The sequence below is a fragment of the Pseudomonas kielensis genome (assembly GCF_030505375.1).
Classification (GTDB): Bacteria; Pseudomonadota; Gammaproteobacteria; order Pseudomonadales; family Pseudomonadaceae; genus Aquipseudomonas; species Aquipseudomonas kielensis.
In genome coordinates this window covers 3614072-3725461 of record NZ_CP130043.1, presented here as the reverse complement: position 1 = coordinate 3725461, position 111390 = coordinate 3614072, and the positions used below count along the sequence as shown (strand labels likewise).

110 protein-coding genes, 4 tRNA genes, 1 pseudogene and 1 riboswitch (2 of these 116 only partly in view) are annotated in these 111390 nt (G+C 62.2%); of the genes and pseudogenes, 43 read left to right on the top strand and 72 right to left on the bottom strand.

Annotated elements, in window-relative coordinates; all coding sequences use genetic code 11:
• The 5 genes from Q1W70_RS17450 to Q1W70_RS17430 form a co-directional block, all read right to left on the bottom strand.
• On the bottom strand, positions 1–1147 hold the 5' portion of the coding sequence (locus Q1W70_RS17450) for a c-type cytochrome (protein ID WP_166591659.1). It extends 896 nt beyond the left edge of the window; the window shows 1147 of its 2043 coding nt (coding positions 1–1147); it begins with the start codon at positions 1145–1147; its stop codon lies off the left edge, out of view.
• Positions 1148–1455: 308 nt separating this feature from the next.
• Positions 1456–1532, bottom strand: a tRNA-Asp gene (locus Q1W70_RS17445).
• A 19-nt stretch (positions 1533–1551) separates the two neighbouring features.
• Positions 1552–1627 (bottom strand) — tRNA-Val (locus Q1W70_RS17440).
• A 187-nt stretch (positions 1628–1814) separates the two neighbouring features.
• Positions 1815–1891, bottom strand: a tRNA-Asp gene (locus Q1W70_RS17435).
• Between the two features lie 19 nt (positions 1892–1910).
• Positions 1911–1986, bottom strand: a tRNA-Val gene (locus Q1W70_RS17430).
• A gap of 159 nt (positions 1987–2145) precedes the next feature.
• Between Q1W70_RS17430 and rdgC the strand changes: the two genes are divergently transcribed.
• The 3 genes from rdgC (at position 2146) to sugE (ending at position 4605) form a co-directional block, all read left to right on the top strand.
• Positions 2146–3066, top strand: a complete 921-nt coding sequence (gene rdgC / locus Q1W70_RS17425; protein ID WP_166589078.1) for a recombination-associated protein RdgC — start codon at positions 2146–2148, stop codon at positions 3064–3066.
• A 137-nt stretch (positions 3067–3203) separates the two neighbouring features.
• A complete protein-coding gene (locus Q1W70_RS17420) occupies positions 3204–4169 on the top strand; it encodes a bile acid:sodium symporter family protein (RefSeq protein WP_166589079.1) in 966 nt (321 codons plus the stop codon).
• A 118-nt stretch (positions 4170–4287) separates the two neighbouring features.
• Entirely contained in the window at positions 4288–4605 is a 318-nt protein-coding gene (sugE, locus tag Q1W70_RS17415) for a quaternary ammonium compound efflux SMR transporter SugE (protein ID WP_166589080.1), read from the top strand.
• A gap of 55 nt (positions 4606–4660) precedes the next feature.
• Here sugE and Q1W70_RS17410 read toward each other — a convergent pair whose 3' ends face one another.
• The 3 genes from Q1W70_RS17410 to Q1W70_RS17400 form a co-directional block, all read right to left on the bottom strand.
• Positions 4661–6535, bottom strand: coding sequence for an MFS transporter (locus tag Q1W70_RS17410; protein ID WP_166589081.1), 1875 nt, complete (start codon positions 6533–6535; stop codon positions 4661–4663).
• 72 nt (positions 6536–6607) lie between these two features.
• Positions 6608–7759: a TDT family transporter gene (locus Q1W70_RS17405; RefSeq protein ID WP_166589082.1), complete on the bottom strand. Its 1152-nt coding sequence runs from the start codon at positions 7757–7759 to the stop codon at positions 6608–6610.
• Between the two features lie 105 nt (positions 7760–7864).
• The gene (locus Q1W70_RS17400) at positions 7865–8176 is read right to left on the bottom strand and encodes a cupin domain-containing protein (RefSeq protein ID WP_166589083.1); all 312 of its coding nucleotides are present in this window, start codon (positions 8174–8176) and stop codon (positions 7865–7867) included.
• 198 nt (positions 8177–8374) lie between these two features.
• On the opposite strand from Q1W70_RS17400, the gene Q1W70_RS17395 reads away from it, so the two are divergent.
• Positions 8375–11845, top strand: coding sequence for a hybrid sensor histidine kinase/response regulator (locus Q1W70_RS17395; RefSeq protein WP_166589084.1), 3471 nt, complete (start codon positions 8375–8377; stop codon positions 11843–11845).
• A gap of 115 nt (positions 11846–11960) precedes the next feature.
• On the opposite strand, the gene Q1W70_RS17390 is transcribed toward Q1W70_RS17395, so the two are convergent.
• Both Q1W70_RS17390 and Q1W70_RS17385 read right to left on the bottom strand, forming a co-directional pair.
• Complete coding sequence (locus tag Q1W70_RS17390; protein ID WP_162530235.1) at positions 11961–13325, bottom strand: DNA recombination protein RmuC; 1365 nt, start codon at positions 13323–13325, stop codon at positions 11961–11963.
• A 175-nt stretch (positions 13326–13500) separates the two neighbouring features.
• Complete coding sequence (locus Q1W70_RS17385; protein ID WP_166589085.1) at positions 13501–13824, bottom strand: sel1 repeat family protein; 324 nt, start codon at positions 13822–13824, stop codon at positions 13501–13503.
• An 871-nt stretch (positions 13825–14695) separates the two neighbouring features.
• Between Q1W70_RS17385 and Q1W70_RS17380 the strand changes: the two genes are divergently transcribed.
• The 3 genes from Q1W70_RS17380 (at position 14696) to Q1W70_RS17370 (ending at position 17097) form a co-directional block, all read left to right on the top strand.
• Entirely contained in the window at positions 14696–14920 is a 225-nt protein-coding gene (locus Q1W70_RS17380; RefSeq protein WP_007898912.1) for a hypothetical protein, read from the top strand.
• 277 nt (positions 14921–15197) lie between these two features.
• Positions 15198–15680, top strand: a complete 483-nt coding sequence (locus tag Q1W70_RS17375) for a hypothetical protein (protein WP_166589086.1) — start codon at positions 15198–15200, stop codon at positions 15678–15680.
• A 145-nt stretch (positions 15681–15825) separates the two neighbouring features.
• Positions 15826–17097, top strand: coding sequence for an OmpP1/FadL family transporter (locus tag Q1W70_RS17370; protein ID WP_166589087.1), 1272 nt, complete (start codon positions 15826–15828; stop codon positions 17095–17097).
• 87 nt (positions 17098–17184) lie between these two features.
• On the opposite strand, the gene Q1W70_RS17365 is transcribed toward Q1W70_RS17370, so the two are convergent.
• The 13 genes from Q1W70_RS17365 to cobO form a co-directional block, all read right to left on the bottom strand.
• The gene (locus Q1W70_RS17365) at positions 17185–17736 is read right to left on the bottom strand and encodes a glutathione peroxidase (protein ID WP_166589088.1); all 552 of its coding nucleotides are present in this window, start codon (positions 17734–17736) and stop codon (positions 17185–17187) included.
• Positions 17737–17926: 190 nt separating this feature from the next.
• Positions 17927–19135: an MFS transporter gene (locus Q1W70_RS17360; RefSeq protein ID WP_436799866.1), complete on the bottom strand. Its 1209-nt coding sequence runs from the start codon at positions 19133–19135 to the stop codon at positions 17927–17929.
• A 52-nt stretch (positions 19136–19187) separates the two neighbouring features.
• On the bottom strand, positions 19188–19592 hold the full coding sequence (locus Q1W70_RS17355; RefSeq protein WP_166589089.1) for a MarR family winged helix-turn-helix transcriptional regulator: 405 nt from the start codon (positions 19590–19592) through the stop codon (positions 19188–19190).
• Positions 19593–19654: 62 nt separating this feature from the next.
• Complete coding sequence (locus Q1W70_RS17350) at positions 19655–20386, bottom strand: adenosylcobinamide-GDP ribazoletransferase (RefSeq protein WP_302097660.1); 732 nt, start codon at positions 20384–20386, stop codon at positions 19655–19657.
• A gap of 2 nt (positions 20387–20388) precedes the next feature.
• Positions 20389–20964, bottom strand: a complete 576-nt coding sequence (gene cobC, locus Q1W70_RS17345; protein WP_302097659.1) for an alpha-ribazole phosphatase family protein — start codon at positions 20962–20964, stop codon at positions 20389–20391.
• Positions 20961–22016, bottom strand: coding sequence for a nicotinate-nucleotide--dimethylbenzimidazole phosphoribosyltransferase (gene cobT, locus Q1W70_RS17340; RefSeq protein ID WP_182341838.1), 1056 nt, complete (start codon positions 22014–22016; stop codon positions 20961–20963). The genes cobC and cobT overlap by 4 nt, the downstream gene beginning before the upstream one ends.
• Positions 22013–22534 carry a bifunctional adenosylcobinamide kinase/adenosylcobinamide-phosphate guanylyltransferase gene (gene cobU, locus Q1W70_RS17335; protein ID WP_182341841.1) on the bottom strand — a complete coding sequence of 174 codons (522 nt, stop codon included), beginning with the start codon at positions 22532–22534 and terminating at the stop codon, positions 22013–22015. The genes cobT and cobU overlap by 4 nt, the downstream gene beginning before the upstream one ends.
• 24 nt (positions 22535–22558) lie before the next feature.
• Positions 22559–24052 carry a cobyric acid synthase gene (locus Q1W70_RS17330; protein ID WP_302097657.1) on the bottom strand — a complete coding sequence of 498 codons (1494 nt, stop codon included), beginning with the start codon at positions 24050–24052 and terminating at the stop codon, positions 22559–22561.
• Complete coding sequence (gene cobD / locus Q1W70_RS17325; RefSeq protein WP_182341847.1) at positions 24040–25041, bottom strand: threonine-phosphate decarboxylase CobD; 1002 nt, start codon at positions 25039–25041, stop codon at positions 24040–24042. Before cobD ends, Q1W70_RS17330 begins: the two co-directional genes overlap by 13 nt.
• A complete protein-coding gene (gene cbiB / locus Q1W70_RS17320; RefSeq protein WP_302097654.1) occupies positions 25034–25942 on the bottom strand; it encodes an adenosylcobinamide-phosphate synthase CbiB in 909 nt (302 codons plus the stop codon). The genes cobD and cbiB overlap by 8 nt, the downstream gene beginning before the upstream one ends.
• Positions 25939–26589: a 5,6-dimethylbenzimidazole synthase gene (gene bluB / locus Q1W70_RS17315; RefSeq protein WP_265538170.1), complete on the bottom strand. Its 651-nt coding sequence runs from the start codon at positions 26587–26589 to the stop codon at positions 25939–25941. Before bluB ends, cbiB begins: the two co-directional genes overlap by 4 nt.
• Complete coding sequence (locus Q1W70_RS17310) at positions 26586–27917, bottom strand: cobyrinic acid a,c-diamide synthase CobB (protein WP_302097653.1); 1332 nt, start codon at positions 27915–27917, stop codon at positions 26586–26588. The genes bluB and Q1W70_RS17310 overlap by 4 nt, the downstream gene beginning before the upstream one ends.
• Before the next feature lie 10 nt (positions 27918–27927).
• On the bottom strand, positions 27928–28539 hold the full coding sequence (cobO, locus tag Q1W70_RS17305) for a cob(I)yrinic acid a,c-diamide adenosyltransferase (protein WP_166589099.1): 612 nt from the start codon (positions 28537–28539) through the stop codon (positions 27928–27930).
• An 82-nt stretch (positions 28540–28621) separates the two neighbouring features.
• Positions 28622–28858, bottom strand: a riboswitch (cobalamin riboswitch).
• Between the two features lie 154 nt (positions 28859–29012).
• Here cobO and Q1W70_RS17300 point away from each other — a divergent pair.
• Positions 29013–29597, top strand: a complete 585-nt coding sequence (locus tag Q1W70_RS17300) for a hypothetical protein (RefSeq protein ID WP_302097652.1) — start codon at positions 29013–29015, stop codon at positions 29595–29597.
• A 66-nt stretch (positions 29598–29663) separates the two neighbouring features.
• The gene (locus Q1W70_RS17295) at positions 29664–30977 is read left to right on the top strand and encodes a PQQ-dependent sugar dehydrogenase (protein WP_302097651.1); all 1314 of its coding nucleotides are present in this window, start codon (positions 29664–29666) and stop codon (positions 30975–30977) included.
• A gap of 9 nt (positions 30978–30986) precedes the next feature.
• Here Q1W70_RS17295 and Q1W70_RS17290 read toward each other — a convergent pair whose 3' ends face one another.
• From Q1W70_RS17290 to Q1W70_RS17265, 6 genes are all read right to left on the bottom strand, one after another.
• The gene (locus tag Q1W70_RS17290) at positions 30987–31649 is read right to left on the bottom strand and encodes a class I SAM-dependent methyltransferase (protein ID WP_166589102.1); all 663 of its coding nucleotides are present in this window, start codon (positions 31647–31649) and stop codon (positions 30987–30989) included.
• 26 nt (positions 31650–31675) lie between these two features.
• Positions 31676–32209 (bottom strand): C40 family peptidase, encoded by a 534-nt coding sequence (locus Q1W70_RS17285; protein WP_166589103.1) that lies wholly within the window; start codon positions 32207–32209, stop codon positions 31676–31678.
• Positions 32210–32441: 232 nt separating this feature from the next.
• Positions 32442–33065, bottom strand: coding sequence for a C40 family peptidase (locus Q1W70_RS17280; protein WP_095170341.1), 624 nt, complete (start codon positions 33063–33065; stop codon positions 32442–32444).
• Positions 33066–33278: 213 nt separating this feature from the next.
• Positions 33279–33983 carry a DnaA regulatory inactivator Hda gene (hda, locus tag Q1W70_RS17275; RefSeq protein WP_008033543.1) on the bottom strand — a complete coding sequence of 235 codons (705 nt, stop codon included), beginning with the start codon at positions 33981–33983 and terminating at the stop codon, positions 33279–33281.
• Positions 33984–34129: 146 nt separating this feature from the next.
• The gene (locus tag Q1W70_RS17270; protein WP_166589104.1) at positions 34130–35203 is read right to left on the bottom strand and encodes an AI-2E family transporter; all 1074 of its coding nucleotides are present in this window, start codon (positions 35201–35203) and stop codon (positions 34130–34132) included.
• 34 nt (positions 35204–35237) lie between these two features.
• Positions 35238–36278 (bottom strand): DUF2066 domain-containing protein, encoded by a 1041-nt coding sequence (locus tag Q1W70_RS17265; RefSeq protein WP_178117359.1) that lies wholly within the window; start codon positions 36276–36278, stop codon positions 35238–35240.
• A 386-nt stretch (positions 36279–36664) separates the two neighbouring features.
• Here Q1W70_RS17265 and purM point away from each other — a divergent pair, with 386 nt between their 5' ends.
• The 3 genes from purM to Q1W70_RS17250 are packed head-to-tail and all read left to right on the top strand — an operon-like array spanning position 36665 to position 39095.
• Positions 36665–37723, top strand: coding sequence for a phosphoribosylformylglycinamidine cyclo-ligase (gene purM, locus Q1W70_RS17260; protein ID WP_095170344.1), 1059 nt, complete (start codon positions 36665–36667; stop codon positions 37721–37723).
• The gene (gene purN / locus Q1W70_RS17255; RefSeq protein ID WP_182341863.1) at positions 37723–38373 is read left to right on the top strand and encodes a phosphoribosylglycinamide formyltransferase; all 651 of its coding nucleotides are present in this window, start codon (positions 37723–37725) and stop codon (positions 38371–38373) included. The genes purM and purN overlap by 1 nt, the downstream gene beginning before the upstream one ends.
• Before the next feature lie 8 nt (positions 38374–38381).
• The gene (locus Q1W70_RS17250) at positions 38382–39095 is read left to right on the top strand and encodes a DUF3108 domain-containing protein (protein ID WP_166589107.1); all 714 of its coding nucleotides are present in this window, start codon (positions 38382–38384) and stop codon (positions 39093–39095) included.
• 265 nt (positions 39096–39360) lie between these two features.
• Here the strand turns inward: Q1W70_RS17250 and Q1W70_RS17245 are convergent, their stop codons facing one another.
• From Q1W70_RS17245 to Q1W70_RS17230, 4 genes are read right to left on the bottom strand one after another with little or no spacing between them, the layout of a single operon-like run.
• The gene (locus Q1W70_RS17245; protein ID WP_166589108.1) at positions 39361–39669 is read right to left on the bottom strand and encodes an antibiotic biosynthesis monooxygenase family protein; all 309 of its coding nucleotides are present in this window, start codon (positions 39667–39669) and stop codon (positions 39361–39363) included.
• A 44-nt stretch (positions 39670–39713) separates the two neighbouring features.
• Positions 39714–40448: a helix-turn-helix transcriptional regulator gene (locus tag Q1W70_RS17240; protein ID WP_206684665.1), complete on the bottom strand. Its 735-nt coding sequence runs from the start codon at positions 40446–40448 to the stop codon at positions 39714–39716.
• The gene (locus tag Q1W70_RS17235; protein ID WP_185818753.1) at positions 40420–41073 is read right to left on the bottom strand and encodes a peroxiredoxin-like family protein; all 654 of its coding nucleotides are present in this window, start codon (positions 41071–41073) and stop codon (positions 40420–40422) included. Before Q1W70_RS17235 ends, Q1W70_RS17240 begins: the two co-directional genes overlap by 29 nt.
• A gap of 60 nt (positions 41074–41133) precedes the next feature.
• Positions 41134–41691: a MarR family winged helix-turn-helix transcriptional regulator gene (locus tag Q1W70_RS17230; RefSeq protein WP_178117360.1), complete on the bottom strand. Its 558-nt coding sequence runs from the start codon at positions 41689–41691 to the stop codon at positions 41134–41136.
• A 258-nt stretch (positions 41692–41949) separates the two neighbouring features.
• On the opposite strand from Q1W70_RS17230, the gene Q1W70_RS17225 reads away from it, so the two are divergent.
• The gene (locus tag Q1W70_RS17225) at positions 41950–42138 is read left to right on the top strand and encodes a hypothetical protein (protein WP_166589110.1); all 189 of its coding nucleotides are present in this window, start codon (positions 41950–41952) and stop codon (positions 42136–42138) included.
• Between the two features lie 66 nt (positions 42139–42204).
• Here Q1W70_RS17225 and Q1W70_RS17220 read toward each other — a convergent pair whose 3' ends face one another.
• From Q1W70_RS17220 to Q1W70_RS17190, 7 genes are all read right to left on the bottom strand, one after another.
• The gene (locus tag Q1W70_RS17220; RefSeq protein WP_166589111.1) at positions 42205–42747 is read right to left on the bottom strand and encodes a DUF2058 domain-containing protein; all 543 of its coding nucleotides are present in this window, start codon (positions 42745–42747) and stop codon (positions 42205–42207) included.
• Positions 42748–42771: 24 nt separating this feature from the next.
• On the bottom strand, positions 42772–43605 hold the full coding sequence (gene mazG, locus Q1W70_RS17215) for a nucleoside triphosphate pyrophosphohydrolase (RefSeq protein ID WP_166589112.1): 834 nt from the start codon (positions 43603–43605) through the stop codon (positions 42772–42774).
• Positions 43606–43700: 95 nt separating this feature from the next.
• Entirely contained in the window at positions 43701–45944 is a 2244-nt protein-coding gene (relA, locus tag Q1W70_RS17210) for a GTP diphosphokinase (RefSeq protein ID WP_166589113.1), read from the bottom strand.
• A 122-nt stretch (positions 45945–46066) separates the two neighbouring features.
• Positions 46067–47419: a 23S rRNA (uracil(1939)-C(5))-methyltransferase RlmD gene (gene rlmD / locus Q1W70_RS17205; protein WP_166589114.1), complete on the bottom strand. Its 1353-nt coding sequence runs from the start codon at positions 47417–47419 to the stop codon at positions 46067–46069.
• The gene (gene cysM / locus Q1W70_RS17200; RefSeq protein ID WP_166589115.1) at positions 47419–48321 is read right to left on the bottom strand and encodes a cysteine synthase CysM; all 903 of its coding nucleotides are present in this window, start codon (positions 48319–48321) and stop codon (positions 47419–47421) included. Before cysM ends, rlmD begins: the two co-directional genes overlap by 1 nt.
• 118 nt (positions 48322–48439) lie before the next feature.
• Positions 48440–49801, bottom strand: a complete 1362-nt coding sequence (locus tag Q1W70_RS17195) for a sensor histidine kinase (RefSeq protein WP_302097644.1) — start codon at positions 49799–49801, stop codon at positions 48440–48442.
• Positions 49788–50510, bottom strand: a complete 723-nt coding sequence (locus tag Q1W70_RS17190) for a response regulator transcription factor (protein ID WP_166589117.1) — start codon at positions 50508–50510, stop codon at positions 49788–49790. Before Q1W70_RS17190 ends, Q1W70_RS17195 begins: the two co-directional genes overlap by 14 nt.
• Positions 50511–50717: 207 nt before the next feature.
• Between Q1W70_RS17190 and Q1W70_RS17185 the strand changes: the two genes are divergently transcribed.
• From Q1W70_RS17185 to Q1W70_RS17170, 4 genes are all read left to right on the top strand, one after another.
• Positions 50718–53468, top strand: a complete 2751-nt coding sequence (locus Q1W70_RS17185) for a response regulator (RefSeq protein ID WP_302097642.1) — start codon at positions 50718–50720, stop codon at positions 53466–53468.
• 205 nt (positions 53469–53673) lie between these two features.
• On the top strand, positions 53674–54663 hold the full coding sequence (locus tag Q1W70_RS17180; protein WP_166589119.1) for a 2-hydroxyacid dehydrogenase: 990 nt from the start codon (positions 53674–53676) through the stop codon (positions 54661–54663).
• An 81-nt stretch (positions 54664–54744) separates the two neighbouring features.
• Entirely contained in the window at positions 54745–55179 is a 435-nt protein-coding gene (locus Q1W70_RS17175; protein ID WP_166589120.1) for a hypothetical protein, read from the top strand.
• Positions 55179–55583, top strand: a complete 405-nt coding sequence (locus Q1W70_RS17170) for an META domain-containing protein (RefSeq protein WP_166589121.1) — start codon at positions 55179–55181, stop codon at positions 55581–55583. The genes Q1W70_RS17175 and Q1W70_RS17170 overlap by 1 nt, the downstream gene beginning before the upstream one ends.
• A 58-nt stretch (positions 55584–55641) precedes the next feature.
• Here the strand turns inward: Q1W70_RS17170 and Q1W70_RS17165 are convergent, their stop codons facing one another.
• On the bottom strand, positions 55642–56109 hold the full coding sequence (locus tag Q1W70_RS17165) for a TlpA family protein disulfide reductase (RefSeq protein ID WP_166589122.1): 468 nt from the start codon (positions 56107–56109) through the stop codon (positions 55642–55644).
• 116 nt (positions 56110–56225) lie between these two features.
• Between Q1W70_RS17165 and arsC the strand changes: the two genes are divergently transcribed.
• Genes arsC through Q1W70_RS17150 form a run of 3 tightly spaced genes read left to right on the top strand, consistent with a single transcriptional unit; the run spans position 56226 to position 57617 of the window.
• Entirely contained in the window at positions 56226–56579 is a 354-nt protein-coding gene (gene arsC / locus Q1W70_RS17160) for an arsenate reductase (glutaredoxin) (protein WP_166589123.1), read from the top strand.
• On the top strand, positions 56576–57199 hold the full coding sequence (gene wrbA / locus Q1W70_RS17155; RefSeq protein WP_166589124.1) for an NAD(P)H:quinone oxidoreductase: 624 nt from the start codon (positions 56576–56578) through the stop codon (positions 57197–57199). Before arsC ends, wrbA begins: the two co-directional genes overlap by 4 nt.
• Positions 57192–57617 carry a DUF2069 domain-containing protein gene (locus Q1W70_RS17150; protein WP_166589125.1) on the top strand — a complete coding sequence of 142 codons (426 nt, stop codon included), beginning with the start codon at positions 57192–57194 and terminating at the stop codon, positions 57615–57617. Before wrbA ends, Q1W70_RS17150 begins: the two co-directional genes overlap by 8 nt.
• 133 nt (positions 57618–57750) lie before the next feature.
• Here the strand turns inward: Q1W70_RS17150 and Q1W70_RS17145 are convergent, their stop codons facing one another.
• Entirely contained in the window at positions 57751–58422 is a 672-nt protein-coding gene (locus Q1W70_RS17145; protein ID WP_185818785.1) for a DNA-3-methyladenine glycosylase I, read from the bottom strand.
• A 67-nt stretch (positions 58423–58489) separates the two neighbouring features.
• Positions 58490–59314: a tRNA 2-thiocytidine(32) synthetase TtcA gene (ttcA, locus tag Q1W70_RS17140; protein ID WP_166589174.1), complete on the bottom strand. Its 825-nt coding sequence runs from the start codon at positions 59312–59314 to the stop codon at positions 58490–58492.
• Between the two features lie 299 nt (positions 59315–59613).
• Here ttcA and Q1W70_RS17135 point away from each other — a divergent pair, with 299 nt between their 5' ends.
• On the top strand, positions 59614–60216 hold the full coding sequence (locus Q1W70_RS17135) for a Yip1 family protein (protein ID WP_095169745.1): 603 nt from the start codon (positions 59614–59616) through the stop codon (positions 60214–60216).
• A 182-nt stretch (positions 60217–60398) separates the two neighbouring features.
• On the top strand, positions 60399–60893 hold the full coding sequence (locus Q1W70_RS17130) for a SprT family zinc-dependent metalloprotease (protein WP_302097637.1): 495 nt from the start codon (positions 60399–60401) through the stop codon (positions 60891–60893).
• A gap of 78 nt (positions 60894–60971) precedes the next feature.
• On the opposite strand, the gene Q1W70_RS17125 is transcribed toward Q1W70_RS17130, so the two are convergent.
• Both Q1W70_RS17125 and Q1W70_RS17120 read right to left on the bottom strand, forming a co-directional pair.
• Positions 60972–62153, bottom strand: coding sequence for a CaiB/BaiF CoA transferase family protein (locus Q1W70_RS17125; protein WP_182341875.1), 1182 nt, complete (start codon positions 62151–62153; stop codon positions 60972–60974).
• A gap of 176 nt (positions 62154–62329) precedes the next feature.
• A complete protein-coding gene (locus Q1W70_RS17120; RefSeq protein WP_166589129.1) occupies positions 62330–63664 on the bottom strand; it encodes a dicarboxylate/amino acid:cation symporter in 1335 nt (444 codons plus the stop codon).
• Between the two features lie 336 nt (positions 63665–64000).
• Between Q1W70_RS17120 and Q1W70_RS17115 the strand changes: the two genes are divergently transcribed.
• Positions 64001–64999: an AraC family transcriptional regulator gene (locus Q1W70_RS17115; RefSeq protein ID WP_166589130.1), complete on the top strand. Its 999-nt coding sequence runs from the start codon at positions 64001–64003 to the stop codon at positions 64997–64999.
• Between the two features lie 9 nt (positions 65000–65008).
• Here Q1W70_RS17115 and Q1W70_RS17110 read toward each other — a convergent pair whose 3' ends face one another.
• The 3 genes from Q1W70_RS17110 to Q1W70_RS17100 form a co-directional block, all read right to left on the bottom strand.
• A complete protein-coding gene (locus Q1W70_RS17110; RefSeq protein WP_182341877.1) occupies positions 65009–66355 on the bottom strand; it encodes an ATP-binding protein in 1347 nt (448 codons plus the stop codon).
• Entirely contained in the window at positions 66352–67029 is a 678-nt protein-coding gene (locus tag Q1W70_RS17105; protein ID WP_166589132.1) for a response regulator, read from the bottom strand. Before Q1W70_RS17105 ends, Q1W70_RS17110 begins: the two co-directional genes overlap by 4 nt.
• A 111-nt stretch (positions 67030–67140) precedes the next feature.
• A complete protein-coding gene (locus Q1W70_RS17100; RefSeq protein WP_166589133.1) occupies positions 67141–67740 on the bottom strand; it encodes a hypothetical protein in 600 nt (199 codons plus the stop codon).
• Between the two features lie 155 nt (positions 67741–67895).
• Between Q1W70_RS17100 and Q1W70_RS17095 the strand changes: the two genes are divergently transcribed.
• A complete protein-coding gene (locus Q1W70_RS17095) occupies positions 67896–68621 on the top strand; it encodes a 4'-phosphopantetheinyl transferase family protein (RefSeq protein ID WP_182341879.1) in 726 nt (241 codons plus the stop codon).
• Between the two features lie 16 nt (positions 68622–68637).
• Here the strand turns inward: Q1W70_RS17095 and Q1W70_RS17090 are convergent, their stop codons facing one another.
• Complete coding sequence (locus Q1W70_RS17090) at positions 68638–70254, bottom strand: ATP-binding protein (RefSeq protein ID WP_166589135.1); 1617 nt, start codon at positions 70252–70254, stop codon at positions 68638–68640.
• A complete protein-coding gene (locus Q1W70_RS17085; protein WP_166589136.1) occupies positions 70251–70976 on the bottom strand; it encodes a response regulator in 726 nt (241 codons plus the stop codon). Before Q1W70_RS17085 ends, Q1W70_RS17090 begins: the two co-directional genes overlap by 4 nt.
• Positions 70977–71708: 732 nt before the next feature.
• Between Q1W70_RS17085 and Q1W70_RS17080 the strand changes: the two genes are divergently transcribed.
• The gene (locus tag Q1W70_RS17080) at positions 71709–74603 is read left to right on the top strand and encodes a ribonucleoside-diphosphate reductase subunit alpha (protein WP_166589137.1); all 2895 of its coding nucleotides are present in this window, start codon (positions 71709–71711) and stop codon (positions 74601–74603) included.
• A 209-nt stretch (positions 74604–74812) separates the two neighbouring features.
• On the opposite strand, the gene Q1W70_RS17075 is transcribed toward Q1W70_RS17080, so the two are convergent.
• From Q1W70_RS17075 to rpoE, 4 genes are all read right to left on the bottom strand, one after another.
• Positions 74813–76243: a DegQ family serine endoprotease gene (locus Q1W70_RS17075; protein ID WP_166589138.1), complete on the bottom strand. Its 1431-nt coding sequence runs from the start codon at positions 76241–76243 to the stop codon at positions 74813–74815.
• Between the two features lie 249 nt (positions 76244–76492).
• Positions 76493–77452, bottom strand: a complete 960-nt coding sequence (locus Q1W70_RS17070; protein WP_166589139.1) for a MucB/RseB C-terminal domain-containing protein — start codon at positions 77450–77452, stop codon at positions 76493–76495.
• An 8-nt stretch (positions 77453–77460) separates the two neighbouring features.
• The gene (locus Q1W70_RS17065) at positions 77461–78048 is read right to left on the bottom strand and encodes a sigma-E factor negative regulatory protein (protein ID WP_166589140.1); all 588 of its coding nucleotides are present in this window, start codon (positions 78046–78048) and stop codon (positions 77461–77463) included.
• 31 nt (positions 78049–78079) lie between these two features.
• Positions 78080–78661 (bottom strand): RNA polymerase sigma factor RpoE/AlgU, encoded by a 582-nt coding sequence (gene rpoE / locus Q1W70_RS17060; RefSeq protein WP_003172477.1) that lies wholly within the window; start codon positions 78659–78661, stop codon positions 78080–78082.
• 557 nt (positions 78662–79218) lie between these two features.
• Here rpoE and nadB point away from each other — a divergent pair.
• On the top strand, positions 79219–80835 hold the full coding sequence (nadB, locus tag Q1W70_RS17055) for an L-aspartate oxidase (RefSeq protein WP_166589141.1): 1617 nt from the start codon (positions 79219–79221) through the stop codon (positions 80833–80835).
• Here nadB and Q1W70_RS17050 read toward each other — a convergent pair.
• Entirely contained in the window at positions 80804–81253 is a 450-nt protein-coding gene (locus tag Q1W70_RS17050) for a protein YgfX (protein ID WP_166589142.1), read from the bottom strand. The genes nadB and Q1W70_RS17050 overlap by 32 nt on opposite strands.
• Entirely contained in the window at positions 81237–81491 is a 255-nt protein-coding gene (locus tag Q1W70_RS17045; RefSeq protein ID WP_095169761.1) for an FAD assembly factor SdhE, read from the bottom strand. Before Q1W70_RS17045 ends, Q1W70_RS17050 begins: the two co-directional genes overlap by 17 nt.
• 149 nt (positions 81492–81640) lie before the next feature.
• Between Q1W70_RS17045 and ygfZ the strand changes: the two genes are divergently transcribed.
• From ygfZ to Q1W70_RS17020, 5 genes are all read left to right on the top strand, one after another.
• On the top strand, positions 81641–82582 hold the full coding sequence (gene ygfZ / locus Q1W70_RS17040) for a CAF17-like 4Fe-4S cluster assembly/insertion protein YgfZ (RefSeq protein WP_166589143.1): 942 nt from the start codon (positions 81641–81643) through the stop codon (positions 82580–82582).
• A gap of 36 nt (positions 82583–82618) precedes the next feature.
• Positions 82619–83440 carry an HDOD domain-containing protein gene (locus tag Q1W70_RS17035; protein ID WP_182341894.1) on the top strand — a complete coding sequence of 274 codons (822 nt, stop codon included), beginning with the start codon at positions 82619–82621 and terminating at the stop codon, positions 83438–83440.
• Positions 83441–83893: 453 nt separating this feature from the next.
• A complete protein-coding gene (locus tag Q1W70_RS17030) occupies positions 83894–85141 on the top strand; it encodes a ribonucleotide-diphosphate reductase subunit beta (protein WP_166589145.1) in 1248 nt (415 codons plus the stop codon).
• Positions 85142–85348: 207 nt separating this feature from the next.
• Complete coding sequence (locus tag Q1W70_RS17025) at positions 85349–86308, top strand: hypothetical protein (protein ID WP_302097631.1); 960 nt, start codon at positions 85349–85351, stop codon at positions 86306–86308.
• A 164-nt stretch (positions 86309–86472) separates the two neighbouring features.
• Complete coding sequence (locus tag Q1W70_RS17020; protein ID WP_166589147.1) at positions 86473–86790, top strand: helix-turn-helix domain-containing protein; 318 nt, start codon at positions 86473–86475, stop codon at positions 86788–86790.
• Positions 86791–86811: 21 nt separating this feature from the next.
• Here the strand turns inward: Q1W70_RS17020 and Q1W70_RS17015 are convergent, their stop codons facing one another.
• Entirely contained in the window at positions 86812–87867 is a 1056-nt protein-coding gene (locus Q1W70_RS17015) for an MBL fold metallo-hydrolase (RefSeq protein ID WP_166589148.1), read from the bottom strand.
• Positions 87868–88070: 203 nt separating this feature from the next.
• On the opposite strand from Q1W70_RS17015, the gene Q1W70_RS17010 reads away from it, so the two are divergent.
• From Q1W70_RS17010 to Q1W70_RS17000, 3 genes are all read left to right on the top strand, one after another.
• Complete coding sequence (locus Q1W70_RS17010) at positions 88071–88679, top strand: TetR/AcrR family transcriptional regulator (RefSeq protein ID WP_166589149.1); 609 nt, start codon at positions 88071–88073, stop codon at positions 88677–88679.
• 188 nt (positions 88680–88867) lie between these two features.
• On the top strand, positions 88868–89926 hold the full coding sequence (locus tag Q1W70_RS17005; RefSeq protein WP_302097628.1) for a diguanylate cyclase: 1059 nt from the start codon (positions 88868–88870) through the stop codon (positions 89924–89926).
• Between the two features lie 57 nt (positions 89927–89983).
• Positions 89984–90523, top strand: coding sequence for a DUF1003 domain-containing protein (locus Q1W70_RS17000; protein ID WP_166589151.1), 540 nt, complete (start codon positions 89984–89986; stop codon positions 90521–90523).
• A 6-nt stretch (positions 90524–90529) separates the two neighbouring features.
• Here Q1W70_RS17000 and Q1W70_RS16995 read toward each other — a convergent pair whose 3' ends face one another.
• Positions 90530–91480, bottom strand: coding sequence for a LysR family transcriptional regulator (locus Q1W70_RS16995; protein ID WP_166589152.1), 951 nt, complete (start codon positions 91478–91480; stop codon positions 90530–90532).
• A gap of 14 nt (positions 91481–91494) precedes the next feature.
• On the opposite strand from Q1W70_RS16995, the gene Q1W70_RS16990 reads away from it, so the two are divergent.
• The gene (locus Q1W70_RS16990) at positions 91495–92205 is read left to right on the top strand and encodes a CTP synthase C-terminal region-related (seleno)protein (RefSeq protein ID WP_185818790.1); all 711 of its coding nucleotides are present in this window, start codon (positions 91495–91497) and stop codon (positions 92203–92205) included.
• On the top strand, positions 92202–92525 hold the full coding sequence (locus tag Q1W70_RS16985) for an antibiotic biosynthesis monooxygenase family protein (protein WP_185818791.1): 324 nt from the start codon (positions 92202–92204) through the stop codon (positions 92523–92525). Before Q1W70_RS16990 ends, Q1W70_RS16985 begins: the two co-directional genes overlap by 4 nt.
• Here Q1W70_RS16985 and Q1W70_RS16980 read toward each other — a convergent pair.
• Positions 92522–92848, bottom strand: coding sequence for a DUF2025 family protein (locus Q1W70_RS16980; RefSeq protein WP_166589155.1), 327 nt, complete (start codon positions 92846–92848; stop codon positions 92522–92524). The two genes, Q1W70_RS16985 and Q1W70_RS16980, sit on opposite strands and share 4 nt — an antisense overlap.
• A gap of 237 nt (positions 92849–93085) precedes the next feature.
• Here Q1W70_RS16980 and Q1W70_RS16975 point away from each other — a divergent pair, with 237 nt between their 5' ends.
• Complete coding sequence (locus Q1W70_RS16975) at positions 93086–94213, top strand: glycerophosphodiester phosphodiesterase (protein ID WP_166589156.1); 1128 nt, start codon at positions 93086–93088, stop codon at positions 94211–94213.
• A complete protein-coding gene (locus Q1W70_RS16970; RefSeq protein ID WP_302097626.1) occupies positions 94214–94897 on the top strand; it encodes a helix-turn-helix domain-containing protein in 684 nt (227 codons plus the stop codon).
• A 4-nt stretch (positions 94898–94901) separates the two neighbouring features.
• Here Q1W70_RS16970 and Q1W70_RS16965 read toward each other — a convergent pair whose 3' ends face one another.
• Positions 94902–95789, bottom strand: a complete 888-nt coding sequence (locus Q1W70_RS16965) for a sterol desaturase family protein (protein ID WP_166589158.1) — start codon at positions 95787–95789, stop codon at positions 94902–94904.
• Between the two features lie 153 nt (positions 95790–95942).
• Between Q1W70_RS16965 and Q1W70_RS16960 the strand changes: the two genes are divergently transcribed.
• On the top strand, positions 95943–96263 hold the full coding sequence (locus Q1W70_RS16960; protein WP_166589159.1) for a PepSY domain-containing protein: 321 nt from the start codon (positions 95943–95945) through the stop codon (positions 96261–96263).
• 143 nt (positions 96264–96406) lie between these two features.
• Positions 96407–97591, top strand: coding sequence for a GAF domain-containing sensor histidine kinase (locus Q1W70_RS16955; protein WP_302097622.1), 1185 nt, complete (start codon positions 96407–96409; stop codon positions 97589–97591).
• Between the two features lie 12 nt (positions 97592–97603).
• Here Q1W70_RS16955 and Q1W70_RS27335 read toward each other — a convergent pair whose 3' ends face one another.
• Positions 97604–98308 carry a methyl-accepting chemotaxis protein gene (locus Q1W70_RS27335; RefSeq protein WP_436799886.1) on the bottom strand — a complete coding sequence of 235 codons (705 nt, stop codon included), beginning with the start codon at positions 98306–98308 and terminating at the stop codon, positions 97604–97606.
• A gap of 1142 nt (positions 98309–99450) precedes the next feature.
• Here Q1W70_RS27335 and Q1W70_RS16945 point away from each other — a divergent pair.
• Complete coding sequence (locus Q1W70_RS16945; protein WP_166589162.1) at positions 99451–100473, top strand: transporter; 1023 nt, start codon at positions 99451–99453, stop codon at positions 100471–100473.
• Between the two features lie 75 nt (positions 100474–100548).
• Here Q1W70_RS16945 and Q1W70_RS16940 read toward each other — a convergent pair whose 3' ends face one another.
• The 6 genes and pseudogenes from Q1W70_RS16940 to Q1W70_RS16915 form a co-directional block, all read right to left on the bottom strand.
• Positions 100549–101874 carry a purine-cytosine permease family protein gene (locus Q1W70_RS16940; RefSeq protein ID WP_182341921.1) on the bottom strand — a complete coding sequence of 442 codons (1326 nt, stop codon included), beginning with the start codon at positions 101872–101874 and terminating at the stop codon, positions 100549–100551.
• Positions 101875–101985: 111 nt separating this feature from the next.
• On the bottom strand, positions 101986–102960 hold the full coding sequence (locus tag Q1W70_RS16935; RefSeq protein WP_182341924.1) for a 5-oxoprolinase subunit C family protein: 975 nt from the start codon (positions 102958–102960) through the stop codon (positions 101986–101988).
• Entirely contained in the window at positions 102957–103829 is an 873-nt protein-coding gene (locus Q1W70_RS16930) for a 5-oxoprolinase subunit B family protein (RefSeq protein ID WP_166591065.1), read from the bottom strand. The genes Q1W70_RS16935 and Q1W70_RS16930 overlap by 4 nt, the downstream gene beginning before the upstream one ends.
• Positions 103826–105200 (bottom strand): annotated as a pseudogene (locus Q1W70_RS16925) (acetyl-CoA carboxylase biotin carboxylase subunit). The gene Q1W70_RS16930 and the pseudogene Q1W70_RS16925 overlap by 4 nt, the downstream one beginning before the upstream one ends.
• Before the next feature lie 11 nt (positions 105201–105211).
• Positions 105212–105457: an acetyl-CoA carboxylase gene (locus Q1W70_RS16920; protein ID WP_095079351.1), complete on the bottom strand. Its 246-nt coding sequence runs from the start codon at positions 105455–105457 to the stop codon at positions 105212–105214.
• Between the two features lie 86 nt (positions 105458–105543).
• Positions 105544–106302, bottom strand: coding sequence for a 5-oxoprolinase subunit PxpA (locus tag Q1W70_RS16915; RefSeq protein WP_302097620.1), 759 nt, complete (start codon positions 106300–106302; stop codon positions 105544–105546).
• A gap of 125 nt (positions 106303–106427) precedes the next feature.
• Between Q1W70_RS16915 and Q1W70_RS16910 the strand changes: the two genes are divergently transcribed.
• Positions 106428–107345, top strand: coding sequence for a LysR family transcriptional regulator (locus Q1W70_RS16910; protein WP_166591062.1), 918 nt, complete (start codon positions 106428–106430; stop codon positions 107343–107345).
• 56 nt (positions 107346–107401) lie between these two features.
• Here the strand turns inward: Q1W70_RS16910 and Q1W70_RS16905 are convergent, their stop codons facing one another.
• A complete protein-coding gene (locus tag Q1W70_RS16905) occupies positions 107402–107836 on the bottom strand; it encodes a multidrug/biocide efflux PACE transporter (protein ID WP_182341930.1) in 435 nt (144 codons plus the stop codon).
• Between the two features lie 89 nt (positions 107837–107925).
• Here Q1W70_RS16905 and Q1W70_RS16900 point away from each other — a divergent pair, with 89 nt between their 5' ends.
• The gene (locus Q1W70_RS16900; RefSeq protein ID WP_302097619.1) at positions 107926–108780 is read left to right on the top strand and encodes a LysR family transcriptional regulator; all 855 of its coding nucleotides are present in this window, start codon (positions 107926–107928) and stop codon (positions 108778–108780) included.
• An 8-nt stretch (positions 108781–108788) separates the two neighbouring features.
• Here the strand turns inward: Q1W70_RS16900 and Q1W70_RS16895 are convergent, their stop codons facing one another.
• The 4 genes from Q1W70_RS16895 to Q1W70_RS16880 all read right to left on the bottom strand — a co-directional run.
• Positions 108789–110030 (bottom strand): RNA polymerase sigma factor, encoded by a 1242-nt coding sequence (locus tag Q1W70_RS16895; protein WP_185818796.1) that lies wholly within the window; start codon positions 110028–110030, stop codon positions 108789–108791.
• The gene (locus Q1W70_RS16890; RefSeq protein WP_166591058.1) at positions 110030–110521 is read right to left on the bottom strand and encodes an SRPBCC family protein; all 492 of its coding nucleotides are present in this window, start codon (positions 110519–110521) and stop codon (positions 110030–110032) included. Before Q1W70_RS16890 ends, Q1W70_RS16895 begins: the two co-directional genes overlap by 1 nt.
• 39 nt (positions 110522–110560) lie before the next feature.
• On the bottom strand, positions 110561–110905 hold the full coding sequence (locus Q1W70_RS16885; protein WP_166591057.1) for a YciI family protein: 345 nt from the start codon (positions 110903–110905) through the stop codon (positions 110561–110563).
• Between the two features lie 67 nt (positions 110906–110972).
• Positions 110973–111390: the 3' portion of a YybH family protein gene (locus Q1W70_RS16880; protein ID WP_166591056.1), read on the bottom strand. 17 nt of this gene lie beyond the right edge of the window; only the last 418 of its 435 coding nucleotides appear in the window; its start codon lies beyond the right edge, outside the window; it ends in the stop codon at positions 110973–110975.

The following is a 111390-nucleotide window of genomic DNA, read 5'->3' as shown; positions in this document are numbered from 1 at the left end:
ACCCAGGCATGGTGTAGACCCGCGGGTGGGTCTGGGTCTCGGCGGTTTTCCAGCCCGTCAGGGTAATGTGCAGCAACGACGTCGGATCGGCCGAGGCCACGCTCGGGTTGCCTGCCAGTGGCGGGAACATCGCCGGCACACCGCCGCCATCCGCGCGGTGGCAGTCGGCACAGAACTGCGTGTAGCCCAGGCCGCCACGGCTGCTGTACAGCGTCGCCGGAGGAGCTGCCGGGGCCAGCGGCAAGGACGGTGGCGGCAGGTCATCCGGGCCGGCCGGCAGCGACTTGAGGTAGGTCGCGATGGCGGTCAGGTCATCATCGGTAAAGTGCTGGGTGCTGTGATGGATCACTTGCGCCATGTTGCCGGACACCGTGGCAAATCGGTTCTGCCCGGTCTTGAGCAACTGCACGGTGTCTTCCACCGTCCACAGGTTGCGCAAGCTGAGTGCGCGCCAGTGCTCGACGGTCTCCCCGGCCAGGTAGTGCTTGCCGCTGGTACCGGCGTCACTCATGGCCTTTTCCTGGAAGGCGATACCCCGTGGGGTATGACAAGCACCGCAGTGTCCCAGGCCCTGCACCAGATAGGCACCACGGCTCACCTGTGGGTCCTTGGCCGGGTCCGCGACAAAAGGAGCGTCATCGACGAACAGCTTGTTCCAGAACCACAGCCCCCAACGCTGGTTGAACGGCCAGCTCATGTCCGCCTGCAGATTGGCCTGCTTGACCGGGCTGACCCCCTGCATCAGGTAGGCATACAGGGCCCGCATATCCGATTCGCTCATCTTGGCGTAGGACGGGTACGGCATCGCCGGATAGAGGTTGTCGCCCGCCGGCGTCACCCCCTGACGCATGGCCCGGTCAAACTGCTCGAAGGTGTAGCGGCCAATGCCCGTCTCTGGATCGGGGGTGATGTTGCTGGAATACAGGGTGCCCATGGGCGTTGTCAGTTCCAGGCCGCCGGCCATCACCGCGCCGTCCTTGGCGGTGTGGCAGGCAATGCAGTCGCCGAGTTGGGCCACATACTTGCCTTGGGCGATCAACGGGTCGGCCTGGGTAGCCGCTGCCGACGACGGCTCGCTGGCGTGGAGGTGGTGCACAAACACTAACGACGAAACCAGCACGGCCAGTCGCGGCAAATTCAGATCCATTGAAAACACCCCTTATGGCATCGGCGTCGGGTTTTCCCGTTGGCCAGGTGCCACTGCTTTTTTATAGGTTCAGCAAACGGCAACCGCGATGTGCAGCGCCCAAGTACTTTCTATAGGAATTGGCCGGGGTGGCCGTTGACATGTATCAGGCGCAGTCCGAATGGACGGCGGCGAATGGGGTTTGGCCCGCAAGGCCAAGGTGTTCCGAGGGCGCGAACGCAAGTTTGCTAAACCCCAGACAGCAAAAAGCCCGCACTGGGCGGGCTTTCTGTGGTGACCTGGCGTTCAGTGGTCCAGGTTACCGAATATGGCGCAGCGGACGGGACTCGAACCCGCGACCCCCGGCGTGACAGGCCGGTATTCTAACCGACTGAACTACCGCTGCGCTAAGCGTTGAAAGTAAATGGTGGGTGATGACGGGATCGAACCGCCGACATTCTGCTTGTAAGGCAGACGCTCTCCCAGCTGAGCTAATCACCCTTTACCTTCGTTGCGGGACACATTATGCCACAGGTTTTTATAAAGTGTTGATTTAATTGAAGTATTTTTCAAATAAATCTAAAAACCGGTGAAACATGCTTCCTGCAGGAACTTCGGACAGAAAAAAACCCGCCTAGGCGGGCTTTTCCGTGGTGACCTGGCGTTCAGCGTTCCAGGTTACCGAATATGGCGCAGCGGACGGGACTCGAACCCGCGACCCCCGGCGTGACAGGCCGGTATTCTAACCGACTGAACTACCGCTGCGCGTAACACTTGAAACGAATGGTGGGTGATGACGGGATCGAACCGCCGACATTCTGCTTGTAAGGCAGACGCTCTCCCAGCTGAGCTAATCACCCTTCGCTTCGGTGTGGCGCGCATTCTACGGAGCGACCCCACCTCTGGCAAGCACTTTTTTAAATAATTTTTTCAGGCCTTCCAAAGGCTTAGCGAAGGGTTGGCCTATTGAGCTGCGCGGAGAATAATGCCCCCCTTTGTATAAAGGAGAGACTCACCCCATGTGGTTCAAAAACCTGCTTATCTATCGCCTGACCCAAGATCTGCCTGTTGATGCCGAGGCGTTGGAAACTGCACTGGCCACCAAGCTGGCGCGTCCATGTGCAAGCCAGGAGTTGACCACCTACGGTTTCGTCGCGCCGTTCGGCAAAGGCGAAGATGCCCCATTGGTGCATGTCAGCGGTGATTTCCTGCTGATCAGCGCACGCAAGGAAGAACGCATCCTGCCAGGCAGCGTCGTGCGTGACGCACTCAAGGAAAAAGTCGAAGAGATCGAAGCCGAGCAAATGCGCAAGGTCTATAAGAAGGAACGCGATCAGCTCAAGGATGAAATCATCCAGGCGTTCCTGCCGCGTGCCTTTATCCGCCGCTCGTCGACCTTCGCCGCCATCGCGCCGAAGCAGGGCCTGATCCTCGTCAACTCGGCCAGCCCGAAACGTGCCGAAGACCTGCTGTCCACCCTGCGCGAAGTGATCGGCACCCTGCCGGTGCGTCCGCTGACGGTGAAAATGTCGCCGACCGCAACCATGACCGAATGGGTCACCACCCAGAAAGCCGCGGACGACTTCTTTGTACTGGACGAGTGTGAACTGCGCGACACCCACGAAGACGGCGGCATCGTGCGCTGCAAACGTCAGGACCTGACCAGCGAAGAAATCCAGCTGCACCTGAGCACCGGTAAAGTGGTGACCCAACTGTCCCTGGCCTGGCAAGACAAACTGTCGTTTGTCCTCGACGACAAGATGGTGGTCAAGCGCCTGAAGTTCGAAGACCTGCTGCAAGACCAGGCGGAACAGGACGGCGGCGACGAAGCCCTGGGTCAACTGGATGCCAGCTTCACCCTGATGATGCTGACCTTCGGCGAATTCATCCCGGCACTGGTAGAAGCGCTGGGCGGCGAAGAGACTCCGCAAGGCATCTAAAGCCTGGCGATCTCTCCTGTAGGAGCGAACTGGCTCGCGATGGTGTGTCAGGCAAATGAGTGACGCCTGATACACCATCGCGAGCCAGCTCGCTCCTACAAGTGTTTTATGGTGTAACTAATAATAAGGAGCAGGTCATGCGCGCATTGGCAGCATTGAGTCGTTTTGTCGGCAACACCTTTGCTTACTGGGTACTGATTTTTGCAGTCGTGGCATTCCTGCAACCGACGTGGTTCATCGACCTGAAAAGCGCCATCGTGCCACTGCTGGGCCTGGTGATGTTCGGCATGGGCCTGACCCTCAAGCTCGAAGACTTCGCCGAAGTCGCCCGTCATCCGTGGCGCGTGGCGTTGGGTGTGGTCGCACAGTTCGTGATCATGCCGGGCATGGCCTGGTTGCTGTGCCAGGTGTTCAGCCTGCCACCGGAAATCGCCGTCGGGGTGATCCTGGTGGGTTGCTGCCCAAGCGGTACCTCCTCCAATGTCATGACCTGGCTGGCCCGGGGCGACCTCGCACTCGCGGTAGCCATCTCCGCCATCACCACGCTGCTGGCCCCACTGCTCACCCCGACGCTGATCTGGTTGCTGGCTTCGGCCTGGCTGCCCGTCTCGTTCATGGACTTGTTCTGGTCGATCCTGCAAATCGTCCTGCTGCCTATCGTGCTCGGCGTGATCGCACAGCGCGTGCTCGGCGCACGGGCGCGTTATGCAGTCGAGGTCTTGCCACTGATTTCGGTGGTAAGCATCGTCATCATCGTGGCCGCAGTGGTCGCCGCCAGCCAGGCGAAAATTGCCGAATCCGGCCTGCTGATCATGGCGGTAGTGATGTTGCATAACAGCTTCGGCTACCTGCTGGGCTACCTCACCGGCCACCTGTTCAAATTGCCACTGGCGCAACGTAAAACCCTGGCACTGGAAGTCGGCATGCAGAACTCCGGCCTCGGTGCCGCCCTGGCCAGCGCGCACTTCTCGCCGCTGGCAGCGGTACCCAGCGCCCTGTTCAGCGTCTGGCACAACATTTCCGGCGCCCTGCTCTCGACCTATTTCCGGCGCATGAGTGAGAAACAGGACCGGGAGCTTGCGGCACAACAAGCGGCTGACTGACGCGGGCACTTGATCCCCGGTTTAATGATGGGCACTATACTGCGCAACGCGAGGACGACCTCGCGGCTCGATCGAGTCATTAATCTGGGGACGACCCCGTCAATCGATGGAGGTTTGCATGTCCTGGATCATTCTGTTTTTCGCCGGTCTGTTTGAAGTCGGCTGGGCCGTTGGCCTGAAGTACACCGACGGCTTCAGCCGCCCTCTGCCCACCGCCCTGACCATCGCCGCCATGGTCATCAGCCTCGGCTTGCTGGGGCTGGCGATGAAGGAATTGCCACTGGGCACTGCCTACGCGATCTGGACGGGCGTAGGCGCAGTGGGCACGGTCATCGCCGGGATCATCCTGTTTGGTGAATCCATGGCGCTGTTCCGCCTGGCCAGCGTTGCGCTGATCATCGCCGGGCTGGTCGGGCTGAAGATCAGCGCGGCCTGATCCGCTGGATAAAAAACGCCCGCATAACGCGGGCGTTTTTTTTATCGGCGCACGTCTAACGCACCGTCCCCCGCAACTCGCTCACCCGCGCCTGCAACTGCGCCGGCGCGGCCGCCTCCACGGCCACCGGCGGGCCTGCCACCAGGGTCACCCGCGACCAGAGCCGATGGAAGAAACCCTTGTTCGGGTCGCGGCTGAAAAAGCTGCCCCACAACCCTTGCAGGGCCAATGGAATCACCGGCACCGGGGTCTGCTCGAGAATCCGCGTCAGCCCGCCCTTGAACTCATCGATCTCGCCGTCAGCGGTCAGTTTGCCTTCCGGGAAGATGCACACCAGCTCGCCGTCCTTCAGGTACTGGGCGATGCGGCTGAAGGCCTTTTCGTAGATCTGAATGTCTTCGTGGCGCCCGGCGATGGGAATCGTCCCCGCGGTGCGGAAGATGAAGTTCAGGACTGGCAGGTTGTAGATCTTGTAGTACATCACGAAGCGAATCGGCCGACGCACCGCGCCGCCAATCAACAGTGCATCAACGAAGGACACGTGGTTGCACACCAGCAACGCCGCGCCCTCGTCTGGGATCAACTCGAGGTTACGGTGCTGCACGCGGTACATGGAGTGGCTGAGCAGCCAGATCATGAAGCGCATGCTGAACTCGGGGACGATGCGGAAGATATAGGTGTTCACGCCGATATTGAGCAGCGACACCACCAGGAACAACTGGGGAATCGTCAGCTTGGCCAGGCTCAGCAGGACAATCGAAACGATCGCCGAGACCACCATGAACAGCGCGTTGAGAATGTTGTTGGCGGCAATCACCCGCGCCCGCTCGTGTTCGGCCGTGCGCGACTGGATCAATGCATACAGCGGCACGATGTAGAAACCACCAAACACCCCCAGCCCGAGAATATCCAGGAGCACCAGCCAGGTATGTGCAAAGCCGAGCACGTCGAGCCAGCCATGGCCCTGGACGCTGTCCGGAATACCGCCGGAGTGCCACCACAGCAACAGGCCAAACACCGTCAGGCCAAAGGAGCCAAAGGGCACCAGGCCAATCTCGACTTTGCGCCCGGAGAGTTTCTCGCAGAGCATCGAGCCCAGGGCAATCCCCACCGAAAACACCGTCAGGATCAGGGTCACCACGGTTTCGTCGCCGTGCATCCACTCCTTGGCGTACGCCGGGATCTGCGTCAGGTAAATCGCCCCGACGAACCAGAACCATGAGTTGCCGACAATCGAGCGCGACACCGCTGGCGTCTGCCCCAGGCCCAGGCGCAAGGTGGCCCAGGACTCACTGAAGATATTCCAGTTCAGCCGCAGCTCAGGCGTGGAGGCCGCCGCACGGGGGATACCACGACTGGCCAGGTAACCGAGCACCGCGATGGCGATGATCGCCGTGGAAACGATGGGGGCGTAGTGACTGGAGGACATCATGATCCCGGCACCGATGGTCCCGGCGAGTATTGCCAGAAAGGTGCCCATTTCCACCAGGCCATTGCCGCCGACCAATTCTTCTTCGCGCAGCGCCTGGGGCAATATCGAATACTTCACCGGACCGAACAGCGCCGAGTGGGTGCCCATGGCAAACAACGCCAGCAGCATCAGCCACAGGTGATCGAACATGAAGCCGACCGCGCCCACCGCCATAATGGCGATTTCTCCCAGCTTGATCAGACGGATCAACGCGTCCTTGGCGAACTTTTCCCCGAACTGCCCGGCCAGCGCCGAAAACAGAAAGAACGGCAGGATAAACAGTAGCGCGCACAGGTTGACCCAGATCGAGCGGTCGCCCTCAATGGCCAGCTTGTACAGAATGGCGAGGATCAACGACTGCTTGAAGATGTTGTCGTTGAACGCCCCGAGCGATTGCGTAAGAAAAAACGGCAGGAAACGCCGCTTGCGAAGCAAGGTGAACTGCGAAGGTTGACTCATCTTCCATGTCCCTGAATGGCTTGGATGCTCTTATTGGAATGTCGCTGAGCGATCCAGGCCACAACCTTAGGACTATTTTTTCAATCCGGCGATGCACGGCGAGACAAACAACTCACCGCGCCAGGCACCTTGCACCGTACGCTTGGCGACGATCAGCCACAGGCTCGCCAGCAGCATCACCAGCACCGAGCCGAACACACTGAAGAAGAGCAGATTCAAGGTGCTCGCCAGTTTCAGGGTGGCCAGCGAATAGACCCCCAGCGGGAAGGTAAAGCCCCACCATCCAAGGTTGAAGGGAATGCCGTCGCGCAGGTAGCGCAGGGTAATCAGCACGGCCATCAGCATCCACCACAGGCCAAACCCCCACAGGGTGATGCCGCCGATCAGCCCCAACCCCGCTGCCACCTCTCCCACTCCCGGCATGCCATTGGCCGCGAAGATCGCCGGCCCGTCACCGCCCAGCAGCAACATGCCCAGCGCCCCGGTGCCGATCGGCCCCAACGCCAGCCAGCTCGACGCCGCCATGTTCTCGTGGGGCAATTTGTGCAAGGCCATGCGCAACAACAGGATGGTCAGGATGCTGAACGCCACCGGCAGCGAAAAGGCCCACAGCACGTAGCTGGTGCAGAGCATCACCAGTTGCCCATGGGCGTCCGCCAGGTGCGGGGCCAGCAGGCCACCGCTGGCTGCCGCGACTTCCGCCGCCACCACCGGCAACAACCACACGGCCGTCATCTGGTCGATGCTGTGCTCCTGACGGGTGAACATCATGTAGGGAATCAGCACGCCGCAGGCCAGCGACATGGCTACGTCAATCCACCACAGGACTTCAGCCACCTGGACCACCTCCTGGCCCCAGCGCGGCACGCCAAACACCAGGAAACCATTAATGATGGTGGCCAGGCCCATGGGAATGGTGCCGAAAAACATCGACACCGTGGAGTGGGCGAAAATCCGCCGCGCCTCATCAAAGAACAACACCCAGCGCGCGGCATACAACACGCTGAACAACACAAACAGACCTATGTTGAACAGCCACAGGCCCTCGGCGAACACCCGCAGTCCGGGGATCGCGAGCGGCAACTGGGCCAGGGCCAATGCCAGCACCCCGGTGCCCATGGTGGCGGCGAACCAGTTAGGTGTGAACTGGCGAATCACTTCGCGCGGATGCTGCAACTGGCTCAAGGGTCGGTTGAGAATTTTGTGGCGAGTGGCGCATTGCATACTGAGCTCCTGTCCCCTGATGAGGTAGAGCCCATGATAGAACCGGATCGAATATCTATATAACGGGTAATATCTCTAACTGTTATCTATTTTGCAGATATGCGCTTACACACTGCCCTCGGATTCGACCACCAACACCCGCGCCGGCCCTTGTGGGTGAGCCACGTGCTCGGTGCCCACCGCCGCGTAGAAAATATCCCCGACCTCCAGCAAAACGGCCTGCTCGACACCGTTCTCGCGGTAGCGCATCTGCACCTGTCCATCGAGCACCACAAACACTTCCTGGCCATCGTTGACGTGCCATTTGTATGGCTGGTCCGTCCAGTGCAGGCGGGTGGTGATGCCATTCATGTTGGCAATATCCAGCGCCGCCCAGGCACGTTCGCCGGTAAACGCTTTGCTGCGGATGATCTTCATGGGTGGGGGTAATCCTTGGGCACGGTACTGATGGATGACCAAGGCTAACGCAAATGCGATGCTCAGGCTCGGCTGGCACACGATCGCCCTGCGACACCCCGCCACGCTGAGACCTTGGTCGACACTGACGCCGCCTGAACATCGTGCGAGACTGTCCGACCGGGCTGCAATCCCGGGCGTCTTTTGCCAGGAGTTTCCATGTCGTTGTCCAGCGGGCTGATCGCCGCCGTCGCCCTGGCCTATATGGCCATCATGTTCGCCATCGCCTTTTATGGCGACCGCCGCAGCACGCCGCTGCCGCCGCGCATGCGCGCCTGGGTGTACAGCCTGTCGTTGGCTGTCTATTGCACCAGTTGGACCTTCTTTGGGGCGGTGGGCCAGGCCGCCGAACAGCTCTGGTCGTTCCTGCCGATTTACCTGGGGCCGATCCTGCTGCTGGTGTTCGCGCCTTGGGTCCTGCAAAAAATGGTGATGATCAGCAAGCAGGAGAACATCACCTCGATTGCCGACTTCATCGCCGCCCGCTACGGCAAATCCCAGTCGCTGGCGGTGGTGGTGGCGCTGATCTGCCTGGTCGGGGTCCTGCCTTACATTGCCTTGCAGCTCAAAGGTATCGTCCTGGGGGTCAACCTGCTGATCGGCGCCGGCGCCGACGCCATGGGCACCCGCGCCCAGGACACGGCGCTGATCGTGTCGCTGATCCTGGCGTTGTTCACCATCGTCTTCGGCACCCGCAACCTGGATGCCACCGAGCACCACCGGGGCATGGTGCTGGCAATCGCCTTTGAGTCGCTGGTCAAGCTGTTCGCTTTTCTTGCTGTCGGCGCATTTGTCACCTACGGCCTGTACGACGGCTTCGACGACCTGTTCGACCAGGCCATGCTCGCCCCGCGCCTGGAGCAATACTGGAAGGAAACCATCAACTGGCCGTCGATGGTGGTGCAGACCGGTGTGGCGATGATGGCGATCATCTGCCTGCCCCGGCAGTTTCACGTCACGGTGGTGGAGAACATCGAACCCCAGGACCTGCGCCTGGCGAAATGGGTATTCCCCGCCTACCTGGCCCTGGCCGCGCTGTTCGTGGTGCCGATTGCCCTGGCCGGGCAAATGCTGCTGCCCAGCTCGGTGCTGCCCGACTCCTTCGTCATCAGCCTGCCACTGGCCCAGGCCCATCCGGCCCTGGCGCTGCTGGCATTCATCGGCGGTGCCTCGGCCGCCACCGGCATGGTGATCGTTGCCAGTGTCGCGCTGTCGACCATGGTGTCCAACGACATGCTGCTGCCGTGGCTGCTGCGGCGCAAAAACGCCGAGCGCCCGTTCGAAGTGTTCCGCCACTGGATGCTCTCGGTCCGCCGCGTGAGCATCGTGGTGATTCTGCTGTTGGCCTATGTCGCCTATCGCCTGCTCGGCTCCACCGCCAGCCTGGCCACCATTGGCCAGATCGCCTTTGCCGCGGTCACCCAGCTGGCGCCTGCGATGCTTGGCGCGCTGTACTGGAAACAGGCCAACCGCCGCGGCGTATTCGCCGGCCTCGCCGCCGGTACCTTCCTGTGGTTCTACACGCTGATCCTGCCGATTGCCGCCCACAGCATGGGCTGGTCGCTGAGCAGTTTCCCCGGCCTCGGCTGGCTGCACAGCAACCCGCTGAACCTGCCGATCACCCCGCTGACCCAGGGCGTGGTGCTTTCCCTCGCGGGCAACTTCACCCTGTTCGCCTGGGTCTCGGTGCTGTCCCGCACCCGGGTCTCGGAACACTGGCAGGCCGGGCGCTTCATCGGCCAGGAGATCAGCGCGCGGCCCAATGCCCGCTCACTGCTCGCGGTGCAGATCGACGACCTGCTGCAACTGGCGGCCCGTTTCGTGGGCGAAGAACGAGCGCGGCAGAGCTTCATCCGCTTCGCCTATCGCCAGGGCAAAGGCTTCAACCCGAACCAGAATGCCGACGGTGAATGGATCGCCCACACCGAGCGCCTGCTCGCCGGCGTCCTGGGGGCTTCATCGACCCGTGCCGTGGTGAAAGCCGCGATTGAAGGCCGGGAAATGCAGCTCGAAGACGTGGTGCGCATCGCCGACGAAGCCTCGGAGGTGCTGCAGTTCAACCGCGCACTGCTGCAAGGCGCAATCGAGAACATCACCCAGGGCATCAGCGTGGTCGACCAGTCGCTCAAGCTGGTGGCCTGGAACCGCCGTTACCTGGAACTGTTCAACTACCCCGACGGGTTGATCAGTGTCGGCCGGCCGATTGCCGACATCATCCGCCACAATGCCGAGCGCGGCCTGTGCGGCCCTGGCGAGGCGCAAGTGCACGTGGCCCGCCGCCTGCACTGGATGCGCCAGGGGCGCGCCCACACGTCCGAGCGGCTGTTCCCCAACGGCCGGGTGATCGAGTTGATCGGCAACCCGATGCCGGGTGGTGGTTTTGTCATGAGTTTCACCGACATCACCGCGTTCCGCGAAGCCGAGCAGGCGCTGACCGAGGCCAACGAAGGCCTGGAGCGCCGCGTCACCGAGCGGACCCACGAACTGTCGCAACTGAACGTCGCCCTGACCGAAGCCAAAGGCACGGCCGAGTCGGCCAACCAGTCGAAAACCCGCTTCCTCGCGGCGGTCAGTCATGACCTGATGCAGCCCTTGAATGCGGCGCGCCTGTTCTCTGCGGCCCTGTCCCACCGTGACGAAGACCTGAGCCCGGAAACCCAGCAACTGGTGCAGCACCTGGACAGTTCGCTGCGCTCGGCCGAGGACCTGATCAGCGATCTGCTGGACATCTCGCGCCTGGAAAACGGCAAGATCAACCCGGATCGCCAGCCCTTTGTGCTCAACGAACTGTTCGACACCCTGGGCGCTGAATTCAAGGCCCTGGCCCGCGAACAAGGCTTGAAGTTCCGCCTGCGCGGCAGCCGCCTGCGGGTCGACAGCGACAGCAAACTGCTGCGCCGGGTGCTGCAGAATTTCCTCACCAATGCCTTCCGCTACGCCAAGGGCCCGGTGCTGCTGGGGGTACGCCGCAAGGGCGACCAACTGTGCCTGGAAGTCTGGGACCGTGGCCCGGGGATCCCGGAAGACAAGCGCCAGGTGATCTTCGAAGAGTTCAAGCGCCTGGACAGCCACCAGACCCGCGCCGAGAAAGGCCTGGGGCTGGGCCTGGCGATTGCCGACGGCTTGTGCCGGGTACTCGGCCATCAACTGCAAGTGCGTTCATGGCCGGGCAAAGGCAGCGTGTTCAGCGTCAGCGTGCCGCTGGCTCGCGCCCAGGCCAGCGCCCCTGGCAAGGTCGCCGAGCTCAATGGCCGCCTGCCCACGGGCGCGCAGGTGCTGTGCGTGGATAACGAAGACAGCATCCTGATCGGCATGAACAGCCTGCTCACGCGCTGGGGCTGCCAGGTGTTTACCGCACGCAACCGCGAGGAATGCGCGACGCTGCTCGACCAGGGCATGCGCCCGCAACTGGCGCTGGTGGACTACCACCTCGATGACGGCGAAACCGGGACTCAATTGATGGCCTGGCTGCGCACCCGCCTCGGTGAGCCGGTGCCGGGCGTGGTGATCAGCGCCGACGGCCGCCCCGAGATGGTCGCCCAAGTGCACGCCGCGGGGCTGGATTACTTGGCCAAGCCGGTGAAGCCAGCGGCCTTGCGCGCCTTGTTGAGTCGGCATTTGCCACTGTGACCATCACCCGGGCGACGCTCCCCGTCGCAGCTGTCGGGCAACGCGAGGCTGCGTCCGACGGCGCAGCCGGCGCCAGATCGGACACCGGGTCGATTGGCTAGGCGAGCGCCCGGGGTTACTCGGGCAATTCAGCCAGGCCGTCGACATCGGTCATCGCCCGCTCCAGCAAGTCCGCTGGCAGGCTCTTGCTGGCCCGTGCGCCGAGCAGTTTGAGCTGCTCGCTGCGGCTGACCAGGTTGCCACGGCCCTCGGTCAGCTTGTTGCGGGCCGCGCTGTAGGCTTTATCCAACTGCTGCAAGCGATTGCCGACTTCGTCCAGGTCCTGGATGAACAACACGAACTTGTCGTACAGCCAACCCGCACGCTCGGCGATTTCCCGGGCGTTCTGGCTCTGGCGCTCCTGCTTCCACAGGCTGTCGATCACCCGCAGGGTTGCGAGCAAGGTGGTCGGGCTGACGATCACGATATGCCGATCGAAGGCCTCTTGAAACAGGTTCGGTTCGGCCTGCAGCGCTGCGGAAAACGCCGCTTCGATGGGCACGAACAACAACACAAAGTCGAGACTGTGCAGGCCTTCAAGGCGCTTGTAATCCTTGTCGGACAAGCCTTTGACATGGTTGCGCAAGGATTGCACATGCTGTTTGAGAGCCGCCTGGCCAAGCGCCGCATCCTCGGCCGCCACGTACTGTTGATAGGCCGTGAGGCTGACCTTGGAGTCGACCACCACTTGCCTGTCGCCCGGCAGGTAAATCAACACGTCCGGCTGGAAACGCTCGCCATCCGGGCCCTTGAGGTTGACCTGGGTCTGGTACTCGCGACCCTTCTCCAGGCCCGCATGCTCCAGCACCCGCTCCAGAATCAACTCGCCCCAGTTGCCTTGGGTTTTCTGGCCCTTGAGGGCACGGGTGAGATTGGTTGCCTCGTCACTCAGGCGCAGGTTCAGTTGCTGCAGGCGCTCCAGCTCCTTGCCCAGGGAGAAACGCTCGCGCGCCTCGGCCTGATAACTTTCCTCGACGCGTTTTTCGAAGGATTGAATGCGCTCCTTCAGCGGGTCGAGCAACTGGCCCAGGCGCTGCTGGCTGGTCTCGGCAAACCGCTGCTCACGCTCATCAAAGATCTTCCCCGCCAGCTCGGCGAACTGCGCGCGCAGCTCATCGCGTGAACCTTGCAGGTCGTTGAGGCGCTGTTGATGGCTGTCCTGTTGCTCGCGTAATTCGGCATTCAGCGAAGCGGCCTGGGCATCCAGGCGCCGCAGCTCGGTCTCTTTGCTGTTGCGCTCGAGGTTCCAGGCGTGGGCCGCGTCACGGGCGTTGTCGCGCTCGATCTGCAGCAGCTCGACTTCCCGGCGCACGGCCGCCAGCTCGGCTTGCTTGCTGGCGTTGGCTTGCCCCAGGTCGCTGATTTCATCGCGGCAGGCATCCAGTTGCGCACTCAGGCCGTCCTGGGCCAACTGGGCGGTACCCAGACGCTCCTCCAGCAGCGCCCGGTCGGCCTGCGCCAGGCTCAGCCGGCGCTGCAGTTGCCACGCCAGAAACAACAACGGCAACCCAGCGCCCGCCAGACCGAGCAACACACTGGTCAAGTCCATAGCCATGACGACTCCTGCCGAAGAATTAAAGCCCGAAGGTTAACCAAGCCGCCGGGGCTTGGACAGCTCAGTCTTCGATCTGCCCGAGCTCGCGCAGGGCCCGCCGGTCACCGGCACGTGCGGCCTGGCGCAGCAGGTCCTGGCCAATGCGGCGGTCGCGGGCATTGCCACACTCGCGGCACATCAACTGGCCCAGGCGACTTTGTGCGGCCACCACCCCTTCACGGGCAGGCGCCTTGAGCAAACGCCCGGCAAAATGTTTGACGTTCGGGTTTTCGCCCAGGCGGGGACTGTCAAGCAACCACTCGGCCACTCGCATCGACATGCGCTTGGGGGCGGTAACACCTGGGGGTGGGGAGGTAACAGAAGTTGATACTGAGCGAAACTTCATAAAGCACTGCGGGACAGATCGGAAGGCGCGCCACTTTACTCCTTTTTTCGTACGGGTAAAGCCGAAAAAAACCCGGCACGCCCGTCCTAGAGCAAGCGCTCGGGACAATCCACAGAAGCTGTGGATAACTCAGTGGACAACCCGCCCCGAACTCGCCAGAAGCCCTGTGGAATGGGGCTCCCGCTCAAACTGACGATTTTTTCACCAGTAAAAAAAAGCGATGTTTTTCATTGACTTAAATTTTCACTACAGGCACCCACTGTGCCCAGCGGGGAAATGCCGGTGGGGGGACACCCTGCCCGCCTGTTGTGCACAAGTACCTGTGCACTGGTTATATCGCCGCACTTTTTGTGTGCGTTTTGCCTGGCAGAGGTAACAACCCGGCAAACGTAAGCAAATGTTTTTTTGCCTATCACACTTCCCTTAAGCAATTCAATCCGTTAGTATCCGCAGCGTTAGTACCAAGCTGAAAGTCAATTCTGGTCGAACACCTCCCGCGGTAAACCTTCCCTAAAGAGAAGCCTCTACCGACATCACGGGATCGACCACCTCGATGGTTTCCAGGTAACGCTTGCGACAACACAGCCTTTGAATCGAATGCAAAGGGTGTTGCGAAGCTCACTTACTCTGACCGAACCAACCTGCAGATTGATCAGGATCTTCACCCCGGGCCCAGAACCTTTGCCCTTGATGTGTTGCCTGCCCTCCTAAGTACCTACCTGCCGGCCCAAGCGCGCACATTTAATAGCGCTTCAACTGGCTGCTTTGTTCCAGTCGGGTTCTTCGTTCGATCAATGGTGATCGACGTTACTGGAACGTTTTAACGCTGCACGGATCAGATTCCGTGTCATTTGCAGGAACACTAATAATTATGTCGACTCAAATCCATACTCAGGATGCCATTCGCACCCTAACCAACGCTTTTGCCCCAATGAACTGCCTGATCATGGCCGCTCGCAAAGGCTGCTTCAGCTTCACGCTGGTTAACGAACACGGCATCGCTCGTCACAGCGAACGTCTGTACCCCGACCAGTACTCCAGCGCTGAGCCGCTGCAGGCCGTGATCGAGCGTACTCGCCAGGCACTGGTTGCCTGAGACGTCGAAAAGGCTGAACACCCCAAAAGCCTCGCTGAAAATGCGGGGCTTTTTATTGCCTGATATTTCCCCCTGCCGTGCCCTGGCTTAAGCACCAACCGATATAAGGGTTATAACTGCGAGCTGGAAATATTTTAAAAACAGTCCTTTACAGCAAGAATATGACACTACACTTCAACTCAAGCGGCATGATCCGCTTCCGGCGAGCCTGAGTCGACCTACCGCTGCCAAGCCCCCCATTCAGGTATCGCCGCTCACTTAACGTTTCGAGGGCCTTATGGGTATCGCTGCCAGCGAACTGAGCCGTTTTGTGATCCGTCCTACCTTGATTTACCTGGGACGACACAGCACGACCGCCGAATCCCTGCTGCTGGGTGTCGCCGCCAGCCAGTCAGCCTTAGGCTCCGCCCTGCATGACCGCCGTGGCCACGGCCTGTACCGGATTGCCGAGCTTCGCCACCAGGCCCTGTGGGATGACTACCTGGCCCTGGATCCGGAGCGTGCCAGCCTGGTACGCGGCCTCGCCAGCCAGCATGCTTTCCTCAGCGGCCCGCACCTGGAACTGACGGTCAACCTGCGCTACGCCACGGCCATTGCCTGGCTGCTGATCGAAGAGCAAAACACCCCGCTGCCCGAACCCGACGATCTGTTGGGCATGGCCCGAATCTGGCGCCAGACCTTCCAACCCCAAGGACGCCTGCGCGACTTCACGTGCGCATGGCGCGCCTGTGTTTCACCGATGAATCAGGTCGCCTGCTGACCGGGCATTTTGCAAGATCGGCGAAAAAGCTACGATTTTGGTCGGATTGTCCTACAAAACCGCTCTATCTCAAGCATTACCGGCTATAGCGCTGAGTCGAAAATGTTGGTAATTTTCGCCCCGGTGATCACCCGGAGTTCTAATAATGAAAAAAGTCATGCTCAAAACCACCCTTAGCCTCGCCGTTACCTTGGCATCCACCCAGATCTTCGCAGCTGGCTTTGCCATCAACGAACAAAGCATCAGTGGGATGGGTACTGGTTTCGCCGGGCGTTCTTCTGTCGCTGAAGATGCAAGCACAATTTTCGGTAACCCGGCCGGCATGTCGCGCCTCAAGCGCGAACAAGTCACCGGCGGGGTCGCCATGCTCGATGCCCACACCGACATCAGCAATGCCAGCTCCAGCCCTAACAATGGCACCAACCAGGGCGACATGGTTCCGTTCATTGCCGTCCCAATGGGCTACTACGTCAAGCCGATCGATGACCAGTGGGCCGTCGGCGTTGGCATGTACGCGCCGTTTGGCCTGGTCACCGACTACGAGAACGGTTTTGCCGGCAAATACTTCGGCAGCAAGAGCGACGTAAAAGTCGTGACCCTGCAGCCAACTGTTTCCTACGCATTCAATGACAAGGTCTCCATCGGTTTTGGTCCGACCATCAACCGTATCGAAGGCAAGCTGGAATCCGACCTGTCGATTACCCAGGCAGCACCCGATGGCCACGTGCGCATCAAGGGTGACGATACTGCCCTGGGCTACAACATCGGGGTCCTGGCCCAGTTGACCGACAGCACCCGCGTCGGCCTGACCTACCACTCGAAAGTGAAGTACAAGCTCGAAGGCAACACCAAGGTCAACTACGGCCTGCTGCCGCTGGTTGGCCAGAGCAAGGACCAGAAGTACGACGCGTCCCTGGACCTGACCACCCCTGAGTCGGTGGACTTCTCGGTGACCCACGCCCTGGACGACCAGTGGACCCTCTACGCAGGCAGCACCTGGACTCGCTGGAGCCGCCTGAAAGAAATCACCGTGGAGAACAAGGGCGTACCTGGCGTGCTGGGTTCGCAGTTCGGCGAAATCACCGAAGAGCAGAACTGGCACGACACCTGGGCGCACGCCATCGGTGCTTCGTACAAGCTGAACAAACAGTGGGTACTGCGTACCGGCCTGTCGTTTGACCAGGCCCCGACCAACAACGTCGATCGCTCCCCACGCATCCCGACTGGCGACCGTACCATCTTCAGCCTGGGCGCCGGCTGGAGCCCAACGGAAGACCTGACCATCGACGTGGCCTACTCCTACCTCAAGGAAGAAGCCGTCAAGGTCAACAATAAAAACGACCGTGGCCAGACCTACAACGCCAAGTATGAAAACTGGGCAAACGGCTTTGGTGTGGGCGCGACCTACCGCTTCTGATTCACCGCGTGCCTGAACGGCGCGCAGGCTGAACAGCAAAAAGCCCCGCTCTCGGGTTCAGAGGCGGGGCTTTTTGCTGGCTGGCATTCAGGGTTTCGACGCCAGCGCCTGCTCCACTGCCGCGATGAATTCCGGGCTTTCGGGCTTGGTCAAGCTGGAAAAGTTGGCGATCACGTTGCCCTGGCGATCCACCACATACTTATAGAAATTCCACTTCGGCGAACTGCTCTGCTCGGCCAGCACCTTGAACAGATGGGTAGCGCTGGCGCCGCGGACTTTCTGCGGCTCGGTCATGGTGAAGGTCACGCCATAATTGACGTAGCAGACCTTGGCCGTCTCGGCACCATCCCCGGACTCCTGCTTGAAGTCATTGGACGGCACGCCAAGCACTTCCAGGCCTTGGTCCTTGTAGCGCTGGTAGAGCGCCTCGAGGCCTTTGAACTGCGGAGCGAAACCACAGAAGCTGGCAGTGTTGACTACCACCAGCGGTTTGCCGGCGTAACGCTGGCACAGCTCAATGGACTCCTTGGCATGCAGCTTGGGCAATGAGCCCGACAGCAATGCCGGGCACTCGGCGCCCAACGCCGGGACAGCGACCAGCAACAGCAGAGCGGGAACAGCTAGCCAGCGCATCGGCATATCGGGTGTCCTCGAGAAATCGTCAGAGGGCGACGTTACTCGCCCTGCACAAATGATAGCAAGTGGCTATTTAACAGGCTCCCAGTCCCAACTGCATCATGGCCAGGCCACCCTGGTGCCAGCCCCACCAGGCCAGCGCCAACAGCAGCGCGACAGCGGCCGCCGCCACCAGTCTTGAGGGCGATCCGGCTCATGCCGCACTTGCCTGGGCTTGCAAGCGCGCCACCGGACGCTCACGCACCGGCCAGTTCAAGGCCGCAGCCAGCAGGCTGAGGAGAATCGCCACTTGCCAGATCAAGTCATAGTTTCCTGTTCGGTCATACACCACCCCGCCCAACCAGCCACCGAGGAACGAACCCAACTGGTGAAAGAGGAAGACGATACCTCCCAGCATAGAGAGATTTCGCACACCGAACAGGGTCGCCACCGTACCGTTGGTCAAAGGCACCGTCGACAGCCATAGGAAACCCATCGCCATGCCGAACAGGTAGGCGCTGGTCTGGGTCACCGGCATCCACAGAAACAGCCCGATCACCACCGCACGCAGCAGGTACAGGCCGGTGAGCAGGCGCGGCTTGGACATGCGCCCGCCAAGCCAGCCGGCGGTGTAGGTGCCGAAGATATTGAACAGACCAATCAAGGCCAGCACCGTGGTGCCGACAGTGGCCGGCAGATGCTGGTCCACCAGGTAGGCCGGCAAGTGCACGCCGATGAACACCACCTGGAAACCACAGACAAAAAAGCCGAACGCCAGCAGCCAGAAGCCGGAGTGCGAACAGGCCTCGTGCAGGGCCTCCTTCAGTGTCTGCTCATGCCCCAGCACCGGCAGTGGCTTGTCCTTGAGCATACTCACCAGCGGCACAATCAACGCCACCAGCACACCCAGCACCAGCAACGCACTGGACCAGCCCAGCCAGCCGATCAGGCCCAGGGTGCCGGGCAACATGGCAAACTGGCCGAAAGAGCCGGCGGCACTGGCGATCCCCATGCCCATGCTGCGCTTCTCCGCCGGCAAGGCACGCCCGACCACGCCGAGAATCACCGAAAACGATGTGCCGGACAGGCCGATACCGATCAACAGGCCGGCACTGAGCGACAGCGACAGCGGCGAATCGGCCAAGCCCATGAACACCAGGCCCACCGCATACAGGACACCGCCCACCAGCACAACTTTCGCCGCACCGAAGCGATCCGCCAGCGCGCCGGTAAAGGGCTGTGCCAGGCCCCAGATCAGATTCTGCAAGGCGATGGCAAAGGCAAACACTTCACGCCCCCAGCCGAACTGCTCACTCATCGGCGGCAGGAACAGGCCGAAGCCATGCCGCACGCCGAGGGCCAACGCCAGAATCAGCGCACTTGCGAGTAACACCCAACCACTGGTACGCCACATCGATGTCATTATTCTTCTCCATTCGCGGGTATATACCCGCTTAAACTCGAAAAAACCCGCTTCATGCGAGTTCGTCCAGCAAGGCCAGCAACGTTGCGCGCTTCTCGGCGCCCAACCGATCGATCAAGCGTTGTTGCGCCGCTTCCCAGGCCGGCAAAGCCGCCGCCAGGCGCTCACGCCCAGCCTCGGTCAATTGCACGATGCGGTTGCGCTGGTCTTCACCCTCGACCAACCGCACCAGCCCTTCGCCTTCCAGCACCCGCAGGTTACGCCCCAGGGTGCTGCGATCCAGGCCCATGGCCTCGGCCAGGGTGGAAATACTCGGCTGATCCAGGCGCTGCAGATTGCACAGCAAAGAATACTGGGCAACATTGATCCCGAAGCCATCGAGGGCGCCGTCGTAATGCCTGCTGACGCCACGGGCGGCGCGACGCAGGTTGGTGCATAAACACTGAGAGGCTAGCATGGTGCGTGTATATACCCGCGTTTGACTTTATGCAAGCTTTGCTTACGATTTCCCGGTTTAGCTCAAGCCAGCGCCAGAGCCATCAGCACCGCCACTTCCAGCAATTCCAGCAATGCCCCCGCCGTATCCCCGGTGGTCCCGCCAAGGCGCCGCATCATCAAATGACGCACACCGGCGAACACCCCGGCCGCCGCCACCAGCGCAATCACCCCGCTCCAGCTCGCCATCAGCACGCAGGCCAGCGCACTGAGCAGCAGCACCCGCTGGCCGATCCTGCGTGGCAAGTGGTCAGCCAGTGCCTGCCCCAGCCCCCCTGCCCGCACATAAGGCGTCGTCAGGAACAAGCCGAGCAAGGCCGTGCGTCCGAGCAGTGGCGCAAGGATCAGCGCGACCGTGGCCTGGTGTTCGATCAGCGCCAGCAAGGCGGCGAATTTGAGCAGCAGGACCAGCACCAGGGTGACCACCGCAATCGGTCCGCTGCGTGGGTCTTTCATGATGGTCAGGGTGCGTTCGCGATCACCAAAACCTCCCAGCCAGGCATCGGCACTGTCGGCCAGGCCATCCAAGTGCAAGCCGCCACTGAGCACCACCCACACCGTCAACAGGATGGCCGCGTGCAACATCGCCGGAGCCCCCGACAGCAAGGCGTTCAGGCCCCACAACAGCCCCCCGAACAACAGCCCCACCGGCGGATAAAACAGCAGCGAGCGTCCCAGTTCCTGGGGGGATGGCATGCCCGGCAGGCGAATCGGCAGGCTGCTGAGAAATTGCAGGGCGATCCACAATGGCAACATGTCTACGCCTCTTCCCGAAGCACGACGTCAGCCTCGACTTGCAGGGAGAACAGCCCGCCGTGGCCGACTTCGACGTTCAGCAATTGCTCGCGCGGCAACCCGCGCGCGCGTGCCAGCAGCAGGCGCATGACCCCGCCATGGCTGACCAGCAACACCCGCTCACCGGCATAGGCCTGATGCAAGCGTTGCACCGCCGCCAACACCCGCGCCGAGAAGTCGCTCACGGGCTCGCCCTCGGGCGGGGTGAAACCATAAGGGTCTGACCAGAACCGGCCAAGGGCGTCGGCGTCGGTTTCCATCAACGCCGCCGCGCTGCGCCCTTCCCAGGCGCCAAAATGCAGCTCTTGCAGATCCTGCTCCAGCGTCACCGGCAGGCCCAGTTGCGCGCCCAGCTCCTCGGCAAACCGCGCACAGCGTTGCAGGGGCGAACTCACCAGTCGGCTCCAGGGGCCGCCCCCCACCACGGCGTCGCGCATCTGCTGCCAACCCAGCGGGGTGAGCGCGTCATCCAGACTGCCGCGCAGGCCGCCGCCCAGTTCGGTTTCACCGTGGCGCAGCAGGTCCAGGTGCAAGCTCATGCCGGGCGATCGGCAACCGCCGCCTCGGCAAAGGTCGCCATCTGCCCGTGCAGGTCGCAGGCCAGGCGCAGCAAGGGCACCGCCAGCGCCGCACCGCTGCCCTCGCCCAGGCGCAAGCCGAGGTCGAGCAGCGGTTGCGCGTTCAAGGTTTCCAAGACATGCCGGTGACCCGGCTCGGCCCCGCGGTGGCCGAACAGCAGCCACTCGCGACAAGCCGGGTTGAGGCGCACGGCAATCAGGGCTGCGACGCTGCAGATAAAGCCGTCCACCAGCACCGCCAGCCCTTCCTGGGCACAGGCCAGGTAAGCGCCGACCAGCGCGGCGATTTCAAAGCCGCCGAGGTTGAACAGGGTTTGCAGCGGGTCACCGCGCTGCGCCGCGTGCAAAGCCAGGGCGCGTTCGATGACCTGGGTCTTGTGGCTGACGCCCGCCGTGTCCAAGCCGGTGCCCGGGCCGGTGAGATGGGCCACCGGACAATCCAGCAAGGCACAGGCCAAGGCACTGGCCGCGGTGGTATTGCCAATGCCCATCTCGCCGCCGATGAACAGCTCCGCGCCTTCGGCCAGGGCTCGCAACACGGTCTCGCGCCCGGCTTGCAAGGCTTGCGCGCCTTGGGCCGCAGTCATGGCCGGGCCATGGGCGAAGTTGGCGGTGCCAGGCCCCAGGTGCAGGTGGCGCACCCCCGGCAGGTTCAGCGATGGGGTGACGGTGCCGAGGTCGACCACTTCCAGCCGGGCTTGCAGCTGACGCGCCAGCACGCTGATGGCCGCGCCGCCGTTGACGAAGTTGCGCAACATCTGCCCCGTGACTTCCTGGGGAAAGGCCGAGACCCCTTCGGCCACCACCCCGTGGTCACCGGCAAAAATCCCGATCCACAGCTGGTTCACGCTCGGCTTGAGTCGACCTTGCAGCCCCGCCAACTGCACCGCCAGCGTTTCCAGCTGCCCCAGCGAGCCGGCGGGCTTGGTCAGTTGCTGTTGCAACTGCTCGGCGTCTTGCACGGCTTGGCGATCAACGGCCTTGCACGGGTTCAGCCACCAGGATTGAGTCATAACGCAGTACCTTTCAAAGTCAGGGGCAGGCCGGCGACGGTCAACACGACACGCTGACAGCGCTCAGCCAGGGCTTGATGCAACCAACCGGCTTCATCGACATAACGGCGAGTCAGTTCGCCCAGCGGCACGACCCCCATTCCAGTCTCGTTGCTGACAAAAATCACCTCTCCCGGCAACGCCGCCAGGCAGTCCAGCAGGGCTTCACGTTCCTGGGCCAGACGCTCGGGGTTGTCGAGCATCAGCAGGTTGGTCAGCCACAGGGTCAGGCAATCCACCAGCAGGCAGCGCTCGGCACTGGCGGTTTCGCGCAGAACCCGCGCCAGCGCCAGGGGCTCCTCGATCAACCCCCACTCGGCCGGACGGCGCGCCCGGTGATGGGCGACCCGGGCGTTCATTTCGCCATCCAGCGGCTGGCTGGTGGCAATGTAGGTCACCGCCAGGGAGCTGTCGGTGGCGAGCTTTTCAGCCAGGCGGCTTTTGCCGGAACGGGCACCGCCAAGGATCAATTGCAGCATGGTCATAACCTTTTATGAGCGGTATCAGGGGCAACTCTGCGCAGCGAGGCGCCCAGGCCGGTCAACCGACAAACCACAGAGCTCGCGCAACAGCCCGGTATCCAGGTGCTTCTCCACCAGGTCCGCCAGGCGCTCGATGTCGCGCTCGCGCAGCCCGTGATAATCGACCGCCTGCACATCCGCAAGCCCGGCCCAGCGCAACAGCGCACTGCACGCAGCCGGCGACTCGAACAGGCCATGCAGGTAAGTCCCGAGGACCTGCCCATCGGCACTCTGCGCGCCATCGCTGCGGCCGTCGTCGAGCAACACGGCGGGCTGCTCCAGCGCCACCCCACGGGTGACCCCGGCATGAATTTCATAGCCACTGACCGCAGCGTTTTCCAGCACCAGGCGGCCACGCACATTGCGCAGTTGCTTCTCGGCCTCCAGCACCGTGTCGAAGGCCAGCAAGCCCAGCCCGGCACTGGAGCCCGCGGCCCCTTCCAAGCCCAGCGGATCATGCAACTGCGTGCCGAGCATTTGCAGGCCGCCACAGATGCCCAGCAGCTTGCCGCCGTAGCGCAGGTGACGGGCGATGGCGGTGTCCCAGCCATTGGCCCGCAGGTACGCAAGGTCGCTGCGCACGCTCTTGGAGCCCGGCAGGATGATCAGGTCGGCGGGCGGTATCGCCTGGCCCGGCCCGACGAATTGCAGATCGACCTGCGGGTGCAGGCGCAGCGGATCGAAGTCAGTGTGGTTGCTGATGCGCGGCAATACCGGCACCACCACCTTGAGTACCTGCTCGGCCTTGTCGGCCTGGCGCTGGTCAATGCCGTCCTCGGCTTCCAGGTGCAGGTCCATGACATAGGGCAAGACCCCGATGACCGGCTTGCCGGTCCGCGCCTCCAGCCAGTCCAGGCCCGGTTGCAGCAAGGCGATGTCACCGCGAAAACGGTTGATGATGAAACCCTTGACCCGCGCCTGCTCGCTGGCCGACAGCAATTCCAGGGTGCCCACCAGATGGGCGAAGACTCCGCCACGATTGATGTCGGCAATCAACACCACCGGGCAATCGACGGCCTCGGCAAAGCCCATGTTGGCGATGTCACCGGCCCGCAGGTTGATCTCGGCCGGCGACCCCGCCCCTTCCACCATCACCAGCGGATAGGCCGCGCTCAGGCGTTGGTGCGAGGCAAGTACTGCCTGCATGGCGATGGCCTTGTAGTCGTGATACGCGACCGCATTCATGCTGGTCACCGCGCGCCCGTGAATGATCACCTGGGCCCCGGTATCGCTGTTGGGCTTGAGCAGCACCGGGTTCATGTCGGTGTGGGGTTCGAGGTTCGCGGCCTGGGCCTGCACTGCCTGGGCCCGACCGATTTCGCCACCGTCGGCGGTGACAGCGCTGTTGAGCGCCATGTTCTGCGGCTTGAACGGCACCACCGATACCCCCTGGCGCGTCGCCCAACGGCAGAGCGCCGTCACCAGGGTGCTTTTGCCGGCATCGGACGTGGTGCCTTGTACCATCAACGTGGGCATGGGGTTTCCTTGGCATAGGCGACAAAGGCACGCTCCAGGCGCAACCAGTCGGTTTCGTCGGCCGGCAGGCCGAAGCGCAGGCTACTGTTGTGGCTGAACAGGCGCAGCAAAATGCCCTGGCGTGCCATGAATTCATACAGGTGCTCGGCACGTTCGGTGCTCAACCACTGGAACAGCGCGCAGCCGCCCTGAGGCTTGAAACCATGCCGTTCCAGCAGTTCGACCAGACGTTCGCTCGCCTCTTCACTGCGCTGGCGCTGGCGCCGATGACCTTCGCTGTCGAGCAGGCAGGCTTGCCCCAGCACCCGTGTCGGCCCGGCAACCGCCCAGGGGCCCACCTGCTCGGCGAGCAGATTGAGCAGCCGCCGTTCGGCCAGGACAAACCCCAGGCGCACCCCGGCCAGGCCGAAGAACTTGCCGAAGGAACGCAACACGATCAGCCCGACCTGATGGGCAAAAGACGCCAGGCTCAGGTGCGGGGTGTTGTCCATGAACGCTTCGTCCACCACCAGCCAGCCGCCTCTCTGGGCCAGGCGGGCATGCCAGTCGAGCAGGCGCTCCGGGGTCAGGCTCAAGCCTGTGGGGTTGTTGGGGTTGACCACCACCAGCACGTCGAGGTTGTCGATGAAAAGCTCCACCTCCTGCTCCAGCACCTCGCGCACGATGTAGCCGTTACGCCGCCAGGCTTCGGCGTGCTCGGCATAACAGGGCGACAGGACGCCGACTTTGCCGGCGCGCCGCAAGCGTGGCAGCAACTGGATGGCCATCTGCGAACCGGCGACCGGCAGTACCTGAGTCGCGCCATAGTATTGCCGGGCAGCCTGCTCCAGGCCGTCCTCGGTTTCCGGCAAGCGGGCCCAGGCCCTGGCGGGAATCGGCGGGATAGCCCATGGCCAGGGTGCCAGCCCGCTGGAGAGGTCGAGCCAGTCGGCCTCAGCAATTCCATAGTGCAACGCCGCCTTGCGCAGGCGACCACCGTGTTCAAGCATAAAACTCGGCCCCCACACAGAGGATCAACAGCCATACCCATACCCCGCGCTGGACCAGCAACCAGCCACGATCGATGGAGTCGGCGTCCGCCGGTACGCCCTCGCCCAATGGCGGACGCTGGTGCAGTTCGCCATGATAGATGGCCGCCCCACCCAGTTCGACGCCCAGTGCGCCAGCCCCGGCAGCCATCACCGGGCCGGCATTCGGGCTGTCCCAGGTCGGTCCCTGGGTACGCCAGCACTTGAGGGCCAGCCGGGTCTTGCCGAGCACCGCATAGGTCAAGGCCACCAGACGTGCGGGAATGTAGTTGAGCACGTCGTCGATTTTCGCCGCCGCCCAGCCGAACCGCTCGAACCGTTCGTTGCGATAGCCCCACATGGCGTCCAGGGTATTGCTCAGGCGATACAGCACCACCCCGGGCGCCCCGGCCACGGCGAACCAGAACAACGCGGCAAACACCGCATCGCTGCCATTTTCCAGGACCGACTCGGTGGCCGCGCGGGCCACTTCGTTGGCGTCCAGCTCACTGGTCTGGCGGCTGACCAGGTAACTGACGCGGGTGCGTGCTTCGTCCAGGTCATTGCTGCGCAGCGCCTGGGCCACCGGCTCGACGTGCTCGCCCAGGCTGCGCAAGCCCAGGGCGCAATACAGGGCCAGGATCTCGACGATCCAGCCGAGGTAAGGCAGCCAGGACAACGCCGTGGCCAACAGGGTCAGCGGCACCACGGCCAGCACCCACGCGGTCACCCCATGGCTGCGCCAGCCACGGCCGGCAGAATTGAAACGCTGCTCGATGCGCCCGGCAAATCGACCGAACGCCACCAGCGGATGCCAGCGCTTGGGTTCGCCCAGCAGCGCATCCAGCGCAACGCCAGCGACACTCAACAACGCCACACTCATTGACTCACTCCCCAGACATTTTCATACAGCAATTCATGCAGCGGACGCACTTGCGCCCAGCCTTCAAGGGCCAGCATCGGCGCCGGATAAAAGGCCTTGACCGGGCCCAGGCAGAGAATCGCCACAGGCTTGGCCCCGGCCGGCAGTTGCAACAGATCGGCCAGTGCCTGGGGCTCGAACAGCGAAACCCAGCCCAGGCCCAGGCCTTCGGCGCGCGAGGCCAGCCACAGGTTCTGGATCGCGCAGGACAACGACGCCATGTCCATTTCCGGCAAGGTGCGGCGGCCGAAAATATGCCGCTCGCGATCGTCCATCAACGCGGCCACCAGCACTTCGGCGCAATCGCTGATGCCTTCGACCTTGAGTTTCATGAACTCATCGCTGCGCTCGCCGAGGGCTTGGGCGGTGCGGATGCGTTCTTCCTCCACCAACGCCTGGAGCTGCCCGCGCAAGGCGCGGTCGCTGATGCGAATGAAGCGCCATGGCTGCATCAGGCCGACACTGGGCGCCTGATGGGCCGCTTCAAGCAAACGGCGCAGCAGCTCGGGCTCCACTGTGCCACCGCTGAAGTGGCGCATGTCGCGCCGCTCGGCGATGGCGCGGTAGACCGCCTGGCGCTCGGTGTCGGTAAAGGCGTTGTCGGTCATGAGCCGTTCGCGAGCGCGCTCGCTCCCACAGGGTTCGGCGCAAACAATGCGGCGATCGCCCCAGGATTGGACGGGAAATAAAAGTGCACATAAGAGGCCGTCATCCGCCCCTCACGATAAACCGCCTCCGCGCCCCGCCCGCCGTTCGGGCTCAGCCCGCGGGCAATCGGCTCAAGTTCCGTACTGGTCAACGAATGGTGGTACGTGTGCCCACGCAACGTGCCTTCTGGCAGCTCGACCGCTTGCAGCGCCAACGCCGCCAGGCGTTTTTGCATCACCGCAGCGCCTGCCAGCAATCCCACCAGTTCGGCACGCGTGCCGTCTACGTCGGTGAGGGAATCGAGCAGGTACAGCATGCCGCCACACTCGGCGAGCAGCGGCTTGCCGGCGGCGTGATGGGCGCGGATAGCGTCGAGCATCGCGGTGTTGCGCGCCAACGCCACGTGGTGCAATTCCGGGTAGCCGCCAGGCAGGTACAGGCTATCGGCCTCAGGCAACTGACTGTCACGGATCGGCGAGAAGAAGCGCAACTCGGCGCCCATCGCTCGCAGCAAATCCAGGCTCGCACCGTAGGTGAACGCGAACGCTTCATCACGGGCTACCGCAATGCTGACTCCCGCAAGCAACGGCTCGACCGGGATCACGTCGGGCGCGGCAAATTCCACGGCTGGCGGCAAGGCCACCTGGCAACTGCTGCCCAGCGCTTGGGCGGCGGCATCGAGGCGCAGGTCCAAGTCGTTCAGCTCACTGGCTTGCACCAGGCCCAGGTGCCGGCTCGGCAATTCAATCCCGGTCTCCCGGGACAGCGCGCCATACCAGCGCAGGCCTTCGGTCAGGCTGCCTTCCAGCAACTGGGCGTGGCGCAGGGTCCCCACCCGGTTGGCGAGCACGCCGGCAAACGGCAGGTCCGGCTGATACCGCGCCAGGCCCAATGCCAGCGCCCCAAAGGTCTGGGCCATGGCGGTGCCGTCGATCACTCCCAGCACCGGCACCCCGAAGTGGCGCGCCAGGTCGGCGCTGGACGGGGTGCCGTCGAACAACCCCATGACCCCTTCGATCAGGATCAGATCAGCCTCAGCGGCGGCTTCCCACAATAGCCGGCGACTTTCCTGCTCGCCGACCATCCACATGTCCAACTGATACACCGGCTGGCCACTGGCGCGCTCGAGAATCATCGGGTCGAGAAAATCCGGGCCGCACTTGAACACCCGGACCTTGCGCCCCTGATTGCGGTGCAAACGGGCCAGGGCGGCGGTGACGGTAGTCTTGCCTTGACCTGAGGCTGGCGCGGCGATCAGTACCGCCGGGCAAAAACGACTGCTGGTCATAAAACGATGCTCACAGCTCGACGCCTTTTTGCGCCTTGATCCCGGCCTGGAACGCATGCTTGATCACGCCCATTTCGGTGACGGTGTCAGCCAGCTCGATCATTTGCTCTTTGGCGCCGCGGCCGGTGACCACCACGTGCTGCATCGGCGGGCGGGCTTGCAGGTCGCTGAGCACCTGATCGAGATCGAGGTAGCCATGCTTGAGGGCGATGTTCAGCTCATCGAGCACCACCAGGCCGATCGCCGGGTCGCGCAGCAGTTCGCGGGACACCTGCCAGGCAGCCTCGGCCGCGGCGATATCGCGCTGGCGATCCTGGGTTTCCCAGGTGAACCCTTCGCCCATCACATGAAACCGCACCTGCTCCGGGAAGCGCCGGAAAAACAGCTCCTCACCCGTGCTGTTGCGGCCCTTGATGAACTGCACCACGCCGCACTGCATGCCATGGCCCATGGCGCGGGCGAGCATGCCGAACGCCGAGCTGCTCTTGCCTTTGCCATTGCCGGTCAGCACCAGCAGCAGACCACATTCGTTGGGCGAGTTGGCAATACGTTCATCGATCACGGCTTTTTTGCGCTGCATGCGCGCCAGGTGGCGTTCGTCACGATCAGGGGAATCAGTCATGGGGGGAGCTCTCCGTTGAGGCTGGATAACGGCGGGCAGGCATAGGAATAGACGGCAAGAAGCCTGGCATCGCCCACCGTGATGCCGCTGGATGGATCAGGCCGGTCTCCGGGCTCATGAGTGGCGCGCTGGCCGGACGACGCGCCTTCCCATATCGGACACCGATACAGTGGCTCAAAGCGTCGTTTTCACTCATTTACCGTTGCGGGGGCAGCGCCGGGATCGTCGCCCGTTCTGTCATAGAACGCGCGCTCACCGGCTTCCCTGTTTCACTCGATCGACCCTGGGGTCACCGAGCACCTGAAACAAGTCGCGAAGGTTAGTGGGTTGGGGGTGGAGCGTCAATTAAAGCCGGGTTTATCGGCACAGAGAAAACCGCCCGGCGCGATAAACCCCTGCCTGTCTTGTGCGAGGTCGAAAGCAGTGATATCAAATAGCCACACACCAATACGACAATAATAAGGGTGAGCAACATGCAAGGCATGATCATCAGTAACCCGAAGCTGGAATTCCTGCGCCCGGTACTGGAACGCTGGTTTACCTGCATCGACCGCTTCAACGCCGTGCGCGGCGACGGTGAAAGCCCCTACTGGTTCGATGAGCGTGCCAACCTGAGCCTGCTCTCGGCAGCCGCCTGGATGGCGGAAATGGTGACCCTGCAACACACCCCAACCCCCAAGCAGGTGGAGGAAGGCGATCGCAGTGGCCGTGCCGACCTATTGCTTGCCAACGCGCAACAGCGCGCCTACCTGCAAGCGAGCCAGCGCTGGCCGCGCCTCAACGCCCTCAACCTCAGTCAGGCGCTGCTCGACATTACGGCGGCAGCCAAAACCATCGCCTACTCCAACGAGCTGAAACTTGGCTGCCTGTTCGTGGCGCCCCACAAGCCGCAGCAAAGCGCCACGCCGGAAGAGTTACAGGACCTGATCGACGATCTGCAAAAGCAGCACTGCTGCGCTGTGGCCTGGTATTTCCCCTACGCCTACCGCAAGTTGCGCAACGAAGCCGGGCACTACCACCCCGGTGTCGCGGTGCTGCTCAAGGAAGCGCGCACCTGATGGATTGAACCTAAGGCCGTGCTGGCTCCTCTATGCATTAAGTGGTGCATTCAAACGGAGAGCCGCATGTCCAAGTCCCGCCTCGTCGGTGTCATCGCCCTGGCCGCAAGCCTGGTCGCCTGCGGAGAAACCTCGAACCTCAGGGTCGAGGATGGCACCGGGCCCTCGCCCAAGCTGCCTGAACCAAACAAAACCCTGATCCCCACGGTCAACATCGCGCCCGCCGTCGGCTGGGCCAATGGTGCCAAGCCGATCGCCGCGCCGGGCACCCAGGTGGCTGCCTTTGCCGAAGGGCTGGACCATCCGCGCTGGCTCTATGTGCTGCCCAACGGCGATGTGCTGGTCGCAGAAACCAATGCACCTCCCAAGCCTGAAGACAGCAAAGGCATCCGTGGCTGGGTCATGGGCAAGGTCATGGACCGCGCTGGGGCCGCGGTGCCAAGCGCCAACCGCATCACCCTGCTGCGCGACGGCAACCACGATGGCGTGGCCGAGACCCGCAGCAGTTTTATCGAAAACCTCAATTCGCCATTTGGCATGACCCTGGTCGGCAACGACCTGTACGTCGCCGACACCGATCGCCTGCTGCGCTTCACCTATGTCGAGGGGCAAACCTCGATCACCAGCAAACCGATGAAAGTGATCGACCTGCCCGCTGGCACCCTGAATCACCACTGGACCAAAAACGTCATCGCCAGCCAGGACGGCAGCAAGTTGTATGTCACGGTGGGCTCCAACAGCAATGTCGGGGAGAACGGCCTGGAACAGGAACAGGGCCGCGCCGCCATCTGGGAGGTGGATCGCGCCACCGGCAATCAGCGGATTTTCGCCTCGGGCCTGCGCAACCCCAATGGCATGGCCTGGGAGCCGAGTTCGGGCAAGCTGTGGACGGCGGTCAACGAGCGAGACGAGATCGGCAGCGACCTGGTGCCGGACTACATCACATCGGTCAAGGACGGCGGTTTTTATGGCTGGCCCTTCAGCTACTTCGGCCAGCACGTCGATGCTCGCGTCAGCCCGCAAGATCCGGATCGGGTGGCCCAGGCCATCGCCCCGGACTACGCGGTGGGTCCACACACGGCATCCCTGGGACTGACCTTCGCCCAAGGCAGCACGCTGCCAGCGCCGTTCACCGAAGGCGCGTTTATCGGCCAGCACGGCTCATGGAACCGCAACCCCCACAGCGGCTATAAGGTGATCTTCGTGCCCTTCAGTGGCGGCAAACCGAGCGGGCAGCCGATGGATGTGCTGAGTGGCTTCCTCAATGAGGACGAAGAGGCCATGGGCCGGCCGGTGGGGGTGGTGATCGATCGGCAGGGTAGCTTGCTGGTGGCCGATGACGTGGGCAACAAGGTGTGGCGGGTGTCCAGGCGTCAGTAAGCTCAGCGCCTAGCGTTTGCGGCACAGCGTCAGGCCATCGCCCAGGGGCAATAACGACAGGTCGACCCGCGGATCATCCTTCAAGGCCAGGTTGAGTGCCTGGATGGCGCGGGTGTCGGCGCTCTCGGGCTGGAGCTCCAGGACCCGGCCACTCCACAGGGTGTTGTCGAACACCGCCAGACCGCCACTGCGTAACAGGCGCAGGGCGCTTTCCAGGTAGGCCGGATAGTTGGCCTTGTCGGCATCGATGAATATCAGGTCAAAACTGCCACCCTGCCCCTGCTGCTCTATCTGCGCCAGGGTCTGCAACGCCGGCGCCAGGCGCAGCTCGATGCGCTCGCCGAGGCCAGCTTCCTGCCAGTAGCGGCGCGCCGTGGCGTTGTAGTCACCGATGATGTCGCAGCAGATCAGTTGGCCATCATCCGGCAGGGCCGCGGCCATGCACAGGGCGCTGTAACCGGTGAACGTCCCCACTTCAATGACCCGGCGCGCGCCGGTGAGCTTGATGAGCAACGCCAGGAACTGGCCCTGCTCCGGGGCTACCTGCCAACGCGCCATGGGCAGCGCCTGGGTCTCGTCACGCAGACGACGTTGCAGCGGCGTTTCGCGCAGCGAGACGTCGAGCAGGTACTGGTAAAGGGCATCGTCGAGATTCAGCGTACGCGCGGTCATCACCACCTCTGCCAACCCGTTGTGAACTAGGGATTGCGCGCCAGGTGCTCGGGTTGCAATACGCGCTTGGCGCTCAGGTAGGCTTTTTGCCAATAGGCTTTGGACAAGCTGTCGAGCTTGACCGTACCACCGGTGGCCGGCGCATGCACGAAGCGCCCTTCGCCGACGTAGATGCCGGCGTGACTGACCCGTGAGCCACCGTTGGTGGCAAAGAAGATCACATCGCCCGTCTGCAGGGCCTCTTTGCCGACGCTGGGGGCCTGCATGCCGATCATTTCACCGGTGGTGCGCGGCAGGGAAATACCCGCCGCATCCCGGTAGACATAGCCAATCAAGCCACTGCAATCAAATCCCGAATCCGGAGTATTGCCGCCCCAGCGATAGGGGGTGCCCACCAGGCCCAGGGCGCGAAACAGCACATCTTCGGCAGCCGGGGAGAAATTCTGGGTCGGGGCAAAAATCGGTGCGCGGACCACCTTGGCCGGTGGCGGCGTACGGCTGGCGCAGGCACTGAGCAGTGCGACGCAGAACATGAGTGCAAGGCGGGCCGACATCGTCATTACCGAACATCCTGATCTGGCTACGGCTGTCATTGCCGAGAGGCTGAAAACAAAACCGCGTAAGCAGGGCTTACGCGGTTAGTTGATCAACAATAGATCAGGATTCTAGCGGCTACGCGTCAAACTTCAAGTAAGACTTTAAGTTTGCACTACAAAAAGAAGGGGTATTGCCGGGGAGGAGGTTCTTTCGCTGGCGGGCGCTCGCCTGGAGCGCCGTTGCCAGCCTGCCCGCTTACTTGCGGGCAGTGACCGTGGTCGGAGCCATGGCGAGGGCGCGCTTGGCTTCGATGAAGGTCTTGCTCCAGTAGCTGTCGCCCAGGCTATCGACCCGGACACCGCCGCTGCGGCTGCTGCTGGAGTGGATGAACTGGTTGTCACCCAGGTAGATCCCGGCGTGGCTGACACGTCCGCGACGACCATTGGTGGCGAAGAACAGCAAGTCGCCTGGCTCCAGCTTGCTACGGGAAACCAGTGGCGCATCGACGTTGATCATTTCACGGGTGGAGCGTGGCAGGTTCATGCCGGCTTCTTCGCGAAACAGGTAGCCGATGAAACCGCTGCAATCGAAACCGGCTTCAGAGGTACCGCCAAAACGGTAACGGGTACCGATCAGGGACATGCCACGTTCGAGGATGCTGTCGGCCAGAACCGGCATCTGGTAAGGCTTGCGGCCCGCAAACGCGGCCAGCTCTTTTTCGGTTGCCAGTTCTTCCTGGTAAACAGCGGAAGACTGTGCGGTAACAGAGTTCTTGACCTGCTGCTGGGGCTCTTGCTGGGACACTGGGGAGTGTGCAGCGCAACCAAACAACAGGGTGACGAGTGCGAGAGGCACGAGGGGTGCGAAGCGCTTTAGCATGGGCACGACCGTGGCTGATGTGTGTAAAGAAGCCGAGACTATGCCTTCTATCATCCTCATTTGCAAATTCAATCGATTTAAATGTGACTTTACGGTTTCGCCCGGCCATCTAAGCGCTTAAGCCCAATTTAAATCTGCACGCCTGTCGAACGCCGTTCGCCTGCGGGTTTTCTGACGCCTGAAATTTGCCGAAACGCGCTACAGGCCGCGGTTTTACCAGCCCAGGGTTTCTTTGAGGAAGGGAATGGTCAGCTTGCGCTGAGCCTGCAGGGACGCCTGGTCGAGGCGCTCAAGCAGCTCGAACAGAGCACTCATGCTGCGGGTACCGCGAGTCAGGATAAAATGCCCGACTTCGTCGGTCAGGTGCAGACCGCGGCGCGAGGCACGCAGTTGCAGGGCGCGTAATTTGTCCTCATCGGACAACGGACGCATCTGGAAAATCAGCGCCAGGGTCAAACGGGATTTGAGGTCGGCCAGCTTGACCGGCAGCTCCCGCGGCGAAGTCGACGCCGCGATCAGCAAACGCCGGCCACTGTCGCGCAGCCGATTGAACAGGTGGAACAGCGCCTCTTCCCAGTCCGCCCGCCCGGCGACCGCCTGCAGGTCATCCAGGCATACCAGCTCGTACTGCTCAAGGTTGTCGAGGATCTCGATACCCCGGTCCAGCAACTCGGCCAACGGCAGGTACACCGCCGGCTCGCCCAACTGCTCGAAACGCAGGCACGCCGCCTGCAACAGGTGCGTGCGCCCTACCCCGTCCTTGCCCCACAGATAGATCAGGCTTTCGGTCCAGCCGGCGTCGGCTTCGCACAGGCGTTCGACATAGCCGAGTGCAGCGGCGTTGGCGCCAGGGTAGTAATTGATAAAGGTGGCGTCATCACGCAGACGCACACCTAGGGGCAGCTGAATCGGTTTCATGCTGACTGAACAGTTCCAAAGGAACCGTTAGTGGCCTCTGTGTAAAGTTTGCAAAGTTTATACCCGTGAAGCCAGCCGCACAATGCGGCAGACCATAAGCAAAATCAAAGGTTTGCGTTAACTTGCCAGTATCGGGCCAGACACGCTCACGCCTCGGGCCCCTGTTCCCCACTGTACATTCCCGAATCCTTGTACAAATCTTGCACATGACGCACCAGCACCATGATCACCGCGGCCACCGGCAACGCCAGCAGGATCCCGGTAAAGCCGAACAACTCGCCACCGGCCAGGATCGCGAAGATCACCGCCACCGGGTGCAGGCCAATCCGGTCACCCACCAGCAATGGCGTCAACACCATGCCTTCCAGGGCCTGGCCGACCATGAACACCGCGACAATGCCGATCATCGGGTACAGGTCGCCACCAAACTGGAACAATCCGGCAATCAACGCCGCGCCGATCCCGATCACAAAGCCCATGTAAGGCACGATGGCCGCCAGACCGGCAATCAGGCCGATCAACAGCCCCAGCTCCAGGCCGATCAGCATCAGGCCCGCCGCATAGATCACCCCCAACGCCAGCATCACCAACAACTGCCCGCGCACAAACGCGCCCAGCACCTCATGGCATTCGCCGGCCAACGACACCAGCCGCGCCTCACGGTCACGGGGCAGCAGGCTGCGGATCTTGGCCATCATCACGTCCCAATCGCGCAGCAGGTAAAAGCTCACCACCGGGATCAACACCAGGTTGGCCAGCAACCCGATCAGCGCCAGGCTGGACGCCGTGGCCTGGCTCAGCACCACCCCGACGATGTCGGTGGTCTGCCCCATGTGCTCACTGATGGCGGCCTTGACCTTGTCGAACTTCCAGAAGCCGTCCGCCAGCCCCAGCTTGGCCTGCACCCACGGCATTGCGGTGTGCTGCAGCCAGTCGAGCATCTGCGGGGCCAGTTCGTACAGGCGAAACAACTGCTTGGCGAGCATCGGCACCAGCACCAGCAACAAGGCCATGACGATCAAGGTGAACACGGCAAACACCGCCACCACGCCCCAGGTCCGCGAGAGCCCGTACTTTTCCAGACGGTCGACCATCGGATCGAACAAGTACGCCAACCCCAGCGCCACCAGGAACGGCGTGAGGATCGGGTGCAACAGATAAATGAACAGACACAGCAGGACGACCCCACCCAGCCAAACCCAACGCCGCGAATCGGCCATGTACCACTCCTGCTTCTATATAGGAAAAGAAAAACTACCAGCGAAAACTCAATTGCGCCTTGGGTGCCGCCGCCACAGCCGCAGGCGTGCCCTCGGCGCCTGGCGGCAGTGGCGCGGGCGCCGTTACGGGCACCTCTTGCAACTTGGCCAGGCTCAACTGGGCACGCAGTTGCTCGCTGCTGCCATTGACCCGATACACGATCCGGTCACCCACCACCCGCTGCAAGCGAGCACCAAAGGGCTCCAGCAAGCGCCCCAGCGCGGCATAACGCTCAAGGTTCATGCCCTGCACCTCAAGCAACTGCTCGCCGGACGCCCCCGGCTTGGAAGCAAAGCGCGGCGCCAGGCGCTCACTCACGGCCAGCAACACCGCGTCGGCGACCGCAGCACTGTCCGCCCCCTGCACGCTGCCCTGCTCATGCTGGTCTCCCAGCCACAGATGCCACTTGGCCTGCCATGAACCGCCCTCTTCACGCGCATGCACCGCCAGCAGGCCATCGGCGCCGTATCGCTCGGAGGCACTGCGCAACGGGGTGGAATCGTTACCTTCCAGATTGGGCGCGGTGGCGACCAGTTGCTCGCTCAGGTCGGCCAGTGGCAGGCGCAAGGGTAACCCACGATGCTGGGCCGCACGGCGCAAGGGCTCGGCACTGGACTGGCCGTCGCCCACCAGGTTCGAACCTTCGGTGGAGTCGTTGAGCCACCACCCCAGGATCGATGGCCGATTGGCGCCCCACAAAGCCAACCCGGCCTGGCGCAACGCGCGATCGGTGCTCGCCGGGTCGAATTCGACCTGCAGGCTTTCCGGCGGCCCGGCATCGTAGCCGTACTGACTGATGATTTGTTGCGGATCCTTGCGCAGGGCGGCCAGGCCGGGGCTTTGCAGGGCCTTGGGATCTCCGGTCAGGCGCAACACCAGGGTATCGAGCGCGCGCTGGGTGGCCTGGTCGCGCTCTTGCGGGGTCTGGTTACTGACCGGCTCGCGCACCTGATAGAGACCTTTGACGGTTTGGGCCTGACTGGCCAGGCTGAGCACTGACAACACACCGGCAAACAGCAATTTACACAGACGCATGGAAGATTCCCGACGACAGAGAGCGGCTGGAACACACCGCATGAATCAACTTGAACAGGGCTGTGACCACACGCCCCGGCAAAATATTCACGCGATCACTGGAAGTTTTGACTCCGTCATAACCATAGACGGTAAACGGCTCTACCTTATACAGCGACGCGCGAGGTCACCAGCGCCGGCATTTTTTGCTTTTTTTTGCCGATATGCCCCTGCCCGTCGGCCCGAGGATGGCCGCTGCCCCTCAAGCCTGATAAAATCGCGCGCCTTCGCAGACCGGCAATGGCCGGGAGCTCTGAAATGTTTTGCGCGGCACTCCCGCCAGGACGCTTTCAGCCTTCCCGCCAGACTCGGTCGTTACCCCTGAATCCCCCCTAAAGGCCTGGATCATGAGCAAGCAACCCTCCCTGAGCTACAAGGACGCCGGTGTAGACATCGACGCCGGTGAAGCATTGGTCGAACGCATCAAGAGCGTCGCCAAGCGCACTGCGCGCCCGGAAGTCATGGGCGGCCTGGGCGGTTTCGGCGCCCTCTGCGAAATCCCGGCCGGCTACAAGCAGCCTGTACTGGTTTCCGGCACCGACGGTGTTGGCACCAAACTGCGCCTGGCACTGAACCTGAACAAGCACGACAGCATCGGCATCGACCTGGTGGCCATGTGCGTTAACGACCTGGTGGTATGCGGCGCCGAACCGCTGTTCTTCCTGGACTACTACGCCACCGGCAAGCTCAACGTCGAAACCGCCACCCAGGTGGTCACTGGCATCGGCGCTGGCTGCGAACTGTCCGGCTGCTCCCTGGTCGGCGGCGAAACCGCTGAAATGCCTGGCATGTACGAAGGCGAAGACTACGACCTGGCTGGCTTCTGCGTCGGCGTGGTCGAGAAAGCCGAGATCATCGACGGCTCGAAAGTGGCCGCCGGCGACGCCCTGCTCGCCCTGCCTTCGTCCGGCCCGCACTCCAACGGCTACTCGCTGATCCGCAAGATCATCGAAGTCTCCGGTGCCGATATCGAGAACATCGAGCTCGACGGCAAGCCGCTGACCGACCTGCTGATGGCCCCGACCCGCATCTACGTCAAGCCGCTGCTCAAGCTGATCAAGGACACCGGCGCCGTAAAAGCCATGGCCCACATCACCGGTGGTGGCCTGCTGGACAACATCCCACGCGTTCTGCCTAAAGGCGCTCAAGCCGTGGTTGACGTTGCGAGCTGGACCCGTCCTGCCGTGTTCGACTGGCTGCAAGAGCAAGGCAACGTCGACGAAAACGAAATGCACCGCGTGCTGAACTGCGGCGTGGGCATGGTCATCTGCGTCGCTCAAGAGCACGTTGAAACCGCGCTGAACGTGCTGCGTGAAGCCGGCGAGCAGCCTTGGGTCATCGGTCAGATCTCCACCGCTGCCGAAGGCGCGGCCCAGGTTGAACTGAAGAACCTCAAGGCTCATTGATGTCCAAGACCTGTGATGTGGTGGTGCTGTTGTCCGGCACCGGCAGTAACTTGCAGGCCTTGATCGACGACGCACAGCATGCGGACAACCCTGTCCGCATCCGCGCCGTGATCTCGAACCGCGCCGATGCCTACGGCCTTCAGCGCGCCAGGGACGCGGGTATCGACACCCGCACCCTGGATCACAAGGCGTTCGAAGGCCGCGAGGCCTTCGATGCCGCCTTGATCGAACTGATCGATGCATTCCAACCCAAGCTGGTGGTACTGGCCGGTTTCATGCGCATTCTCAGCGCGGATTTCGTGCGCCACTATCAGGGCCGCCTGCTCAATATCCACCCTTCGCTGCTACCCAAATACAAAGGGTTACATACTCATCAGCGAGCACTGGAGGCCGGCGACACTGAACACGGATGCAGCGTGCACTTCGTTACCGAGGAACTCGACGGCGGCCCACTGGTCGTACAGGCAGTAATACCGGTAGAGTTGCATGATTCGCCGCAAAGTCTGGCGCAACGCGTACATGTGCGCGAGCACCAGATTTATCCGATGGCTGTTCGCTGGTTTGCCGAGGGCCGCCTGAGCCTTGGCGAAGAAGGTGCTTTACTGGATGGCCAGTTGCTCGAGGCCAGCGGTCACTTGATTCGTAACTAGGAGATATTATGCGTCGCGCCCTGCTCTTCGCTTGCGCTCTGTTCGCCCTGCCACTCGCGCAGGCTGCAGACCTTCAACCGTTCTCCGCCAGCTACACCGCCGACTGGAAACAGCTGCCGATGAGCGGCACCGCCGAACGCAGCCTGGCCAAACAAGCCAATGGCGCCTGGAAGCTCAGCTTCAAGGCCTCCATGATGATTGCCAGCCTGACCGAAGAAAGCACCCTGACACTCGACAAGGACACCCTGCTGCCGCAGTCGTATCACTTCGAGCGTGGCGGCCTGGGCAAGGCCAAGAAGGCTGACCTGGATTTCGACTGGACCACCAAGATGGTCACCGGCACCGATCGCGGTGACCCGGTCAAGATCCCGCTCAACCGCGGCATGGTCGACAAATCCACCTACCAGCTCGCCCTGCAGCACGATGTTGCCGCCGGCAAGAAGAGCATGAGCTACCAGGTGGTCGATGACGGCGAAGTCGATACCTACGACTTCCGCGTCCTGGGCTCCGAGAAAGTCGACACCAAGGCCGGCCAGATCGACGCGATCAAGGTGGAGCGCGTACGCGACCCGACACAAAGCAAACGCATCACCGTGATGTGGTTCGCCAAGGACTGGGACTACCTGCTGGTTCGCCTGCAACAGGTCGAAACCGACGGCAAGGAGTACAACATCATGCTCCTGGACGGCACCGTCAACGGCAAACCGGTCAAGGGCAGCTAAGCCTGGAAACACCCAAAAGCCTCGCGAAAGCGGGGCTTTTTTTACGTTCAAAAAATGGCCTCTCAATCACGGGGCCCCACGGATCGCGCAGGGTTGTCCTGCGCCCATCCACCTCATCATTTCTCGCCCCTCCCCATAAAAGCCCAAAGCAAGAACTCTCCTACTTGAACCCAAGTCGATTGTTCTTGCTCATCGCATTACTGATGCAACCATGCCCATGCAATGGTCACGGCCGGGAAGCAGTCCAGCGAAGGACGTTAGAGGGTCAGTTCGCCTCCGGAGCCAGGTGGCTCATGAACGAGAGCTCTTCAATGGCCTCCATGTACTCGCAAAACCGCGGATCACCACCACTAAAAGCCAGCGCCACTTTTTGCGCGTGTTCAAGACTGCTCCAGGTTGCCAGGTCCGCGAAGACCCGATCATCACCCATGGGGCAGTAGGCACGGTACTCGATCAAGCCTGGGAAACTCTTCAATGTTTCGCGAAGCGCGGCGCGAAGCCGTGGCACTTGGGCAACGTACTGCGGTTTCACTTTGAAAATCGCCAGCTCTAGCACATGAGATAAGGGCAGCATCGATAGGCTCTTCTATATGTAAGGGAGCCATGATTATCAGCACCTCATACTGACAGCGTCGTGTCAGTTGCCGTGAGCAACTTCCACTGATTGGCCTGATGCCTCATGTACGCCTGCAAATCAAAGGCAGCCTTGTCAGGCAAGGGCTGCTGGGAAGCGGCAAGAGCCGTTATGCGATCAACCCGAAAATCTCGGTAACCCTCCCGAGCACAACACCAACAGCCAACCGTCCATTTTCCTCCCCAATAGAACAGGCCGAGCGCAAATACCACTCGGTGAGATACCACTCCATCCAGTCGGGTGTACGTCATCGACAACGCCTGCGTACCCTCAATGGCCTTGCGCAAGGTTGCGAGATGTCGGCGCGTTGCAGGTGGTACAGCGCCCAGCGCCCTGACTTTCGCCAGGCCGGGCTCGATCTGGTGATGCACGATAGTTGCAGAGACTTTGCTCAAGAGCGTCCTGGCCGCTGCCCCCAGATCGTTATCGGCGCTGGCTGTCAGCATTTCCACGCCCAGCATCAGTGCGTTCAACTCAAGCCGGGTCAAGGTCAGCGCGGGCATCTCATAGTCGGCATCCAGGGCATAACCGACGCCAGCGGTTCCATAGATGGGAATACCACTGAGAGAGAGGTCGTCGATGTAGCGATAGATTGAACGAACGGATACGCCAATGCGGCTCGCCAACCGATCCGCTGAAATGGGTTGATGAACACGAATCAGATTGACGAGCTGAAACAGGCGATCCGCTTTACGCACCACTGTGGCTCGATACGGCATCCAGCAACGCCAGCGGTTCTACGCGCTCGGAATAGTCGACGTTGATGAACGCGTGGCTGATCAAGCCATCCTGTGTGATGACAAATGCACTGGCCATGGGCAGCGTGAGCGCGCTGGATCCATTGAAGTCCTGCAGGTCGGCACCCAATGATCGGTACACCTGGGCAAGCTCATCTTCCAGTGTGAATACGATTCCGTATTGGCGGGCCAACTGATTCTCATGATCGCTCAGCAACAGGTACTTGATACCCAAGGCTTCGCGCGTCTTCAGGGAATACTCCGGCGTCTGGGCAGACACGGCAACCAGCGTCGCTCCGCGCTCGGCCAGATCACCTGCAATCTGTTGATAGGCGTTCAGCGCCAGATTGCAGAAGGGACACCACAGCCCTCGATAGAACACCAGCACCAACGGCCCGGCATCCAGCAACTGGCGCAGATCCACGGCCTGCCCGTCACTGTCCTTGAGCACCGCCAAAGGCGCCTTGTCATTGACGGTGAGCGCTTTGTCAGCCAGTTGCTTATCGATCAACCCCTGCAACGATGCCGCGAACACGTGTGAGACCTGGGCTGGCAGTTGTAGCGCCATTTGCGCCTTGGCGGCTCGCAGTTTTTCCTTGAGTGACATGTGTTGCTCCTTTCGCATTGACGGGGAAGATGGGTATCGACCGAGTGACTTCAGGAACGATTACGATCCTTGAGCCTGCCCTTCGGCAGCCAAAGCCTGGCTTGCCGAAATAGCGTGAATCGCTTCAGACAATGTGTCGCGCAGTTCCTGGCTCAAGCCCTGGACGATTGCAGTGATCCATTCGGTGTGTGCGGTAAACGCCTCATCCACCACTTCCCGGCCTGGGGCCGTGAGCAGGATGATCAGCTTGCGGCGGTCCACCGGATCCGGCTTGCGCTTGATAAAACCATCGCGCTGCAAACCGTCGAGCAGTCCGGTGACTGTTCCAGTGGTGATCGACAACCGAGTCGCCAACTCCAACGGAGACAAGCGCCCCCCGGCTTGTTTGAGGGTCAACAAGATGACGAAACGCCCTTCCGAAAGGCTGTGCCGGGCCAGCCTGACAGCACAGGCTCGGTTGATGGCGGTCGCCGCCGACAGCAGCTCAAAGCACAGTTTTACGCTGTCCCTTTGTTCAGGCGCAGCATGCGCAAGCTCGCTGAGCATGACGTGGTGCTTACTTTCAAGAATATTCATAAGGCGCAGTTTATCTTGGCGCCTTAATAAATCAATGCTCACGTTAAGAAGCCCATAAAGAAAAACCCCGTGCCTGACAGCATGGGATCTCTGTGCCAGGCGACACTTCGCTCATGAAACTTCTGTCATGAAACTTTCCCGCCTGCAACTGAATGTCACGCCCTGCGCGGGCTGCAGGATTTTCTCAATTCCTGCAACAGACCGTTACCGATTCTGCCGATTTACTTAGCAAGCTATCAAACCCTATAACAAAGGCCTGCACACGCCTTGCTGCAGATCAATCAGGATTGGAGCTAGCCGATGACCGTTAAAGTGACAGAACGCGACGATTCACACATGTCCCACGAAGGCGTAGCCGCCGGTATCCGCATCTGGGATGTGCATCAACAAGACTTGCTGGTGGGGATGTTTCACTCTGAAAGCGACGCCCACAGCTATCGTCTGGAACTGGAAACACAGGAACAGCAACGCGAAGCGCGTCGCGCGTAATCTCAGTCTCGAAAACGACAAACCCCGCCATGAGCGGGGTTTGTCGTGGGTGACGCGGTCAACGTATTACCACATCAGATCATCAGGAATCTGATAGGCCGCGTACGGATCGTCCTCGGCATTGACCTCTTCGGTCTGCACGTTCATCTGCACGATGCGCTGCGGATCGCGCTCCTGGATCTTCAGTGCCGCCTCACGCGGGATTACTTCGTAGCCGCCGGCGTGGTGCACGATGGCTAGGGAACCGCTGCTGAGCTTGTTGCGCATCAGGGTGTTGACCGACAGACGCTTGACCTTCTTGTCGTCAACGAAGTTGTAGTAGTCCTCGGTGTTGAGCTTGGGCAGGCGCGAGACTTCGATCAGTTGCTTGATCTGCGCGGCGCGGGCCTTCTGCTCGGCCTTCTCCTGCTGCTGGCGGTTGAGCTCCTGGTCGCGCTTGACCTTCTCGGCCATGGCTTCCTGCGCCAGGCGCTGCTGGCTGTCGTCGAGCTCGATCTGGCCTTTGTGGGCCAGGCGTTGTTGCTTCTGTTTTTCTTTGCCGACCTGCTTGGCCTGCTTTTGGTTGACCAGCCCTGCTTTGAGCAACTGGTCGCGAAGGGAAATGCTCATGTGCTTACTCACTTAGGCAACTGCTCAACCGCAGCTGGGCAAATTCTTTTCCTGACGTTTGGCTTCGCCCCACAAGGCGTCCAACTCTTCGAGGGTGCAATTTTCCATGGGTCGGTGGGTGTCGCGCAATGCCTGTTCGATAAATCGGAAACGTCGCTCAAACTTGGCATTGGCCCCGCGCAGCGCGGTTTCCGGGTCGACCTTGAGGTGCCGCGCCAGATTGACCACGGAAAACAACAGGTCGCCGATCTCGTCACTGATCGCCGCCTTGTCGTTATCGGCCATGGCCTCAAGCACTTCATCGAGTTCTTCACGCACCTTGTCGAGCACGGGCAACGCGTGCGGCCAATCGAACCCCACCTGCCCGGCACGTTTTTGCAACTTGGCCGAACGGGACAATGCCGGCAGAGCACTGGGCACATCATCGAGCAAGGACAACTGCTCGGGCGCCTGAGACTGCTCGGCCCGTTCTTCGGCCTTGATCTGCTCCCAGCGCTGCTTGACCTGTTCCTCGTCAAGACGCGGGACATCCAGCGGCGCGTACAGCTCGCCGGTGGGGAACACGTGGGGATGCCGGCGAATCAGCTTGCGGGTGATGCTGTCGATGACGCCGGCGAATTCGAAACGCCCCTCCTCCCGGGCCAACTGGCTGTAGTACACCACCTGGAACAGCAAGTCGCCCAACTCACCCTGCAAGTGATCAAAGTCGCCGCGCTCGATGGCGTCAGCCACTTCGTAGGCCTCCTCCAGGGTGTGCGGGACGATGCTGGCGTAGGTTTGCTTGATATCCCACGGACAGCCGTACTGCGGGTCGCGCAGACGGGCCATGAGGTGGAGCAGGTCTTCAAGTGAATACATTGATCAAACTCTACTGGACCCTGGGGGAGCGAGCCTGCTGGCGATGACGGTGTATCTGGTAAATCGTCATCGCCAGCAGGCTCGCGCCCACCGTTTCACGGGGTGCGGTTACGCCGGGTCTCAATGATGTTCGGCAACTGGGAAATCCGCCCCAGCAGCCGCCCCAAAGCGTCCAACCCCGGAATCTCGATGGTCAGGGACATCAACGCCGTGTTGTCCTCTTTGTTCGAGCGGGTGTTGACCGCCAGCACGTTGATCCGCTCGTTGAGCAGCACTTGCGAGACGTCACGCAGCAGACCGGATCGGTCGTAGGCACGGATGATGATGTCCACCGGATAGGTCAGCACCGGCACCGGGCCCCAGCTGACCTGGATGATCCGCTCGGGTTCGCGCCCACCCAGTTGCAGCACCGAAGCACAGTCCTGGCGGTGAATGCTGACACCGCGGCCCTGGGTGATGTAACCGACGATCGCGTCGCCCGGCAATGGCTGGCAGCAGCCGGCCATCTGCGTCATCAGGTTGCCCACGCCCTGGATCTGAATGTCGCCGCGCTTGCCAGGCTTGTAGCCGGTGGCCTTGCGCGGGATCAGTTCCAACTGTTCGTTGCCGCGTTCCGGCTCCACCAGTTGCTGCGCCAGGTTGACCAGTTGGGCCAGGCGCAGATCGCCCGCGCCCAAGGCTGCGAACATGTCCTCGGCGGTTTTCATGTTGGCCTTGTCGGCCAGCTTCTCGAAATCCACCTGGGGCAAGCCAAGGCGACTGAGCTCGCGCTCGAGCAAGGTCCTGCCCGCTGCGACGTTCTGGTCGCGGGCCTGCAACTTGAACCAGTGGACAATCTTGGCCCGGGCCCGCGAGGTGGTGATGTAGCCCAGGTTCGGGTTCAGCCAGTCGCGGCTCGGGGTGCCGTGCTTGCTGGTGATGATCTCGACCTGTTCACCGGTCTGCAGGCTGTAGTTGAGCGGTACGATGCGCCCGTTGATCTTTGCGCCACGGCAGTTGTGGCCGATCTCGGTGTGCACGCGATAGGCAAAATCCAGCGGCGTCGCGCCCTTGGGCAGGTCGATGGCATGGCCGTCGGGGGTGAAGATGTACACCCGGTCCGGCTCGATATCGACCCGCAACTGTTCGGCCAGGCCACCGATATCCCCCAGTTCCTCGTGCCACTCGAGCACCTGGCGCAACCAGGAGATTTTCTCTTCGTAGTGGTTGGAACCGGACTTGACGTCGGTACCTTTGTACTTCCAGTGCGCACAGACCCCCAACTCGGCCTCTTCGTGCATGGCGTGGGTGCGGATCTGCACTTCCAGCACCTTGCCCTCGGGACCGATCACCGCGGTATGCAGCGAGCGGTAGCCGTTCTCCTTGGGGTTGGCGATGTAGTCGTCGAATTCCTTGGGAATGTGCCGCCACAGCGTGTGGACGATGCCCAGCGCGGTGTAGCAGTCGCGCATTTCCGGCACCAGCACGCGCACCGCGCGCACGTCGTAGATCTGGCTGAATTCCAGACCCTTGCGCTGCATTTTGCGCCAGATCGAATAGATGTGCTTGGCCCGGCCGCTGATGTCGGCATCGACACCGGTGGCCTGCAACTCGCTCTGCAACTGGTTCATCACGTCGCTGATGAAGCGCTCGCGGTCGAGGCGCCGCTCATGCAGCAACTTGGCAATCTGCTTGTACTGGTCCGGCTCCAGGTAACGGAAGGACAGGTCCTCCAGCTCCCACTTGATATGACCGATGCCCAGGCGATGCGCCAGCGGTGCGTAGATATCGAACACTTCCCGGGCGACCCGGTTGCGCTTTTCGTCGTCGGCGGTTTTCACCGCGCGGATCGCGCAGGTACGCTCGGCGAGCTTGATCAGGGCCACACGGACGTCATCGACCATGGCCACCAGCATCTTGCGCAGGTTTTCCACCTGGCCCTGGGTGCCCAGCACCATAGACTGGCGCGGGCTCAGGCTGGCGCTGATGGCCGCCATGCGCAGGACGCCGTCGATCAGCTTGCCGACCACCGGGCCAAAGCGCTGGCTGACGTTGGGCAACTGGATCTGGCCTTCGCGCACGCCACGGTAAAGGATCGCCGCGACCAGGGAGTCCTGGTCGAGCTTGAGGTCGGCGAGAATTTCCGCGATCTCAAGCCCGGTACGAAAACTCGACGTACCTTCGGACCACAGATTCTTCGCCGCATTGTCTTGCTGTTCGGCCTGGCGAGCGAACTCGCAGGCTTCCTTCAAGGCTTCGCGATCCAGTGCCGGATCGACACTGACCGCATGATCGAGCCAAGCCTCGAGATTGATACTGCCGTCGGTGTTGATCGGCTGGTGTGCTCTCACCTGTACCATCTTGCTTACCTTCCCTACGACGCAGATTCAATGCGTCAAATCGCTGACCTTCGTTGCCCATGCGCCCTCGCTGGGCTGCTGCGAGGGCGGCATGGGCGGTCCAGTCGGACCAGACGAGCATCCTAGCTCGCTTCAAATAACGCCATGGCCTCGACATGTGCCGTCTGAGGAAACATATCGAGGATCCCGGCACGTTTTAACCGGTAGCCCTGTTTGATCAATTCGACCGTGTCGCGCGCCAGCGTTGCCGGGTTGCACGACACGTATACCAGGCGCTTGGCGCCGAGCGAGGCGAGTGTGCGCACCACCTCGAAAGCACCATCACGCGGTGGGTCCAAGAGTACCGCACAAAAGCGTTCCTCGGCCCATTTGGCATCAGCCAAAGGCTGGGATAAATCGGCCTGAAAAAACCTGGCGTTATGCAGATTGTTGCTAGCAGCATTGGCAGCAGCGCGCTCGACCATGGTCTGCACGCCTTCCACGGCCACCACTTCGCGCACCTGCTGGGCCAGCGGCAAGGCAAAGTTGCCCAGGCCGCAGAACAGATCCAGCACGCGCTCCTCAGCCGTCGGTTGCAGCCAGTCCAGGGCCTGGGCCACCATCGCTTCGTTGACCGCGGCATTGACCTGGACAAAGTCTCCCGGCCGGTACGCCAGCTCCAGGTTCCAGCGCTCCAGTCGATAGCCCAGCGCCTGGCCGGCATCCACCGGTTGTGGCTCGCCTTCGCCATGCAGCCACAACTGGGCGTCATGAAAGGCGCAGAATTGCTTGAGGATATTCAGGTCGGCTTCGGACAGCGGTGCCATATGCCGCAACAACACAGCCAGCGAAGAACCGGCGAACAATTCGACATGCCCCAGGGCCTGGGGTTTGCTCAAGCGGCGAAGCATCTCGGGCAAACGGCTCATGATCGGCTGCAAGGGTTGTACCAACACCGGGCAATCATCGATGCCAACGATGTCCTGGCTACCCGCGGCGCGGAACCCGACTTCGAGCTTCTTCGCCTTGATATCCCAGCGCACCGCCACTCGGGCGCGACGCCGGTAGGCAAATTCCGGCCCGCTCAACGGCGCGGCCCACTCTTCAGGCTCGACGCCTGCCACCTTCGACAACTGCTCGGCGAGCATGCGCTGTTTCAGGGCCAGTTGTTCGTTATGGGGCAGATGCTGCACGCTGCAGCCACCGCAGCGCCCGGCGTGGGCACAGGGGGCGGGACGGCGCAGGTCATTGGCGACAAACACCCGTTCGGTGCGGGCCTCGACCACTTTGCCGTGGGCGCCAAGAACCCGTGCCTCGACCTCTTCGCCAGCCAGGGCGCCGAGGACGAACCAGGTGCGCCCTTCGAAAAACGCGATGCCGCGACCGTCGTTGGCCAAGCGCTCGATGCTCAAGCGCTGCTTTTTACCGGTCGGGATTTGCGGGGCCTTGCTGCCGCCCGTGGGCTGGAAACGCAGGCCTCTCTGTTGCTTGGCCATCAGTTGGGCGCATCAAAAATGCCGGTCGACAAGTAACGGTCGCCCCGGTCGCAGATGATCGCGACGATCACCGCATTTTCGACTTCCCGCGACAACCGCAACATCGCCGCCACCGCACCACCCGAGGACACGCCACAGAAGATGCCTTCCTCGCGGGCCAATCGACGGGTCACGTCTTCGGCTTCGCTCTGGGCCATGTCGACGATCCGATCGACGCGCTCGGCCTGGTAGATCTTCGGCAGGTATTCCTGGGGCCAGCGCCGGATGCCCGGAATCGCCGAGCCTTCCATCGGTTGCAAACCGACGATCTGCACGCTGGCGCTCTGCTCTTTCAAGTAGCGCGAAACGCCCATGATGGTCCCGGTGGTGCCCATGGAACTGACAAAGTGGGTAATGGTGCCCTGGGTCTGGCGCCAGATTTCCGGACCGGTGGTGGTGTAGTGCGCCTCGGGGTTGTCACCGTTGGCGAACTGGTCCAGCACCTTGCCACGGCCTTCGGCCTCCATGCGCTGGGCCAGGTCACGGGCGCCTTCCATGCCCTCTTCCTGGCTGACCAGGATCAGCTCGGCACCGTAGGCCGTCATGGCGGCCTTGCGCTCGGCGCTGGAGTTGTCGGGCATGATCAGGATCATCTTGTAGCCCTTGATCGCCGCCGCCATGGCCAGGGCGATCCCGGTGTTGCCGGAGGTCGCCTCGATCAGGGTGTCGCCGGCATGGATCTGCCCGCGCAGTTCGGCACGGGTGATCATCGACAACGCCGGACGGTCCTTGACCGAACCCGCCGGGTTATTGCCCTCGAGCTTGAGCAGCAGGGTATTGCTGGTCTCGCCAGGCAGGCGTTGCAAACGGACCAACGGGGTGTTGCCGACGCAATCGGCGATAGTGGGGTACTGCAAGGTCATGGCGTATTCGCAATCCAGACTGCGGGGGCGCCCATCATACCGGCAAACGTGCGCGGGCCATATCACGCAAAGTACGGTGCTTATGGCTGATAGCTATAAGCACCGCCCCCATGCCCCATCAAGGGGCCGGCGCATGAGCCAGCAACCGCAGGTGCAGGCGTAATCCCACTCCGGTGTTCTGCGCCCACAGCTGCCCGCCCTGGCGTTGCACGGCATTCCTGGCAATGCTCAAGCCCAGCCCGAAACCGCCATTGCCGGGGCGCGAGCCATCGAGGCGGGTGAAGGGCAGGAAAATCCGCTCCAGGTCGGCTTCCGCCACCCCGCCGCCCTGGTCCTCCAGCCACAGGTGCCAGAACTCGCCGTCGCGACGGCCGTCGAGACGCACGCTGGCGCCCTGGGGCGAATGGCGGATGGCGTTGCGCAGGATGTTTTCCAGGGCCTGGGCCAAGGTGTTGAGGTTGCCGCGCACCCAACACTCGGCATCCACCGCACATTGCAGCTGGGTGCTGGGCCAAGCGCTTTCGTAGCAGGCGTTTTCCGTGAGCATTTCCCACAGGGCCTGCACCTGGATTGCCTCGTCCGGCAGGGGCGCACGCTCGGTGTCGAGCCAGGCCAGTTGCAGGGTGTCTTCGACCAGGCGCTGCATGCCATCGACTTCACGGCCGATGCGTTCGCGCAGTTGCGCCAGGTCCTGCTCGCTTTCGCTGGCCACCCGCAGGCGACTCAGCGGGGTGCGCAGCTCGTGGGACAGGTCACGCAACAACTGCTGTTGCAGCGCCACCGTACTTTGCAGGCGTTCGGACATGTGATCGAAGGCGCGCCCCAGTTCACCCAGCTCATCCTTGCGGTTGGTGGTCTGGCTCGACAGGCGCACACCCAACTGGTCCGCGCGCCAGGCGTTGGCCTGCTCGCGCAGGTTGTTCAGTGGCACCACCAGCAAGCGGTACAGGCCCACGCACAGGAGCAAGGTGAACAGCCCGGGAATCACCCCGTTGGTGATCACCCGCCAGAACACCTGGTAGCGCCCAGGCATGAAGCGCTCGGGCAATTCGAGCACCAGGCTGCCGACGCTCGGATCCTGTGGAAAAGGAATGCGCAGCCCGGGCAGGCGTTTGCTGTGGATCGGCCATTCCATTTCGCGCAAGAACGTCAGGCGCTGGATTTGCGGGTCGGTCAGTTCATGGCTGCCCAAGGACTGCAGTTCATTGCTGATGACCCCCACCCAGCCTTTCTCGCGCTGCCCCATGGCCAGCAGCCAGGCGTCGACGCCCGCGTGCTGGCCCTGCTGCCAGGCCTGCTCGGCCTCGGCGGCGTAGCTCATCAGGGTGGCCCGGGCCTCGGGGGACAGGAACTGGTCCTGCTTTTCCATGTAGCGCCCCCAGGACCAGCTCAACCAGATCATCAGCAGGCAGAAGGCAACCAACAGACACGCCAGTTTCCAGAACAGCGACTGTTTGCCGGGAACGTCAGACCACTTCATCGACGGCGCTCAAGACGTAACCTTTGCCCCACACGGTGCGCACTTCGCGCTCGCTGTAGCCGATGGCCTTGAGCTTGCGCCGGATCTGGCTGATGTGCATGTCCAGGCTGCGGTCGTGGGGCGCGTAGCCGCGTTGCAAGACGTGCTGGTAAAGGAAGGCCTTGCTCAGGACTTCGTCGCCATTGCGGTTCAAGGTCTCCAGCAGCCGGTACTCACTGCGGGTCAGGCCAGCCCACTGCTGGCCAAAATGCACATCGCACAGCTCGTCGTCGAACCGCAGGCTGTGGGCTTCAGTGTTGAGCGTCGGTGGCACGTGGCGGCGGTCCAGGGCCACCCGCCGCAGGATGGCTTCAATGCGCACCCGCAATTCGGCCATGCTGAATGGCTTGGGCAGGTAATCGTCGGCCCCCAGGCGAAAACCGCTGATGCGATCCGCTTCCGCACCCAGCGCCGACATCAGCAGCACGGGCGTCGAGTCGCTGGTGCGCAGGTCGGTCAGTACCGCCAGGCCGTCCATGCCCGGCAACAGGATGTCCATCAACACCACGTCGAAGGCCTGGGCACGGGCCAGCGCCAGCCCTTCCTTGCCATTCTGGCACCAGGTGACCTGGAAACCACAACGTCCCAGGTGCTCATGCACATAGGCACCGAGCACAAGGTCGTCTTCTATCGCCAGGATCCGGGGAGCGCCAACAGGTACGGGAGTCATTAGCTTCTGCAAGTAATTCTCAATCAGTGATTATTCAAGATTGCCCGGTCATGAGCAACCCGCGAGGCTGCCCGACGCCACGAAGCCGCAGGCGGTGCCGGGCAATTTGCCGAGATGGCCTGCCTGCAAATCGCTACACTGCGCAGGTATTGCGTGCCAGATGGGCGCATCGGTGATCGATGAACGACGTGAGAGCAGGAGAGTGGCGTGCTGAAGAAAATGGGGATCAAGGGTCGCGTGCTCCTGCTGACCTTGCTGCCGACCAGCCTGATGGCCCTGGTCCTGGGTGGTTATTTCACCTGGATGCAGCAATCCGACCTGCAGACCCAACTGCTCAAGCGCGGTGAAATGATCGCCGAACAACTGGCCCCCCTGGTGGCGCCGGCCATGGGTCATCAGAACGAAGACCTGCTGGAGCGTATCGCCACCCAATCGCTGGAACAGCAGGACGTGCGCGCCGTGTCGTTCCTGGCCCCCGACCGCAGCCTGGTGGCGCACGCCGGCCCCTTGATGCTCAACCCGGCGCCGACCGGCGACAGCTCGCACCTGCTGCGCCGCTCCGGCAGCGATGCCACCCGTTACCTGCTGCCGGTGTTCGGCAAGCACCGCAACCTGGCCGGCGAAGTGATCCCCGATGAAGCCGAGCGCCTGCTGGGCTGGGTCGAACTGGAGCTGTCCCACAACGGTATGTTGCTGCGCGGTTATCGCAGCCTGTTCGCCAGCCTGATGCTGATCGTCGGCGGGCTGATCTGCACCGCCCTGCTCGCCCTGCGCATGGGTCGCACCATCAACAACCCGCTCAACAGCATCAAGCAGGCCGTGGCCCAACTCAAGGACGGCCACCTGGAAACCCGCCTGCCCCCCTTGGGCAGCCAGGAACTGGATGAATTGGCCTCGGGCATCAATCGCATGGCCAGCACCCTGCAAAATGCCCAGGAAGAATTGCAGCACAGCATTGATCAGGCCACCGAAGACGTGCGCCAGAACCTGGAGACCATCGAGATCCAGAACATCGAGCTGGACCTGGCGCGCAAGGAAGCCCTGGAAGCGAGCCGGATCAAGTCCGAATTCCTCGCCAACATGAGCCACGAGATCCGCACCCCGCTCAACGGCATCCTCGGCTTTACCCACCTGCTGCAAAAGAGCGAACTTACCCCACGCCAGCTCGATTACCTGGGGACCATCGAAAAGTCCGCCGACAGCCTGCTGGGGATCATCAACGAGATTCTCGACTTCTCGAAAATCGAGGCCGGCAAGCTGGTGCTCGACAGTATTCCGTTCAACCTGCGTGACCTGCTGCAGGACACCCTGACCATCCTCGCCCCCGCCGCTCACGCCAAGCAGCTGGAACTGGTGAGCCTGGTGTACCGCGACACGCCGCTGTCGCTGGTGGGGGATCCGCTGCGCCTCAAGCAGATCCTGACCAACCTGGTGAGCAACGCCATCAAGTTCACCCGCGAAGGCACCATCGTCGCCCGCGCCATGCTCGAAGATGAATTCGAAGACAGCGTGCAACTGCGCATCAGCATTCAGGACACCGGCATCGGCCTGTCCAACCAGGATGTCCGCGCCCTGTTCCAGGCCTTCAGCCAGGCCGACAACTCCTTGTCCCGGCAGCCCGGCGGCACCGGACTGGGGCTGGTGATCTCCAAGCGGCTGATCGAACAGATGGGGGGCGAGATCGGAGTCGACAGCACCCCGGGCGAAGGCTCGGAGTTCTGGATCAGCCTGAGCCTGCCCAAGACCCGTGATGACATCGAAGACCTGCCTGCCGCGCCACTGCTGGGGCGACGCGTCGCGGTCCTGGAAAACCACGAGCTGGCGCGCCAGGCCTTGCAGCACCAATTGCAGGACTGCGGCCTGGAAGTCACCCCGTTCAACACCCTGGAAAGCCTGGCCAACGGCGTCACCCTGGCGCACCAGACCGAGCAGGCGATCGACCTGGCGGTCCTGGGCATCACCTCCAACGACATGCCCCCGGAGCGGCTCAACCAGCATATCTGGGACCTCGAACACCTGGGCTGCAAGGTATTGGTGCTGTGCCCGACCACCGAACAGACGCTGTTCCACCTCTCGGTGCCCAACCCCCACAGCCAGTTGCAGGCCAAGCCGGCCTGCACCCGCAAGTTGCGCCGAGCCTTGTCTGACCTGGTCACTCCACGCCAGGTGCGCAGCGAACCTGGCGAGCCGCTGTCCAGCCGTCCACCCAAAGTGCTCTGCGTGGACGACAACCCGGCCAACCTGTTGCTGGTACAGACCCTGCTCGAAGACATGGGGGCCAAGGTTCTGGCGGTGGAAAGTGGTTACGCGGCGATCAAGGCAGTGCAGACCGAAACCTTCGACCTGGTGCTGATGGATGTACAGATGCCTGGCATGGACGGGCGTCAGAGCACCGAAACCATTCGCCAGTGGGAAAGTGAACGGCATTGCACGCCGTTGCCGATTGTCGCCCTCACGGCGCACGCCATGGCCAATGAAAAACGCGCGCTGCTGCAAAGCGGCATGGACGATTACCTGACCAAACCCATCAGTGAGCGCCAACTGGCGCAGGTGGTATTGAAGTGGACGGGACTGGCGCTGCGCAACCATGCGCCGGAGCGCGCCGACACCTATGGCAGCACCAGCGACCTGCTGGTGCTCGACCCGGATGAGGGCCTGCGCCTGGCCGCCGGCAAGGCTGACCTGGCCGCGGACATGCTGGCCATGCTGCTGGCATCGCTTGCGGCTGACCGCGAGGCAATCCGTGCTGCCCGCCATAGCCATGACCACAATGCCTTGATCGAGCGCGTCCACCGCTTGCACGGCGCCACGCGTTATTGCGGAGTCCCGCAACTGCGGGCGGCCTGCCAGCGCAGTGAAACCCTGCTCAAGCAGCAAGACCCCAAGGCCCAAGCGGCGCTGGAAGAGCTGGAGCGCGCGATCAACCGCCTGGCCCTGGAGGCCCGGATCGGCGCCTGATCCAGGGCAATGGCGCCGGGCGCACCAGGCATTAAACTCAACGTTCACCTGTAGCAGCTGGCGAAGCCTGCGTTCGGCGGCGGCGCCGTCGTGAATTCAGACGCCGTGGTTTGTCAGGCAGACCGCGTGTGCCGGGCTTACGACGGCTGCGCCGCCGAACGCAGCCTGCGGCAGCTGCTACATCCGTCGATTCCAGGAGGACCGCATGCGCACCATTCTCTTCAGCAGCCAGACCTACGACCGCGACAGCTTTCTCGCCGCGCCGACCGAGGCCAGTATCGAGCTGCACTTCCAGGCGGCCCGCCTGAGCCTAGACACCGTGGCCCTGGCCGAGCGGTTCGAGGTGGTCTGCGCCTTTATCAATGACGACCTCAGCGCGCCGGTGCTGGAGCACCTGGCGGCTGGCGGCACTCGCTTGATCGCCCTGCGCTCGGCCGGCTACAACCACGTCGACCTGGCGGCCGCCAAGCGCCTGGGCCTGAGCGTGGTCCGCGTGCCGGCCTACTCGCCCCATGCGGTGGCCGAACATGCCGTGGCGCTGATCCTGGCCCTCAACCGCCGCCTGCACCGCGCCTACAACCGCACCCGCGAAGGCGACTTCACCCTGCATGGCCTGACCGGCTTTGACCTGTATGGCAAGACCGTGGGGGTAGTCGGTACCGGACAGATCGGCGCCACGTTCGCCAAAATCATGGCCGGCTTCGGCTGCCAGTTGCTGGCCTACGATCCCTACCCCAACCCTGAGGTGCAGGCCCTCGGCGCACGCTACCTGCCCCTGGCCGAATTACTCGCCGAAGCGCAAATCATCAGCCTGCACTGCCCATTGACCGCCGACAGCAAGCACCTGATCAACAGCCAGTCGCTGGCGCACCTGCAACCCGGGGCCATGTTGATCAACACCGGGCGCGGCGCCCTGGTGGACACCCCGGCGCTGATCGAAGCCCTGAAAAGCGGCCAACTGGGCTACCTGGGGCTGGACGTCTATGAAGAAGAAGCCCAACTGTTCTTCGAAGACCGCTCCGACCTGCCATTGCAGGACGACGTCCTGGCGCGGCTGTTGACCTTTCCCAACGTGATCGTCACCGCCCACCAGGCATTCCTGACCCGCGAGGCCCTGGCGGCCATTGCCGCGACTACCTTGCAGAACATTGCCGAGTGGGCGGCAGGCACCCCGCAAAACCGCGTCGAAGGCTGAGGTGGGCTGATCGAAGGTCACATCCACGGGCCATGGGCGAGGGTTTCGCGTGCTAGCATATCGGCCATATTTGGAGGACCCATGGTCGAACACGATTTCCGCTACAGCCTGATGAACCCGCAACACACCCTGATCGAATGCCGCACCCTCGCGCCGGGGCGTTATCAAGTCACCGGCAACGGTGGCTCGATTCGCAACGCCGACGTGTTGCTGGTCACCCTCAAGGGCAGCAAGGACTTGTCCATGCGCCTGACCGTCGAAAACGTGCGTCACCTGCTCAAGCCGATGGGCCAGTGGGTTGCCATGGCCAGCGGTCCGGTGTTCGGCGAGCTGGCGATCCACAGCTGGCAGGTCAACTGCGACAGCTGCGCCAAAGAGCTCAAGTTCGAGTTTGCAGTCGACACCTCGCTGGGTATCAAGGCCGAAAAGCCGGCCGCCACCGCGCGGATCGCCGAACTGGGCTGGACCACCGCCGGCGAGAAGCACCTGTGCCCGAAATGCCAGGAGCCCGCGTGATGAAACACCTTGTGCTGGCGGGGATGGCGACTGCGGGCCTGTTGGGCTGCGCAGCCCAGCCAATGAAACTGCAACAGGAGCGCAGCTACGTCCTGGAGTGGATTGGTGAGCGTCCGCTGATCGACAACAGCCACCTGACGCTCACCCTGGGTGAAGACGGTCGGGCCTACGGCAACGGTGGCTGCAACCATTGGTTCGCCCCCTACACCCTGGACGGCAACCAACTGAGCTTCGGTAAAGTCGGCAGCACCCGCAAGCTGTGTGCACCGGCCCTGATGGAGCAGGAAAGACGCTTCCTGCAGGCGCTGGAAACCGTGCAACGCTGGGACATCTCGCCCATCGAGCAAGTACGCTTCTGGCCCGCCACCGGCAAACCCCTGCGCTGGTGGCCGGAAGAGGGCTGACCGGCCGATGATCGTTCCCGCGCCCTGCGGGAACGATCAACTGATACCAGGCGTCGCTTCAGTTCTTCGCTTGCAACGCTTGCAGCTTGGCCATCAGCCCTGCTGCCGTCTGCTCGCCCATCAATTGTTCACGCACCTTGCCCTTGTCGTCGATGATGTAGGTCACCGGCAGCGCTTCGCTGCGTGGCAGCTCAAAACGCTCGGCCGGATCCTGGGCCAGGACGGTAAAGCTGATGCCCAGTTTGTTGCTGGCGCTCTTGAGTTCCTCGCCCTGCACGTTGTCGAAGTTGACCCCGAACACATTGATCTTCTGACTCTTGAGCTGTTCGGCCAAGGCATTGAGCTCAGGGATTTCGGTCCGGCAGGGACCACACCACTCAGCCCAGTAGTTGAGCACCAACCATTTGCCGTCCAGGCGCTCCGAGGCCACCTTTTGGCCCAACTGATCGGTGCCGTAGTCGTAGCCACAGCCTGCCAGCAGCAGGGTGGTGAAAAGTGCCAATGCCGCGCTCAATCGCCTTGTCATGGGGCTGATCCTTACTCGATAAATAAATTGCGCTGCGACCCATCGCCTCTGAAGGTTCTGGACTGCTCGCCGCACAGGTAGAATAGCCGCCACCTTACGCAAGATGCGACCCGCTCATGACCGATCTGACGCTTTATCACAACCCGCGCTGCTCGAAATCCCGCGGTGCGCTGGAACTGCTGGAGGCCCGTGGCCTGGCGCCGACCGTGGTGCGCTACCTGGAAACCCCACTCAATGCCGAGCAATTGCACAGCCTGCTGGGCAAGCTGGGCATCAGCGCCCGGCAATTGCTGCGCACCGGTGAAGACGAATACAAGAGCCTGAACCTGGCCGATGAGAACCTCAGCGAAGCACAGCTGATCGCCGCCATCGCCGCCCACCCCAAGCTCATGGAACGCCCGATCCTCGAAGTCGGCAACCAGGCCGTGATCGGCCGGCCGCCGGAAAAAGTATTGGAGATCCTGCCGTGAGCGCGCCGTACATCCTGGTTCTGTATTACAGCCGCAACGGCTCGACCAATGAAATGGCGCGGCAGATTGCCCGTGGCGTTGAACAGTCTGGCATGGAAGCGCGTCTGCGCACGGTGCCGGCGATTTCCAGCGAATGCGAAGCCGTGTCGCCGGATATTCCTGACGAAGGCCCGCTGTACGCCAGCCTCGACGACCTGAAACACTGCTCGGGCCTGGCCCTCGGCAGCCCGACCCGCTTCGGCAACATGGCGGCACCGCTCAAGTACTTCCTCGACGGCACCAGCAACCTGTGGCTGACCGGCGCCCTGGTGGGCAAGCCGGCCGGGGTATTCACCTCGACCGCCAGCCTGCATGGCGGCCAGGAAACCACCCTGTTGTCGATGATGCTGCCCTTGCTGCATCACGGCATGCTGATCACCGGCCTGCCCTACAGCGAGTCGGCCCTGCTGGAAACCCGTGGCGGCGGCACGCCCTATGGCGCCAGCCATCACGCCGGGGCCGACGGCAAGAGCGGCTTGAACGAACATGAAGTGGCGCTGTGCCGAGCCCTGGGCCTGCGCCTGGCGAAAACCGCACAGCTACTGGCCAGCGCCCAGCCAATGGAGAACCACCGTGGCTAAAAAGCCCAAGATCCTGCCGCCCATCGAGTGGCTCGAACCCCGCGTGCGGATCAGCCGTGCCGCCAGCCTGCTGTGTTTCTTCGCCCTGGTCGGCCTGCTCTGCGCCTACTACCTGGTGTTTGCCGACCTGCACGGCGCACGGCCCTGGGTGATCCTGCTGATCGAACTGGTGCCCTTGCTGTTGCTGGCACCGGGGATGATCAGCGGCAGCGCGCGCGGGCACTCATGGATGTGTTTTGTGGTGAACCTGTACTTCATCAAGGGCGCGATTGCCGCGTTCGATCCCAATCGCCAGTTGTTCGGCCTGCTGGAAATGGGCGCCAGCCTGGCGGTGTTCTGCTCGGCATTGCTGTATGTGCGCTGGCGCTTCCAGCTCAACCGCAAGTTGGCGGGGGAAGGCGAAACCTGCGCCGGCTGACAGGGCCTCATCGCGGCATAGGTATCTACATAACTATGGTGCGACGTTGCATCGGTGGGCCGACCAGGAGGCCGAACTCTATGTGGGAACTGGCCGGGTGGCGCTCCGCTTGCCCGCGACTGGAGCGACTGGCTCAATGGTTGACGGTAAAGGCCAGCATCATCGAGATCTGGCACATCGGTCGGCCACTGTCGGCGTGCCACTGGTTGAAGGCGTTCTGCACTGTCGCCAGGTCCCGCAGGCTGGTGGGCACCTTGTCGATGATCTGCTGGGCATTCAACGCCGCGACCACGTCATAGCTGGGCACAAAGGTGTCCTTGCCGACCATGCGCAAAAACCGCGGCGCCGACAAACCGCCCATCTGATGCCCGTGCTTGGCCAGGTACTTCCACAGGCCGACGATATCGGTCACCGGCCACTGGGCGATCAACTCGCCGAAGCTGCCCTTGTCCTTGGCCACGTCGAGGATGAACTGGGCGTTGCGCGGCACACTCTTGAGCTTGCCCAGGTGACGGATGATCCGCGCGTCCTGCATCAGGCGCTCCAGGTGTTCGGCGCCCATCAACACCACCTTTTCGGGGTCGAACTTGAAGAACACCTCTTCGAATGCCGGCCACTTGGCGTCCACCAGGCTGTGCTTGAGGCCGGCGCGGAAGACCCGCAGGGCCATGGTCGACAGGTAGCGATCATCGCTGATCTTGCGCAATTGGGCCGGGGTCTTGGGGACCGGCAGATGGGCTTCCAGTTCGGCTGCCGAACCAAAGCGATTCAGACAGTATTCGTGCAGCCACTTGTAATCGCGCATGCCCTCTCCTTTGCAAACAAATAAAAACGGCGCCCGCGAGCGCCGTCACGACTCACCGCTGATCGCGTCAGAGATTGACCACATTGACGAAGCGCGAGGCCGCGGTTTCGTCAATTTTCAGGCTGGTGAAGTCAAACAGGTTACGGTCCGCCAGCTGCGAAGGGATCACATTCTGCAGGCTGCGGAAGATGCTTTCGCTGCGGCCCGGGGTCTTGCGTTCCCAGTCCTGGAGCATGTCCTTGACCACCTGGCGCTGCAGGTTTTCCTGGGAGCCACACAGGTTGCACGGAATGATCGGGAACTGCTTGAAGTCCGAGTAGGCCTGGATGTCTTTCTCGTTGCAGTAGGCCAGCGGACGAATCACCACGTTGCGCCCATCATCGGCGCGTAATTTCGGCGGCATGGCCTTGAGCGAACCGTTGAAAAACATGTTGAGGAAAAAGGTCTCGACGATGTCATCGCGATGGTGACCCAGGGCCATCTTGGTCGCGCCGATTTCGTCGGCGAAGGTATAGAGCGTACCGCGACGCAGGCGCGAGCACAGCGAGCAGGTGGTCTTGCCCTCCGGGATCAGTTCCTTGACCACCGAATAGGTGTCCTTTTCGACGATGTGGTACTCCACCCCCAGTTCCTTGAGGTAGGCGGGCAAGACATGCTCGGGAAAACCCGGCTGCTTTTGGTCCATGTTCACCGCGACGATCTCGAACTTGATCGGCGCCACCTTTTGCAGGTGCAGCAGCACGTCGAGCATGGTGTAGCTGTCCTTGCCTCCGGACAGGCAGACCATGACCTTGTCGCCGTCCTCAATCATGTTGAAGTCGGCAACGGCCTCCCCGGCCTGGCGGCGTAGACGTTTCTGCAGTTTGTTCTGGTTGACCGTAAGAGTGCCCATGGCGCTTGAAATCCGCGAGGTGTGACGAAAGGCCGGCATTTTACGCAAAAACCCCGGGCGGGCGAAGTGCCCTGCGTCTTCGGGTGCCATCGGCCAAGCCCCAGGGCCATTGTCATGCAGCACAGCGATTAAGCCCGTGGTTTACAGCGCGATTTGCTCTAAAGCCCCTGCACCGGCGTGTTCCAGTCCTTTCTATACTGCGACATAAGGTCGCAGACCCAATGACCTTTACCGACTTGGCCGCTGGCCCGTAGGCGCTCCGTTGGGGGGCGACAGCAATCACGTAGGAGTGACTGATTATGATCCATCACGTCGTGGGGCTTTTCACCCACCCAGATCAAGAATGGAAAGAAATCCGTGGCGACCAAGAGGAAAGCATCAGCCACATGTACCTCACCCACACGCTGATCCTGGCGGCGATCCCGGCGGTTTCCGCGTTTATCGGCACGACCCAGGTGGGCTGGGTAATCGGCAGCCGGGCGCCCGTCATGCTGACCATGGAAAGCGCGCTCTGGATGACCATCATGTCGTACCTGGCGATGCTGGGCGGGGTCGCGGTGATGGGGGCGTTCATTCACTGGATGGCCCGCACCTATGACGCCACACCGAGCCTGGCGCGCTGTGTCGCGTTTGCCACCTACACCGCCACCCCGTTGTTCATCGGCGGCCTGGCGGCGCTGTATCCCCATATGTGGCTGGGCATGATCGTCGGCACCGCGGCCATTTGCTACACGGTCTACCTGTTGTACGTCGGCTTGCCGACCTTCATGAACATTCCAACGGACGAAGGGTTTCTGTTCTCAAGTTCAGTGCTTGCCGTAGGGCTGGTGGTGCTGGTGGCGATCATGGCCTTCACCGTCATTGTCTGGGGCCTGGGCGTCGGCCCGGTCTATACCAACTGAACAGGCATTCAAGGCAAGCCGCTGGAGCGAGCAAGGGACGCCGCCCATAAAACAAACGAGGATCTGCCAATACCGGCCGCCGCAAGGCGGCCTTTTGCTGGGACCACAACCATTCGGCAGCTGGGCGATTCGCAACGACCCGGGTTTGCAGCATACTCGTGGCCTCTGGAGATCCGTTAAGCATGCCCGAGCAACTCAATACCCGCGTCGAAGACTGTTTCCAACAAGCCGAATCCTTTTTCAAACGCCCTTTCAAGCGCCCAGTGGTCAGCCTCAAGCTGCGTGGGCAGAAGGCTGGCGTGGCGCACCTGCATGAAAACCTGCTGCGCTTCAATCTGCAGCTGTACCGCGAGAACAGCGAAGATTTCCTCAAGCAGACCGTGGCCCACGAAGTCGCGCACCTGATCGCCCACCAACTGTTTGGCGAGCGCATTGCGCCCCACGGCGAGGAATGGCAACTGATCATGCGCGGCGTCTACGAGCTGCCACCCGATCGTTGCCACACCTACGCCATTAAACGCCGCAGCGTGACCCGTTACATTTACCGCTGCCCGTGCGCCAACAGCGACTTCCCGTTCTCGGCCCAGCGCCATAGCCTGGTGCGCCAAGGCCGGCGCTACCTGTGTCAGCGTTGTCGGCAGACCTTGGTGTTTACCGGCGAGTCGCGGGTCGAATAGCGGGATCTGCAGCGCTTCGACCGGCCCCATTGCGAGCAGACGGAGCGCCGCCCGGCTCGCTGCCACCCCGCGTCACGTTCAGAGGATGACCTTGGTCCGCCGCAGTTCGTCGATCCGCTGCTCGCTGTAGCCCAACTCGCTCAACACCTGGCGGGTATGTGCCCCCAGCGTCGCGCCGATATGCCGTGGCTGCGGCAAGCCCTCGGAGAACTTCAACGGACAGGCCATCTGCGCCTGGCTGCTGCCATCGCCGCGCGGCACCTGGGTCACCAGTTCCCGTGCCCTGAGCTGGGGATGGGCCACCGCTTCGGCCACACTGAGTACCGGCTCGACGCAGGCATCGACGTCAGCAAACAGCGCACACAGGTCGCTGAAGTCGCGCTTTTCGAATTCGATCTGCAAGGCCTGCTTCAGGGCCTGTTGTTGCTCTGCTTTGGGCGACAGCCCCAGGGCCGCCAACTCGGGACGACCGAGGGCGGCGCACAATTGCTGCATGAAGTTGGGCTCAAGGCTGCCCACCGACATCCAGCGTCCGTCGCGGCTGCGGTAGTAGTCATAGAAGCTGCCACCGTTGAGCATCTGCTCCTCACACCCCGGCTCCACACCACACGCCAGGTAGCCGGCCCCCGCCATCGCGTTCAGGCTGAATACGCAATCGGTCATGCTCACGTCCAGGTGCTGGCCCTGCCCGCTCTGCTGACGGGCTATCACCGCCGCCAACAGGCCGATCACCCCGTGCAAAGAACCACCGGCGATGTCCGCCGCCTGGAACCCCAGCGGCAACGGCCCGCTGTCGGCACGCCCGGTGTAGCTGGCCAGGCCGGCCAGCGCCAGGTAGTTGAGGTCGTGGCCGGCGCGGTCCTTGTAGGGGCCGGTCTGGCCGTAGCCGGTGATCGACACGTAGATCAGTCGCGGGTTGATCGCCTTCAGGGCTTCATACCCCAGCCCCAGGCGCTCCATCACGCCGGGACGGAACTGCTCCAGCAGGATGTCGTGGTCCTGCAGCAGTTGCTTGACCACCTCCAGCGCCGCCGGTTGCTTGAGGTCCAGCGCCAGGCTGCGCTTGTTGCGGTTGAGGTAGGCATGGCTGGCCGAGATGCCCTGGTCATGGGGCGGTAGCACCCGCAGCAGGTCCATGCGGGTTGGCGATTCGATGCGCAGCACCTCAGCGCCCATGTCCGCCAGCAACAGCGAGGCGAAGGGCCCCGGCAAGAGTGTCGAGAAATCCAGAACCTTGAGTGATGCCAGTGGACCCTGCATAAGCCATCTCCTTGAGCGATACCAGCAGACTAGGCAGCCGTCCGCCTGACGGCAATCACCTTAACCGCCAGCGCGGGTGACTTTTACGCTCAGGGGGTTGCCGCGAGCAGGTTTGGCTCCCGCGCCGCAGACAACAAAAAACCCGCCGTAGCGGGTTTATTGTTGACGCATGTGAATTACTTCAAGGCAGCCGGGGCCGGGCCTTCGGCCACACCCAGGTCATCCATTTCACGATTGTCGGAGATTCCACGACCACCGGAAGCCAGCTCGACTTGCAGCTTGTCTTCGTCCAGTTCCTTGACCCACTTGGCCACCACCAGGGTAGCCACAGCGTTACCTACCAGGTTGGTCAGGGCACGCGCTTCGGACATGAAGCGGTCGATACCGAGGATCAGCGCCAGGCCGGCAACCGGCAGGTGGCCAACAGCCGAGAGGGTCGCAGCCAACACGATGAAGCCGCTACCGGTCACGCCTGCAGCACCTTTGGAGGACAACAGCAGCACCAACAGCAGGGTGATCTGGTGGGTGATGTCCATGTGGGTGTCGGTCGCCTGGGCGATGAACACGGCCGCCATGGTCAGGTAGATCGAGGTACCGTCCAGGTTGAACGAGTAACCCGTCGGAATCACCAGGCCCACCACCGATTTCTGTGCGCCCAGGCGTTCCATTTTGATCAGCATGCGTGGCAGCGCCGATTCGGACGAGGAAGTACCCAGTACGATCAACAGTTCTTCACGGATGTAGCGGATCAGTTTCAGTACGCTGAAGCCGTGAGCGCGGCAGATTGCGCCCAGCACCAGCAGTACGAACAACACGCAGGTGATGTAGAAGCAGATCATCAACTGGCCCAGTTGCACCAGGGAGCCGACACCGTAGGCACCGATGGTGAAGGCCATGGCACCCAGCGCACCGATGGGCGCCAGTTTCATGATCATGTTGATGATGTTGAACATCACGTGGGCGAAACGATCGATGAAGTCCAGTACCGGCTTGCCGTAGGCACCCAGGCGGTGCAGGGCGAAACCGAAGATCACCGAGAACATCAGGACCTGCAGGATGTCACCGTTGGCGAACGCACCGACAATGGTGTTCGGGATCACGTTGAGAATGAAACCGACGATGCTCTGGTCCTTGCCGGCCGTGACGTAGGCCGCGACTTTGGAGGCGTCGAGGGTCGTTACATCGATGTGCATGCCGGCGCCCGGTTGCACCACGTTGACCACGACCAGGCCGATCAGCAGGGCGATGGTGGAAACGATCTCGAAGTAGAGCAGCGCGTAGCCGCCGGTTTTGCCCACCGACTTCATGTTCTGCATACCCGCGATACCGCTGACCACGGTGCAGAAAATGATGGGTGCAATGACCATCTTGATCAGTTTGATGAACCCGTCACCCAGTGGCTTGAGTGCCACCCCGGTCTGCGGATAGAAGTGACCGAGCAAGATGCCGATAACAATGGCAACGATTACCTGGAAATACAGGGTTTTGTAGAATGGCTGACGAGTCGTCATTGCAAAGTTCCTCAAGAGCACCGCGTTGCCATCATCCATCTGAGGCAAACGACGCCTAAAGTGCGAACCCTCCTGCACTGGAGGGATTTGTTGTGTCGAGCTGCGCGCTGGCAGACCTCTTGGCCTTATTGCAGAGCTCGTGCCACCTTTGCCAAATCCCCTACAGGCCACGCGCCACAAGGGCTACAGCCCCTCTCATGACGCGGCACCCACGACTCGCCTGGCGGATTCCCGCCCAATGCCCGAATCGAGCCCTGCAATTTGGCGGAAATCCGCCTTGTTCCACCCGTGAGGGCTGGCTAAGATCCGCCACTCAATGGTCGGACCCCACTCCCCATGCGCGAACGCACCATCGCCAGTCATTTCGCCCGCGCTGCCACCGGTGGCGCCCGGCGGATGGGCTATGACTACGCAGAGCTGTTGCACCGGCTCGGGATCAGCGCCGAATTGCTCGACGAGCCCCGTGCCCGGATCGCGCCGGAACAGTTCAGCGCCCTGTTGCAAGGCCTGTGGCTGGCGCTGGATGACGAATACCTGGGTTTGGCCCGCAGTCCCAGCAAGCGCGGGACTTTCGCCATGATGTGCCACGCCCTGATTCACTGCAGCACGCTGGAGAAAGCCCTGGGGCGCGGCCTGTTGTTTTACAGCCTGTTCCCCGACTCGCCAGGCCTGACCCTGGCCCGGGAAGAGCAATGGGTGCGCTTGAGCCTGGATGATTCGCAGCTGCGCGACCCCGATCACTTTCTCAGTGAAAGCCTGCTGGTGATCTGGCATCGCCTTGGCAGTTGGTTGATCGGCCAGCGCATCGCCCTCGAGCAGGCCAGTTTCAGCTACCCGAAACCCGGGCATAGCGCCGAGTACGACCTGCTATTCCCTTGTCCGCTCGAGTTCGGCGCCCAGCGCACCAGCCTGCTGTTTCACAGTCGCTACCTGGGCATGCCGCTGTTGCAGGACGAACGAACCCTCAAGCATTTTCTCGAGCACTCACCGGCCGACCTGCTGTCGCGCCCGGATGACGGCGACAGCCTGAGCAGTCGGTTGCGCCGCCTGCTCAGTCGTGACAGCAGCCGCTGGCCCGACCTGGATGCCGTGGCGGCGCACTTGCACATCAGTCCGCAAACCCTGCGGCGGCACTTGCGCGAAGAGGGCTCGAGTTTTCAGGAATTGAAGGATCAGTTGCGCCGCGACATCGCGATCTATCATCTGCGTCGCGCCGACCTGTCGTTGCAACAGATCGCCTGGCAATTGGGCTTTTCCGAACCCTCGGCGTTTCACCGGGCGTTCAAGAAATGGACCGGACTGACACCGGGCGCCTATCGCGCCCAGGACAGTTGAACCGCGGCTCTACGCCAGCGGGAAATGAATCCGGAATGCCGCCCCGCCCAGGGCCGAATCACCCAGGGTCAGTTGGGCACCGTAGCTTTCAATGATGTCCTTGACCACGGCCAGGCCAATGCCCTGGCCCGGATGCTGGCGATCCAGGCGTTCGCCACGCTGGAGGATCCGAGCCCGTTGATCGGCGGGGACGCCCGGCCCGTCGTCTTCGACGCAGACTTCGATGCTTGCCCGGGTCTGACGCAGGCTGATACGCACTTCGCCGAGGCACAGACGATAGGCGTTTTCCAACAGGTTCCCGAGCATTTCCAGCAAGGCACCCTGCTCGATCGGCACATAGCAGGACTGCGGCAAGTCGAAGCTGGTGCGCACCTGTTTGTCGCGATAGACCTTGTCCAGGGTGTCGCACAGGCTCTTGAGTACCGGCTGTAGCTGCACCTGGTGCCGCACCAGCCCGCTTTTACGCAGGCTGGCACGCTGCAACTGGTAGCTGATCTGCTGACTCATGCGCTCGATCTGCGATTGCAGGACCCGCGCCTGCTCCCGCTCCTCGGGACGCTGGGCCATGTCCTCACTGACGCCTTGCAGGACCGCCAGGGGGGTTTTCAGACTGTGGGCCAGATCGTCCAGCGAGTCACGGTAGCGGCTGCGTTGCTCACGCTCGCTGCGTAGCAGGCGGTTCAGCGAGCCGGTCAGGCGCAACAGTTCACGCGGGTGTTCTTCACTGAGGCTTTCCAGGGCACCGCTTTCAATCTGGTCGAGCTCCTGGCTCAGGCGCCGCAATGCGCGCAAGCCCCAGGTCAGGCCGATCCACAACAGCGCCAGCAACACCAGCAAGGCGGCGCCAAAACCCAGGTAGAGATTTTCCCGCAGGCCTTCGAGGGTCTGCTGGTACTCACGCACGGGCTGCAGCGCGACGATACTGAATGCCGCACTCTTGCCGCCCAGCAGTTTGACTTCGACGTCGTAGACGAAGAACTCCTGGCCGTCGGCCTCACGAATACGCGCAAACTCATTGCCGCGCCCGTCATAACGCGGTTTGTAATTGATGTGTTCGTCCTGGGTCGCCCGCGAGCGCCAGACCAGTCGCCCTTCGCGGTCGTAGATGTAGCCCAGCAGGCGACTGTCGGCGAGATTGAAACGCTCGTCCGGCAACTGCGAAGGCATCATCAATTGTTTGTTCTCGATCCGTGCCGCAGAAATCAGCGTGGTGACGTCCGAGGCCAGGCGCTGTTCGATCGAGTCTTCCAGCGCCAGGCTGAAGGCGCCCTGCATGGCGGGCAACAGCGCCAGCATGAACAGCACCGCCAGGGTAGTGGCTGCCAACATCAGGCGCAGGCGAAGGGAGCGAATCACTGGCAGCGCTCGTTGAACAGGTAGCCCAGGCCTCTCACGGTCTCGATCGGCTTGAACCCGGCCGGCGCTTCAAGCTTGCGCCGCAAACGGCCCACCAGCACTTCAATCACGTTCGGATCGCGCTCGTCGTCATCCGGATAGAGCTGTTCCATCAGGCGGTCCTTGGCGACCACCTGCTGATGATGACGCATGAGGTATTCGAGAATCCGGTATTCATAGGCGGTCAGGGCCAACGGCTGCTCGTCGAGGCTTGCCTGCTTGCGGTTGAGGTCCAGCAACAGCGGGCCGGCGACTATGGTCGACTGGGTAAAACCGCTGGAGCGGCGCAGCAAGGCATTCAGGCGCGCATCCAGCTCTTCGAACTGGAACGGCTTGACCACGTAATCGTCGGCACCGGCGGCCAGGCCTTCGACCTTGTCCTGCCAGTTGCCGCGTGCGGTGAGGATCAGGATCGGGAAGGTCTTGCCTTGCGATCGCAACTGGCGAATCAGGTCCAGCCCACCCATGCCCGGCAGCCCGAGATCGATCACCGCAAGGTCATGGTTGTACTGACCGGACTGGTACAAGGCCTCTTCAGCGTTGGCCACGGCCTCGACCACATGGCCATTTTCAGTCAGACGGGTATGCAGGTGATGGCGCAACAGCGCCTCGTCTTCGACGACCAGTAATTTCATAACGCTCTCCCAGGCAAATTAACCACTCCACGGGTGCCATGCACCCAGCTTACAGACATGCCTGCGCCGGATCACCTCTGGGGCCGATCCGGCTCAGGTCCTGCTTGCTGTTTAGAAAGCGTAGTTGGCGGACAGGTAGGTCTGGGCGCTGCTGTCCAGGCTCAACGAGCCCCGCTTGGTGCCCTGGGCACTCATTTCAGTGCTGGCATTGCTGCGCAGGTAACGGTATCCCAATTCCACCGAGGCGTTCTTGGAAACCTGTTGCAGGACGCCGCCCTGCACGCCCAGGGCATAACCGATGTCGCTGTCGCGGCTGTAGCCCGGAGAATCCTGGGTGAGCTTGGTCAAGCCGGCGCTAGCGCCACCGAACAGCTTGGTGCTGCTGGTCACGGGCAGGAACAGGTCGTAACTGCCGAGGAGGTTTTCCTGGCGCAGCTTGATGCCGTTGTGGCTGCCGGAAACGTTGTCGTAGGTGGCATAGTAACGACGGTCATTGTTCTGCTGACCGAGACGCGCACCCCAGGTGGTGTCCTTGCCAATCACGCCATTGGCGTTCGGGTGATCGAGGTTGCTGTTCAGCAGGCTGGATTTTTTTACCTTGTCGCTGGTTTGCCCCAGGGTCAGGCTGGCGAAGTTATCATCAGCAGCGTGAACCACGGCGCTGGCGCCCAGGACAGTCATGGCCAGAATGAGCTTTTTGAAGTGAGTCATGTTGAGATTCCTCGTTCGCAATGTGCTTTTGGGTGATGCGCTCAGGTTAACCACCCCCCACTGAACTCCCCCTGAACACACGCTGAACCCTGGCTGAACAAGCTCGACACGCCTGAGCACTACCCAGCCTCGCGACTAATCGGCAAAATGCCGCTATGAATCCGCTCCCCGCCCTGCCCGCCTGCTGCACGCCCCTCGACGACCACTGGCCGTTGCCTGATGCACTGCCCGACACGGTCCTGCTCAGTACGCGCTTCGATCCCTCATTACTGGTGCCCGACGATTTCCGTCGCAGCCAGATTGAGCCACCTCCGAGCGTCCAGCGCTCGGTGGCCAAGCGTCAGGCCGAGTTTCTCGCGGGGCGACTGTGTGCACGCGCTGCGTTGCTTCAATTGCAGGGCTTGGACTGCAGTCCGGCAATTGGCGAAGACCGTGCACCGGTCTGGCCATCAGGCATCTGCGGCTCGATCACCCACAGCACCGGGCACGCCGCCGCCATCGTTGCGCAAAAGGCAGACTGGCGCGGCCTGGGCATGGACTTGGAAAACCTGCTCAACGCCGAGCGCGCCGAACGCCTGGCCGGCGAGATACTCACCCCGGCGGAGCTCAAACGCATGGCGGCCGGCCGGCGTGAGCAACGGGCCTTGACGGTGACCCTGACGTTCTCGGTCAAGGAGAGCCTGTTCAAGGCCCTGTACCCCATCGTCCAGCAACGTTTCTATTTCGAACATGCCGAAGTGCTGGAATGGACCGATCGCGGGCAGGTGCGCCTGCGCCTACTGACGGACCTGTCCAGCGAATGGCGCAATGGTAGCGAACTGGACGCGCAGTTCGCGGTGAAAGAGGGGCAGTTGCTGAGCCTGGTGAGTATCAGGGCCTGATTGGCCTTCCTCGGGCTCAGCGCTCGGGTTTTTCCTGGTTGCGTGGCCAGCTCAGGCTGAAACAGGCCCCGCCCAGGTTCTTGCTCTTGCTGATCAACGCCCGCCCGCCGTGCCAGTGCACGATCCGGCGCACGATGGACAACCCCAGGCCATGCCCCCCCGAAGCTCGGGTGCGGCTGTCGTCCAGGCGCAGAAAGGGGGTGAAGATTTTTTCCCAGGCACTTTCCGGTACTCCCGGGCCGTCGTCCTCGACATCCACCCGGCAGCGCTGCTGCCCGACCTGATAGCTGATCGCGACCTGCCCCTGGGCGTGGCGCATGGCATTGCCCACCAGGTTCTGCAGCGCCCGGTGCAGGTATCGCGGCTCGGCCTCGACCCAGGCCCCGTCGCAATCGGCTGCCGACAGGCACAACCCGCGCTGCACCCGGATCTCGGCGCGTAGCGGTGCCAGCTCGCTGATCACCTGATTGACCAGGGCATCCAGGTCGACTCGCTGAAAATTCAGCGCCGGCGACCCCTGCTCCAGCCGTGCATAGGTGAGCATCTCATCCACCAGGCCATCGAGGTCCTGGATGTCGTGGTCCATGCCTTCGAGGTACTTGTCCCGCGCCTGCACGGTGGTCGCCGTGCTGATCATCTCCAGGCCAAACCGCAAGCGCGCCACCGGCGTACGCAGCTCATGGGAGACCGCACGCACCAGTTCGCGCTGGATCGCCAGCAATTGCTGCAAGTGCTCGGCCATGCCGTTGAATGCCGCCGCCAGCCGCCCTACCGAGTCCGCCCCCCGGGTTGGCACGCGGGTTTCCAGGCTGCCCTTGGCGATGCGCGTGGCGGCCGACTCCAGGCCGCTGAGGCGCCGCTCCAGCTGGCGCACCAGTAGGTAGACGATCAAGCCGATCAGGCTCAACCCGAGGGCCGCAATCAGCACCAGCCACTGCGGCGGATATGGATTCATCTGATACAGGGGGCCGATTTCCAGCACCCATGGCGTGCCCACCATCCCGGCAAACACCCGGATCGAATCGCCCTCCTTGCCCAGCGCCATCACGGTATCGCCCTCGGATACCCGGCGGCTCTGGTCTTCGTCCATGTCTGCCTGGTCCACCGTGACCAGTTGCAGTTCGAAGCCAAACCCCTTGTCCTTTTTCAGGGCCGCCAGGCGCTTGGGCTGCTCGGCCACCGGGTAGCGCACCAGCTCATCGGCCAACAGATAAATAGTCGCCCGTGCCAGTTGCTCGCTGATCTGCTGCACTTCCCCCGTCAGCACCAACTGTTCCTGTTCGCTGACCAGCCGGTAGACCTTTGCTGCATGGGGCCCGGTCTGCTGCACCAGTGCCTGGCCACGCAGTACCCGCGTGCGTTCGCCCAGATCGAGGCCGGTCTGGCTGAAGGTCTGCAGGTTCAGGGGAATACCCAGCAAGCGCTCCCACACCAATAGCGCACGCCGGCGCTCGGTCGGGTTCATGGGTTGCAAGTTGTCGGCCATCAGGGAAAACGTACCGTGCGCCAGGCGCTCGCGGTATTGCTCGCTGCGTACTTCGTTGAGCAGGTGCAAGGCCAGCACCCCGAGGACCGCCACCAGAATCAGCGCCGCACACATGCCGCCATAGATTCGCAGGAAGATCGAGTTCACAGCGACTGGTCTACGCAGGCTTCAGGAACGAACAGGTAGCCTTTGCTGCGGATGGTCTTGATCAGGCGCGGGTGGTCCGGGTCATCGCCGATTTTCGGGCGGATGCGCGAAATGCGCACATCGATGGAGCGATCCTGGCCGTCATAGCCGATGCCGCGCAACGCGGTGAAAATTTCCTCGCGAGACAAAATCCGCCCGGCATTGGCCACCAGCAGCCAGAGCAGGTCGAATTCGGCACTGGTCAATTCGATGCCCTGATCATGCAGCCAGGCTTCGCGCAGGGCGTTGTCGACCACCAGCGGGCCGAACTGCAGGCGCCGCAGTTTTTCCGGTGCGGCCGGTTCCGGCGCCTCGCTGCGCCGCAGCAGGGCCTGGATGCGCGCCAACAGCAGGCGTGGGCGCACCGGCTTGCACACGTAGTCATCGGCGCCCATGTCCAGGCCCTGGATCTGATCCATGTCGTCCGTACGCGCCGTGAGCATCAGGATCGGCCCCTCGTAGTGGTCACGAACCTTGCGGCAGATGGTCAGCCCGTCTTCACCGGGCAGCATCAGGTCAAGGATCACCAGGTCCGGCTGCTCGGCAATGATCCGCGCCGCCGCCAATGCACCATTGCCTTCGATCGTTACCTGCAATCCATTGCTTTCCAGGTACTCACGAGTCAACTCAGCCAGGCGCTGGTCGTCCTCGACAATCAATACCTGCCAGGCTTCTTGCTCCACGGGTGACCTCTGCTTGCCAGAACACTATTAAGGAAGGCTCCACCCATCTTTTTGTCATCATTGGAGTGGATAAGACTGCTTACACAGCGCCCGATTGTAGCAACGCCCACCCTTGAGAACACAAGCAGGCAAATGCGCTCGGTAACCGGGATTTTTTGTGATAGGGTTCGCGCCCGCAAAAATCCCCCCAGGCTATTTTTCTGGGTAATAAACAGTGACAAACGGTCGACCCCAGCAGGGTCGCGGCCTACACGACGATTGGCTGTTTCATACACATTTTACGCACAGCTTTATCCACAGGTAGTACGTTGCAATCACCCCCTGAAACGCATTATCTTGTAGCTCGCGCTCAGAAAAACCCTACATATAGGGTTTTGAGGCAAAAACCAAACACAAATCAGACAAGAAACTCAAGCGCTTTTCTTGCATGTATTTGGTTGAACCAAACTCTTTTTCAGAAGCCCAAACCGCTCCCGCGGTTGGCAACTGTTTTTCCGCTCAAAACGGTAAAAACGGTACGGGTGTTGCAGTCGTTCACTGTCACCCCAACGGAATTCGGTTTCCAGCCTCCTGGCTTGAAACCAAAGACTTCGGCATGGAAGCGGCGCCCGATGGCCCCTTCCTACTGTCCCGAAGTTGTTATGCCCGGCGCTTGCCGGTTGTAGTGCTTCAGGACGGAACGGTGGGCACCTTCATGGTGCCCAAACAAACATAGAGAATGTGGAGACACCCATGCAAACCGACACAACTCGCGAGAACCCGCAGGGCACCTTGCCGCAGGGCGCAGATTCGAGCTCCGATCTGTCCGCCACTGCGCCAGGCCAACTGCGCGTGATCAAGCGTAACGGCACTGTCGTTCCTTACACCGATGACAAGATCACCGTCGCCATCACCAAAGCGTTTCTCGCAGTTGAAGGCGGCACCGCTGCCGCCTCGTCGCGAATCCACGACACCGTTGCGCGCCTGACCGAACAGGTCACTGCGACCTTCAAGCGCCGCATGCCATCGGGCGGCACTATCCATATCGAAGAAATCCAGGACCAGGTCGAACTGGCCCTCATGCGTGCCGGCGAGCAGAAAGTGGCTCGCGACTACGTGATCTACCGTGACGCCCGCTCCAAGGAGCGCGCAGTCCGCGCCCCGGCCGAAGACGCAGTGCAGGCTCACCCTTCGATCCGCATCACCCGCGCTGATGGCACTTTCGCACCGCTGGACATGGGCCGCCTGAACACCATCGTGACCGAGGCCTGCGAAGGCCTGGAAGAAGTCGACGGCGACCTGATCCAGCGCGAAACCCTGAAGAACCTGTACGACGGCGTGGCCCTGACCGACGTCAACACCGCCCTGGTGATGACCGCGCGGACCCTGGTCGAGCGTGAGCCGAACTACTCGTTCGTCACCGCCCGCCTGCTGATGGACACCCTGCGCGCCGAAGGCCTGGGCTTCCTCGGCGTCGCCGAAAGCGCGACCCACCACGAAATGGTCGACCTGTACGCCAAGGCACTGCCGGCCTACATCGCCAAGGGTATCGAATTCGAATTGCTGAACCCGATCCTGGCCACCTTCGACCTGGAAAAACTGGGCAAGGCGATCAACCACGAGCGCGACCAGCAGTTCACCTACCTGGGCCTGCAAACCCTGTACGACCGCTACTTCATCCACAAGGATGGCGTGCGCTTCGAGCTGCCACAGATCTTCTTCATGCGCGTGGCCATGGGCCTGGCGATCGAAGAGAAGCACAAAGAAGACCGTGCGATCGAGTTCTACAACCTGCTGTCGTCCTTCGACTACATGTCGTCGACCCCGACCCTGTTCAACGCCGGTACCCTGCGTCCTCAGCTGTCGAGCTGCTACCTGACCACCGTGCCGGATGACCTGTCGGGCATCTACCACGCGATCCACGACAACGCCATGCTGTCGAAATTCGCCGGCGGCCTGGGCAACGACTGGACTCCGGTACGTGCACTGGGTTCGTACATCAAGGGCACCAACGGCAAGTCCCAAGGCGTGGTTCCGTTCCTCAAGGTAGTGAACGACACCGCCGTTGCCGTCAACCAGGGTGGCAAGCGCAAAGGCGCTGTGTGTGCCTACCTGGAAACCTGGCACATGGACATCGAAGAGTTCATCGAGCTGCGCAAGAACACCGGTGATGACCGTCGTCGTACCCACGACATGAACACCGCCAACTGGATCCCTGACCTGTTCATGAAGCGTGTCTTCGACGACGGCAAGTGGACCCTGTTCTCGCCATCCGAAGTTCCGGACCTGCACGACCTGACCGGCAAGGCCTTCGAAGAGCGCTACGAGTACTACGAAGCCCTGACCGAGTACCCAGGCAAGGTCAAGCTGTTCAAGACCATCCAGGCCAAAGACCTGTGGCGCAAAATGCTCTCCATGCTGTTTGAAACCGGCCACCCATGGCTGACCTTCAAAGACCCGTGCAACCTGCGCAGCCCGCAGCAGCACGTGGGCGTGGTCCACAGCTCGAACCTGTGCACCGAGATCACCTTGAACACCAACAAGGACGAGATCGCCGTTTGCAACCTGGGCTCGATCAACCTGCCGAACCACATCGTCAACGGCAAGCTGGACACCGCCAAGCTGGAACGCACCGTGAACACCGCCGTTCGCATGCTCGATAACGTTATCGACATCAACTACTACTCGGTGCCACAAGCGCAGAACTCCAACTTCAAGCACCGTCCGGTCGGCCTGGGCATCATGGGCTTCCAGGACGCCTTGTACCTGCAGCACATCCCTTACGGCTCCGACGCTGCCGTCGAGTTCGCCGACAAGTCGATGGAAGCGGTCAGCTACTACGCGATCCAGGCTTCCTGCGACCTGGCCGACGAGCGTGGCGCCTACGAGACGTTCCAGGGTTCGCTGTGGTCCAAAGGCATCCTGCCTCTGGACTCGCAACAGATCCTGATCGAAGCCCGTGGCCAGAAGTACATCGACGTTGACCTGAACGAATCCCTGGACTGGGCACCGGTACGTGCCCGTGTACAAAAAGGCATTCGTAACTCCAACATCATGGCCATCGCACCGACCGCGACCATCGCCAACATCACTGGCGTATCGCAGTCGATCGAACCGACCTACCAGAACCTCTATGTGAAATCGAACCTGTCGGGCGAATTCACCGTGATCAACCCGTACCTGGTTCGCGACCTCAAGGCGCGCGACCTGTGGGACTCGGTCATGATCAACGACCTGAAGTACTACGACGGCTCCGTGCAGCAGATCGAGCGCATCCCGCAAGAACTCAAAGAGCTCTACGCGACGGCCTTCGAAGTGGATACCAAGTGGATCGTTGACGCGGCCAGCCGTCGTCAGAAGTGGATCGACCAGGCCCAATCGCTGAACCTGTACATCGCTGGCGCATCGGGCAAGAAGCTTGACGTGACCTACCGCATGGCCTGGTACCGCGGTCTGAAAACCACGTACTACCTCCGTGCCCTGGCCGCGACCAGCACCGAGAAGTCGACCATCAACACCGGCAAGCTGAACGCTGTTTCCAGCGGCGGCAACCACGGTGAAGACTCGGTCCTGGCGGCTCCTGCTGGCCCCGCTCCAGTACCGAAGGCTTGCGCCATCGACGAGCCGGATTGCGAAGCTTGCCAATAAGCTGAGCCCGTAGGCGCCAACCGGCGCTTACCCAAAACCCCCGCCAGGTCCTGTGGACTTGCCGGGGGTTTTCTTTTGCCTGCGCAAACCGCAGGAGCCAAGCAAGCACGCGATCAGCCAATGGGCGGCGCATTGTTGGCTGGGGTGCATTCTCCAGACGAAAAAAAACCGCCTCAATCGAGGCGGTTCTTTGTGCTGCTGCAACCGACTTATTCAGCCAGCTTGAAGGTAATGAAGCTGGCCCGCCCTTGGCGCAGGACCCGCATCGACACCGAACGATTCTTCGGCAGTGCCTTGGCGATCTCCGTGAACTCCTTCGCCGATACGATCGCCTGATTGTTCAGGTGCGTAATCACATCGCCTGGCTGCAGGCCGATCAACGAAGCAGGACCGTCCTGGACTTCCTTGATCACCACGCCGCCCTTGAGGTCGAACGCTTTCTTCTGCTCATCGCTGAGCTCGATCACGGCCACGCCCAAGCGGTTGCTGCTGCGCTCGACACCATTTTTGGCCAGCGCATCCAGCTCCTTGCCCTCTTCCGGAATCGCGCCAACCGTCAGCTCGACGTTTTTGCGCTTGCCGTCACGAATCACTTCAAGATTCGCCTTGGCGCCGGCCTTGAGGGCGCCCACCAGGTGCGGCAGGTCCGCCGACATGACGATCGGCTGATCGTTCATGCTCAGAATCACGTCACCCACCTGCAAGCCACCCTTGGCTGCCGGACCGTCGTCCTGGATCTGGGCCACCAGCGCGCCGGCCGGCTTGTCCAGACCGAAGGACTCGGCAAGATCCTTGTTCACTTCCTGGATCACCACACCCAACCAGCCACGGCTGACTTTGCCACCGTTTTTCAGTTGGTTGGAGACGTCCATGGCCACATCGATCGGAATGGCGAACGAGACACCCATGAAACCGCCGGAGCGGGTGTAGATCTGGGAGTTGATCCCTACCACTTCACCCGCCAGGTTGAACAACGGACCACCGGAGTTACCCGGGTTGATCGGCACGTCGGTCTGGATGAACGGTACGTAGTTCTCGTTCGGCAGGCTACGGCCGATGGCGCTGACGATGCCTTGGGTCACGGTATGGTCAAAGCCGAACGGCGAACCGATGGCGACGACCCATTGCCCGGCCTTGAGGTCCTGGGATTTACCCAGTTTCAGCACCGGCAGGTCCTTGCCTTCGATTTTCAACAGCGCCACGTCGGAACGTGGGTCAGTACCGATCAACTTGGCCTTGAGCTCACTGCGATCCGCCAGGCGCACGAGGATTTCGTCGGCATCGGCGATCACATGGTTGTTGGTCAGGATGTAGCCGTCCGGGGAGATGATGAAGCCCGACCCCAGGGATTGCGCTTCACGCTGGCGGCCACCGCCAGGGGAACGCTGCTGTGGCGGCATGCCGCGCTCGAAAAACTCGCGCAGCATCGGTGGCAAGCCTTCCAGGTCAGGCATCTGCTGGTTGGACACTTTGCGGTCCGGCAGCTTTTGCGAGGTACTGATGTTCACCACAGCAGGCGATGCCTGCTCGACCAGTTGGGTGAAGTCCGGTAGTTCGGCTGCCTGGGCAGCTACGGTCTGACCCAGCACCAACACGGTGGCAAAAATAGTCAGGTAGGATTTTAAACGTGGTATCGACATACGGCTCCCGTTACAACGAGCATGGTTAAGCGATAGGGAACAAGAAACACCAGGGAACAGCCATCGGTACTTTTGTTCCGGGAACAACTATACAAGGCCAGAGCCGAGGGGCTCTGACCTATAGAAAATTTTAAGAAGTTTTGCAAACTGAAATGCTCACCAAACATTTCGACATCTCGATTGTGAAACCAGCCATGATCGACCTTTACCCCAACCCACCCGTCGTTCGATGAGCGGCACTGGATCGAATTACTGCTTGGATGTCGATGGGGCGCTGCGCATGGACAGCGCGATCCGTTCAGCGGTGCCGATCGGAATCTCACCCACCACGGTCACCATCATCTCACCATCGGGTGTGGTCAAGCGCCGTGAAACAGCTACGGTGGGGCCAAGCTGGGTGCGGGTATCCGTGACCACTTCGCCATTGAGCGGCTCGAGGAACACCGAGAAACGCGCCAGCCCGTCGTCATACATCAGGCTACTGACCTGAACCTTGGTCTGCGGATCCTTGTGGGTGCTACTGCTGGTCAACTCGAACCCCGGCGGCAACCAATCGGAGTGCCAGGCCTGGGCCGTCTTCGCCGCCGATGCCTTATTGCTGTCCAGGGCCACGATCTTGCACTCGTCACTGGCCTGCAGGTCCTGGTCGTCCGGCACGTCAGCAGTGTCCAGGCGGGTAAACTGGAAGCGCTCCAGCAACTGGCCTTTTTCATTGAGCAGCAAGGACTTGAGCGGCAGACCGGATTCCCGATCCAGATGCAATTCAAAACCGTAACGGTGCTGGTCACGGGGCGTCAGCGAAACAATCACCGCCGGCCGTCCAGCCACGCGCGACTTGCCGATGACGGCAAGTTCGTACCAATTCTTCAGCTTTTGAGGGTCAAGTGCTCGAGCGGACGAGTCGGGAGTGTCCTCCAGCCCTGCCACCAGGCTGCCGCTCACGCATTGAGTACGTCCATCAATGCGCACGACTTCCTGGGCCGAGCCGTCGAGCTGCAGCAAACGCTCGCGGACTTTGCCATCCTGGACACGATGCCAGATGTTGTGGGTAGAAAAACTACCGTTACGCTCGTAAATGAAAGTGCCTTGAAAGCTCTGCTGTTGCTCGGCCTGGCTCAGACGGTTCAACCAGTCTTGAGCCTCATCGGCATGGGCTGGAACAACGAACCAGCCACTGAGTAAAAGCGTAAGTAGAGGGATGGCGCGCATGATCCTCCTTAACGGGTTTCCTGGCTCGCTGCACGAGCATAAGGCAGGGCACTTTCAGTACCTTTGAGTGCAGCTTGTTGAGCATGTTGACGCAGATAACCCGGCAGGCGCTGATCGTGCCAGCCTGGCTGACCTTGCAAGACACCATTGGCCATAGGCCCTGTGGCTTGCGAACTCTCATTGTAGCCTGCCAAAACGGCTGGGCCCTTGACTTGAGGAACGGTCAGACCCGGTTGAGTGTTTTGCTGAGCCAATTCGACGCCAGCGATCTCATCCTGGTTGTACAGACGCACACCTGCCAGCACCGCAACAGTCACGGATGCCGCAACGGCCAGGCGGCCCAAGCTACGCCACGGTCCACGGCTGACTTTCGCTGGCACGGCTTCATCAGCCAGCGCTTGCGAGACGGCCGAAGCCAGGTCCAGACGGGGGATCAGCAAGTCCTTGTGCATCACTGCCCGGGCAATCTGGTAACGCGCCCAGGTTTCGCGGGTTTCAACATCGTCGAAGGCATTCAACACCCGACGCAATTCCAGTTCGTCCGCTTCGTTATCCATCACTGCGGACAGCGATTCCTGCAGGGCTTCCCGACTCATGGCGTTCCTCTCTTGGCTGTCGCCGCTGTCTTTAGTTTTCCTGCAACAGGGGTTGCAGGGCTTTATCGATGGCCTCCCGAGCGCGGAAGATCCGGGAGCGCACGGTACCCACCGGACATTGCATGACGCTCGCAATGTCCTCGTAACTCAGACCATCAAACTCACGTAAAGTTAGCGCAGTACGTAAATCTTCTGGCAATTGCTGAATGGTTCGATGGACGGTGCCTTCGATCTCATCCCGCAGCAATGCGCGTTCCGGTGACTCGAGATCCTTGAGGCCGTGATCGCCGTCGTAGAACTCCGCATCTTCAGAACTGACATCGCTATCCGGCGGCCGGCGGCCGCGTGAAACCAGATAGTTCTTCGCCGTGTTGATGGCAATGCGGTAAAGCCACGTATAAAACGCGCTGTCCCCGCGAAAATTTCCAAGCGCACGGTAAGCCTTGATAAAGGCCTCTTGTGCAACATCCTGGGCTTCATGGGTGTCGTGCACAAAACGCACGATCAACCCGAGAATTTTGTGCTGGTATTTCAGCACTAGCAGATCGAAAGCACGCTTGTCGCCGCGCTGAACGCGTTCGACCAGCTGCTGATCCTCTTCCTGGGTTAGCATGAACACTCCTCGATAAGCTCGGAGGAGGCTTGCATGGCTAATCGTTCAGGCTTGCAAACATAGACTCGGGCTTTTCGCAAAAGTTCTCCCCCTCCAAGCAAGTTTCCGGCGCGCGCTGATTTGGCACACACGAAAAACGCAGCACGGCTTGACCGGCTGCGCGAATAATCTTGTTGTCGAATCCATACGCAATGACCGGAACACAGATCCTGCGTGAAACCGACGTCGTCCCTTGTTTCAGGCAACCTTCTATTGAGTTTGGAGCCTAGGCAAAAGTTCCAAATCTTTATAGCCGGGCGAAACCAACAATGTGCAACCACGAGGCGAAAAAGCAGGCTCTGTCGCCGAAAAACCAAGCATTTTGCCTCCTCACGAGGTAAAACACCCGACACAGACATCCGTCTTTTCCGTCACAGTAGTTTCACATTGCCACGAAGGCTCGGCTATTGTGCCGATCCACCCCTCTATATACTAGTGCGCTGTGTGGCTGTCTCGACTCGCCGATTCAGGTGTCTTGCGCCAACCCCGTCCCGGGTCGCTTTGAGCGGAATCCTGAAATGAGCCAACAGTTTCAACACGATGTTCTGGTGATTGGCAGCGGCGCTGCCGGTCTGAGTCTGGCACTGACGTTGCCTGATCATTTGCGCATTGCGGTATTGAGCAAAGGCAACCTCGCCAACGGTTCCACCTACTGGGCCCAGGGCGGTGTCGCCGCCGTGCTGGACGACACCGACACCGTTGAATCCCATGTCGATGACACCCTCAACGCGGGCGGTGGCTTGTGTCACGAAGACGCGGTGCGGTTCACCGTGGAGCACAGCCGCGAAGCCATTCAGTGGCTGATCGACCAGGGCGTGCCCTTCACCCGCGACGAACAGTCCGGCACCGAAGACGGCGGTTTTGAATTCCACCTGACCCGTGAGGGTGGCCATAGCCATCGGCGTATCATTCACGCGGCCGATGCCACCGGCGCTGCAATCTTCAACACCTTGCTGGCGCAAGCGCGGCTACGCCCGAACATCGAACTGCTGGAACAACGGGTCGCCGTTGACCTGATCACCGAAAAACGCCTCGGCCTGGAAGGCGATCGCTGCCTTGGCGCTTATGTGCTCAATCGCGGCACCGGCCAGGTCGACACCTACGGCGCGCGGTTCGTGATCCTTGCCTCCGGTGGCGCGGCCAAGGTCTACCTCTATACCAGCAACCCCGACGGCGCTTGTGGCGACGGCATCGCCATGGCCTGGCGCTCGGGCTGCCGCGTGGCCAACCTGGAGTTCAACCAGTTCCACCCGACCTGCCTGTACCACCCGCAAGCCAAGAGTTTCCTCATCACCGAAGCCTTGCGCGGCGAGGGAGCGCATCTCAAGCTGCCCAACGGCGAGCGTTTCATGCAGCGCTTCGACCCACGGGCCGAGCTGGCACCACGGGACATCGTGGCCCGGGCCATCGACCACGAAATGAAGCGCCTGGGGATCGACTGCGTCTACCTGGACATCAGCCACAAACCCGAAGCCTTCATCAAGAGTCACTTCCCGACGGTCTATGAGCGCTGCCTGGAGTTCTCCATCGACATTACCCGCCAGCCGATCCCGGTCGTCCCGGCGGCGCACTACACCTGTGGCGGAGTGATGGTCGACCAGCAGGGGCGCACCGACGTCCCCGGCCTCTATGCCATTGGCGAAACCAGCTTCACCGGCCTGCACGGTGCCAACCGCATGGCCAGCAACTCGCTGCTCGAATGCTTCGTCTACGCCCGCTCGGCAGCCGCGGACATCCTTGCGCAACTGCCCCAGGTGTCGATCCCCAACGCCCTGCCCGTCTGGGACGCCAGCCAGGTCACCGACTCCGACGAAGACGTGATCATCGCCCACAACTGGGATGAACTGCGTCGGTTCATGTGGGACTACGTCGGCATCGTGCGCACCAACAAGCGCCTGCAGCGCGCCCAGCACCGCGTGCGCCTGCTGCTGGACGAGATCGACGAGTTCTACAGTAACTATAAAGTCAGCCGCGACCTGATCGAGCTGCGCAACCTGGCCCAGGTAGCCGAACTGATGATCCAGTCAGCCATGGAACGCAAGGAAAGCCGCGGCCTGCACTACACCCTCGATTATCCGGACCTGTTGCCACAAGCGCTGGACACTATCCTGGTGCCGCCCACCTACGCCGACTGAACTTGAGCCGTACCCGCAGGCGCCGGTGAACATCCGGCGCCAGGGCATCGCGCGGCACACAGATCGAGCGCAGCCACCACTCGCCACGCAAACGAAAGCGCAGCACCACAATCGCCGGCAAGGCCAGGCTGTCGGGGCGCAACTGCACTGCCTGCCAGCCACCGGCCCGACTCCACAATTGCCAGCCATCGGCATCGCGACGCAAGCCACTGAAGGCTGAGGGATGGTTCAGGAGAATCTGCCGCGGCAGCACCCAGGCGCCGTGCGCCAGGCACAGCAAGACACCCGCCAGACGGGGCCATAGGGGAATATCGAGTAGAAACAGCGAGCCCAGCGCGAACAGCTGGGCCAGGAGATAGGCCGCCAGCAGTTGCCGTGAGGCCTGCCAGCGGCATTCGAAACTACTTGGGCTGGACACGATCCAGAATCATCCGGACCATGCGCTGCAGCTCGGGATCTTCCGATTCGGAACGCTCCATGAACCAGCCAAACATGTCCTGGTCTTCGCATTCGAGCAACCTGACGTAGCAGTCGCGATCGACCTGGTTCAGGTGCGCATAAACCTCTTTGACAAAGGGCACCAGCAACACGTCAAGTTCAAGCATGCCGCGGCGGCTGTGCCAGTAGAGGCGATTGAGTTCAACATCTTCGACCATGGAGCGCTCCTCAAATAGAGCGCAAGTATACAGCCCCGGCCCCGGTCGAACAGTCGGCTTTGGTCGGGCACCTCCAGGCTTTTGTAAACTACCCATTTCCAGAGCGCCCCCTTATGATGTCCTCCAGACTTTTTACCCTGCGATGACCCATGGCTGATTCCGCTTTTTTCTGCACCTTGTCCCATGAAGGCGTGCTCGCCGTCCGCGGCAGCGATGCCAGCAAGTTTCTTCAGGGCCAATTGACCTGCAACCTCAACTACCTGAGCGACACCCAGGCGAGCCTCGGCGCGCGCTGCACCCAAAAGGGCCGCATGCAGTCGAGCTTCCGTATCGTGCTGGAGGGTGATGGGGTGTTGCTGGCAATGGCCAGCGAGTTGCTGGAGCCGCAACTGGCCGACCTTAAAAAGTACGCCGTGTTCTCCAAGTCCAAACTCACCGATGAAAGCGCCGCCTGGGTTCGCTTTGGCCTGGTCGAGGCCGATGCCGCACTGACGGCCCTGGGACTCGACCTGCCGCCAGACACCGACTCGGTCGCCCGCCACGACGGCCTGGTCGCCATCCGGGTCTCCCCTGGCCGCGCTGAGCTCTGGGTCCCGGCCGCACAGGCACAGAACCTGGCGACGCAACTCTCGACCACCCTCGCCCAAGGCAACCTCAACAATTGGCTGCTCGGCCAGATCCGCGCCGGCATCGGCCAGGTAATGCCCGCCACTCGCGAGCTGTTCATTCCGCAAATGCTCAACCTGCAGGCGGTAGGCGGCGTGAGCTTCAAGAAAGGCTGCTACACCGGCCAGGAAATCGTCGCGCGCATGCAGTACCTGGGCAAACTCAAGCGCCGCCTGTATCGCCTGCAACTGGACGCCAGCGAACTGCCCGAGCCAGGCACCCCCCTGTTCGCGCCGACCCACGGCAGCTCCATCGGTGAAGTGGTCCTCGCCGCCCATGCCAAACAAGGCATCGAACTGCTGGCCGTGCTGCAAGCCGAAGCCGCCGAAGGCGCCGACCTGCACCTGGGCGCGCCCGAAGGCCCGGCCCTGCACCTGCTCGACCTGCCTTACCAACTGGATCGCGATCGCGAGATCCAGCGTTAATCTGCAGCACTTTGTCGCAACACCTAGAGAACAGAAATGAGCAAGCTGGCGGAAAAGGTCCAACAGGATTTGGTTGAGGCCATCGATAACGATGACCTGGTTCTGCCAACGTTACCGGAAGTGGCCCTGCAGATTCGCCGGGCCGCCGAAGACCCGGATATCAGCGTCACCACCCTGAGTAAAGTCATCGGCCGCGACACCGCCCTGTCGGCGCGCCTGATCAAAGTGGTCAACAGCCCCCTACTGCGCGGTGCCCAGGAAGTCACCGACCTGTACACAGCCATTACCCGGCTGGGCATCAACTACAGCAGCAACCTGGCCATCGGCCTGGTCATCGAGCAGATCTTCCATGCCCGCTCCGATGTGGTCGGCCAGAAAATGCGCGACGTCTGGCGCAAGAGCCAGGAGATTGCCGGCATCAGCTATTCATTGTGCCGCAGCCATACCCAGCTCAAGCCCGACCAGGCGGCGCTGGGTGGCCTGGTGCACCAGATCGGCGTGCTGCCGATCCTGACCTACGCCCAAGACCACTACGACCTGCTCTCGGACCCGGTCAGCCTCAACCATGTGATCGAGCGCATCCACCCACTGCTCGGCGACAAGCTGCTGCAGGTCTGGGAGTTTCCGGAAATGCTGGTCCACCTGCCGGGCCAGTACCTGGACCTCAAGCGCCAGCCCGCGGCTGTCGACTACGTCGACCTGGTGCAAGTGGCAACCGTGCATGCCCACCAGGGCACCCACCACCCACTGGCCCAGATCGATATCAGCAGCCTGCCCGCCTTCAAGCGGCTGGGGATCAACCCGAACAAGCCCATCCCCTGCGCCGAACTGGAAGACTCGCGCACGATGTTTTATTGAGCCGCACACCCGCCCCGGCGGGCTTTGCGCGGAGCTTGCGGGACAGCTGACTGTTGTTGGCAAAAATTTACCGATACCCGGCAAAAAAAATCTATGCCGGCCAAAGCCCCATAAACTCTCGCTCTGTCCGAAAAAGCAGACCTCATGGCTGCTTACTGGGCTACTTCGTCGCACCACAAGCCGTAAAAAACACCTATAATGCGCCGGTAAATCGGGCCTGCAACACCTCCTTACACGAGGGTGAAAGCCATGCTGAAGCCATCGCCGGATGCTGACCATGTCGACTCCGCCCTTCAGCGACTTCAGGACACCCGTAGACATTTCTGTTTTTTGCCTGCGTACCGCTGCAACAAACGATTCCTTTAGATCCACCGCGGCCACCAGGCCGTGTGAATAACCGACCTTCAGAGTTTTCACACGGGCAACTGGCCCTCACGCAGGAGACGACACGTCATGCTGAGCTGGGACGAATTCGATAAAGAAGACGGCGAAGTTGTCGCCAAAGGCGCCAATGCTGGCCACGCAACAGAAGCCAACATGGACCGCCTCGACAGCGCCGGTGGTGCTGCTGCGCTGGAAGCGCGCGCCGTAACCGCCAGCGACTCGGCCGCGATCATTCGCGCCAAGGCCGCCCTCGACACACTCGACGTCGCCGAAGGCCTGGCCGAACTCGAAGGCGCCTCTGCCCGCGTTGCGGTCGACGAGAAGCGCATGATCAACTGCCGCGCCGACCTCAACCAACTCGTCCCGTTCAAATACGACTGGGCCTGGCAGAAGTACCTGGACGGTTGCGCGAACCACTGGATGCCGCAAGAAGTCAACATGACCGCCGACATCGCCCTCTGGAAAAACCCGGAAGGTCTGACCGACGACGAGCGCCGCATCGTGATGCGCAACCTGGGCTTCTTCTCCACCGCCGACTCCCTGGTTGCCAACAACCTGGTACTGGCCGTGTACCGCCTGATCACCAACCCGGAATGCCGCCAGTACATCCTGCGCCAGGCGTTCGAAGAGGCGATCCATACCCACGCCTACCAGTACTGCATCGAATCGCTGGCCATGGATGAAGGCGAGATCTTCAACATGTACCACGAGATCCCGTCGGTCGCGAAGAAAGCCACCTGGGGCCTGAAGTACACCCGTTCGATCTCCGATCCAAAGTTCGAAACCGGCACCGTCGAAACCGACAAAGAGCTGCTGCGCAACCTGATCGCCTACTACTGCGTTCTGGAAGGCATCTTCTTCTACTGCGGCTTCACCCAGATCCTCTCCATGGGCCGACGCAACAAAATGACCGGCGTCGCCGAGCAGTTCCAGTACATCCTGCGCGACGAATCCATGCACCTGAACTTCGGCATCGACGTGATCAACCAGATCAAGATCGAAAACCCACACCTGTGGGATGCCGAAATGAAGGAAGAAGCCAGCCAGATGATCCTGCAGGGCACCCAACTGGAAATCGAATACGCACGCGACACCATGCCGCGCGGCGTACTGGGCATGAACGCCGCGATGATGGAGGACTACCTCAAGTTCATCGCCAACCGTCGTCTGTCGCAGATCGGCTTGAAGGAAGAGTACCCAGGTACCACTAACCCATTCCCATGGATGAGCGAGATCATGGACTTGAAGAAAGAGAAGAACTTCTTCGAGACTCGGGTAATTGAGTATCAGACCGGCGGGGCGTTGAGCTGGGATTGATTCCTGACGCTCATCACTGCTGAGTCGATGATCTGAAAGAGCCCTGGATGCGTAATGCCTCCAGGGCTTTTTTGTGCGCCCATTCCTGATTGCTTCACGGATAATCGCAATCGCGGGCAAGCCACGCTCCGACATCGCTGCACCAGGGTTGAAAACCATCAGGGCATCCCGCTATTAATACCCCTCCCCTCCAGGACCCGAGCCGCCATGAAATTCGACCTCGCCTACTGCCTCAGCCTCGACACCAAGCTGTCGATCTATGACGTGCGGGATCTGAATTTTGACGATACGATGGCGTTCGACTCTGCGAAAGAACACTTCCAGTGCCCCAACGATGCCTGTCGTTCGGCCTTTGGCACCGCCAATGTGTTGGGGACGATCAATGCCAAGAGCGTGAATTACATCCGCACGCCGCACTTCAAGAATGTGCCCAGCACCCGGCATGTGGAGGGTTGTCCGTATGTCAGCCTCAAGACGTCAAGTGCCGAGGGAGTGGAATCGGATGACGGGGTTGAGGAGCATTTTCCGTCAGAACTGCTACTGACCCGGCGTCAGTATGTGCGCAATCCCGACAGCGCCGAGGTGCCTGCCGACAGGGGGCAGGATCAGCTGCCAGTGGCTCCGGCCATCCGCCAGGTCGAGCACCCGCCAGCAGAGTCCGCGCCAGACAAGACCAGCGTATTTGCCCATCCGGTGGAGTGTTTCGTATCCAATTTCGAGAACAAGGACCTGCTCAAGCGCATGCCCCTGAAGATTGGCGAGCACACGGCGTCCTACGCCTTGTTCTTCAAGAAGATCGAATACCTGCAGGACAACAAGGGCCTGATTTACTGGGGCAGGATCAAGGAGATCAAGGACTACACCCAGAGCTTTCGCATCGACTTCGAGAAAAAGGCCTGGCTCGAGAAAAAGCCCTACACGGTGACCCTGTACCTGGGCAAGAAGCTGATCGACAGCTACCGCAAGCGCAAGGCGTTCCTCGAGGAGATCAAGCACGCCATCGAGAGCGAGCAGGAACTGTATTGCTTTTTCTACGGCGTGACGCCGGAGTTGAAGCAGGTGCCGAGCAAGAAAAACCCCGACCAGACATTCGGGGTATTCAGTGCCAACATCGAGAATCTGGATCACTTCATCATTCGGCAAGCGCCGCAGTTGCACGCCAAGTGATCGCGCCGTGACGCGCAATGCATCGAGTACGGGGACAGGCGTCCAACGCCTGCCTTGACCGCGCGATATCGCATCAATCAAAAAATGAGTTTGATCCGGGCGCAAAACAACTGTACAAAAACACAGTACTTATTGCTTTGCCACTCTCGAGCCCGGAGAAACCCATGGCCTCTCTTGCGATGAAAATCACCCTTGAACGTATCGCCCTGTTCCAGTTCACCCCCAAACACAGCGCACAGGCCCGTGCGATGCTGGATTGGTCATTGGAGCAATTATCCCGCGAGTCCGGGGTCAGCGTAGACGCGATAGCGCGGTTCGAAGCCGGCGCCGAAGTGCTCGACGTCACCCGCCTGGCCTTGGCCTACCGGTTGGAGGCCGAGGGCCTGGTGTTCTTTCCCGGCTTTGCCCCGGGTCGGGGCATGGGCGTCAGGGGGTCGGCACCGGATCCGGTGGGGCGGGCGGATTTCGCGATGATCGAGTGATCAACTCAACGGTTGCCCACCTTAACCATTGGCAACCGCCTGCTCACCCTGCCCTTCAACCTCAAGCCACCACGCCTGCCCGTGTAGCGGCTGGTTGAGGTTGAAGGCTTCACCCATTTGCGGGGTGGTGATGGACACATTGTGATCCCAGGCCAGGGCCAGGATACGGTCGAAGGGTTCGTGCCAGGCGTGCATCGACAAATCGAAGGTGCCATTGTGGATCGGCAACAGCCAACGCCCCTTGAGGTCGATGTGAGCTTGCAGGGTTTGTTCCGGTTGCATGTGGATCAGTGGCCATTCGACGTTGTAGGCACCGGTTTCCATCAGGGTCAGGTCGAAGGGCCCGAACTGTTCGCCGATCGCCTTGAAGCCGTCGAAGTAGCCGGTGTCACCGCTGAAGAAGATGCGCTTGTCGCTGTCGATCACGACCCATGAAGCCCAGAGGGTGCTGTTGCCATCGAACAGACCACGACCGGAAAAGTGTTGGGACGGAGTGGCGATGAAATGAATCCCATTGATCTGCGTGCCTTCCCACCAGTCGAGTTGACGCACCTTGCTGGCATCGACGCCCCACTTGATCAAGGTCTCACCCACGCCCAACGGTGTGATGAAGTGGCGGGTCTTGTCTGCCAGTTTGAGGACGGTCTGATAGTCGAGGTGATCGTAGTGGTCGTGGGACAAGATCACCGCTTCGATCTCAGGCAACTCATCAAGACTGATCGGCGGCTGATGAAAGCGCTTGGGGCCGGCCCACTGTACCGGGGAAGCACGCTCGGCGAAGACCGGGTCGGTCAGCCAGTACTTATCGCGCAGTTTCAGCAGGACAGTGGAGTGCCCTAGCCGGAACACGCTGTGATTAGGGGCACTGTGCAACTGCTCGCGAGTCAGGCCCTGCACCGGAATCGCTCCAGCTGGCCGGGTATTGCGCGGCTTGTTGAACAACATGTTCCAGAAGATCTGCACCGTTTTGCGCAAGCCAGGTTGGCGTACCGCGGCAGGGTTGCGGTAGCGGCCCTGCTCCTGGCGTGAGGTTTTCAATTCTGTGGCGCTGTCCGCCTGGTAAGAGAAAGTGGCCATGTTCAAATGACTCCAGAAAAACCGCTGTAGCCGGTGATTTTCTTTTTTGGACAATAAAGGGCCAATGCACGCACGCGTCAGCCGAAGACTCTGATTGTTCACCGCACAACTACACTGCACGGTGTAGTTTCTAGATTGCAACAAACCCTGGAATAAGTAAACTGCTGAGTGTAAGTGCTCACCCTCTCTGCCGAAGCGTATTTATGACAGCTCCCCAGCGCCTGACCGACCGTAAACGCGAAGCCATTGTCCAGGCGGCGATCAGCGAATTCCGTAGCAACGGTTTCGATATCACCAGCATGGACAAGATTGCCGCAACGGCGGGGGTATCCAAGCGCACCGTGTACAACCACTTTGCCAGCAAGGAAGAGTTGTTCGCCGAAATTCTCCACCGTTTGTGGACCAACATTTGCGCCCAGGAAGACAGCGTCTACAGCCCCGGGCAACCGCTGCGCGAGCAGCTCAGGCAGTTGCTGCGCGACAAGCTGGCGCTGTTGGCGGACAACAGCTTCCTCGACCTGGCCCGAGTGGCTATCGCCGCCACCATCCATTCACCCGAGCGTGCCCAGGACATGGTCCTGCGCATCGGCGAGCGCGAGGAAGCCCTGACCGCCTGGATTCGTGCGGCCCAGGCTGACGGCGCACTCAAGCCGGTCGATCCCGAGTTCGCCGCGCAGCAGTTGCATGGGATGCTCAAGGCCTTCGCCTTCTGGCCACAGATCTCCATGAACCAGCCGACGCTGTCCGCCGAGATGCAGAGCACTGTCATCGAGTCGGCGCTGGACATGTTCCTGGCCTGCTATCAGCGCTGATCCGTCACGCCAGTGCCCCTGAGCTAAGCTGTCATGCCGCAGGCCAGTGCCCGGAGCCTGTACCGGGCTATCATCTACCTGATGTTCAAGCCTGCAATAAATGACACTATTGACCTGTTTGTTCGATGGATCGCAGCCCTGGATAAAACACAACAAAGTGTTTCAGGGCGATATGAGCGCAGTGAGCTATGCAAAATCACCCCGGTAAAGGCCTGTCGTTTGCCAAGCGTATCTATAAGCCGCGGATCATTGGCCTGGGCATTGGCTGCATCAGTGTCGCTGCGGCGCTGTATCCCCTGGGGGTGCCGACCTGGGTCTGGGCCCTGCTGGGCTTCAATGCCGTGTGCTGGGCGCACCTGGCCTATCAACTGGCGACCCGCTCGGCGTCCCCCTACCAGGCGGAACGCCGCAACCTGCTGATCGACTCGTTGCTGGGCGGTTTCTGGGCCGCGACCATGCATTTCAATCCCCTGGCCACCGTGACCATCCTCTCGATGATGGCCATGAACAACGTGGCCGCCGGCGGGTTGCGCCTATTGGTCCAGGGCATCCTCGCCCAACTGCTGGGCATCGGCATTTCATGGGCGCTGCTGGGGGCCGGTTTCTCACCGCAGGTCAGCCAGCTCCAGGTGTATGCCTGCCTGCCAATGCTGACGCTCTACCCACTCGCGGTGGGCATGGTCTGCTATCGACTGGCGATCAAGCTGTCCGAGCACAAACGCGCACTGAGTGCCTTGAGCCGCACCGACAGCCTGACCGGCCTGCTCAATCACGGCGCCTGGAAAGACCTGCTGCACGTCAGCTTCCGCGAGTGCCAACAGCAGCAGGTCCAGGCCACCATTGGCCTGATCGACATCGATCACTTCAAGGCCATCAATGACACCTACGGACACATCGTTGGCGACAGCGTGTTGCGCCAGCTCAGCGCCGAACTCAAGCGCAACCTGCGGCAAAACGACCTGGCGGGACGCTACGGCGGTGATGAGTTCTGTGTGATCCTGCCGAACCTGTCACTGGACCAGGCCACCGAGGTGATGGAGCGTCTACGCCTGGTCTTCGCCGACTATCGCCACCCTGCCATCGCGCAATTGAAGGTCAGCCTGAGCATTGGCCTGGCCACCTATCAAGCGCATTTCAGCGATGCCGGGCAGTGGCTCGAAGCTGCCGACAAGGCGCTGTACAGTGCCAAGAGCAATGGCCGCAACAGAATCAGCAGCGCACGGGTCAGCACACCAGATCCGGCATGAGTGCAGTGCCGTGGGGAGTATAGTGAGCCTCAGTCCCCCGGCCCTGCAGAGACCCTCATGAACCCAACCAAAACGCCCACACCTCCCGCAGCCCCGGTCGACCACCTGCGCTTTCACCGTCCCCACGCGCATCTGGCCGCGACCTTCGGCAACGACACCTTCGCCCTGAAAGCCGAGGCCTTTGCGCGTTTTTTCGGCACGCCGACCTTTCTCGGTGCTCAAACCCTGATCGTCGCCATCTGGATCGCCCTCAACACCACCGGCGTGACCTCCTTCGATGTCTACCCGTTCATCCTGCTCAACCTGGCATTCAGCCTCCAGGCAGCCTACGCCGCTCCGTTGATCCTGCTCGCGCAAACCCGTCAGGCCGCGCGCGACAAGGCCCAGTCCGATGCCGACGCGCAACACCGTGAGGCCCTGGCCGTGGCCAATGCCGAACGCCAGGCGCAAGCGGCGCAGAATGCCGCCCAACTGCTGCAACTGCTGGAGCAGAACACCCGACTCACGGAAATGACCAAGACTCTGACCGAGCGCATCGAAAACCTCACCTCACAGGTGCATCAGCACGTCCTGGGCACCCCACCCCCACAGGCCTGACGCGTCCTAGGCGGGCAAACGAATGGCTCGCGCCAACTCATCAAACAGGGTCACTACCGAGCGCAGCGCGCGGCAGTCCGGGCGGGTCAGCAACCACAGGCTGGTGTCGTAACCCAACAAGGGTTCGCTCAACGGGCGCAGCCCCTGGCCAGGGTCGATCAGAAAGTCCGGCAAGGCCGCCACCCCAAGCCCGGCACGCACCAACTCAGTCACCGCGAGCATGCTGTTGCAGCGGTAGCTCGGCTGTACGCCCGGCAGTTGCTGGCGTCGCCAGGTGACGGTGGGATGGTCCGGCAGGAAGTCATCCGGCGCGATCCAACTCAGGCGCGCGAGCTCGCCCGGATCGACCGACTGCAGGTAATTCACGCTGGCGCACACCCGGTAGGACACAGTCGCCAGGCGACGGCCCACCAGATGCTCCGGTGGCGCCTGGGTCAGGCGCAGGGCTATGTCGGCATCGCGGCGGCTGAGGTTGGCAAAATCGTTGGAGGTGCTCAGCTCCAGGGTCAACGCCGGATAGCCCGGCATGAACTGCGCCAGGGCCGGCAGCAACAAGGCATGCAGGACCGAGTCCGTACAGGTCAGGCGCACCGTGCCGCTGATGACTTCACCGCCCTGCTCCACCCCGACCCGCGCCGCATCCAGTGCCTGTTCGGCACGTTCGGCCTGTTCGGCCAGGGTGTGCGCCAGGCTGGTGGGCAAGTAGCCGGCGCGGCTTTTCTCGAACAGCGCCTGGCCCAAACCGGCTTCCAGGCGCCGGACCGCACGAAACACCGTCGAGACATCAACCTTGAGCAACGCTGCGGCCCGGGCCAGAGAACCGCCGCGGACCAACGCCAGGATCAGCACCAGGTCGGGGTAGTCCAGTTGATAGTGCGTCGCTGCATTGAACACTTGGGGAAACGCCAATATTGATTGCGTGAACGCCAATCTATAGTGCCCTCCAACAACCGACAAGTCTTGGAGACGCCATGTCCAATCCAGCCCCACTGCGCATAGCCCTGATCGGCGACTACGCCCCCCAGGTCCTCGCCCACCAGGCCATTCCCCTGGCCCTGAACCTGGCCGCCCAGCACACGGGGCGGGACGTGCAGTCGCAGTGGCTGGCCACCGAGCGGATCGACGCCCAGACCCGATTCACCGACTTCGACGGCTTCTGGTGCGTGCCCGCCAGCCCTTACCGCAACACCGACGGTGCTTTGCGGGCCATTCAGTTTGCCCGGCAACAGCTGCGGCCGTTCCTCGGTACCTGCGGTGGGTTTCAACACGCGGTGCTGGAGTTCGCGCGGCATGTCCTGGGCTGGACCGACGCCGAGCATGGCGAAACCTCGCCTGAGGCCACGCGCGCCGTGATCACGCCCCTGAGCTGCGCCTTGGTCGAAGCCGTCGACACTATCGAGTTGCGCGACGGCTCACGGATTGCCGCTGCCTACGCCTGCCAGCACATCCGCGAAGGCTACCGCTGCCGCTACGGGATCAACCCCGAGTTCGCCGACGCCCTGCAGACCCATGGCCTGCGTACCACAGGCCACGATGCTGACGGTGATCCGCGGGCCATCGAATTGCAGGGCCATCCGTTCTTCGTCGCCAGCCTGTTTCAACCCGAACGGGCAGCGCTCGAGGGCCGGCTGCCGCCCTTGGTCAACGCCTTTGTCGAGGCCTGCGCGAGGAACCCGCGATGATCGCCAGCACCCCAACGGCCCCCTACTACGCGGTGATCTTTACCTCGCTGCGCACGGCAGGCGATCACGGCTACGACCAGGCGGCACAGCGCATGGTCGAACTGGCCCGCGAGCAACCGGGGTTTCTCGGCGTGGAGTCGGCGCGCGGTGAAGATGGCCTGGGCATCACGGTTTCCTACTGGCGCGACGAAGCGGCGATCCTCGCGTGGAAGCGCCACGCCGAACACAGCGCCATCCGCGAGCAAGGTCGCGCGATCTGGTACCAGGGGTTTCACACGCGGGTGTGCAGGGTCGAGCGCTCGTATGCCTTCGCAACCTAACCCGGCACCCGCTCGCGCAGCGCCGAAATCTCCGGCATATCGGCGCGGCGCATATACACCCGCAAAGGTTCGCTGATATTGATTCGCTCGTCGATGTTCTGATCCAGCAACAGTTGGATCAGTTGACGCTTGAGGGTCATGGCCTGCGCAGGACCAGGGGCCCAGACGAACTCGCTGGTGGGAATGATGCCGTCGTCGGCGACATCCATGCCGAACGAGTCTTCGCTGAAACGCACGATGTACTGGCCGGTCTTGCGGTTGAGGCCAACAAAGCCGTGGAGTTGGTCGGCAGCCTGGCAGATGAGTTGCGAAGTGATGCGCATGATAAACCTCACGAAAGGTCCCAATGGACCGCTGATCAATGGTTTACACGCAGGGCAAGCCTCCGGGTTTCCCTCTGCCGGGGAAACTGCCGGAGCCAAGAGTACTGCAAAGTCGCGCACAAAAGCGCGGAAAAAACCGTCTGCGGCGGGGTTTATGTCGGTCCTGCGATAGCACAACTGTCGCTCAGTTGTTAAAAGGTAGTCCTTTGCAAAACGACTGACGAAAGGACTTCGACCATGCCTGTCAACTTCACCCACAGCGCCCTGCTGCTGAGCCTGATGCTCAGCGTCGGCCAGGCACAGGCTCTCAGCCAGCCCGGCCCGAACGCGCTGGCCACCGCCAACGGCATCCCGCACCCGGCCGTGATCGCCCACCGCGGCGCCTCCTTCGATGCCCCGGAGTCCACCGCCGCCGCCTATAAACTGGCACGCGACCTGGGGGCCGACTACCTGGAACTGGACCTGCAACGCAGCAAGGACGGCGTGCTGTTCGCCCTGCACGACGACAACCTGCAACGCACCACCGACGTCGCCAGCAAATTCCCTGAACGCAAGGACAGCCCGGCCAACGCCTTCACCCTCGCCGAGCTGAAAACCCTCGATGCCGGCAGCTGGTTCAACAGCGCCTACCCGGATCGCGCCCGCCCTGCGTACGCAGGCCTGAAAATCCTCACGCTGGACGAAGTCATCGACATCGCCCAGGGCAACCCACTGCACAAGCCCGGCCTGTACATCGAGACCAAGGAGCCCCAGCAATTCCCGGGGATCGAGCGTGACCTCAAGGACAAGCTGCAAGACCGCGGCTGGCTGAGTCCCGCCGGCTCCAAGCTGGCCAAGAGCGAACTGAGCGTGGGCCAGGGCAAAGGCAAGGTGGTGCTGCAGACCTTCGACAAGAACAGCCTGCAGATGCTGCACAAGGAAATGCCCCAGGTGCCCAAGATCCTGCTGCTGTGGATCGCCGAGGGCAGCATTGAGCCCAAGTCCAAGGTCAAGTTCGCCGAGTCCGGAGACAAGGACAAGGCCACCTTCTATGCCCGGCAACAACCCAAGGACAACGCCGCCTTCGAGCAATGGGTCAACGACGCCAAGGCCCTGGGTGCGATCGGCACGGGCCCCTCCGCGACCCTGACCCACCTCGGCGACCAGAGTTACGCCAACCTGGTACAGCCCTGGATGAACCAGTACACCCACGACCAGGGCCTGCTGGTGCATGCCTACACCATCGACGAAAACGTCGACTTCAAGAAGGTCATGGACGCTGGCGTCGACGGCATCTTCACCAACCGCGCCAGCGAACTGCTCAAGTACTACCAGCGCCCGACAACCGGCAGTGTGGCCCAGTTGCTTGAACGCAACGGCTACTGAGTGAGCAACGAGCACGAGTGGAAGGGCCAACTGTGGCTGGGCCGCGACTATGGCCTGGTCCACGGCAAACTGGGGCGCACCGCGCCTCATGCACATTACGCCCATCAGGTAATGATCGCTGGCGGTCAACCGCTGCAGGTCAGCCTGGAAGGTACCCCGCAGGTCACCGACCGGCTGTTTATCGAATCGCTGCGCAACCACGCCATCATGCAAGGCTCGGACAACGTCCTGTGTATCTACGCCGAGCCCTTGATGTTCGAGGCCCAGGCCCTGCAGGACTGTCTGGCCGACGTCGAGCCGTCCTTGCCGGCCATTGCCCAGGCCTTGCTGCAGTGTCCACGGCGCCCCCTCACCGACCCACGTATCGGCCGCGCCCTGCAGGCCCTGGACAGCTTGCTGGCCGGCAAGGTCTCGGCGGCGTCCCTGGCCGCGCAGGCCCATGTATCCCTGAGCCAACTGGAACGGCTGTTCACCCGCCAGGTCGGCCTGCCCGTTCGGCGCCTGGTACTCTGGCGCCGTCTGCGCCTGGCCATGGCACTGATGCTGTCTGGCAGCAATCTCACGGAGGCCGCCCACGCTGCCGGGTTCGCCGATGCCGCGCACCTGTCGCGCAGCCTGAAGAAAATCTTCGGGGTGACCGCCAGCCACGGCCTGAACGGCATGTACATCCGCCTGCTCGACTGAGCCCTTAGCGGCGCAACGCCTCCGGCACCTGCGGCTCGTCAGTGAATTGCTCGGGCCGGAACGGCTCCAGCAGTTGCTCGACATACCCCTGGGGGAAATCCGCGCGATTGCCAATCCCCAATTCACCCTGCCTGATCGAATAGGCGCCGGCGTGCAAGGCAGTGCCCAGCAAACGGTCCCACAGATTGAAAAACAGGCCGAAGTTCACGTTGCCCGCGGCACCGTACTTCATATGGTGCAAGCGGTGGACCGGCGCCCAGGCGAATACATGGGACAACACCCCCGGGGTCATGTCGACGTTAGAGTGTTGCAACAGCAACTGCAGACTGATGGCGAACGCCAGCAGCAATGCCACGTCCAGCGGAACACCGAGCACGATCAAGGGCAGGAACCCCACCGCCGCCTCGAGCATCTGGTGCAGTGGGTGTTTCATCAAACCGTTGAAGCCATATAGCCGCTGGACACTGTGATGCACCGCATGCAACCGCCACATCCAGGGCACGTGGTGACTGACGTAATGGGTCAGGCTGATGCCCGCATCGGCAATCCCGATCGCTAGCAGCACCTGCCCCCACAACGGCCAACTGCCGGGCCACAGGCCCTCGAACGACAGCAGCGCCACCAGCCCCGGCAGGATCAGCAACGCCAGCCCATTGCAGGCTTCATTGACCAGGGCATGGGCCACATCGCGCCAGCCATCCCCCTGATTGTGGTTCCACTGCGGTTCATACGGCAGCGCCCGTTCGGCCACGAACGACACCAGCAGGGCGCAGAGAAAAATCACCGCAAGCCACCCGGGCGAACGGCCTGCCACACCGACCACAGCGATACCCAGCGCGAGGAATCCGCCCAGGAATAGCGGGGCATACAGCGTTGTTAACCAGCGTTTCATATGAGCCTCCCTTGACTTGGGCCCAGCATGAAACGCTTTGATGTGCGAGGATTGAACAAATGGCGCAAAGCGCGGCCGGTGTGGATTAAGGATCAATTAAGTTGCGCCGGTTAACCTGATCCCACTTAAACAGCTCAACCAAGGAATGACCCCATGAAGAAGTTGACCACCCTGTTCACCGCTGCTGCTCTGACCCTGACCGCCGGTTTTGCCATGGCTGACGTGCGCCCGGACCAGATCCCGGGGCTGCTCAAGGCCGGCACCATCATGGACTTTGAAAAACTCAACCAGGCCGCCCTGGCCCAGCACCCAGGCACCACGGCGGCCAACATCACCGACACCGAGCTGGACCAGAACGCCACCACCGGCGTCTATGTCTACGAAGTGGAAATCCGTGATGCCAAGAATGTCCAGTGGGACGTCAAGCTCGACGCCAAGACCGGCGCAGTCCTGAGCAACGTGCAAGACAAGTAAAAACACGCTGTAAAAAAGCCGCACAACCTTGGGGATGTGCGGCTTTTTTACGTGGACGAAATAGCCACACCGCAAAACCGCACAAGGCGTACGCTGGTTGGCTAGACTTCGTCCAGCCCCTTTATTGCAGAGACCCTTGGCCCATGAGTCCAACAGTGGCAGCCGACATCGCGACCATCGGCCGCATCAGTGCAGTGCCCGCCATGCTCCAGGTCATTCGGGACATGACCGGCCTGCGTTTCGCCGCCGTGGCGCGGGTCACCGGTACCTCCTGGACCGCCTGTGCGGTGCTCGACGAGCTGGATTTCGGCCTGCAGGTGGGGGGCGAACTGGAGATCGCCACCACCCTGTGCCACGAAGTTCGCGCCAGCCACGAGCCAGTGGTGATCGACAAGGCCAGTGACGATCCCCTGTATTGCCAGCACCACACCCCCAGGCTCTACCACTTTGAAAGCTACATCTCGGTGCCGGTGTTCCGCACCGACGGACGTTTCTTCGGCACCATTTGCGCACTCGACCCCAATCCCGCCGAGCTCAGGTCCAGCACCCTCCAGAACACCGTGGAATCTTTCGCCCGCCTGCTGTCGTTGCAGATCGAGGCCGAAGAGAACCTGCAGCACACCGAGGCCCAACTGCGCGAGGAACGCCACTTGGCCGAGTTGCGTGAACAGTTCATCGCCGTGCTCGGCCATGACCTGCGCAACCCGCTGTTTGCCATCACCATGGCTGCCGAACGCGTGTTGCTCAAACACCCCAACCCGACCACGGACACCTTGCTCCAGCACATACTCAACAGCGGACGCCGGGCCTCGCAACTGGTCGAAGACATCCTCGACTTCGCCCGTGGGCGCCTGGGGGGTGGGATCCCGGTGGTGATCGCCGCCTGCCCGGACCTCGAGCAAACCCTGCAGCAGGTGATCAGCGAAGTGCGCAGCGTGCACCCGGAGCGCCAGATCATCGCCCGTTTTGGCGAACTGACGGCCATTCACTGCGACCGCGAAAGAGTCGCGCAACTGCTCTCCAACCTGGTGGCCAACGCGGTCGTCCATGGCGCCGCCGATGGCACCGTCGAAGTCAGCGCCCAGGTCGAACAGGGGTGTTTTGTGCTTCGGGTAAAAAACCAGGGCGAGATTGCCGAATCAGTCCTGCCGCAGTTGTTCCAGCCCTACTCAAGACCGGCCAGCGGTACGCCGCAAGCCGGCCTCGGCCTGGGCTTGTACATTGCCAGCCAGATCGCCCGCGCCCATGCCGGCGACCTGGTGGTGACGTCCTCCAGACAGGACGGCACCCTGTTCACCTTCAGCCTGCCGCTCGCCGCCCAACACTGAGCGGCCAGCGCCTCAGGCACTCAAGCGCGCCGTCACGGCATTGAGTTGGCCGGACAGGCCGTGCAGGTTACTGCTTGCCGCTTCAGTGCGCTGCACGTTGTCCAGGTTGGTGCTGGCAATACTGGTGATTTCAGTCAGGTTGCGTGAAATATCCTCGGCCACCGAGGTTTGCTCTTCGGCGGCGGTGGCGATCTGGCGGTTCATGTCGCGAATCGCCTCCACCGACTCGGTGATGCGTTCCAGCATCAGCCCGGCCTGAGTCACCTGCTCGACGCTCTCGTTGCTGCGCGACTGACCGCTTTCAATCGCCAGCGCCGCGTCCACGGCACCGGTCTGCACGCTCTGGATGATCTGGTTGATCTCGATGATCGAAGCCGCCGTGCGTTGGGCCAGGCTGCGTACCTCATCGGCGACCACGGCAAAACCGCGCCCGGCTTCACCGGCACGCGCCGCTTCGATGGCCGCGTTGAGCGCCAGCAGATTGGTCTGCTCAGCAATGCCGCGGATCACTTCCAGGACCTTGCCGATGCGCCCGCTGTCGGTTTCCAGGCGGCGGATCACGGTGGCAGTGTTGGCAATTTCCCCGCGCATCTGGGTAATCGAATCGATGGTGCTCTGCATCACCAGTTCCCCCTGCTGGGCCGACTGGTCCGCATCATCGGCCGCCCGCGCGGCAGCGGCTGCATGGCGCGCGACTTCCTGGGCGGTGGCGGACATTTCGTTCATCGCGGTCGCCACCTGATCGGTGCGGCTGAACTGCTCGTTGGTGCCCTGGGACATCAGCCCAGCAATGGAATTGAGTTCGCCGCTGGCGCTGTCCAGGTCCGTGGCACTGCGCTGCAGGCCGGCAAAGGTTTCGGCGAGGAAATCGCGCAAGGTGTTGGCGGCAACCGCCAGACGCCCCAACTCATCCTGACGGTCATTGGCGACCCGGGCGCTGAAACGGCCCATGCTCAACTGGGCGACGTAGTCGATCAACTGACGGATCGGCTCCACCAAATGACGGTTGACCAGCCACAGGCTCAACAGCCCGATCAGCAGCGCCGACACCAACATCACCACCATCCCCAGCAGCACGGTGCGATCGGCGCTGGCACTGATCTGCAGCGATTGCGCGTTGCCGCGCTTGCGCAACTCGCTGACCAACTCGCTCATCTGCTCGCTGGTGGCACGGTCCACCCCCTTGACCGCCGCGTCGCCGGCGGCCGGATCGGCACCGGCCGCCAGATAGGCCGCGCGACCTTGCTGGTAGGCGCTGCCCAGGACTCGATGGGCTTCGCGCAGGCTGTCGATGCGCGCCTTCAGCGCAGGCTCGATGCCGGGCTGGCGCACCAGTTCGCCCAGGATGTTCTGCACCTCGCCCTGGCGCGCCTGGAACTGCGCCCAGTACTTGTCCCCTTCCGCCGGCTGCTTGCCGCGCAACAACACGTTTTTCCACTCCTGGACCTGCACCTTGAATTGCAGGTTGGCCTCGTCAATCAACTGGGAAGTATGCAAAGGCCCTTCAATCAGGTTGCGGTAACTCTGCACCCCGGCCGAGAGGAAGTGAAAGCTGGCCAGTGCGATCAACAACATGGCCAACAGGCTACCGCTCAGCAACGCGAGGAGTTTGGCTCTCAGGGATTTTTGCAAAAACATCGAGTGATATCTCATGACAGGAATAAGGCGGACACCGAAGTGCGCAGACCAGCCTAGCCGTCATCGGCCCTGACAAGAATTTCTTGAGTCGCGCTGACCAGCGGTTTAGAGGCCTCCCTGTCGCTCGAAAAGGTGTCACAAAACGGTCAGATTGGCTTGCCATGATGCCGCTCAAGCGCCGCTGTGAATTGCATGGCGGGCGCTCCCGCCAGCGAGACGCCATGAACCACAGCATCGACCAACGCCACCGCGACGCCGATCTTTTTGGCCTGCTCTACGGGTTCAGCTTCCGCCCCGGCGAACCCGGTCGGGAAATCACCTCAGCCCAGGCCCTGCAGCGCCTGCACCGGCCCGACAGCGCCGATGAGTTTCTCTGGCTGCACCTGAACCTGGCCCACGCGGCCTGCGAACGCTGGATGAAAACGCACCTGGCCTTACCCGAAGAATTCTTCGAAGCCCTGCACGAGGGCTCGCGTTCGACCCGCATCGAGCACGTCGACTCGGCCCTGCTGGCGGTGGTCAACGATGTGGTGTTCAATCTCAGCAACCTGGTGTCCTCGGATGTCTCGACCCTGTGGGTCTGCGTCCGCAGTCGACTGATCATCAGCGCACGCCTGCAACCGTTGCACTCGGTGGACAAACTGCGCTCCTCGGTCAAGGCCGGCGAGTGTTTTCGCTCGCCCCTGGAGTTGCTGGTGCATCTGCTCCGCGACCAAGGGGAAGTACTGACCCAGATCGTGCGCAAGACCAGCCTCAGCGTGGACCAGGTCGAGGACCAGTTGCTGTCCTCGCGGCTGTCGACCAATCGCGCCGAACTGGGCGCCAACCGCCGGGTGCTGGTGCGCCTGCAACGCCTGCTGGCCCTGGAACCCGGCTCCCTGCTGCGCCTGCTCAACCGCCCGCCGCAGTGGTTGCAGAAGGAAGACGTCAAGGAGTTGCGCAAATCCACCGAAGAATTTGCGCTGATCATCAACGACCTCACGGCCCTGGGTGAGCGGATCAAACTGCTGCAGGAAGAAATCGCCGCCAACCTCAACGAACAGAGCAACCGCACCCTGTTCACCCTGACCGTGGTCACCGTACTGGCCCTGCCGATCAACATCATTGCCGGCTTCTTCGGCATGAATGTCGGCGGCGTACCGCTGTCCGGTGACCCCCACGGGTTCTGGGTGCTGGTGGCACTGGTCGCCACCTTCACGCTGATTGCCGGACGCTGGGCGTTTCGCAAGCGCGCAGATTACTGAGCCACCTGACGCCTGCCCTGATCGAGCCGCCCGTATGGGCGGCTCACCCCCAGCGTTCTGAACACCCAGCAGCGGCTACCGGGTTGGGCTCACCACGCTTGCCGCCTGCCGGCGCGAGAGTGCGAACTGCAGCCCGAACGCCAGCACTCCGGTCAACGGTGCGGAGAAACTGCTCAACCCCGGGCCGGCAAACATCAGCATCAGCCCCAGCGCCGTGCCGCCAAACCAGGCCACCAAACCTGCCGGGTTATAGGCCGACACCCGCGCAAGCGCCGTCACATCACTGCGGCCATAGAGGATCTGCGCCAGCGCCACACCCACCCAGGCCACCACAAAGATCCCTTGATAAGCCAGCGCCTTCAGCAGGTAGGCAAACACATCGGCCAGCATCAGGCCGTAGACGATCACCCCCACCGCCAGCGCCCACACCAGGTACGAGCCGCGCACACCGAACCGACCGAAAAACGCCTGCATGTTCAGCGTCGCCAGGTAGTAGTTGGCGGTGTTGATCCGGGTCTGCGTGGCCCAGACAAACAACAGGCCCCACAACCCCATCAGTTGCAGGATCGCCATCACCACCGAGACTTCGTTCAATGCGCCCTCATGGGGAATGCTGCTGACCAGGTAAATCCCCGCTGCGCCATTGAGCAAAAACGTCACCGCGTAGAACGGCATGCCGAAGTTCCAGCGGCCGTGGTAAGTCTGATCCTCGGGTTTGCCGAAACGGGCATAGTCGAAGGTGAACAGCATCAACACCCAGACGCCCATGTACGCGACGAAGCAATCCCACCAGCCAAACGCACTGGGATTGGCCGGCCCGAAATCCAGCCACTGCGGCTGGTAACCGTAGCGACTGATCGACAACCCCACCGCCACCAGCAGACCGCCCAGATAGATCGGCAGCAACACGCCATTGAGCTTGTCCAGCCAGTGCTGCACGCTCCCCAGGATCATCGGCACGCTGTACAGCACCACGAGCAAGGCAGCCAGCGGGTAGACCAGCTCCGGGTACAGGTGGTTGAGCGCCACCGCGATCACCGAGCCCTCGAACACCGCGTAGTAGATCGCCGTAGAGAAGAAGATCAACGTCGCCAGGCAGGCACCGGTGCTGCCGAACAACAACCGCGAAAACAGCGCCACCGACAGGCCGCTGCGAATCGCAAAACGACTGAGCACGCTGTTGATCAGCCCGTAGCTGAGCACCGACAGGAGCATGCCGATCAGCGCATTGCGGGTGCCATAGGACAACGCCAGGGACGCGCCGACCACGATATAGAACATGGCGCTGCACACGGCCCACCAGGCCATGGTCAGGGACAGCCGGCCCATGCGTGCTGCAGCAGGGACCGGGTGATTGGCCGGGTCCTGCCCGGTTTGACTCGATTGCGATAAAGCAGCCATATGCGTGAACTCCAGAACCAGTCAAAGGTTGAAGCGCGGGCAGCCGTCACCGCACCGAAGTGCGGCGTTGGCGTACCGTTTGGCATGGCCCGCGCGATGCGGCGGGCAGAATCAGGAAGGGAACAGCTTGCTCAGGCAGCTGAGTTTTTTCTTATAGGAACGTCGCGCCTCCAGCGCCTGCTCCAGAGTCACCGCGACAAACCGCGCCTTCTGGTTAGGCTGCATCTGGCCGATCAGGTCGAGGTCGGCGCTGATCACCGTACCGATCATCGCGTAGCCACCACCGGACACTGCATCGCGATGCAGCACGATCGGTTCGAGCCCGGCCGGAACCTGGATCGAGCCGATCGGGTAACAGCTGTCGACGATGTTCGACGGATCGGAGCCGGCCCCGAACGGCTGCTCCCGGGGTTGGAAACTCAAGGCGCTGCCACCCTTGAAGCGATAGCCGATGCGGTCCGCCTCCGAGCCGACCGTCCAGGGCTCAGCGAAAAAGCTGCTGGCCGCCGCTTCGGTCAGGCGTTCGTAGTACAAGCCCGGCACCACCCGCAGGCTGATCTCGCCGCCCAGCGACTGCCGCAACGCCATGGGCAGACTGGCCCCAGCGCGGCTCTTGCCACTGGCAACACCCACCGGCAATTCGTCACCGGCCACCAACCGGCGCCCCTGGAACCCGCCCAGCGCCCCCAACGCATAGGTTGAGCGACTGCCCAGCACCAACGGCACATCAATGCCACCGGCCACCGCCAGGTATGCGCGGGCGCCGGCCTTGGGGAAATCAAAACGCAGCACTTGGCCGGCCTTGACCGTGAACGCGGTGTCGGCATGCATTTCCACGCCATCGACCCGTGGCGTCATGTGCGCACCACACACCGCCACCAGCGCGTCATCGGCAAACTCCAGCTCCGGTCCCAGCAGCGTGCACTCCAGCGCCGCCGCCCCGGCCGGGTTGCCGACCAACTGGTTGGCCGCGCTCAGGGCGTATTGGTCGAGCGCACCGGAGGGGGGAATCCCCAGGTGGTAGTAACCTTCGCGGCCCAGGTCCTGTACCGAGGTGGCCAGACCGGGTTTGAGTACCTTGATCATGCCAGCACCTCCTGCAACGACTTGGGATAGCCGACGGGGTCGGCGAGGAACGCGTCCAGGGAAAACTCCACCGGCCGAATCCGCAGGTCGAAGCGCCCCGCATCCACTTCGGCCACGGCCTGATCGTAGGCGGCGCGGTCCATGGGTTTGAACTGCACAATGTCGCCGGGACGGAAAAACACCATGTGCTCTTTGAGGTACGCCAGGTTCTGCTGTGGGTCGTAGATCGGTGCTGGCGTCACGCCAAACATCTGATAACCACCGGCGCCACGCACCGAGTAGATACAGCCGAAGCAGCCGCCGTGGCCCAGGGTCAGTTTCGGCGTGTCGGTGCGGGGCCGCAGGTATTTGGGCACCTGCAACTGACGCTCACGCTCGACCATCTGGAACATGAACGGCAGGCCGGCGACAAAACCGACCATCGAGACGAACCACGGCGCACCGCTGTGGGCGGCAATGAACGCCTCGACGTCGGCCAGGCCATTGATCCGCGCCGCGTACTCCAGGTCCGTGGCACTGGGGTCCTGATGCCGGTCACGAAAACGCATCAGGGTCTCGTGGGTCCAGGGGTCGTTGTAGAGCACCGGGATCTCGATGATCCGCGTATGCAGGGTGCGTTCGGCAACCGCTTCGGCCTCCGCGCCCTTGACCGCTTCGAGCAGGTCATGGGGCGCGATGCGGTCCGGATCGAAGCGGATCTGGAACGAGGCGTTGGCCAGGCACACGTCCAGCACCCCATCCAGGGCCAGGCGCTCGACCGCACGGGTCACGGCCATGCCCTTGAAGAACGCTTCCAGGGACATGCTGTCACTGACTTCGGCGAACAGGTGTTCATCGGCGCCAAAACTGTAGCGGATCGGCTTGTTCATGCTGCACCTCCACTGCGGCGCGCGGCCAGCCAGGTTTCCAGGGTGCCGGTGTGGAAGTCGGCGTCGTGCAGCCAAGGTTGCTCCAGCAACTCGGCATGCAACCCCAGGGTCGTCGCCATGCCGCTCAAGCGGGTCTGGGCCACGGCAACCCGCGCCCGGGCCAACGCTTGGGCACGGTCGCAACCGTGGACTATCAGCTTGGCCAGCAGCGAATCATAGTACGGCGGCACCCAATAGCCTTCATACAGATGGCTGTCGACCCGCACGCCCGGACCTTGCGGCCACGACAACGCTTCGACCAGGCCTGGGCTTGGGAAGAAGTCCCGTGCCGGGTCTTCGGCATTCAGGCGCATTTGCAGGGCCGCGCCATTGAGTCGGATATCACTTTGGCGCAGGCCCAACGGCTCGCCGCCAGCGATTCGCAACATCGCCTGAACCAGGTCGATGCCGGTGATCAGCTCGCTGACCGGGTGCTCGACCTGGATCCGCGTGTTCATCTCGATAAAGAAGAACTCACCACTGGCGTCGTCATACAGGTACTCCAGGGTCCCGGCGCCCTGATAGCCGAGGGACTCGGTCAAGCGTACGGCGCTGGCGCAGAGAGTTTCGCGCTGTTGCGGATCGAGGGCCGGCGACGGCGCTTCCTCAAAGATCTTCTGCCGCCGGCGTTGCAGCGAACACTCGCGCTCGAACAGGTGAACCGCGTGTTTACCGTCGCCCAGTACCTGCACTTCAATGTGCCGGGCCCGGCTGATGAAACGCTCCAGGTACACCGCACCATTGCCAAATGCCGCCTGGGCTTCGCGCTGGGAACGGGGGAACTCTTCGCGCAAGCTGCGCGGGATTCTCCGCCAGACGAATCCCCCGTCCGCCACCACCGGCCGAGGCTTTGATCAGCAGGGGGAAACCCACCCGCTCGGCTGCCGCGAGTGCGGCCTCGACGTCAAACAGCTCGCCAGGCGAACCCGGCACCACTGGCACGCCAGCCGCTTGTGCGGTGCGTCGCGCCTCGGCCTTGTCGCCCATGCGACGGATCGTCTGTGGGCTGGGCCCGACAAAAATCGCCCCGGCGGCCTGCACCGCTTCGGCGAAGTCAGCGTTCTCCGAGAGAAAGCCATAGCCTGGGTGCACTGCGTTGGCCCCGGTGGCTTTCAAGGCGCCCAGCAGCGCCTCGACATTCAGGTAGCTTTTGTCGGCGCGGGCCGGGCCGAGCAGGTGCACTTCGTCGGCCATGCGCGCGGCCTGGGAGTCGAGGTCCGCCTCACTGCACGCGGCAACGGTTGGAATGCCCAGTTCCTGGGCGGCGCGGATAATCCGCACGGCGATTTCGCCACGGTTGGCGACCAGCAGTTTAGTGATGCCTTGGGTCATGATCGTGCCCCTCACTCGTCGTCGAGTGTTGCGACGACCTGACCCGGTTCCACCGGATCGCCGTCTTCCACCAGGAATGCACTCAGGCGACCGGCCGTCCCGGCGGTCAGTTCGGAAAACTGCTTCATGACCTCGATCAGGCCAATCACTGTGTCGGCGCTGACCTGCGCACCGACCTCGACGAAGTTCGCCGACTCCGGCGTGGCTTTGCGATAGAAGGTCCCTGGTAATGGGGTGATAACTGTGTGTTCGGCCATGTCTGTTCCTTTTGGAATAGTTGTAGAAAGGCAGGCAAAAAATCCATCGTTGGGTCGGCCCGGGCGTCTGTGCGCCGGGTCCGTGTTCAGCGGGGGGCGCGCACCGTGATCCCCGCGGCGTCCAGCGCCTTGCGTGTGGCCTCGACCAACGCCAGGGCACCCGGCGTATCGCTGTGCAGACAGATCGAGTCGAATTCGATCGCCAGGTCCTGGCCCTCGACCGTGCGTACCACGCCCTCCTGGCAGGCACGCAACACCCGTGCGGCGACCTGCTCCGGATCGTGGGCGCGCACATGGCGGGTAAAGACGATAGAGCCGCTGAGGTCGTACTCGCGGTCGGCGTAGAACTCGCGAATCACCGGCTGGCCGAGTTCTGTCGCGACCCGCCAGATGACGGAGCCAGGCATGCAATACAGCAGCAGTCCGGGCTCCAGGCGCTGCAGGTTTTCCACCAGCAAGCGGGCCGCTTCCTCGTCCCGCGCCAGGTGCATGTACAACGCGCCATGGGGCTTGATGTGTTGCAGGGGCACGCCCTGCACTCGCGCCAGTTCGCGCAGGGCGCCGAGTTGATAGAGCATGTCGTCGACCAGCTCCTGGGCCGGTGCATTGATGTGGCGGCGACCGAACCCCACCAGGTCGCGGAACCCCGGGTGGGCGCCGATGGCCACGCCCTGGCGCTTGGCCTGTTCGACGGTGCGGCGCATGGTGCCGGGGTCACCGGCATGGAAACCGGTAGCGATGTTGGCCGAGCTGATGAAGGCCATCAGCTCTGTGTCGACGCCGTCGCCGATGGTCCATGGGCCAAAGCCTTCACCCATGTCCGAATTGAAATCTACTGCCTGCATGACACGTGCTCCTGACGCTTGTGACTTCATGCAGGCCACGTTAAATTCCGGTCACCCCCTTGGGAAGATCTATTAACAGATAGGGTATCTTCTGAAAAACAGATACCTGTTCGCCCGGAGTCTCAATGTCACTGACCCTGCGCCAAGTCCGCTATTTCGTCGCCACCGCCGAGATCGGGCAGATTTCCCAAGCGGCGATCCACCTGAACATCTCCCAGTCAGCGGTGACCACCGCGATCAAGGAACTGGAGGGCATGCTCGGCACCCTGCTGTTCCAGCGCTCGGCCCAGGGCATGAGCCTGACCGATGCCGGACGGCACTTTCTCAACCGCGCCTACGTGATTCTGCGCAGCGTCGATGACGCCCTCAACAGCCCACTGCCGGATGTGCGCGCCAGTGGCCGGCTGCGCCTGGCGGCCAGCTACACGGTCATCGGCTACTTCCTGCCCCACCATCTGCAACGCCTGGAACACTGGCACCCGGATGTCGCCATCGAAGTCCACGAACAGGAACGCCAGGCCATCGAACTTGGCTTGCTGGAGGGGCGTTTCGACATGGCGGTGGTGCTGACCGCGAACCTGACGCACCCCGACATCGTCTCGGAAATCCTGTTCAACTCCGAACGCCGCCTGTGGCTGCCCAGCCGTCACCCCCTGTGCGAGCGTTCGGCTGTCAGCCTCGCGGATGTGGCCCAGGAACCCTACATCCTGCTGACCGTCGACGAGGCCGAACAGGCCGCAATGCGTTACTGGGAACACGCCCACCAGCAACCGAAAGTACGGGTGCGCACCAGCTCGGTGGAAGCGGTTCGCAGCATGGTCGCCAATGGCAGCGGCGTGGCGATCCTCTCGGACCTGGTGCACCGCCCCTGGTCACTGGAGGGCAAGCGCATCGAGACCCTCACCATCACCGACCCGGTCACCCCCATGAGTGTGGGCCTGGCCTGGCACCGCGAACGGGCATTTACCCCGGCGATGCAGGCCTTCCGGGATTACTTCCACGATGCGTTCCTGGCCCCGCAACAACTGTCGAGCAGACGCTGAGGCGGGGCCCGGCCATTGACGCCGTCTCGCGCTGCGACGAGATCGGACAAGGTCAATCAGCGCACTGCCCGCGCCAGCAACATCCGCTCCCGCAATACGTCATAGGCCCAGTGGTAGACGTAGGTGTACGGCAGGAAAAACAGCAGCACCCCGATGTCCAGAATCAGCGCCTCAAGCAGGCTGACGTTCAGCCACCAGGCAATCAAAGGCACGCTGACTGCCACCAGGCCGCCCTCGAACAGCAAGGCATGCAGCACCCGGGTCGCGGCACTGGGCACCAGCGCCAGGCGTTTGAGCAACCGGTCGAACAGGCCGTTGAACAACACGTTCCAGGCCAGGGCAATCAGGCCGATGGCAATGGTCGCGACGCCCATGTCGACCAGCGGCTTGTCCATCAGCCACGCCAGCAAAGGCGTACACAGCATGACCGCCAGCAGCTCGAAGCCGATGGCTTGAAACACACGTTCAGTGAGGGATTTATGAGGACTCATGAGCCGGCTCCGGTGGGTGAATGTGTTGCCATCATCCAGCACAGTGCCGATACTTCATAACCAATAACCATCGATCAAGGCGATAGTTCATGGCCTCACATGAAGTCCTGCTGGCATTCGTCCAGGCGGCCACCCAAGGCTCGTTTTCCGCCGCAGCGCGCAAGCTGGGCAAGAGCCAGTCGACCATCAGCGCGGCGGTGGCCAGCCTGGAAATCGACCTCAACCTGACACTGTTCGACCGCAGTACCCGCAAGCCCGCCCTGACCTTGGCCGGGCATGTGCTGTTGCAGCGCGCCGAAGAGATCCTCGCTGCCACCAGTCGCCTGGAAATGAGCGCCGCGCAGTTGTCCCAGGGGGTTGAAGCGAAGCTGACCGTCGCGCTTTCCGACACCTATCAATCGGACCGTTTCGAAGCGGCCTTGACGGCTTTCGAACAGCGTTACCCGAACCTCGAACTGGAATGCCTGATCGCCGAATGCGATGACCTGGTTGCCCTGGTGCAACGCGGTCGCGCACACCTGGCCTTCGCCGAAATGCAGGAGCGCTACCCGCCGGACCTGGACAGCGCCACCGTCGATGAGCACACCGAGATCGCCCTGTTCGTGGCGCCCACGCACCCGTTGGCGAGCCTGCCGAAAATCGATCGGCAAACCCTGCAACAGCACCGCGAACTGCGCCTGGCGACCATCATCAATCCGTATGAGGCCCGCGCCCAGGGGCGAGTCTGGTCAGCCCCCAGTTACCTGATGCTGCTGGAAATGGCCCAGGGCGGATTCGGCTGGGCGCCCCTGCCGCGCTGGCTGGTCGAACGCTTTGGCGCCGGCACCCTGCAGGAGCTCAACGTCCGCGGCTGGCCCCGGCCGGTCTCGGTGGATGCGCTCTGGTCACGCTTGCACCCGCCGGGTCCGGCAGGCAGTTGGTTGCTAGAGAGGATGCTCGAGTGAAGCCGGCCTCAAGTGCGCCCCAGCTCCGCCAGGCGCCGTTCGATGAAGCGGCGCTCCGGCACTTGCTGGGTCAGTTCCAGCGCACGCTGATAGGCCGCTCTCGCCTCCTCCACTCGACCCAGTTGCCGACAGAACTCGGCACGCGCCGAATGCGCCAGGTGATAATCGAGCAACTCGCCGCGCTGCAAAATCCCATCAACCAGGGTCAACCCCGCCAAGGGCCCGTCACGCCGGGATAGGGCGGCGGCCCGATTGAGTTCAATCACCGGCGAAGGCAGCGCCTGCAGCAAGACATCGTACAAACCGACGATCTGCGCCCAATCGGTGTCCCCGGCGGTGGGTGCCTCGGCATGCACCGCCGAGATCGCCGCCTGCAGACAATACGGCCCGATCTCCCCCCGGCTCAGCGCGTGCTCGATCAAGGCGCAGCCCTCGGCGATCATCTGGGCATCCCACAGCGAACGGTCCTGCTCATCGAGCACGATCAACTCTCCGCTGGCCGAGGTGCGTGCCGGACGCCGCGCCTCGTTGAGCAGCATCAGGGCCAGCAACCCCATCACCTCCGGCTCCGGCAGCAACTCCAGGAGCAGGCGCCCCAGGCGAATCGCCTCGCGGGTCAAGTCTTCGCGGGTCAGTTCATTGCCCACCGAGGCCGAGTAACCTTCGTTGAACACCAGGTAAATCACCCGCAGGACACTGTCCAGGCGCTCGGGCAACTCGGCCAGGGACGGCACTTGATAGGGGATCCTGGCGTCGCGGATCTTGGCCTTGGCCCGCACGATTCGCTGGGCAATGGTGGCCGGCGCGGCAAGAAAGGCGCGGGCAATTTCTTCGGTGGTCAGGTCGCAGACTTCACGCAGCGTCAGCGGCACTTGCGCATCGGCGGCCAGTGCCGGGTGACAACAGGTGAAGATCAAGCGCAAGCGATCGTCTTGCACGTCCTCGACACTCCATTGCGCCTCTTCGAGCGCTTCGAGTTGCGCCATCAGGTGCGCCTGGGACGCGGCAAACCGGGCACGCCGGCGCAGGCCGTCGATGGCCTTGAAGCGCCCGGTGGACACCAGCCAGGCCCGCGGATTGTCCGGCACTCCGTCCCGCTGCCAGCGCTCGACCGCGACGAAGAAGGCTTCCTGCAGCGCCTCTTCGGCCAGATCGAAATCCCCCAGCAGACGAATCAGGGTGGCGAGGATACGCCGCGAGTCGTTGCGGTAGACCGTCTCGACCAGCGCCTTGACCGCCTCGTCCGGCATCAGTCCGGCATGCCGCTGGTCACCAGGGCCTCCAGCCGGTCGAGGCTCTGGCCCCACCCCTCATGAAACCCCATGCCCTCGTGGGCCTGCCGATCGGCCTCGCTCCAGTGCATGGCGCGCGCGGTGTAGAGGGTCTTGCCGTCGACGTCGTCAAAGGTCACTTCGGCGGTCATGAAGGGTTTGCCCGAGGGAATCCAGCCAGGCGCATACGCATCGGTGAAGACCAGCCGCTGCGGCGCGTGAATTTCCAGGAACACCCCGCTGGTGGGGTACTCGCTGCCATCCGGTGCGCGCATCAAGGTGCGAAACTGGCCACCGACCCACAGGTCCATCTCGCATTCCGGCGTGGTCATGCCGTGCGGCCCCCACCATTGGGCGAGCCACTGCGGCTCCGTCCAGGCACGGAACACCCTGGTGCGCGGCGCATCGATCAGGCGACTGATGGACAACTCGAAGGCTGCTGGCTGAGCGCCAGCGTGAGGAATACTCATACATAGACTCCTGTTTGATTGTTGTTCTTTTGGCGATGATCAGGGATTCAACTGCCGTACCGGGCGCACTTCCACGCTGCCGACCCGGGCCGCCGGAATCTTCCCGGCCACCTGGATCGCCTCGTTGAGGTCCTTGGCCTCGATCAGGTAAAACCCGGCCAATTGCTCCTTGGTTTCGGCGAACGGTCCGTCGGTGATCGACAACTTGCCGCCTCGCAGGCGCACCGTGGTGGCGCTCTGCACGGGCTGCAAGGCCTCGGCGGCAAGCATCCGCCCACTGCCCTGGACCGACTCGGCATAAGCCAGACACTCGGCGTCCTCGGGGCTGTCAGGCGAACTGTGCAGCACACGCTCGTCGCTGTAGACCAGGCATAGGTATTTCATGAGGTTCTCCCACATCAGGCTGATCAACTATGGCTGCAGATTGCAGGTTGGGTGAAAAACCCGACGATCAGGGCTGCAGGTCGAACAACGCCGCGCCACTGACCATGTCGAAGGGCGCTGACCAGTGCTCGTGGACGATTCGCCATTGGCCGGCGATCCGCTGATAGCCTGCGGTGGCACGCATCCAGCTGCCTTTGACTTCACCTTTGTCATCCGCCCCCCCGCAGTGCACCAGCCAGTGGGCGAACGCCAGGTCCTGGCCTTGCACCACCTGCAGTTGTGCGAACTCGAACAGGTGTGGGCCGGGGCAATAGTTCATGCACTCTTCCCAGTGTGCGCGGTAAGCCGCCTTGCCCTTGAATTGCAGGGCCTTGACCGCGTCGAACGAGACAATGCTGTCGGCATAAAAGCCCATCAGTGTCTCAAGGTCCTTGGCGACCACCGCTTGTCGGTAGCGTTCGATCAGGGCCTGGATCTCAGTGTTT

What these genes read in the sequence shown, in the direction of transcription:
- rdgC (WP_166589078.1), top strand. Translation starts at nt 2,146, where the DNA reads ATGTGGTTCAAAAACCTGCTTATCTATCGCCTGACCCAAGATCTGCCT.
- Q1W70_RS17420 (WP_166589079.1), top strand. Translation starts at nt 3,204, where the DNA reads ATGCGCGCATTGGCAGCATTGAGTCGTTTTGTCGGCAACACCTTTGCT.
- sugE (WP_166589080.1), top strand. Translation starts at nt 4,288, where the DNA reads ATGTCCTGGATCATTCTGTTTTTCGCCGGTCTGTTTGAAGTCGGCTGG.
- Q1W70_RS17410 (WP_166589081.1), bottom strand. Translation starts at nt 6,535, where the DNA reads ATGAGTCAACCTTCGCAGTTCACCTTGCTTCGCAAGCGGCGTTTCCTG.
- Q1W70_RS17405 (WP_166589082.1), bottom strand. Translation starts at nt 7,759, where the DNA reads ATGCAATGCGCCACTCGCCACAAAATTCTCAACCGACCCTTGAGCCAG.
- Q1W70_RS17400 (WP_166589083.1), bottom strand. Translation starts at nt 8,176, where the DNA reads ATGAAGATCATCCGCAGCAAAGCGTTTACCGGCGAACGTGCCTGGGCG.
- Q1W70_RS17395 (WP_166589084.1), top strand. Translation starts at nt 8,375, where the DNA reads ATGTCGTTGTCCAGCGGGCTGATCGCCGCCGTCGCCCTGGCCTATATG.
- Q1W70_RS17385 (WP_166589085.1), bottom strand. Translation starts at nt 13,824, where the DNA reads ATGAAGTTTCGCTCAGTATCAACTTCTGTTACCTCCCCACCCCCAGGT.
- Q1W70_RS17380 (WP_007898912.1), top strand. Translation starts at nt 14,696, where the DNA reads ATGTCGACTCAAATCCATACTCAGGATGCCATTCGCACCCTAACCAAC.
- Q1W70_RS17375 (WP_166589086.1), top strand. Translation starts at nt 15,198, where the DNA reads ATGGGTATCGCTGCCAGCGAACTGAGCCGTTTTGTGATCCGTCCTACC.
- Q1W70_RS17370 (WP_166589087.1), top strand. Translation starts at nt 15,826, where the DNA reads ATGAAAAAAGTCATGCTCAAAACCACCCTTAGCCTCGCCGTTACCTTG.
- Q1W70_RS17365 (WP_166589088.1), bottom strand. Translation starts at nt 17,736, where the DNA reads ATGCCGATGCGCTGGCTAGCTGTTCCCGCTCTGCTGTTGCTGGTCGCT.
- Q1W70_RS17360 (WP_436799866.1), bottom strand. Translation starts at nt 19,135, where the DNA reads ATGACATCGATGTGGCGTACCAGTGGTTGGGTGTTACTCGCAAGTGCG.
- Q1W70_RS17355 (WP_166589089.1), bottom strand. Translation starts at nt 19,592, where the DNA reads ATGCTAGCCTCTCAGTGTTTATGCACCAACCTGCGTCGCGCCGCCCGT.
- Q1W70_RS17350 (WP_302097660.1), bottom strand. Translation starts at nt 20,386, where the DNA reads ATGTTGCCATTGTGGATCGCCCTGCAATTTCTCAGCAGCCTGCCGATT.
- cobC (WP_302097659.1), bottom strand. Translation starts at nt 20,964, where the DNA reads ATGAGCTTGCACCTGGACCTGCTGCGCCACGGTGAAACCGAACTGGGC.
- cobT (WP_182341838.1), bottom strand. Translation starts at nt 22,016, where the DNA reads ATGACTCAATCCTGGTGGCTGAACCCGTGCAAGGCCGTTGATCGCCAA.
- cobU (WP_182341841.1), bottom strand. Translation starts at nt 22,534, where the DNA reads ATGCTGCAATTGATCCTTGGCGGTGCCCGTTCCGGCAAAAGCCGCCTG.
- Q1W70_RS17330 (WP_302097657.1), bottom strand. Translation starts at nt 24,052, where the DNA reads ATGCCCACGTTGATGGTACAAGGCACCACGTCCGATGCCGGCAAAAGC.
- cobD (WP_182341847.1), bottom strand. Translation starts at nt 25,041, where the DNA reads ATGCTTGAACACGGTGGTCGCCTGCGCAAGGCGGCGTTGCACTATGGA.
- cbiB (WP_302097654.1), bottom strand. Translation starts at nt 25,942, where the DNA reads ATGAGTGTGGCGTTGTTGAGTGTCGCTGGCGTTGCGCTGGATGCGCTG.
- bluB (WP_265538170.1), bottom strand. Translation starts at nt 26,589, where the DNA reads ATGACCGACAACGCCTTTACCGACACCGAGCGCCAGGCGGTCTACCGC.
- Q1W70_RS17310 (WP_302097653.1), bottom strand. Translation starts at nt 27,917, where the DNA reads ATGACCAGCAGTCGTTTTTGCCCGGCGGTACTGATCGCCGCGCCAGCC.
- cobO (WP_166589099.1), bottom strand. Translation starts at nt 28,539, where the DNA reads ATGACTGATTCCCCTGATCGTGACGAACGCCACCTGGCGCGCATGCAG.
- Q1W70_RS17300 (WP_302097652.1), top strand. Translation starts at nt 29,013, where the DNA reads ATGCAAGGCATGATCATCAGTAACCCGAAGCTGGAATTCCTGCGCCCG.
- Q1W70_RS17295 (WP_302097651.1), top strand. Translation starts at nt 29,664, where the DNA reads ATGTCCAAGTCCCGCCTCGTCGGTGTCATCGCCCTGGCCGCAAGCCTG.
- Q1W70_RS17290 (WP_166589102.1), bottom strand. Translation starts at nt 31,649, where the DNA reads ATGACCGCGCGTACGCTGAATCTCGACGATGCCCTTTACCAGTACCTG.
- Q1W70_RS17285 (WP_166589103.1), bottom strand. Translation starts at nt 32,209, where the DNA reads ATGACGATGTCGGCCCGCCTTGCACTCATGTTCTGCGTCGCACTGCTC.
- Q1W70_RS17280 (WP_095170341.1), bottom strand. Translation starts at nt 33,065, where the DNA reads ATGCTAAAGCGCTTCGCACCCCTCGTGCCTCTCGCACTCGTCACCCTG.
- hda (WP_008033543.1), bottom strand. Translation starts at nt 33,983, where the DNA reads ATGAAACCGATTCAGCTGCCCCTAGGTGTGCGTCTGCGTGATGACGCC.
- Q1W70_RS17270 (WP_166589104.1), bottom strand. Translation starts at nt 35,203, where the DNA reads ATGGCCGATTCGCGGCGTTGGGTTTGGCTGGGTGGGGTCGTCCTGCTG.
- Q1W70_RS17265 (WP_178117359.1), bottom strand. Translation starts at nt 36,278, where the DNA reads ATGCGTCTGTGTAAATTGCTGTTTGCCGGTGTGTTGTCAGTGCTCAGC.
- purM (WP_095170344.1), top strand. Translation starts at nt 36,665, where the DNA reads ATGAGCAAGCAACCCTCCCTGAGCTACAAGGACGCCGGTGTAGACATC.
- purN (WP_182341863.1), top strand. Translation starts at nt 37,723, where the DNA reads ATGTCCAAGACCTGTGATGTGGTGGTGCTGTTGTCCGGCACCGGCAGT.
- Q1W70_RS17250 (WP_166589107.1), top strand. Translation starts at nt 38,382, where the DNA reads ATGCGTCGCGCCCTGCTCTTCGCTTGCGCTCTGTTCGCCCTGCCACTC.
- Q1W70_RS17245 (WP_166589108.1), bottom strand. Translation starts at nt 39,669, where the DNA reads ATGCTGCCCTTATCTCATGTGCTAGAGCTGGCGATTTTCAAAGTGAAA.
- Q1W70_RS17240 (WP_206684665.1), bottom strand. Translation starts at nt 40,448, where the DNA reads ATGCCGTATCGAGCCACAGTGGTGCGTAAAGCGGATCGCCTGTTTCAG.
- Q1W70_RS17235 (WP_185818753.1), bottom strand. Translation starts at nt 41,073, where the DNA reads ATGTCACTCAAGGAAAAACTGCGAGCCGCCAAGGCGCAAATGGCGCTA.
- Q1W70_RS17225 (WP_166589110.1), top strand. Translation starts at nt 41,950, where the DNA reads ATGACCGTTAAAGTGACAGAACGCGACGATTCACACATGTCCCACGAA.
- Q1W70_RS17220 (WP_166589111.1), bottom strand. Translation starts at nt 42,747, where the DNA reads ATGAGCATTTCCCTTCGCGACCAGTTGCTCAAAGCAGGGCTGGTCAAC.
- mazG (WP_166589112.1), bottom strand. Translation starts at nt 43,605, where the DNA reads ATGTATTCACTTGAAGACCTGCTCCACCTCATGGCCCGTCTGCGCGAC.
- relA (WP_166589113.1), bottom strand. Translation starts at nt 45,944, where the DNA reads ATGGTACAGGTGAGAGCACACCAGCCGATCAACACCGACGGCAGTATC.
- rlmD (WP_166589114.1), bottom strand. Translation starts at nt 47,419, where the DNA reads ATGGCCAAGCAACAGAGAGGCCTGCGTTTCCAGCCCACGGGCGGCAGC.
- cysM (WP_166589115.1), bottom strand. Translation starts at nt 48,321, where the DNA reads ATGACCTTGCAGTACCCCACTATCGCCGATTGCGTCGGCAACACCCCG.
- Q1W70_RS17195 (WP_302097644.1), bottom strand. Translation starts at nt 49,801, where the DNA reads ATGAAGTGGTCTGACGTTCCCGGCAAACAGTCGCTGTTCTGGAAACTG.
- Q1W70_RS17190 (WP_166589117.1), bottom strand. Translation starts at nt 50,510, where the DNA reads ATGACTCCCGTACCTGTTGGCGCTCCCCGGATCCTGGCGATAGAAGAC.
- Q1W70_RS17180 (WP_166589119.1), top strand. Translation starts at nt 53,674, where the DNA reads ATGCGCACCATTCTCTTCAGCAGCCAGACCTACGACCGCGACAGCTTT.
- Q1W70_RS17175 (WP_166589120.1), top strand. Translation starts at nt 54,745, where the DNA reads ATGGTCGAACACGATTTCCGCTACAGCCTGATGAACCCGCAACACACC.
- Q1W70_RS17170 (WP_166589121.1), top strand. Translation starts at nt 55,179, where the DNA reads ATGAAACACCTTGTGCTGGCGGGGATGGCGACTGCGGGCCTGTTGGGC.
- Q1W70_RS17165 (WP_166589122.1), bottom strand. Translation starts at nt 56,109, where the DNA reads ATGACAAGGCGATTGAGCGCGGCATTGGCACTTTTCACCACCCTGCTG.
- arsC (WP_166589123.1), top strand. Translation starts at nt 56,226, where the DNA reads ATGACCGATCTGACGCTTTATCACAACCCGCGCTGCTCGAAATCCCGC.
- Q1W70_RS17145 (WP_185818785.1), bottom strand. Translation starts at nt 58,422, where the DNA reads ATGCGCGATTACAAGTGGCTGCACGAATACTGTCTGAATCGCTTTGGT.
- ttcA (WP_166589174.1), bottom strand. Translation starts at nt 59,314, where the DNA reads ATGGGCACTCTTACGGTCAACCAGAACAAACTGCAGAAACGTCTACGC.
- Q1W70_RS17135 (WP_095169745.1), top strand. Translation starts at nt 59,614, where the DNA reads ATGATCCATCACGTCGTGGGGCTTTTCACCCACCCAGATCAAGAATGG.
- Q1W70_RS17130 (WP_302097637.1), top strand. Translation starts at nt 60,399, where the DNA reads ATGCCCGAGCAACTCAATACCCGCGTCGAAGACTGTTTCCAACAAGCC.
- Q1W70_RS17125 (WP_182341875.1), bottom strand. Translation starts at nt 62,153, where the DNA reads ATGCAGGGTCCACTGGCATCACTCAAGGTTCTGGATTTCTCGACACTC.
- Q1W70_RS17120 (WP_166589129.1), bottom strand. Translation starts at nt 63,664, where the DNA reads ATGACGACTCGTCAGCCATTCTACAAAACCCTGTATTTCCAGGTAATC.
- Q1W70_RS17115 (WP_166589130.1), top strand. Translation starts at nt 64,001, where the DNA reads ATGCGCGAACGCACCATCGCCAGTCATTTCGCCCGCGCTGCCACCGGT.
- Q1W70_RS17105 (WP_166589132.1), bottom strand. Translation starts at nt 67,029, where the DNA reads ATGAAATTACTGGTCGTCGAAGACGAGGCGCTGTTGCGCCATCACCTG.
- Q1W70_RS17100 (WP_166589133.1), bottom strand. Translation starts at nt 67,740, where the DNA reads ATGACTCACTTCAAAAAGCTCATTCTGGCCATGACTGTCCTGGGCGCC.
- Q1W70_RS17095 (WP_182341879.1), top strand. Translation starts at nt 67,896, where the DNA reads ATGAATCCGCTCCCCGCCCTGCCCGCCTGCTGCACGCCCCTCGACGAC.
- Q1W70_RS17080 (WP_166589137.1), top strand. Translation starts at nt 71,709, where the DNA reads ATGCAAACCGACACAACTCGCGAGAACCCGCAGGGCACCTTGCCGCAG.
- Q1W70_RS17075 (WP_166589138.1), bottom strand. Translation starts at nt 76,243, where the DNA reads ATGTCGATACCACGTTTAAAATCCTACCTGACTATTTTTGCCACCGTG.
- Q1W70_RS17070 (WP_166589139.1), bottom strand. Translation starts at nt 77,452, where the DNA reads ATGCGCGCCATCCCTCTACTTACGCTTTTACTCAGTGGCTGGTTCGTT.
- Q1W70_RS17065 (WP_166589140.1), bottom strand. Translation starts at nt 78,048, where the DNA reads ATGAGTCGGGAAGCCCTGCAGGAATCGCTGTCCGCAGTGATGGATAAC.
- rpoE (WP_003172477.1), bottom strand. Translation starts at nt 78,661, where the DNA reads ATGCTAACCCAGGAAGAGGATCAGCAGCTGGTCGAACGCGTTCAGCGC.
- nadB (WP_166589141.1), top strand. Translation starts at nt 79,219, where the DNA reads ATGAGCCAACAGTTTCAACACGATGTTCTGGTGATTGGCAGCGGCGCT.
- Q1W70_RS17045 (WP_095169761.1), bottom strand. Translation starts at nt 81,491, where the DNA reads ATGGTCGAAGATGTTGAACTCAATCGCCTCTACTGGCACAGCCGCCGC.
- ygfZ (WP_166589143.1), top strand. Translation starts at nt 81,641, where the DNA reads ATGGCTGATTCCGCTTTTTTCTGCACCTTGTCCCATGAAGGCGTGCTC.
- Q1W70_RS17035 (WP_182341894.1), top strand. Translation starts at nt 82,619, where the DNA reads ATGAGCAAGCTGGCGGAAAAGGTCCAACAGGATTTGGTTGAGGCCATC.
- Q1W70_RS17030 (WP_166589145.1), top strand. Translation starts at nt 83,894, where the DNA reads ATGCTGAGCTGGGACGAATTCGATAAAGAAGACGGCGAAGTTGTCGCC.
- Q1W70_RS17025 (WP_302097631.1), top strand. Translation starts at nt 85,349, where the DNA reads ATGAAATTCGACCTCGCCTACTGCCTCAGCCTCGACACCAAGCTGTCG.
- Q1W70_RS17020 (WP_166589147.1), top strand. Translation starts at nt 86,473, where the DNA reads ATGGCCTCTCTTGCGATGAAAATCACCCTTGAACGTATCGCCCTGTTC.
- Q1W70_RS17015 (WP_166589148.1), bottom strand. Translation starts at nt 87,867, where the DNA reads ATGGCCACTTTCTCTTACCAGGCGGACAGCGCCACAGAATTGAAAACC.
- Q1W70_RS17010 (WP_166589149.1), top strand. Translation starts at nt 88,071, where the DNA reads ATGACAGCTCCCCAGCGCCTGACCGACCGTAAACGCGAAGCCATTGTC.
- Q1W70_RS17005 (WP_302097628.1), top strand. Translation starts at nt 88,868, where the DNA reads ATGCAAAATCACCCCGGTAAAGGCCTGTCGTTTGCCAAGCGTATCTAT.
- Q1W70_RS17000 (WP_166589151.1), top strand. Translation starts at nt 89,984, where the DNA reads ATGAACCCAACCAAAACGCCCACACCTCCCGCAGCCCCGGTCGACCAC.
- Q1W70_RS16990 (WP_185818790.1), top strand. Translation starts at nt 91,495, where the DNA reads ATGTCCAATCCAGCCCCACTGCGCATAGCCCTGATCGGCGACTACGCC.
- Q1W70_RS16985 (WP_185818791.1), top strand. Translation starts at nt 92,202, where the DNA reads ATGATCGCCAGCACCCCAACGGCCCCCTACTACGCGGTGATCTTTACC.
- Q1W70_RS16980 (WP_166589155.1), bottom strand. Translation starts at nt 92,848, where the DNA reads ATGCGCATCACTTCGCAACTCATCTGCCAGGCTGCCGACCAACTCCAC.
- Q1W70_RS16975 (WP_166589156.1), top strand. Translation starts at nt 93,086, where the DNA reads ATGCCTGTCAACTTCACCCACAGCGCCCTGCTGCTGAGCCTGATGCTC.
- Q1W70_RS16965 (WP_166589158.1), bottom strand. Translation starts at nt 95,789, where the DNA reads ATGAAACGCTGGTTAACAACGCTGTATGCCCCGCTATTCCTGGGCGGA.
- Q1W70_RS16960 (WP_166589159.1), top strand. Translation starts at nt 95,943, where the DNA reads ATGAAGAAGTTGACCACCCTGTTCACCGCTGCTGCTCTGACCCTGACC.
- Q1W70_RS16955 (WP_302097622.1), top strand. Translation starts at nt 96,407, where the DNA reads ATGAGTCCAACAGTGGCAGCCGACATCGCGACCATCGGCCGCATCAGT.
- Q1W70_RS27335 (WP_436799886.1), bottom strand. Translation starts at nt 98,308, where the DNA reads ATGTCCGCCACCGCCCAGGAAGTCGCGCGCCATGCAGCCGCTGCCGCG.
- Q1W70_RS16945 (WP_166589162.1), top strand. Translation starts at nt 99,451, where the DNA reads ATGAACCACAGCATCGACCAACGCCACCGCGACGCCGATCTTTTTGGC.
- Q1W70_RS16940 (WP_182341921.1), bottom strand. Translation starts at nt 101,874, where the DNA reads ATGGCTGCTTTATCGCAATCGAGTCAAACCGGGCAGGACCCGGCCAAT.
- Q1W70_RS16935 (WP_182341924.1), bottom strand. Translation starts at nt 102,960, where the DNA reads ATGATCAAGGTACTCAAACCCGGTCTGGCCACCTCGGTACAGGACCTG.
- Q1W70_RS16930 (WP_166591065.1), bottom strand. Translation starts at nt 103,829, where the DNA reads ATGAACAAGCCGATCCGCTACAGTTTTGGCGCCGATGAACACCTGTTC.
- Q1W70_RS16920 (WP_095079351.1), bottom strand. Translation starts at nt 105,457, where the DNA reads ATGGCCGAACACACAGTTATCACCCCATTACCAGGGACCTTCTATCGC.
- Q1W70_RS16915 (WP_302097620.1), bottom strand. Translation starts at nt 106,302, where the DNA reads ATGCAGGCAGTAGATTTCAATTCGGACATGGGTGAAGGCTTTGGCCCA.
- Q1W70_RS16910 (WP_166591062.1), top strand. Translation starts at nt 106,428, where the DNA reads ATGTCACTGACCCTGCGCCAAGTCCGCTATTTCGTCGCCACCGCCGAG.
- Q1W70_RS16905 (WP_182341930.1), bottom strand. Translation starts at nt 107,836, where the DNA reads ATGAGTCCTCATAAATCCCTCACTGAACGTGTGTTTCAAGCCATCGGC.
- Q1W70_RS16900 (WP_302097619.1), top strand. Translation starts at nt 107,926, where the DNA reads ATGGCCTCACATGAAGTCCTGCTGGCATTCGTCCAGGCGGCCACCCAA.
- Q1W70_RS16895 (WP_185818796.1), bottom strand. Translation starts at nt 110,030, where the DNA reads ATGCCGGACGAGGCGGTCAAGGCGCTGGTCGAGACGGTCTACCGCAAC.
- Q1W70_RS16890 (WP_166591058.1), bottom strand. Translation starts at nt 110,521, where the DNA reads ATGAGTATTCCTCACGCTGGCGCTCAGCCAGCAGCCTTCGAGTTGTCC.
- Q1W70_RS16885 (WP_166591057.1), bottom strand. Translation starts at nt 110,905, where the DNA reads ATGAAATACCTATGCCTGGTCTACAGCGACGAGCGTGTGCTGCACAGT.